The sequence below is a fragment of the Rhizobium sp. R634 genome (genome assembly GCF_002211305.1).
In the GTDB taxonomy this organism is placed as follows: domain Bacteria; phylum Pseudomonadota; class Alphaproteobacteria; order Rhizobiales; family Rhizobiaceae; genus Rhizobium.
Window position 1 is genome coordinate 1 of sequence record NZ_LOKW01000008.1, and the last position, 110896, is coordinate 110896.

The window sequence follows — 110896 nt, forward strand, 5'->3', positions numbered from 1 at the left end:
GCCCAAAATGGTCATCCGCATCGCACTCGCCCGAAAACTCCTGGTCATTCTCAATGCAAAAGCACGAGATGCGCGAAGAGAATTCGAATATGCAACTTGACAACCCAGATAGTCGCTCATTCCTGTGACGAGCACAGGAATGAGGGTGGAGAGATGAGCGGGTCAATCTTCCCGAGCAGTATAGGACACCTCCCTTTTCATCCGGCGATTTTGCTCTAAAAACAATGCAGATTTCTGGCCAGATTCTCTGGAGTGTTGTTCCATGTCCACCGAAGGCTCCGCCGTCGATATGTTGACGATCGAAGAGGCTGCCGCCGAGCTCGAGCGGCTGGCGAAGGAGATCGCGCATCATGATGCGCTCTATCACGGCAAGGATCGTCCGGAGATTTCGGATGCCGATTACGACGCGCTGAAGCGCCGCAACGATGCGCTGGAAGCGCGTTTCCCCGAGCTCATCCGGGCGGACAGCCCGTCGCGGCGTGTGGGCGCGGCACCCTCCGTCACCTTCTCGCCGGTCGTTCATGCGCGGCCGATGCTGTCGCTCGACAACACGTTTTCGCAGGAGGACGTGCAGGATTTCGTCGCCAGCGTCTATCGCTTCCTCGGCCGGCTGCCGGACCAGTCGATCGCCTTTACCGCCGAGCCGAAGATCGATGGGCTATCGATGTCGATCCGCTATGAGAACGGCAGGCTGACGACGGCAGCCACGCGTGGCGACGGCACGACCGGGGAGAACGTCACCGCCAATATCAGAACGATCGCCGAGATCCCGAACCAGTTGCCGAAGGGCGTTCCCGCGGTCGTCGAAGTCCGCGGCGAGGTCTATATGGCCAAGAGCGACTTCCTGACGCTGAACCGGCAGATGGAGGCGGAGGGCAAGCAGACCTATGTCAATCCGCGCAACACCGCCGCTGGGTCGCTGCGCCAGCTGGACGCCAAGGTGACGGCGAGCCGGAAGCTGAAATTCTTCGCCTATGCCTGGGGCGAGATGTCGGAGATGCCGGAAGATACGCAATTCGGCATGGTGCAGACCTTCAAGAAATGGGGCTTCCCCGTGAATCCGCTGATGAAGCGGCTGAATTCGGTGGCCGACATCCTGGCGCATTACGACGACATCGGTTTGAAGCGCCCGGATCTCAACTACGACATCGACGGCGTCGTCTACAAGGTCGACAGCCTCGAACTGCAGCAGCGGCTCGGCTTTCGCTCGCGCAGTCCGCGCTGGGCGACGGCGCATAAATTTCCGGCCGAGCAGGCCTTCACCGAGGTCGAGAAGATCGAAATCCAGGTCGGCCGCACGGGGGCGCTGACGCCGGTGGCGCGGCTGAAGCCGATCACGGTCGGCGGCGTCGTCGTCACCAATGCGACGCTGCACAACGAGGATTACATCAAGGGCATCGGCAATAGCGGCGAGCGTATCCGGCCCGAGGAGCACGATATCCGCGAGGGCGATACGGTCATCGTCCAGCGCGCCGGCGACGTCATTCCGCAGATCCTCGATGTGGTGATGGAAAAGCGTCTGGCGGAGGCAACGCCCTATGAATTCCCGAAGACCTGCCCGGTTTGCGGTTCGCATGCCGTACGCGAGGTCAACGAGAAGACGGGAAAGATGGATTCGGTGCGCCGCTGCACCGGCGGCTTCATCTGCCGGGCGCAGGCGACGGAGCATTTGAAGCATTTCGTCTCGCGCAATGCCTTCGATATCGAGGGGCTCGGCTCGAAGCAGATCGACTTCTTCTTCGAAAGCGAGGATCCGTCGCTGCAGATCCGAACGGCGCCGGAGATCTTCACGTTGGAGAAGCGCCAGCAGCAATCGATCACCAAGCTGGAGAATATCGACGGCTTCGGCAAGGTCAGCGTCGGCAAGCTCTATGCGGCCATCAACGAGCGGCGCAGCATCGCGCTTCACCGCTTCATTTATGCGCTCGGCATCCGCCATGTCGGTGAAACCACGGCGAAGCTGCTGGCGCGCTCCTACGGCACCTATGAGGCCTTTGCGACCGCGATGAAGGAGGCCGCGCCGCTTTCCGGCGAAGCCTGGACCGATTTGAACGCCATCGAAGGCATCGGCGAGGTCGTGGCGCGCGCCATGGTCGAATTCTACAAGGAACCGCGCAATATCGAGGTGATCAGTCACCTGCTCGAGGAGGTGACGCCCGCGGAGGCCGAACAGCCGGTCACATCCGGCAGCCCCGTCGCGGGCAAGACGGTGGTCTTCACCGGCTCGCTCGAAAAATTCACCCGCGACGAAGCCAAGGCGAGGGCAGAGAGCCTTGGCGCCAAGGTGGCGGGATCGGTCTCGAAAAAGACCGACATCGTCGTCGCCGGTCCGGGCGCCGGTTCCAAACTCGACAAGGCGCGCGAGCTCGGGGTCCAGACGATGGACGAGGACGAATGGCTGGCGCTGATCGGCGGGTGAACAATGCTTGATTTGTTCCCAAATTGGGAATATTCTCACCTATGCAAGTGATCGCCAAGTCGACATTACGCGCGTTCTGGGAATTGCACCCGCAGGCCAAGGTGCCCCTCAGCGTCTGGCATGCTCTTATCAGTAGGGCGGAATGGGCGGGACCGGCTGACATTAAGAGGATGTTCGGTGCCAATGTTGATTTCGTCGGCGATAACAGGGTGATTTTCGATATCGGTGGCAACAAGTATCGCCTTATCGTACACGTGGCCTATGCTTACCGACGCGTGCTGATCAAGTTCGTTGGCACGCATTCTGAGTACGACAGGATCGATCCGGAGACGGTGTAATGGACATAAGACCGATTAGGAGCGATGGCGATCTGCAATGGGCGCTTGGCGAAGTTGGGTCGTACTTCGACAATCCGCCGCCGCAAGGCTCGGCAGATGCGGACAGGTTCGATGTGCTTTCCGATCTCATAGAAGCCTATGAAAACCGCCACTTCCCAACTGTAACACTGGAACCTGTCGATTTCCTGCAGGCCTTCATGGAGATGACCGGCCGCGGCCAAACCGATCTTGGCGAGGTCCTGGGTTCGCGCTCCCGGGCCTCGGAAATCCTGCACCGCAAGCGCGCTCTCACGGTCGATATGATTTTCAAGCTTAACGAGGCATGGGGCGTTCCGGCCGAATGCCTCGTCAGGCCGTATAGTCTGGCCGTCGCTTAAAGCGTCGCGATCTTTCAGATTCGCTCGCCGTGCTTTAAGCCTTTGTTTTTACGCGTGTCGTTATCGCAAAACCGCGCACACTTTTGCGCGACACACTTAGGCCCTCAACCGCGCCATCGTATAGGCGTCGACATATTGGCCGGCGCTATATCCGAAAGCGCGCAGAAGCCCTTCCTTCTCGAAACCGAACTTTTCGTAAAGCCGGATGGCGGTGTCGTTGTCGGTGTAGACGGTCAGTTCCAGCCGCTTGATATCGAGCCAGTCGTCGGCGGCCTCGACCATGGCGCCGAGCAGGATGCGGCCGAAGCCGCGGCCGGTGAAATCGTCGTGCACGCCCATGCCGATGCTGGCGACGTGCTGACGGCGGCCGCCGAGGCGGTTGAGGCCGCAATTGCCGACGATCCTGCCGTCGAGCGTGACGACGAGGTTGAGCGCGCCGGGCGAGGGGTTTTCCATGTTCTTTCGAACCTCTTCGACGCGCTGGTACGGCGGCCGCAGGGTGCCGGCCCGATAGCCCGGCAAATTGATGAGATCGGTGATCTCCTCGGAATCGGAAAGGCGGACGGCACGCACGGCGACGCCGTCCGGCAGGCGTGCTCGGTCGCGGGGTTCATTCTCTTCGTTCTCAGACATTGGATGCTCTCCTTCAGTTTGAGGAGGAGAGCCGGCTCTTCGAAAACCCTGCTCGCCTCGGCAGGGTTTCGGGATGATCGGACGGCTAGTGACGCACCATCGCTCCCGCGCACCCTTCAAGGGTCGTGGCGATATGATGCATGGTTGATGTCACAGAGTTGATCATTTGCAAAAGTTTCCCCATTTGCATGCAGATGTCAACAGGCCGCAATTTGCCTTCGCACGCGGCTATGATTATTCCGGTAGGGGCAGACGATTCGGATATTGCCCTTGAAGACCATCGCCATCGATTTCGAGACAGCCAACGAGCAGCGCGGCAGCGCCTGCTCGGTCGGACTTGCCTGGATCGAGGAGGGCAGGGTGACGCGTGTCGAGGAGCGGCTCATTCGCCCCAGGGACATGCGCTTTTCCGGGATGAACATCGCGATCCACGGCATCCGGCCGGAGCATGTCGAGGATGCGCCGGAGTTTCCCGAGGTGATGGACGAGTTCTACGACGATATCAGGGGCGCGACGATGATCGCGCATAATGCCGCCTTCGATTTCAGCGTCTGGCGGGCAAGCCTCGATCTCTACCGGCAATCCTATCCTGAACTCACCTATCTCTGCAGCCTGAAGATGGCGCAGCGGATCTGGCCGCATTTCCTCTCGCACCGGCTGAACCTGATCGCCGAGCATCTCGGCCTGCGCTTCATGCATCACAACGCCGCCGAGGATGCGGCGGTCTGCGCCGCAGCGGCAATCGAGATGGCGAAGGCGGTCAAGGCGAAAGCCGTGGAAGCGATCCCGGCGCTTATCGGCATGACGCCAGGGCGGCTGACGGCGGGCGGCTATGCGCCCTGCACCTGCCGGAAGGCCTAAAGCGGTTTCTTGCAAAGCGGGGGCGCGTGCTTATCTAGAAAGCGCCGATCAAGCGATAGAGCGCCTTTGGCGCGTCCCGTCGGACGCGCGGCGCTCCAGGGAGCCGCCATGTCCAAGCCGCGTAATCTTTTCTTCGCTGCCCTCTCTCTTTTCGCGCTTTCAGCGGGCGCCGTCTCCGCCGAGGTCGTCGGCAAGGTCGGGGTCGACTGGATCGGCAACGACATCATCGTCGAGGCGGTCTCCGATCCCGAGGTCAAGGGCGTCACGTGCCATGTGACGTATTTCGACCGCAGCCTGATCGACCGGTTCAAGAACGGCAACTGGTTCGAGGATCCGTCCAACAATTCCATCGCCTGCCGGCAGACCGGCCCGATCGAGGTCGGCAATATCGACCTTTCCAAGGATGGCAGCGAGGTGTTCCGCCAGGGCATGTCGCTGATCTGGAAAACGCTGGTCGTCAACCGCATTTATGACAAGACGAACGATACGCTGATTTATCTCGCCCATTCCAGGGAACTGACGGATGGCTCGGCGAAGATGTCGATTTCGACGATACCCTTGTATGGGCAGAACGTGACCTGGAAGAATGGGAAGCCGTAGGGCTGAGGAACGCCAGCTACGCGGTTTTTCCTTGATGAAGACCTCGCCCCAAACCCCTCCCCACAAGGGGGAGAGGCTTAACGGGCCGCGCCGGATTTTCCAGATATTCGACGTTTCGGAAGGAGCGAGGTGGAGACCCAGGCTAGTCCCTCCCCCTTGTGGGGAGGGGTTGGGGAGGGTTTTTTCGTAGCCGGGCTACCGCTCCACATCAAACGAAAAAGGCCCGGACGAGCCGGGCCTTCGCATTCCGTTTGGCGATAAGGATCAAGCCGCCTGCGACAGCTCGTCGGCAATGACGGTGTCGAGGTTGAGGAAGCAGACCATGGTCTTTTCGAGCGCGACGATGCCGCGGCAGAAGGCGCGCTGGGCTTCCGGGATGATTTCCGGCGGCGGCTGGAGGTCTTCGCTCTTGATGGTCATCATGTCGGACACCTGCTCGACCAGCAGGCCGACCAGCTTGCCGGCGATGTCGGTGACGATGATCGCCGAGCGCTCGGAGGGCTCGGTCATCTTCATGCCGAGACGGCAGGCCATGTCGATGACCGGGATGACCGCGCCGCGCAGGTTGATGAGGCCCAGCACGTAAGGCGGCGTATGCGGCATCGGCGTCACAGGCGCCCAGCCGCGGATTTCGCGGATGGCCATGATGTCGATGCAGAATTCCTGGTCGCCCAGGTGGAACGAGACGATTTCGAGATAGGCGCCCGACTGCTTGATGGCACTGTTGTTCATGATCAGAATTCTTCCCAGTTGTCCCCGGCGGGAGAAGCGATGGCTTTGGCGGCGGCGCCGCCGTTGAATGCGCCCGCGACTTTGCCGATCAGGCTGCGTGCGGGAGAAGGTCTCGAATGCGAGGCGGCGGTTGCCTCTCGCGGCGTTTGCCGGGCGCTCATGCCCTCGCCGATCTTGAATTGCTTCACCAGCTGCGTCAGGTTCTCCGCGTCGACGGCGAGCGTATGGCTTGCGGCATTCGTCTCTTCCACCATGGCCGCGTTCTTCTGCGTGACCTGATCCATCTGGCTGATGGATGTATTGATTTCGTTCAATCCCACCGATTGTTCGCGCGCAGAGGTTACGATTGATTTAACGTGTTCGTCGATGCGCAGAACATCTTCGCCGATCTGGCGCAGCGCCTCGCCGGCGGCCGTCACCAATTCGCTGCCGATCTTTACCTCATCGCCGGATTTCCCGATCAAGGCCTTGATATCCTTGGCAGCACCTGCGGCGCGGCCGGCGAGTTCGCGCACTTCCTGGGCGACGACGGCAAAGCCCTTGCCGGCTTCGCCGGCGCGGGCGGCCTCGACGCCGGCATTGAGCGCCAGGAGGTTCGTCTGGAAGGCGATCTCGTCGATGACGTTGATGATCTTGCCGATCTCTCGGGAAGCGCCTTCGATTCGCTGCATGGCGGCCATTGCGTCGCCGACGACGACGTCGGACTTGGCGGTATTCTCGCGGGTGTGGCTAACCATATGGCCGACTTCTTCGGCCCGGCTGGTCGCGTTGCGGACGGTGGCGGTGATCTGGTCGAGGGCGGCGGAGGTTTCTTCGAGGGACGCGGCCTGCTGCTCAGTGCGCTTGGCGAGGTCGTCGGCGGCGGAGCGCATCTGGCGGCTGTTCGCCTCGATCGAGCTGCTGTTGACGGCGATGTCGCTCATTGCCTTGCGCAGCGTCGCGGTCGTCTGGTTGAAGTCGAGGCGCAGGCGTTCCAGTTCCTCGCGGAAAGGCTGGTCGATCGTCACGGTCACGTCGCCTGCCGACAGACGGGTGAGGCCGGCGCCGAGGGCGGTGACGGCGGCGTTGAGCGCTTCGGCATCGGCGAGCTTGGCGGCTTCACGCGCCCGGTTCTCGGCGTCGCTGCGCTGCCTGTCGTTCTGGCTCTGGACCTCGAGATCGCGCTTTTCGATCGCGGCGAGGCGGAAGGCGTCGGCGGCGCGGGCCATGTCGCCGATCTCGTCGCCGCGGGCCTTTTCCGCAACGTTGCTGGTGAGATCGCCGCTCATGATGCGCCGCATGCTTTCGCTCACGGCCGCGATGCCGCGGCGGATCGATCCGCCATGGATATATTGCAGGACACCCATGGTGAGGATGGCGAGGAGGCCGAGCCCAATCTGTAGGAAGAGGGCGCGTTGCGATATGGCATTGGCGGTCTGGACATGCTGGTGGGCGAAAGCGGCGCCATCGGTGGCGAGCTTGTCGAGCGTCTTCGTCAGCTCCTCGCCGGCGCCGTCGATCGTGTCGTCGATCTTGTCGAATTCCGCGTCGGGTGCACCTTGCTGGACCATGGCGACGAGATCGGTCTGGATCGCCTTGCCCATCTCGGCGACGTCGGCGTCGTAGCTCTTCAGCAGGGGGCCGGCATTTATCTCGTCGGCAAGCAGACGTATGTCTTTCGAGCCGTTGGAGAGTGCGGCCAGAGAATCAGCGATCAGCTTGATGCGCTCCGGCGCGACCGCCTTGTCATCCTTGTCGACGATGATGTCCATGGCGGCCAGCACCATCGTCAGGTTGGCAAGCCGCATGTCGTTGATATGGTCGACGCTCGCCTGGATCTCGCTGGCGCGGCGCAGGCCGGCGTCGATGCGCGTGTTTTCATACCAGCCGACGCCGAGCATCGTTCCGAAACCGATAAAGGCGGCGCCGCCGAGCGTCCAGAGCCGCTGGCTGACCGACAGGCTCTTGCGCACTGCTGAATTCGTCATGAAAAGAACCCCTCCACAAACCGCGCGGGTTTATGCTTCTTTACCCTCATGCGGATGTCCGGGGTTTTCGCCACTCGGCAGACTTCATGTCAGAACGGCACGGCGGCCGACGCACTGCTAAATATAGATATGGCGGCTTAAGTCTTTCCTAACGATATGCATCTTCGGCTTGCTCGTTCCGTCCTCGGACAAGCCATTAAAAACATGAGGCTTTTTGGCTTGGAGCAATTGCGGTGAGAAGCTTTTTCGGCAGGGAAGGTCTCACGCGCTGAGACAATTAATCACGGGTTAGAAAACGCATTCTTGAATTGCGTGCATTCGGTCGAGACTATAATCACGCAAAACGCGCAAGCGCGTCGCGATCTTTCAGATTCGCTCCTCGCGCTTTCGCTCTTTGTTTTACGCATGTCATGATCGCAAAACCGCTGCACATTTTTGCGCGACATGCTTGGGGGTGGGCGGCGCATATCCGCCCGGATCGAGGTTCATGCCAATGAAGACATTCCGTATCGTCATCTGGGTCGCCGTGCTGTTTCTCGCCGGGGCTCTCGGCGTGTTGACGCTCTATCCGATGAAATCGCGCGAGGTGGTGTCGGAGGCGCCCTTCGGCGTGCCCTTCACCTTGGTCTCGCAGAGCGGTCAGCCGATCACCGAGCAGGCGCTGCGCGGCAAGCCGACAGCGCTGTTCTTCGGCTTCACGCATTGCCCCGAGGTCTGCCCGACGACCCTCTTCGAGCTGGATGGCTGGATGCAGAAGGTCGATCCCGACGGCAATAAGCTGCAGGCCTATTTCGTTACCGTCGATCCAGAGCGCGACACGCCGGAGATCATGAACGAGTATGTTTCCAACGTGTCCAAGCGCATCACCGGCATTTCAGGCCCGCCGGACAAGATCGCCGAGGTCATCAAGGGTTATCGCGTCTACGCCAAGAAGGTGCCGGTCGACGAGAAGGATCCGAACGGCGATTATACGATGGACCACACCGCCTCGGTCTTCCTGCTCGATTCGGCCGGGCGTTTTTCCGGAACGATCGCCTATGGCGAAAATCCGGACACGGCGATAAAGAAGCTTGAGAATCTCGCCAGCAAGGGGTGAACGGGCGCTGGCCCGACCGGCGGCGGGCAAGAGAAACGGGAAAGACCGCCAATCGTGAGTGAAATCCGCCTTTACGTGTCCACGACCGAGAGCGAGGCCGAACGGATCCTCGACCTTTTGAGCGAAATCTTCGGCGAAGAAGACTTCGCCATCGGCACTACCGAGATCGACGAGAAGAAGAATATCTGGGAGGCTTCGGTCTATATGATGGCCGAGGACGAGGCGGATGTGCGCTCGCGTGTCGAGGCGGCGCTGAAGATCGCCTTTCCCGATGCCCGGCTGCAGCGCGAAGTCATCCCCGTTGTCGACTGGGTGGTGAAATCGCTGGAGGGTCTGAAGCCCGTCAGGGCAGGGCGCTTCCTCGTGCACGGATCGCACGACCGCGACAAGGTTCGCTCCGGCGATATCGCCATCGAAATCGATGCCGGCCAGGCCTTCGGCACCGGCCACCACGGCACGACGGCCGGCTGCCTCGAGGTCATCGACAGCGTGGTGCGCTCGCGCCGCGTCCGCAATGCGCTCGATCTCGGCACCGGCAGCGGCGTGCTGGCGATTGCGGTGCGCAAGCTGAAGAACATACCGGTGCTCGCGACCGACATCGATCCGGTTGCGACCCGCGTTGCCGCCGAAAACGTCCGCCGCAACGGCATCGCGTCCGGCATCGTCACCCGAACTGCGCCCGGCTTTCACTCGACCGCTTTTTCCGAGCATGGACCTTTCGATCTCATCATCGCCAACATCCTCGCCCGGCCGCTGATCCGCATGGCGCCGCAGCTCGCCGCGCACCTTGCGCCGGGTGGTTCGGTGGTCCTTTCGGGGATCCTGGCCGCGCAGCGATGGAAGGTGATTGCCGCCTATAGCGGCGCGAAGCTCCGGCATGTCAGGACGATCTGGCGGAACGGCTGGGTGACGATCCATTTGGATCGGCTTTGACGTTTTCTCTTCTCCCCAGCGGGGAGAAGGTGGCCCGAAGGGTCGGATGAGGGGGCCGCACGGCACGCCCTTGCTTGCCTTCGCTTACGCTCAGCGCACTCGCAGTTCCACTGCTCGCCCCCTCATCTGCCTGCCGGCATCTTCTCCCCGCTGGGGAGAAGCGGACTCGTGGCAGCGCCTTGCTTAAGCATCGTCCAGAAGCAACAAAAAAGGCGGCGCCAATGGCACCGCCTTGGACCGGTCCATCCGGTCAATGCCCGCGAGCTCGAAGGAGGAGGAGTGCTCAAGCGGGCGTCTACTGCATTCCAATAGGCCGGTCCGGGAGGGAGGAGACGGACGGGCTTTCAGGCTTAGAACGCGTAGCTGGGAGCGCCCTGGTGGCGGGTCACACGCTGGCCGGCGCCGAGCAGCTTGAGGCTGTCTTCGCTCTGCGGACGGCGGGCGCCGATGACGTGACGCACGGTCTGGCGTTCGCCAGCCTGTACCGGGCTGCTGTATGCGAAGCGCGAGAGAGAGGCGGTCATTTCAAAAAATCCTTTGTTTGCTGGTTCGTCCGAACCGTTCGATGCCGCCTATATAGCTATTCTGAAATGCGGAGGCAGAGGGTTTTGCTCATGGGAGCCATGCGGCCAATGCATAAAGCGTGCCAAATTAACTTTTGCCGTCACAGTTCTGTCAAAATGCTGAGCGGGTTCAACGGTTTCGACTCGTTTCGTCGCTTTTTCTCCCCATCGATTGAAATTTCGCTAACATGGCGGCCATCCCATTAACCGGATTCGTCTCAACCATTCGGGTTTTCAGTATGTTTCAGTCCTTCGACGTCACCTCCACGCCGCATTTCGGCAGGGATCGGGTATCGGCGCTGCGCGCGACTTTCGATTCGCTCGGCATCGACGCCTTCCTCGTGCCCCGCGCCGATGAATTCAACGGCGAATATGTTCCCGCTTGTTCGGAGCGGTTGGCATGGCTGACGGGCTTCACCGGTTCGGCGGGCGTCGCGCTCGTCTTGCGCGCGCAGGCGATCGTCTTCGTCGACGGACGCTATGTCACGCAGCTTGCCGAACAGGTCGATGGCTCGGTTTTTTCCGGCGGCGATCTCGTCAACGAGCCGCCGCATGTCTGGCTTGCCGCAAACGGCGCCAAGGGACTGAGACTCGGTATCGATCCCTGGCTGCATTCCGGCGCCGAGGTTCGCCGCCTGGAAAAGGCGCTTGCTGAGATCGGCGGAACGCTCATCTTCCTGCCGCACAACCCGCTCGACAGGCTCTGGAGCGACCGGCCGGCCGAGCCGCTCGGCGCAGTCACCATCCAGAATGTCGCCCAGGCCGGGGTGCTGGCCAGCGACAAGATCGCGACGATCGCCTCCGCCCTTGCCAAGAAGAACCTTGCGGCGGTGCTGATTGCCGATCCTTCCTCAGTCGCCTGGGCCTTCAACATCCGCGGCGCCGACGTGCCGCATACGCCGCATCCGCTGGCGCGCGCCATCATCCATGCCGACGGGCGAGCCGAACTCTTCCTCGACAAGCGCAAGACCGGCATCGAGCCGGAAGCCTATCTCGGGCAGATCGCGGCACAACTGCCTCCCTCGGCGCTGGAGGAGAGGCTGGCCGCCGTCTCCAAAGATGGCGGCCGCGTGCTGATCGATCCTGATATCGCTTCCTACGCGCTGGCCGAGATCATCCGCAAGGCGGGCGGCGAGGCGGTGGAGGGGTCCGATCCCGCCAAGCTGCCGCGCGCGGTGAAGAACGACGTCGAGATCAACGGCTCGGCCGCCGCGCATCTGCAGGACGGAGCGGCCATGGTGGAATTCCTCTACTGGCTGTCGCAGGAAAAGCCCGGCACGGTGAGCGAGATCGCCGCCGCCGAGCGGCTCGAAGCGGCGCGTGCCCGCGTCGGGCAAAGCATGCAGAACCCGCTGAAGGACATTTCCTTCGATACGATATCAGGTGCGGGCGAACATGCGGCGATCATGCATTATCGCGTGACGACCGAGACCAACCGGATGATTGAGGCCGGCGAACTCTTCCTGATCGATTCCGGCGCGCAATATATCAACGGCACGACCGACATAACCCGCACTGTCGGCATCGGCGCGGTTTCGGAGGAGCATCGCCGCTTCTTCACGCTGGTGCTGAAAGGCATGATCGAGATCAGCACGGCGCGTTTTCCGAAAGGGACGCGCGGCTGCGACCTCGATCCGCTGGCGCGCATCGCGCTGTGGCGGGCAGGGGCTGATTTTGCCCATGGCACGGGCCATGGCGTCGGTTCCTATCTCTCGGTGCATGAGGGGCCGCAGCGCATCTCCAGGCTTTCGACGCAGGAACTGCTGCCCGGCATGATCCTTTCGAACGAACCGGGCTATTACCGGCCCGGCAGCTTCGGCATCCGCATCGAAAACCTGATCTATGTGCGCGGCGCCGAGGAGATCGAGGGCGGCGACATGGCCATGCTCGGCTTCGAAACGCTGACCTTCTGCCCGATCGACCGCAGTCTCGTCATCCCCGAGCTTCTGACCCATGACCAGCTGCATTGGTTCAACGATTATCACCGCCGCACGCGCGAGGCGCTGATGCCGCTGATCCACGATCGCGACGTCAGGGCATGGCTCGAAAACGCGACGCTGCCGCTGGAATATTAGGATAATGGCGCCATGCCGCCGGCATCAGATGCCGGCGCTGTGGCGCCAGAGCATGACGACGATCCAGGCGGCGACCAGCATCCATGTGTGGGTGAAACGCAGGCCGACGAAGAGGGCGACGGCGAGCGCCAGCTTCGAATCCCAGCCGCCGATGAAGAAGGCAGGCGCGACCAGTGTCGTCAGAACGGCGGCCGGAACGGCGTTCAGCGCCGCCTCCATGCGCGGCGGGATGCTCTTCATCCGAGTAATGAGGATGTAGCCGCCGATGCGGGTGGCGAAGGTCGCGGCCGCGGCGGCGAGGATGACGAGCGCCATGTGAAGATCGAATTCCATGGCTCAGACCTCGTGCACTTCGGATTGCAGGGCGTCGGCCTCGAGATCGGGCTCCTCGGGTGGCAATGGCTGCAGGGCGGCGAGCACGATGCCGGCGGCAGCACCGAGGCTCACATGCCAGGGCGAGCCGACATAGCGATAGGCGAGCACGGATGCCACCGCGCTGACGAGCGCCACGGGCAGGAAATTGTCGCGCTTGCGGAAGCCGAGGACGATGCCGAGGAAATAGGCCGGCAGCAGGATATCAAGGCCGATCGCCTTGGGGTCGCCGATGAAGCCGCCGAGCATGCCGCCCGCGACGCTGATCAGCACCCAGGGAATGTAGATGATGATGCCGAAGCCGAAATACCAGGCGAAGGTCAGCGGTTTGCCGGCCTCGCTGCGCTTGACCGCTTCGGCAAATTGCGGATCGACGAGCAGGAAGAAGGTGAAGAATTTCTGGACCGGCGTGAAATGGCCGATATAGCGCGCCAAGGCCGCCGAATAGAGCACGTGGCGGAAATTGACGGCGAGGATCGACAGCACGATCAGCCAGGCATGGACGTTATGGCCGAAGAGCTCGATGCCGACCATCTGGCTGGCGCCCGCATAGACGGTGGCGCTCATGAAGGCGGCTTCGGAAAGCGACATGCCGTTTTCGACCGCGAGCGCCCCGAATAAAGCGCCAAAGGGCGCCGACGCCAGCGCAACGGCGGAGCCGCCCCGCAAACCTTCAACAAAGTCGGCGCGATTCATATGGGTAATCCAATTGGAATTTCAGGTTTCACTTATGGGCTAAGACCTGTCGCGGCAATTGAATTTCGTTGATTGACCAATCGATTTCGCTGAAGCATCAAAGCCTGATCGCATCCGGCGGAGAGACCCTCATGAAGAAGATCGAGTTTTCGAAAGAAGAAAAGGCCGAAATCGTTTCGCGCATCCGCGCCTATTTCGACCGGGAACTCGACCCCATCGGCGCCTTGCCGGCCGAATTCCTGCTCGATTTCTTCACCGAGGAGGTCGGGCCATACTTCTACAATCGCGGGCTAAGAGACGCCCATGCCGCTTTATTGAAGAGAATGGAAGACATGGCCGAGGATATCCATCTTCTCGAGCGCGAGGAGAAATCCTAGCGCCTGGAAATCAAATCAGAGCCTTCATTTAACGCCAAATTATGTCCAGGCCGATATGGTCATCGCGCTTTCTTTCACCGGGTTGCGTGTCAATTGGCCTCGATTGTCTCTGTTGTTGATGAATCCCGTTCGGCGAAGCTCGGCAAGACGGTGATCTTTTTGATCTGGCTTGTGCTGGCCTCTGCGCTTTGCTGGTCCGAAACCGTCTGGCGTGATGAAGTTCGCGCATTGTCGTTGGCCCTCCAGGGAGACAATTTCGCCGATATGCTTCGCCAGATGCATGGCGAGGGTCATCCTGCCATCTGGTATATCCTGCTGCGCGCCGCCCATGTCGTGGTCGGCTCGCCCGTCGTTTTGAAGGTCGTGGCGCTGACGATTGCGGCGGCTGCGGCCTATCTTCTCGTCTTCAGGCTGAAACTGCCTCTTTCCATCATGCTGCTGTCGCTGTTCGGCAGTTTTTCGGTTTTCGAATACGCCGCGATGTCGCGAAACTACGGCATCAGCATGCTGATAATCTTTGTGATCGTCCTGGCGTGGCAGAAGGGAGCGCGCAACGGCATATTGAGCGGCCTGCTGTTTGCCTTGCTGGCGAATACCAATGTGCATTCTGTCGTTCTTGTCGGCGGCTTCCTGGCTTATTGGTTTTTTGATTTGGTCCTGGCGCGGCCAAGACCTCCTTTGCGGGACTATCGAGGCTTTGCGACAGCCGCAGCCCTGGCCGCGGTTGGAGTTGTTCTGTGCTTCCTCACGGTCTATCCGACCTTCAACGATACCGGGCAGAACGATCTCAGCGGCGAGAATTTCGCTTTACTCGCCCTTCGTGCTCTTACGCTCGCCAGTTCGCATTTTCTGTCCTTCTATCCCGACAGCATCCCCGGACTGATGGTGGCCGATCCGTTGGCTTTCCGCGTCTTCGCAGCTTTGATGTCGGTGCTCATCTACGGCAGCCTGTTGGCGCTGGCGAACCGACGGCCGGCCATGATCGCCGCGGCGCTGGTGCTACTAGGGCTCTCGCTGCTGTTTACCCTGGTTTATCCCGGCGGATACAGACATCAGGCGCTCTGGCTGGTTTTCATGATCGCGATGACCGCCTTGACCACGGACATTCAGCGTGAAGGGACGGGCGTTACCGGCACCACGGCTGCCGGCCGCATCGTAAAGTTCGGCCGCCTGTGCTTCCTGATATTGCTGGCGCTGCAGGTTGTCTCCGCTGTCGAAAAGGTCAATCGGACCTTCGTGGCCGAAATACCTTTCAGCCGGAGCAAGGATTTCGGTGCGTTCATTCAATCGCGCCCCGATCTCAAGGACGCGATCGTCATGGCGGATCCCGATTATCTCGTCGAAGCGCTGCCTTACTATGTTTCCAATCGCACCTATCTTCTGCGGGAGGAGCGGTTCGGCGCCATCGTGCGATATACCCGCAACGCGCGGCTTTCGCTCAGCCTTGCCGACATCCTCCAATCGGCACGGCGATTGCAGCAGAGTGAGAAGGTGCCTGTCATCATTCTTCTTTCGCAGCGGCTCGATCAGATCACCGGGCCGGTCTCCTTGCGTGAAAGCTATGTCTGGCGGCTGTCTCTGACGCCTGAGGATATTTCGGCTTTCCAAAGCGCGACAGAGCTCGTCGAACGCTTCGGCCCGACCGCCGGAAGCGATGAAACCTACGACGCCTATGTGTTGAAATAAGAAGCCGCACAGCAGCTTGCCTGGCCTCTGCTCTTTCGCCTCAGCTTCTCAGCCCTCGCGCTTCATCCGCTCCCGGCGCTCGAGTTCGGCCGGGGAGGGCTCCGACATCGCGAAGCTGCCGGGTTTGACCTCGCCGGCACGTTCGTAGACGCTCATGATGACGCCTGTCGTCGAAACCGAGCTGGCGGTGAGCTTCAGCGCCTCCGGCTTGGCGCCATGGCCGAACAGGCGCTTGCCGGGGCCGAGGATCACGGGGAAGGTCAGGAGCCGGAGTTCGTCGATCAGGTCGTGCGCGAGCAGGGTTTGCAGGAGGCCGCTGCTGCCCTGCGTCAGGAGGTCGGGGCCGTCCTCCCGTTTCAACCGGGCGATTTCGGCGGCGACCTCGCCGTGCAGCGCAACGGAATTTTCCCAGGTGAGCGGTTCGTTTGAGGTGGTCGCGACATATTTGGTCGCGGCATTGAAGGCCTTGCCGATGGGGTCGTCTTTTCCGACATAGGGCCAATGGGCGGCGAAGATTTCGTATGTCTTGCGGCCGAGCAGCAGCGCGAAGGGATCGGTGAAGATCCCGTCCATGAACTCGCCCATCGCCTCGTCCCAGTAGTTGACGGTTCAGCCGCCGAGGGTGAAGCCGCCGGTCGGATCCTCCTCAGGCGCGCCGGGCGCCTGCATGACGCCATCCAGGCTCACAAAGGCTGCGGTCACAAGCTTTCTCATCTCTCGGCTCCCATGGTTGGTGTCTTCGGAGCCAAGGACGGATGGGCGTGCGCCGATCCGACATTCCCGCGTTATTTTCGCGCGAGTTAGCCGGCCAGAGCCTTGGCGCTGTCGATAATCGCGATGCCATGCGCCCGCATCTCGTCGATGGCGGCGGCGACGCCTTCGGGGGTGATGCCGCGGCTGGCATCCTCGATGAAGCGCACCCGTATGCCCGGCATCATTTCCAGCGCGTCGAGCGCGGAGAATTTGACGCAATAATCGGTGGCGAGGCCGCAGACATCGAGATCGGTGACGCCCTGGTCGTCGAGGAAATCGGAAAGGCCGGTCGAGGCATCCCGGTCATTATCGCGGAAGGCCGAATAGCTGTCGATCCTGGGATCCTCGCCCTTCTGCTGAATCAGGTCGATCTCTTCGGATTTGAGCGCGGGATGCAGTTCGGCGTCGAGCGTGCCCTGGATGCAGTGGTCCGGCCACATCATCTGCGGCTTGCCGGAGAGTTCGCCCATTTCGAAAGGGGCGGCGCCCGGATGGGCGGAAGCGAAACTGCCGTGGCCCGGCGGATGCCAGTCCTGCGAAGCGACGATGAGATCGTATCTACCGCTGTCGATCAGCCTGTTTGCGACGGGAACCACCTTGTCGCCCTCCGGCACCGGCAGGTTGCCGCCCGGACAGAAGCCGTTCTGGATATCGACAAGCAGCAGCGCTTTCATCAAGGCCAAGTCCTTCGCTTAATCGCAATGCAAGATGCCAAATGCACACTCGATGCATCAACTAGTGAATTCCCGAAGGCCCGCATGCAAGCGTTAATTCCGTCACCGGTGGTAGTAGCCGTCCGAAAAAGAATATGCTAATGCAACCAATGCGATAGGGTGCGGTTGTGTGAGAGCGACATGCAAAGAGGCCGATCTTGCCGGGCGCCCTGATTTCTGCCTTTCTTGCCTGAGACGCAAGCCGGAACCGAAGCCATGTCCGAGCCTCAACCCGATGAAAAGATCGATGCGACGTTCCGCAACGGCTCGCTGACGGCGACCGGGATCATCCTTGGTTTCTCGCTCAACTTCATCAGCCTGTGGGTGTCCAATCCAAATGACTGGAGCAGTGTCGATCTGTTGCCGATGTCGTTCCTGACCGTCGGTATCGCCATTCAGGTGAAGGTTTTCGCCGATCTCCTGGCGCGCGACTCGCTGCTCGCCGCCAAATATGACCGGTCTCGGCGGCTCTTCCTGATCGGGCTGTCGATCGTTGCCGTCGGAATGGGCATCGCCCTGCTGAACGACATTCTCGGGCTGAGCAGTATGCGGATGTTCGGGTGACGATTCACCCCGCGCGGCATCGCCGCGCGGTCAAACGCGCTCGACGAAGCCGTCCAAAACCCGCTTCTGGCCGGCGCGATCGAATTCGATCGTCAGCTTGTTGCCTTCGATGCCGGTGATGTTGCCGTTGCCGAATTTCAGGTGGAAGACGCGGTCGCCGAGGGTGAAGCGCGACGGTTCGGAGGAGGTGGATTTCGCCACCAGTTCGCCCTCGATCGTGCGCCCCTTCGGGCCGCTTTCGCCGTAGCCGATGCGCTCGACGGCGTGGCCGGAGCGGGTGCCCCAGTTGTCGCGGGTGGCGTCGGTCTTGTTGGCCTGGGCGCGTTTCCAGCCGGGCGTGGAATAGGAGTTGGAGAAGGGGTCGGCCTTGTCGAAGCGGGACTGGCCGTAGCCGCCGCGGCCGTAGCCGCCGTAGCTCTGTTCCATCTCGGCGACCTCGACATGGCTTTCCGGCAGCTCGTCGAGAAAGCGCGAGGGCAGGGTCGATTGCCAGAGGCCATGGATGCGGCGGTTGGAAACGAACCAGATATGGCAGCGGCGCTTGGCGCGCGTGATGCCGACATAGGCGAGCCGCCGTTCTTCTTCCAGGCCGGCGCGGCCGCTTTCATCCAGCGAGCGCTGATGAGGAAACAGGCCTTCCTCCCAGCCGGGCAGGAAGACAGTGTCGAATTCCAGGCCCTTGGCCGAGTGCAGCGTCATGATCGAGACGGCGTCGAGGTTCTCGTTGGTCTCCGCGTCCATGACGAGGGAGACGTGCTCGAGAAAGCCCCGCATCGACTCGAAGCTTTCCATCGAGCGGATGAGTTCCTTCAGGTTTTCCAGGCGGCCGGGCGCCTCGGCGCTCTTGTCGTTCTTCCACATGTCGGTATAGCCGGACTCTTCGAGGATCTGCTCGGCAAGTTCGGTATGCGGTGTGTTTTCAAGCAGTTCCTGCCATCGGCGGAAAGATTGAATCACGTCGAAGAGGGCTTTGCGCGCCTTCGGCTTCAGTTCGTCTGTCTCGATGATGTCGGCGGCGGCGGCTAGCATCGGTATGTCGCGGGCGCGGGCATAGTCATGCAGGGCGCGCACAGTCGTATCGCCGAGGCCGCGCTTTGGCGTGTTGATGATGCGCTCGAAGGCGAGGTCGTCGGCCGGCTGAGCGACCAAGCGGAAATAGGCCATGGCATCGCGGATTTCGAGGCGCTCGTAGAAACGCGGGCCGCCGATGACGCGGTAGTTGAGACCGAGGGTAACGAAGCGGTCTTCGAACTCGCGCATCTGGAAGGAGGCGCGCACCAGGATCGCCATGTCGTTCAGCAGGTGCTTGTCGCGCTGAACCTGCTCGATCTCCTCGCCGATGGCGCGGGCTTCCTCCTCCGAATCCCAGGAGGCGTGGACCTGCACCTTGACGTCCTCGGGATCGGCGCGGTCGGTGAACAGCGTCTTGCCCAGGCGGCCTTCATTATGGGCGATCAGATGGGCGGCGGCACCGAGAATATGTTCGGTCGAGCGGTAGTTGCGCTCCAGCTTGATCACCTTGGCGCCGGGGAAATCCTTCTCAAAACGCAGGATGTTGTCGACCTCCGCGCCGCGCCAACCGTAGATCGACTGGTCGTCGTCGCCGACGCAGCAGACATTCTGCGGCTCGCCCTTGGGGCGCTGGGCGAGAAGCCGCAGCCACATATATTGCGCGGTGTTGGTGTCCTGATACTCGTCGACGAGAATATAGCGGAAGCGGCCGTGATATTCCTTGAGCAGATCCGGGTTCTTGCGGAAGATCGCGATCGGGTGCATCAGCAAGTCGCCGAAATCGCAGGCGTTCAGCGTCGTCAGGCGCGCCTGATAGGCGAAATAGAGATCGCGGCCGCGGCCGTTGGCGAAGGCGCGGGCGTCGCCCTCGGGAATATCGGCCGGGCCGAGCCCCTTGTTCTTCCAGGTGTCGATCATGCCGGCGAACTGCTTGGCCGGCCAGCGCTTGTCGTCGAGCCCTTCGGCCTGGATCAGCTGCTTGATCAGGCGCACGACGTCGTCGGTGTCGAGAATGGTGAAATCGGAGCGCAGGCCGACGAGCTCGCCGTGGCGGCGCAGGAGCTTGACGCCGATCGAGTGGAAGGTGCCGAGCCAGGGCATGCCTTCGACGGCGCCGCCGACGAGGAGCGCGATGCGCTCCTTCATCTCGCGCGCGGCCTTGTTGGTGAAGGTGACGGCTAGGATCTGCGAGGGAAAGGCGCGGCCGCTCGACAGAATATGGGCGATACGCGTCGTCAGCACGCGCGTCTTGCCGGTACCGGCGCCGGCGAGCACGAGCACCGGGCCTTCCAGCGCTTCGACGGCTTCGGTCTGCTCGGGATTCAGGCCGGCCAGATAATCCGGCCGTTTGCCGCCGTCGCGGGCCGCCATGGCGCGGGCGGCGATGCCGCCGGATGCAATGCTTCCCGAGGCCGGCGCCTTTTCCGACGGCGCCTGCGGCTTGCGCGGCATCTCGCCCGGCTCTTCATCGAAGAAGGGAATATCGTCGAAACTGTTGCTCATGGCGCGTAATGTAGTGATTCGGGAGGGAAAGACCAGAAAAGATGTTCTGCTTTCATTCCCGAGCCGCCGGCTATCCCAAGGGGTTTGCCCAGGGCGGCAGGGCCACCGGGCGAGGCAGGGCGGAAAATTCCAGCCGCTGCCTGTCGGAATCCACGCCTTCGGCGCGTCCTTGGAGCATCGGGCCTAGTGTCCGGACCAAAGCTCGTCAACAAGGAGGCTGCCATGCCGAAGATCGTTTCAACTCTCTGGTTCGCCGAGGAAGCGCGCGAAGCCGTCGAATTCTACGTGTCGATTATTCCGGACTCCCGGATCGGACGCACCACCATATTGCCGGCCGAAACGCCGAGCGGGCCTCCCGGCAGCGTCGAGCTGATCGAATTCACGCTTGCCGGCCAAGCCTTTGTTGCGATGAAAGCCGGCCCGTTCGACAGCTTCAATCATTCCTTCTCGGTTGCCGTTCTGCTCGACAGCCAGGCCGAGATCGATCGGATCTGGGATGCGTTTCTCGCCAATGGCGGCACGCCGGAGGCCTGCGGCTGGCTCAAGGACCGCTGGGGCCTCTCCTGGCAGATCGTGCCGCGCGCGCTTTCCGAGATGGTCGCCGATAGCGACCGCGAGCGGGCCAAACGCGTCACCGAGGTGATGCTCGGCATGGTCAAGATCGATATGTCAGCGCTGGAGAAAGCGTTCGCCGGCTGAGGGGTGATTCCGCTCGTGGTATGGTGAGAAATCTCCTGAATTCCAGGGCGCGCGCTGGTCGTCAGAGCGACGCGCCCGCCGGCCGGTGCTGCCGGTCGGCGTTTTCGCCGGAACTCGAATCACGGGCGACATTGCACACCTTTTTGACATTCATGTCACGTCGCGAAATGTGCTGATACCGCAGTGCCCCCGTTCTCAACTACAATAATAAACAGTTTCGCAGAGTTCAAAAAAGATCCGGTGCATGCACATCTTTGTGCATTGCCAGAAACAGCCGGTGAGCGTGGAATATACCTACGAAACTATTGATTCTCAGGAACGCTGTAGCCATCTCGATGGTTATAGGGACACCTGGAGCCTGTGGCAGAACCTTATTGGAGGGCCCATGCTGAGTGAATCCGTATTCGATGCGTTCACCCGCAGTTACGAAGCGCGCCGCGAAACCGACATGTCGGTGGCGGAATATCTCGATCTCTGCAAAAAAGAACCGATCGCCTATGCCAATGCGACCGAGCGCTTGCTCGCCGCGATAGGCGAGCCGCAGATGGTCGATACCGCCAGGGACGCGCGCCTTGGCCGGATCTTCATGAACAGGACGATCCGGGTCTATCCGGCTTTCGCCGGCTTCCACGGCATGGAAGAGACGATCGAGCGTATCGTTTCCTTCTTCCGCCACGCCGCGCAGGGGCTCGAAGAACGCAAGCAGATCCTTTATCTCCTCGGTCCCGTCGGCGGCGGCAAATCGTCCCTGGCGGAACGGCTGAAGCAGCTGATGGAGGTTCATCCGATCTACGTCCTGAAGGCAGGCGATGAGATCAGCCCGGTTTTTGAGAGCCCGCTGAACCTCTTCGATCCCGAGACGATGGGATCTCTGCTACAGGAGCAATACGGCATTCCGCAGCGGCGCCTGAGCGGGCTGATGAGCCCGTGGTGCGTGAAGCGGCTCGATGATTTCGGCGGCGATATTTCCCGCTTCCGCGTCGTCAGGATCCAGCCGTCGCGGCTGCGCCAGATCGCCATCGCCAAGACCGAGCCCGGCGATGAGAACAACCAGGATATCTCCTCGCTGGTAGGCAAGGTCGATATCCGCAAGCTGGAGACCTATTCGCAGAACGACCCCGACGCCTACAGCTATTCGGGCGGTCTCAACCGCGCCAACCAGGGCATTCTCGAATTCGTCGAGATGTTCAAGGCGCCGATCAAGATGCTGCATCCGCTGCTGACCTCGACGCAGGAAGGCAATTACATCGGCACCGAGAATATCGGCGCCATACCCTTCTCGGGCATCGTGCTCGCGCATTCGAACGAAGCGGAATGGCAGACCTTCAAGGCCAACAAGAACAATGAGGCCTTCATCGACCGCATCTGCGTGATCAAGGTGCCTTACTGCCTGCGGGTGACGGAAGAGCAGAAGATCTATGAGAAGCTGATCGAGGGATCGGAACTTGCGGATGCACCATGCGCGCCCGCGACGCTCGAAATGCTCGCCCGCTTCTCCGTGCTTTCGCGCCTGCGCAAGCACGAGAACTCGACCTTCTTCTCGAAGATGCGCACCTATGACGGCGAAAGCCTGAAGGAAACCGATCCGCGCGCCCGCAGCGTGCAGGAATATCGGGATGCCGCCGGCATCGACGAGGGCATGGACGGGATCTCGACCCGCTTTGCCTTCAAGGTGCTGGCCTCGACCTTCAACCACGACACGACCGATATCGGCGCCGATCCTGTACATCTGATGTATGTGCTCGAGCAGGCGATCCGCCGGGAGCAGTTTTCCGACGATACCGAGAAGCGTTATCTGGAGTTCATCAAGGCCGATCTTGCGCCTCGTTACGCAGAGTTCATTGGAAATGAAATCCAGAAGGCTTATCTTGAGTCCTATGCGGACTACGGACAGAACCTGTTCGACCGCTATGTGGACTATGCCGATGCCTGGATCGAAGATGTGGACTTCAAGGATCCCGATACCGGCCAGCTTCTCGATCGCGAGCTCCTCAATCAGGAACTGACGAAAATCGAAAAGCCCGCCGGCATCGCCAATCCGAAGGATTTCCGCAACGAAATCGTCAAGTTCTGCTTGAGATCGCGGGCAGCCAACGGCGGAAAGAATCCGTCATGGACGAGCTACGAGAAAATCCGGGAGGTTATCGAAAAGCGAATGTTCTCGCAGGTCGAGGATCTTTTGCCGGTCATTTCCTTTGGATCGAAGAAGGATTCGGAAACCGAAAAGAAGCACAGCGAATTCGTCTCGCGCATGGCCGCGCGGGGATACACGGAACGGCAGGTTCGGCGCCTTGTCGAGTGGTACATGCGCGTCAAACAGGCAAGCTAATGCGGAGCCATTATGCACATTGTCGACCGGCGGCTAAATCCGCGCGGTAAAAGTCTGGAAAATCGGCAGCGGTTCCTTCGACGCATGAAGGGCGCCGTGCAGCAGGCGGTCAAACGTTCTCTGCAAAACCGAAACATTCGAGATGTGCTCGACGGCGGGGAAATCAGCCTGCCGATCGATGGAATGGCCGAACCGAGCTTGAGAAGGGGCGACGGCGGCATCAGCGACCATATCCTGCCCGGCAACAGGGCCTTCGTGGAAGGCGATATACTTCCACGCCCCCCGGGCGGCAAGGGCGGCAAGCCGAAGGATGCCGGCGAGGGCGACGGCGAGGACGGCTTCCGCTTCGTGCTGACGCGCGAGGAGTTCCTCGACGTTTTCCTCGACGATCTGGAACTGCCCGATCTCGCCAAGCGGCGGCTTGCCGAGACCGAGGAGGAAACGCCTTTCCGGGCCGGCTATTCCGTCTCGGGATCGCCGTCCAACATCGCCGTCGGCCGCACAACGCGGCTGGCGATGATGCGCCGCATCGCGCTTCGCCGCCCGCGTCCTCAGGAAATCGAAGACCTGCAGCGGCAGATCGAGGAATGCGAGGACGAGGAGATCCGCCTGGGGCTTGAGGCAAAGCTCAAGACCCTGGAGGAAAAAAGCCGGCGCATTCCCTACATCGACCCGCTTGACGTGAGGTATCGGCGCTTCGAAAGCGAGCCGAAGCCGGTGGCGAAGGCCGTGATGTTCTGCCTCATGGACGTCTCGGGTTCCATGTCGGAACACATGAAGGACCTGGCGAAGCGGTTCTACCTGCTGCTCTATCTCTTCCTGTCGAAGCGCTACAAGAAGGTGGAAATCGTCTTCATCCGCCACACCGACAGGGCCGAGGAGGTCGACGAGGAGATCTTCTTCTACGGCCCGGCGACGGGCGGCACGCTGGTCTCCAGCGCGCTGGCGGCGATGCGCGGGATCATCGCGGCGCGGTTCGACCCGACCGAGTGGAACATTTACGGCGCCCAGGCCTCGGACGGTGACAACGCCCATTCTGACGGCAGCTTGAGCGGCCAGCTGTTGCGGGAGATTTTGCCGCTCTGCCAGTATTTCGCCTATATCGAAGTCGGCGAAGAGGGCGGCGACTCTTCCATATCCCGTTCGCCGCTTTGGACGCTCTACGAGGGCATCCGCTCCGAACTCCTGCCGCTTTCGATGCGTAAGGTCTGCCGGCGAAGCGAGATCTTCCCGGTTTTCCACGATCTCTTCCAGAAACGCGAGGCACAATCGAAGGTGACGCCATGACCACGACGCTGAGGGCGAAAGAGCTGCTGCTGTTCGACGGCGCCGACTGGGACTTCACGACACTGCAGCGCATTCACGATGCCTGCGAGGACATTGCGATCGGCGAGCTCGGCCTCGACGTCTATCCGAACCAGATCGAGGTCATCACCTCCGAGCAGATGCTGGATGCCTATTCCTCGACCGGCATGCCGCTCTTTTACCGCCACTGGTCCTTCGGCAAGCATTTCGCCCATCACGAAGCCTTCTATCGCCGCGGCATGCGCGATCTTGCCTATGAGATCGTCATCAACAGCTCGCCCTGCATCTCCTACCTGATGGAGGAGAACACGGCGACGATGCAGACGCTCGTCATCGCGCATGCGGCTTTCGGCCATAATCACTTCTTCAAGAACAACTATCTCTTCAAGCTCTGGACCGATGCGGAAGGCATCCTCGACTATCTCGATTTCGCCAAGGGTTATATCGCCCGCTGCGAGGAACGTTACGGCGAAGTGGCCGTCGAGCGCACGCTGGATGCCGCCCATGCGCTGATGTCGCACGGTGTGCACCGCTATGCGGGCAAGAATACCGTCGATCTTCGCCAGGAGGAGAAGCGGCAGCAGGAGCGCCGCGCCCACGAAGAGAAGATGTACAATGATCTCTGGCGCACCGTGCCCGTCGGCAAGGCGAAGAAGGCGGGAGACATCGGGCTGGAAAAGCGGCGGGCGGCACTTGGCCTTCCACAGGACAATATCCTTTATTTCCTCGAGAAAACCGCGCCGCGGCTGCAGCCATGGCAGCGTGAGATCCTGCGCATCGTTCGCCATGTCGCGCAATATTTCCATCCGCAGCGGCAGACCAAGGTGATGAACGAGGGAACCGCCACCTATGTCCATTACCAGATCATGAACCGGCTGCACGATCGCGGGCAGATCAGCGACGGAAACTTCCTGGAATTCCTGAAATCGCACGCCAATGTCGTGTTCCAGCCGAATTACGACGACCGGCGGTTCTCGGGCTTCAATCCCTATGCGCTCGGTTTTGCGATGATGCAGGACATCGAGCGGATCGTGACGGCGCCGACGGAAGAGGACCGCGCATGGTTCCCCGATATCGCGGGGCGCGGCGATGCGATGGGCGTGCTGCGCGACATCTGGGCCAATTACCGGGACGAGAGCTTCATCAGCCAGTTTCTGAGCCCGAACCTGATGCGGCAGCTCAGGCTGTTCCATCTCTATGACGATCCGGAGCAGACCGAAGGCATACTGGTTTCGGCGATCCACAACGAGCGCGGTTATCTCCGCATCCGCCGCCAGCTCTCCCGCGAATACGATATCGGCTGGACCGATCCGGCTATCGACATCGTCGATGTCGACCTCGCCGGCGACCGCCGCCTGCTGTTGCAGCACATCGTCATGAACGGCTGCTATCTCCAGGAAACCGACATGAAGCAGGTGCTGCAGCATCTCGCCGATCTATGGGGCTACGACGTCCTGCTTCAGGAAATCGACGGCTCTAACGTCGTGGCGAGGGAGCATACGGCAAGCCCGCGCAAGATCGTTCAGTGATGACCTGTCGGTAAAAGTCTTGTTCGGTATTGGTCGGCGGTATATACCATGGTAGCTATCCTGATCCGGAGGCCATCATGGCAACAAGAACAGCCAAGATTTTTACAACTGGTCGCAGCCAGGCTGTCAGACTCCCCGCGGAGTTCCGCTTCGAGGGGAACGAAGTCTTCGTCCGTCGCGATCCAAAAACCGGCGACGTCATTCTGTCACGCAAGCCGGATTCGTGGGATGGTCTGTTCGAACTCTATGGCAAGGATCCGGTTCCGGACGATTTTCTAGGGGCAGACGACCGTTGGCAGCTACCGCATGATCGCGATCCGTTCGAGGGCTGGAAGGAATGACGGCCTGGATGCTCGATACCAATATCGTCAGCCATATCATCAAGGGCGATCGGCCGGAGATTATCGACCGATTGGCCGCGCTTCCGATGGAGGACATCGTCATCTCATCAGTCACGGAAGGGGAGCTGCTTTACGGTCTCGCTAAGCGTGGATACCCGAAGGCGCTGTCGGAGAGGATCAGACAATTCCTGCTCCGGGTCGACGTCCTCCCTTGGGATCACGATGTTCCGCGAACCTACGGCGACCTGCGCGCCACCTGCGAATCCAAGGGGGTAACCTTGGCACCGCTCGATATGATGATTGCCGCTCATGCCGTCGCAACCGACGCGACCCTGGTCACACGCGACAAAGCTTTTGCTCAAGTTTCGGACCCTTTGAAGACCGACAGCTGGGCAAGCGAACGAAGCTGACGTTTACGTTGCCTTTTGAAAGCTTGTACTCGTGGCTTCGAGCTTTCGAGATCGCGCCTGTTGATGACGATCTTCACGACTTCCGTGGGGAAGCGGCAGCGCCGCCCTCGCGTGAGCCGTCACGAGGCGTAGGCCGGCCGGGCCGCGCGCCAGACCAGGGGAACCAAAACCAGGGCCACAGCCGGAAGCACGATCCAGTTGATCGTTTCCCAGCCGGAGCTGTGCAGCAGCGATCCCGATGAGAAGGAGGCGCAGGCGACCGTTCCGAAGACGAGGAAGTCGTTCGCGCCCTGAACCTTGCTGCGTTCGGCCGGCGTGTGGCAGTCCGCCACCATGGCGGTGGCGCCGATGAAGCCGAAGTTCCAGCCGATCCCGAGCAGGACGAGCGAAATCCAGAAATGGGCGATGTCGAAGCCGGAAAGCGCAACCGCTGCCGAGCCGCCGATGAGCAGCAGGCCGACGGCCGCCACCCGCTCCTTGCCGAAGCGCACCATCAGCCGCCCGGTCACGAAGCTCGGTCCGTACATGGCCAGGATATGCCACTGGATGCCGAGCGCGGCCTGGTCGATCGAATGGCCGTGCCCCACCATAGCGATCGGGGAGGCGGTCATCACGAAGGTCATCAGCCCGTAGGAGACGACGCCCGTCGCGATCGCCAGGAGATAACGCGGCGATGAGAGGATCTGGAACAGCGGACGCTCCGCATGGCTCTCCCGGCCCACGGTTTTCTGCGGCGAGGATGCGCGCAGCAGAAAGAGGATCGGGAAGGCGAGTGCGGCGAGGGCGGCCTGGCTGACGAAGCTTCCGGCGAATGGCGTTCCCGGAACCGCATCACGCGTCCAGATGACGAGCTGCGGCCCGATGATCGCCGCCGCGAGGCCGCCGATCATCACACGGGCGATCGCCCTCTGGCTCTCGGCTCCGCTGGCATTGTCGGTCGCGGCGAAACGGTAGCTCTGCACATAGGACGAATAGAAGCCGGCAAGGCAGGTGCCGAGGCAGAAGATGATGAAACTGCCGAGCACGATGCCGGCCGCGGCGATCAGGCCGGAGACGGTGCCGATCATCGTGCCGAGCAGATAGCCCGCCCGCCGCCCGAAGCGGCGCATCACATAGGCCGCCGGCAGGGTTCCGAGCGCCAGCCCGAGATTGAGCAGGCTGACCGGCAGGGTGATGAGATCGGGATCGGGCGACAGCTGCTGCCCCACGAGCCCGCCGAGCGAAACGACCACGGGCGCGTTCGCGCCGCCGAAGGCCTGGGCGAGCGTCAGGATCCATGAGTTGCGCCTTGCGATCTCAGGGTCTGCCGAAACTTGCTGGATGACGTTCATTCTCTATCCATCTTGGACCGGATCTCGGCGACCGCCCGCTTGGCGGCGATGACGGCGCCGGCGAGATAGCCGGGTTCGGTTTCGCTGGTCTCGCTTCCGGCGAGCAGAAGGCGGGCTTCCCATGGGCCGGATACCCAGCGCGGGCTTCCTGGTATCGGATGTCCGCCGCCGGAACGGTCCGCTGCGATCGACGTCAGCGAATCGGCAGCCCAATCCTTCAGCAGGGTTGCGCCCGGGGCAAGCGCATCGGGGCCGAAAAGTCTCGCAAGCTGTGCGAGGCATGCCTGCTTCAAAACCTCCTCGCCAAGCGCGGCGCGCTGATCCGCCCCGACGCCAAGGAAGCCGAAGAGCGCGGCCTTGCCCGAGGCGGTTGTCGCATCGTGGATTTCGACCAGCGGCCCGACCATGCTCTGCGCCGTGCCGGAGAGGCCGTTTACGCGCCAGAAGGGCTTGTCGTAGATCGCGAAAAACTTTGCATGCGGCGCCATCCATGTCGGCGTGTCGCGCCAGCGGGCGGCGGTTGCCGGATCCTGCGGGGGCGTAAACGTGACCGCCGCCTCCAGGAGCCGCGGCGGCAGGGCGGCGACGACGAACTCCGCATGCAGGCTCTCCGCGCTGCCCTCGCGCGTCCGGACGGTGAGCCGGACGCCGTCTTCGGCGAGGTCCATCGCCGTCACCTTCGTGTCGAGAAGGATGCGCTCGGCGGGAAGCTCCCCCGCCAGCGCGCGGATCGCCGCCGCCGTTCCGCCTGCGAGCCGCATGGACTGCTGGTCCAGAGCCGCCGGCAGATAGCGCTGCGGCTTCTCGCGCGACATGCGTTCGAAGACGACAGCGCCCTCGCTGTTCTGGCCGAAGGAGCGAAGCCCGAGTTCCCCGACGAGCGTCGCCATCGCCGGCTGCATCTCGGGCCAGTACCAGGAAGGGCCGAGATCGAAGCCGTCTTCGGCCGGCATGCCGGATTGATCGGCCGTCAGGATGCGGCCGCCGAGCCGGCCACGCGCTTCCACCAGCAGGGTGTCGGTGCCGGACGCATGGAGTGCGCGCGCCGCATAAAGCCCGGCGAGACCGCCGCCGACGACGGCTGCTTTGCAAGCCTTCATGTCACTTGTCCTTGGGGAGTTCGGGATTGTCGAAGAGGCAGACGTCCTGATGCAGGAGCGGCGCGGATTTATACCAGACGCGGGCGCCTTGCCCTCCTGTCCTGGCGTGAAGCGGCTGCCCGGCCGGCAGGCGAAGCCAGCTCCAGCGGCCGAGAGCGTCGCCCGCCTCGGTAAAGCCGCCGTCGATCACCAGCAGTTCCAAGCCTCTAGGGTTGGCGACCTCGACATCGGCATCCGGGCGCCAATCCTCCAGCATCACGCACTCGTCCGACCCGTCGAAAAGTATCCTCGACGAGGCGACGCCGGCCCGCGACTCGGACGGCCGGCCTTCGCCGGGCAGGCGGACGATGCGTTCGCGATCGGTGGCCTTGAACTGCCAGAGCTTGACCAGGATCGTGCATCCGCGCTCGCTCCGCGGCGCATGGCCTGACCGGGGCGGGTTGCGGACATAGCTGCCGGCGGGGAAATCGCCGCTCTCGTCCTGAAAGACGCCGTCGAGGACGAAAAACTCCTCTCCGCCAGGATGGCGATGGTGCAAGAACCGGCTTTCGCTGATGTAGCGGACGATCGATGTCGCGCGGGCCTTCTCGCCGCCGATCCTGAAAAGCATGCGGCGGTCGACGCCCTTTATCGGGCTCGGCACCCAGTCGAGCGCTGCGGCATGGACGAGGATGCGCCTGGAGAGGTCTTCGTTCAAAAGCATGTCAAAGCTCCGATCTGCCGCCGTCGACGACGATCTCCGCTCCGAGCATATAGCTCGAAGCCTCGCTTGCCAGGAAGAGCACGGCGGCCGCGATCTCCTCCGGCCTGCCCATGCGCCCGAGCGGCACCTGCGCGCCGACACGGTCGGCATAGGCGCGGAACTCTTCCTCGCTCTGGTTCTTGCCGCGATGGATCGGTGTCTCGATCGAACCGGGGCTGACGGCATTGACCCTGATCTTCCTGTCGAGCAGTTCCGCCGACATCGTTCTGGCGAAGGAGCGGACCGCCGCCTTCGAGGCGGACAGGATTGCCCGGCCCGGCGTTCCGACCTGGTTGAGCCAGGAGGTGTTGAGCACGATCGAGCCGCCCTCGCGCATCAGCGGCAGCATTGCCTGCACGGTGAAAAAGACGCCCTTGACGTTCACATCCATTATCTTGTGATAGGTCGCCTCGTCGGTCGTCGCGAGCGGTGTGCCGAGGGCGGCGCCCGCATTCGCGAACAGGATGTCCAGCGATCCGAACACCTCCTTTATCCTGCCGCTTGCGAGGATCAGATCCTCGCGGGAGGAAACGTCCGCCTGGATCGGGAGGACATCGCCGCCGAGCTCGGCGGCCGCAAGGGCGAGTTTTTCCTGAGACCGTCCCGTGATCGCGATGCGGGCGCCGTTATCGCGCAGCATCCGCGCGGCGGCGAGGCCGATGCCGCTCGAACCGCCGGTCACCAATGCGGTCTTTCCTGTCAGAACCATGCGTCAATCCTCTCGTTTGCGGCGAGTCTATCGCGGGGATTTGCGTTCGCGAGGAAAAGACGCCATATCGGATAGAAAGAAAAACTTTGTCGTGAAGCCTATGAGAAACCTCACCAGACTACGCTCGCTGCAGGCACTGGAGGCTTCCGCCCGGCATGGCAGCTTCGTCGGGGCGGCCACCGAACTCGACGTCACGCCGCCGGCCGTCGGCCAGCTTGTCCGCTCTTTGGAGGACTGGGTCGGATATCCCCTGTTCCGGAGAAGCCGCTCCGGCGCGGAGCGCCTGACGCCGGTCGACGAGGCGCAGGACGCCCTCGAAGACATCGCCCAGGGGCTCGACCTTCTCGAATCCGGCCTTCGGAAGCTGCGCGGCCGCAAGGCCCGGTCGGTCGTGATGGTGACGGCCTCGCAGGCGCTGGTCGCGAACTGGCTTATATCAAGGCTCGAAGATTTTTCCTCGGCCTATCCCGGCATCGACGTCCGGCTCGACGTTTCGGACCGGGTCATCGATCTCGCCCAGGGCGAGGCGGATATCGGCATCAGATGCGGCCTGGGTTCCTGGAAGGGGGTGCGGTCCACCTTCCTGATGGGCGAAGAGATCATCGCCGTCTGCCATAACCGGCTCCTGCCTGCCGATCGCGATGTGACCGCAGGATGGATCGCCGAGCAGACGCTGATCCACGACGGAACGCCCCATCCCGGCGGCGACTTTCCGAGCTGGGGCGAGTGGCTCGCCCGAGCCGGCGCCAATCAGGCGCCCGCCGACGGCGGCCTGAAGATCAATTCGACCGCCGCCGTCATCCACGCGGCGGTCGCGGCAAGAGGGGTCGCCCTGGTGCGAAAGGCGCTCGTGGCGCAGGAACTGGACAGCGGCCGATTGGTGCATCTGCTGCCGGAGGTCCGCTGGCCCGTCAAATGGGCCTATTACATCGTCGCCGCGCCCAAGGCTCTGCGACGGCACGAGGTCGCCGCGTTTCACGACTGGCTGGCGGGGCGCTCCCTGCAGCGATGATCGCGGGCGGCCGTCGCCGCCGCTATTCGAGCATGACGACGGCTTCGACTTCGAACAGCATGGGGTCGATTGCAAGCTTGGGCACGGGGATCAGCGTCTGCGCTGGCAATGCGTCGCCGAACATCTCCTTGACGTTTCTGGTCAGCACCTCGAGCTTGGACATGTCGTGATCGACCACGAACACCGTGAGTTTGGCGACCTGATCCGGCCTTGCGCCGAGCGCATCGAGGGCGGCGCTGAGGTTTGCGTAGGCCTGCTTCACCTGGACGGCGAAGTCAGGCGACAAGGCTCCGGTGCCGTCCTGGCCGCCCTGTCCGGAGATGTAGGCGAGCCGCGCCTGGCGGGGCACGATGACGGCGGTGCTGTAGCCGTTCGGCGTCGGGTCGTAGAGCGTCTGCGGATTGACGATGGTCAGCTTGCGGTCATCCGCATTCGCCGTCGTCATGTTTTGAACTCCTGTCGTCATGATGATGATGCCTCCAATGAGCAGATGCTTGATTGCGCGTGACATGGTTTCCCCTGCAGGATCGAATTGACTCGTACAATGTACGATTGGATGGCATCGTACATCGTACGAGTCAACAGTCAGGATCGACATTCCCCAAGTCTCGGCTTAAATCGGCATAGTGATCGACAGGGAAGACGGATGGCAGGCAAACGCAGCGGCGCGCAGAGCAGACGGCCTCGAGGGAAAGCTGCGTCACCGCGCTCCGTGCGGGAGCCTGGCAATGAACCGGCTCTGTCTCTGGAACGGATCGTGGCGACCGCGGTCGAACTGCTGGATGCCGAGGGCATCGACGGATTGACGATGCGGCGGCTCGCCGATCGTCTGGGTTCAGGTGCGATGAGCCTTTATTGGCATGTCGAAAACAAAGAGAAAGTCTTCGATCTGGCGCTCGACTCGGTGCTCGAATATCGAGTGTCCGAGCCGGCCGGATCGCGGGACTGGCGCGGGGAAATCGTCCAAATGCTTGAGGACTGGCGCGCCAACATGCTGCGCCATCCCTGGTCGGCATCGCTGCTGCCGCGCCGGGCGCTCGGCCCGAACATCCTCGCTCGCCTGGAGCGGCTGAACAAGATCCTGTCCGGCGCCGGTGTCGCTGAGGCCGACTTGAACGTGGCGATATGGTCGCTCTGGAACTACGTGATCGGCGCTACCGTCACCCGGGCGAATTTCGATCTTTCGCAGGAGGACAGGGCGGCCGCGCAAGAGCGCCTTGCCGATCTCGGCGAACGCTACCCGGCACTCGCACGCTCCCGTCTGCTGCTCGACGACGATTGGGACGGCGCTTTCCGGAAAGGCCTCGACTTCCTGCTCGACGGCCTCGCTCCGAGATAACGAGTTGCACCACGCGCCGACCATCGGCAATTATCGGTGGCAAGAAACACAAAGGCTTAGTAACGTAGGCTCGCTGCAACCGCCCATATTGCCTGGGCCAGCTTCAGTCTATGCAGCGATCTTCGGACGGCGCGGAGACGAGGACCATGAGTGAAACGCGGCGCAAGCTGACGACGATCTTCTGTGCTGACGTGCAGGACTATACACGGCTGATGGGCGCCGACGAGGAGGGGACGCTGGCAACGCTGAAGCGTTGCCGGGAGGCGATGGGGCACCTGATCGAAAGCCATGGCGGCCGCGTCGTCAACACCTGGGGCGACGGACTGATCGCTGATTTTCCGAGCGTGGTCGAGGCGGTGCGTGCTGCCGTCGATACCCAGAACGAACTTGCCGGCTTCAATGCCGGCCGCCCGAGCGACGGGCGCATGCTCTTCCGCATCGGCATCAATCTCGGCGATGTGATCGTCGAAGGCGACGACATCTATGGCGACGGCGTCAACATCGCTGCGCGGCTGCAGACCTCGGCGGCGCCCGGAGGCATCGTGATTTCGAGCACCGTCTACGACCAGGTGCGAAACAAGGTGGCCGTCGGTTTCGAGTTTCTCGGGCCGCTGGTCGTCAAGAATGTCGAAGAGGGTGTGCCGAGCTATGCGGTCAGGATCGGCGGCGGGAGCGAGGAGGCGGCGCCTGCCGAAAGGCCGGCTGCCCGGCCGCTGCCCGTCGCCGCCGCCGCCGTGGATGCGGCAAGGCCGGTTCCCGGCAAACGCAGGCTGTTTGCCGTACTCGGCGTCATCGCCGCCGTGCTGATCGGCATCAATCTCCTGTCGTGGCAGGGCGTTTTCTGGGCGCGTTTCCCCGTGCTTGTGCTTGCGGTGGTCGCGGCGCTCATCTGGAATCGCGGGCAGACCTGGTTCGACCGCAAGTCCGCTGCCTTCGCGATCGTGGCGCTCGGCATTATCGGCATCAACCTGTTCACCTGGGAAGGCCGCTTCTGGGCGGTCTGGCCGATGCTGGGGCTGGCGGCGGCGGCCGGCCTGCGGTGGTCGTTGCGCCGCTAGAGCCGCCTCTGGTTTTGCCGCGCAATCTTGCCTCGAAATCGGTCGCGTCAAGACGTTTTCCAGCTTCGTTCAAGCAAAAGTGAGCGCCGGGGTTATTTCCATTCTTTGCTGATATTACAAATCGGTAATGCCGGGTGCTTATGCTTGCCGTTAAGCTGTAAACGCGCGATATTGTCGCATCAGCAGGGAATCTTGTTCCCTGGGGATCCGGACCCCTGGGGGATCTCGATCCCGCAGCGCCTCTTTCGACCGACCCTGGTCCAACCTCGAGTCCCTCCGGAGACGTGAATGGCCTTTTGGAAGCAGTTTATACTTTCGCTCATCGTCATCATTGCCGGCTTTGCCGCATGGGTTTTCTTTGTGCCGGGTGCCGGCGATACGATGCGCGCTGCAGGCATTCCGGAGAGCCTCGTTTCCAGGATCGCGCCCAAAACTGCTGAAACCGCCGATGCCGACGCTCCCGCCCGGGCGGAAGGACAGCAGCGCGGGCAGGGCCAAGGGCAGGGGCAGAACCGCCGCGGCGGCGGGCGCAACGGCGCCGTTCTCGTCGCCACCGAAGCCGTCGTCCAGGGCGTCGTCAACGACCGGCTGAACGCGATCGGCACCGGCGATGCGATCCGCTCGGTCGCGGTCACGCCGCAGGCAACGGGCACGATCCGCGAAATCCTCATCAAGTCGGGCGACAGGGTGAAAGCCGGCCAGGTGCTCGCCAAGCTCGACAGCGAGGAGCAGGTGATCGCTCGCGGCCAGGCGGATGTGGCGGTGAAAGCCGCCGTCGAGAAATCCAATCTCTATCACAACATCAAGTCCAGCGTGTCGCGCATGGACGTCTTCGATTCCGAGATCGCCGAGCAGGGCGCGCGGCTGCAGCTGCAGGCGGCCGAGCTCAATCTCGCCCGGCGCAACATCACCGCGCCGATCGACGGCATCGTCGGCATCGTGCCGGTCAATATCGGCGACAACGTTACGACCACCACGCCGATCGTTACTCTCGACGACCGTTCGGAAATTCTCGTCGATTTCTGGGTGCCGGAGCGCTTTTCCAATACGGTCGCGGTGGGGCAGCCGGTCGAGGCCATGTCGGTGGCAAAGCCGGGGCAGATGTTCTCGGGCGTGATCGAGGCCGTCGACAACCGCATCGACGCGGAGAGCCGCACGTTGCGCCTGCGCGCCCGGATCGACAACTCGTCGGACGAGCTGCGCGCCGGCATGTCCTTCAGCGTCAGCATGAAATTCCCCGGCGACAAATATCCGGCGGTCGATCCGCAGTCCGTGCAGTGGGATTCGCAGGGCTCCTTCGTCTGGCAGGTGACCGACGACAAGTCGCACAAAGTGCGGGTCAGCGTCGTGCAGCGCAATCCTGATTTCATTCTCGTCAAGGCCGACCTCAAGGATGGCGACAAGATCGTCACGCAGGGCCTGCAGCGCGTGCGTGAGGGCGGGGCGGTGCGCGTTTCCGCCGATGTCGCTGCGAATGCGGAGGTCGCGACCCAATGAGCGTGACCGAAATTCATCAGGGCGGATCGTCGGGCAAGCAGAGCTTCACCGCGCTTTTCGTTCGCCGGCCGATCCTGGCGCTGGTGTTCAACACGCTGATGGTCGTCGCTGGGCTTGCGGCCTATGTCGGCGTCGAGGTGCGCGAGCTGCCGGATGTCGACCGTCCCGTCGTCACCGTGCGCACCACCTTCGACGGCGCATCGCCGCAGACGATCGACCAGGAATTGACCAAAGTGATCGAGGGCGCGGTCGCCCGCGTCAGCGGCCTGAAATCGATCTCGTCCACCTCTTCCTTCGGCCAGAGCCGGGTGACGCTCGAATTTTCCGATGCGATCGATCTCGCGGTCGCCGCCAACGACGTGCGCGATGCGATCGGCCGCATCACCCAGAACCTGCCCGACGAGGCGGATGCGCCGCAGATCGTCAAGGCGGATTCGGATTCCTCGGCGATCATGCGCCTTGCCGTCACCTCCACCAACCTCAACATGGACGACCTGACGCAGCTCGTCGAGAACGAGGTGATCGACCGGCTGGCCTCCGTCGACGGCGTGGCCGACGTCGAGGAATATGGCGACCAGGAGAAGGTCTTCCGCGTCGATGTCGACCAGGGGGCGCTCGCGAGCCGCGGGCTCACCATCGGCGACCTGACGAAGGCGCTCGACAATGCCGCGCTCGACGTGCCGGCCGGCTCGCTGAAGAGCGCGACGCAGGATATCGTCGTGCGCGCCACCGCCAACCTACAGACGCCGGCCGATTTTTCCAACGTCATGCTGCAGGACCGGGTCCGCCTCGGCGACGTCGCGACGGTGACGCTTGGGCCGCGCGACGGCGACACGACGCTGCGCTCCAATGGCAAGCCCGGCATCGGCCTCGGCATCATCCGCCAGGCGCAGTCGAACACGCTGAATATCTCGACCGGCATCAAGGCCGCCGTCGAGCAGTTGTCGAAGACGCTGCCCGAGGGAACGACGATCGCCATCACCAGCGACGACGCCGTCTTCATCCAGGGCGCGATCCATGAGGTGGTGCTGGCGCTGGTGCTGGCTGCCGTCATCGTCACGGCCGTCATCTATCTCTTCCTGCGCGACTGGCGGGCGACGCTGATTCCGGCGGTCAGCATGCCGGTGGCGCTGATCGGCACGCTGGCGGCGATCTACATGGTCGGCTTCTCGATCAACATCCTGACGCTGCTCGCGATCGTGCTGGCGACCGGCCTCGTCGTCGACGATGCCATCGTGGTGCTCGAAAACATCGTGCGCCGCCGCGCCGAGGGCATGGGACCGCGGGCTGCCGCCGTGCTCGGCACGCGCGAGGTGTTCTTCGCGGTCGTTGCCACGACCGCGACGCTGGCGGCGGTGTTCATCCCGCTCTCCTTCCTTCCGGGGCAGGTCGGCGGTCTCTTCCGCGAATTCGGCTTCGTGCTCGCCTTCTCGGTCGGGCTATCCTCGATCGTGGCGCTGACGCTGTGCCCGATGCTGGCTTCGCGCATGCTGACGAAGCCGATGATCGAGGATCACGGTGCGCTCGGCCGCTTCGGCGGCGCGCTCGCCCGGCTCTACAAATGGGCGCTGCATGGCTGCCTGAATGCGCCGTTCGTCGTCATCCTCTTCTCGGTGATCTTCGCCGGCGCCGCCCTCATCGCCTTCTCGACAGTCAAGAGCGAGCTGACGCCTGAGGAAGACCGCTCGATGGTGATGATGCGGCTGACGACGCCGCAGGGATCGAGCCTCGAATATACGCGCGACAAGATGCAGCTCGTCGAGGAATATCTGCAGCCGCTGGTCGACAGCGGCGACATCCGCAACGTCTTCTCGATTTCCGGCCAGGGCGGTTCGCTGAACAGCGGCTTCATGGTGCTGACGCTCGCCCCCTGGGGCGAACGCCAGCGGACGCAGGCGGAGATCGTCGTCGACATCAACCAGGCGGCGGCGAGGGTGCCGGCGCTGCGCGGCAACGCCATCTCCTCCAACAGCCTGCGCATCCGCGGCGCCGGCAGCGGCGTGCAGATGGCGTTGGTCGGCAACGATCACGAGGCGCTGACGGCGGCTGCCGCCAAGCTGGTTCAGGCGCTCGAAGCCACCGGCCAATATGATACGCCGCGCCTGACCAACGAGCCGAGCCAGGCGCAGGTGTCGGTGGCGATCGACCGCGAGCGCGCCTCCGATCTCGGCATCGACATTACCGGGCTTTCGACGGCGATCCAGTCGCTGCTCGAAGGGCGCTCGGTGGTCGATGTCTTCGTCGACGGCGAATCCTATCCCGTGCTTCTGACCTCGACGACGCGGCCGATCGATGATCCCACAGACCTCGAAAACGTCTTCCTGAAGACCGGCGACGGCAAGATCGTGCCGATGTCCGTCATCGCCACGATGAAGGAGGGTTCGGTCGCGCCGCAGCTGAACCGCGAGCAGCAGCTCGCCTCGGTCGCGATCACCGCCGGGCTGAAGGACAACATGTCGCTCGGCGACGCGGTCAAGCAGGTGACCGAACTCGCCGAGCCGCTGCTGCCGCCGGGCGCGCGTCTGCTGCCGCTTGCCGAAGCCGCGACGCTGGAAGAGAATTCGAACGGCATGGCGCTGACCTTCGGCTTTGCCATCGTCATCATCTTCCTGGTGCTGGCGGCGCAGTTCGAAAGCGTGCTGTCCTCGCTGATCATCATGTCGACGGTGCCGCTCGGCCTTGCCTGCGCCGTCTTCGCGCTCATCATCACGGGCTCCAGCCTCAATATCTACAGCCAGATCGGCCTGGTGCTGCTTGTCGGCGTCATGGCGAAGAACGGCATTCTGATCGTCGAATTCGCCAATCAGCTGCGCGACAGGGGCGAGGATGTGCGCTCCTCGATCGAGAAGGCCTGCGCGCTGCGCCTGCGCCCCGTGATGATGACGATGATCGCCACCATTCTCGGCGGCGTGCCGCTGGTCTTTGCCCATGGCGCCGGAGCCGAAGCGCGCGTGGCGCTCGGCTGGGTGATCGTCGGCGGCCTCGGCTTCGCGACGCTGGTGACGCTGTTCATCACGCCGGTCGCCTATCTCCTGCTTGCCCGCTTCGCCAAGCCGCACGCCCATGAGGAAGCGCGTCTGCACGAGGAAATGTCGGTTGCCACGCGGCCGCGGCCGGCGCCCGACGAGGAGCAGCTGCAGGCCGCCGAATAGGCCTTCCATCCGCATCGAGCACGCCGCCGGATTCGCATCCGGCGGCGTTTCTTATGGTGTATGAAGTCTTGGGAAATAAGATAAATTTCGTCTGAAGATTAGCCGTTTGTTAAGTATAAGCGGCAATGATCGTGACCAGGAACCGACTGGTCTTCTTCGTTTTTTTGAAGACTGCATGCGCTGGAACACAGCGACCCCGGACATGAGTGTCTGCGCGGAAGGTTCATTCCTGTTCAGTTGCGTTCTGTTGTGTTTTTGGAGTTTAGTTCCCGTGAGTATTTATCAGCGCGTCTCCGTGGATGCGGCGCTCTATGTGCTGCGCGATATCAATCGCAATATGACGGTCACGCAGAATCACATCACGACGGGCATGCGTGTCGCCAAAGCGGCCGACAACGCCGTCTACTGGTCGATCGCCACCACCGCCCGCACCGACAACAAGGCCATTTCGGCCATTCAGGACGCGCTCGGCATGGCGGCTGCGACGATGGGCACGGCCTATACCGGCGTCCAGAACGTCATCGACGTCGTCTCCGAAATCAAGGCCAAGCTTGTCGCCGCCACCGAGGAGGGGGTCGACAAGACCAAGATCAACGAAGAGCTCAAGCAGTTGCAGGAGCAACTGCGCAGCGTGTCGGAATCGGCGACCTTCAACAGCGACAACTGGGTGATCCTCAACAATGACGCGACGCCGACGCAGCCGCGCCAGATTCCGGCTTCCTTCATCCGCAATGCCGACGGCACCGTCTCGATCGGCATGTTGAGCTACCATATCGACAATACGCCGGTCGGCGCCACCACGTCCAAGGATGCGCGCTACCTGATCGACGACCGGGCCACCGGCTCGGGCGAATACGGCGTGCTGACCTCGACCTATTTCGCCACCGAGCTCGGGGCCGCGCAGAACTACGTGCTGATGACCAGCAAGAACGGCACCACCGCCGGCCAGGTCGTCATTTCGTTGTCTTCGACCACCACGAAAGGGCAGATCGGCCAAATGATCAGCGTCGTCGACGCCGCGCTGACGCAGCTGACCACCGTCGGCTCGGCCTTCGGTGCGCTGGAAAAACGCATCGAGCTGCAGAACGATTTCGCCACCAAGCTGCACGACAACATCACCGCCGGCATCGGCCGGTTGGTCGATGCCGATATGGAGGAGGAGTCGAGCAGGCTGAGGGCGCTGCAGACGCAACAACAGCTCGGCCTGCAATCGCTGAACATCGCCAATGCGACTTATGACACGGTCAGGCAGCTGTTCCAGAATTTCTAAAGGTTTGATTGGAAGAGGGGAGCGGCGCAGCGCTTTCTATCCGACTATTGATCACCCAGGATGCCGGCGGTCGATTTGGAGGGCGCGCTAACCCACCCTCCTTCATTCCTGTGCTCGTCACAGGAATCCAGCACGCCCAAGTCCTTGGGCGCGAAAGACTTTTTCTATTGTCGTATTAAGTAATTCACCGCGCGGACGCGCGGTGGCTGGATTCCTGTGACGAGCACAGGAATGGGGTAGGCAGAGTGGGCGCGCCGCTAAAACTGGTGATATCAGCGCATTGCTGCAACATCGCCGTTGTTTCGGCGCCTGAAATTCCCCTATCAAGAGAATATTTTCATCTTCTTGCCGCAATCCTTGCCATTTGCTCGCAGCAGCTTCGAACGGAGACCGTCCTGTCCATGATCAAGAAATTCGTACTTCTGGCTGTCGCAGCAAGCTATCTCAGCGCCTGCACGACCACCGATCCCTATACTGGTGAGCAGAAGGTTTCCAATACGGCGGGCGGTGCGGCGCTCGGTGCGCTCGGCGGCGCTCTCGTCGGTGTGGCCGTCGGCGGCGGCGGGCACGGAAAGCGCAATGCGGCGCTGATCGGCGCCGGCATCGGCGCGCTCGCCGGCGGCGCGATCGGCAACTACATGGACCAGCAGGAAGCAGAGCTTCGCGCCCAGCTCGAAGGCACCGGCATTTCGGTGACCCGCAACGGCGACAACATCATTCTCAACATGCCCTCGAACATCACCTTCGACGTCGATCAGGATGCGGTGAAGCCGGGCTTCTACCCGACGCTGAATTCGGTGGCGATCGTGCTGCGCAAGTTCAACCGCACGCTGATCGACGTCAACGGCCATACGGATTCGACCGGCAGCCTGCAGCATAACCAGGATCTGTCGCAGCGCCGCGCGCTTTCGGTTGCCGATTATCTCGGCGGCCAGGGCATCGACCAGCGCCGCGTCTCCGCCGTCGGCTTCGGCCCGTCCCAGCCGGTCGCCTCCAATGCAAGCGAGGCCGGCCGCGCCCAGAACCGCCGCGTCGAAATCCAGATCGCACCGATCACGCAGGGCTGAGCCCCGTCTCGCAGCGTTTGCGGAAAGGCCGGGTCATGCCCGGCCTTTTTCGTCAGTGCTGCATCGTCGCACCCTTGGTGATCTTGTCGACGATCTTCTTTTCGGCGCGCAGCGCGATGCCCACCACCTTGGCATCGTTGGGCGCAAATTCGGCGAAGACGGCGCGGTTGGCCGCGTCGTGGCCGGTGGCAAACATTTCCTCGATGAAGAGCGAGGCGGTGACATCCCGCTCCAGCGCCCGGCGGTGAATGGTCGACATCACCGCCTCCTCGGCGGACAGCACGATGATCGGCTGGATCGACAGCGGATAGTAGATGTTGCCGGCACGGTCCTTGTAGGGTTCACCGAGGATCTCGGGATGCCCGCCGGCGATGCCGGTCATCAGGAAGGCGGTGACGTTCAGCTTCTGCCAGGCGGCAAGATTGTTTCGCAGGACGACGGCGATTTTGGTATCAAACATCGGACGGTCTTTCACCTATATCAGGGTTATGGAGTCTCGGGCGCCTTGAACCAGGATCTACATCCGCAGGTCTTCGAAGGTCTTGAACGTTTGTGCACGGGGCCGTCCGGCAACGGCATCCTGACGGCGCCGGCCTTTCCCGGCATCGAGCGCATCGGCGCGCAATTCTCCGGCAACGCCTTCGAGCCGCACCGGCACGACACCTACGCGCTCGGCGTCACGCTGAAGGGCGTGCAGACCTTTACCTATCGCGGCGAGCGGCGCTTCAGCCTGCCGGGACAGGTGATCGTGCTGCACCCTGACGAGGAACACGATGGCGGGGCGGGAACGGAGGACGGGCTGCAATACCGCATGCTTTATCTGGAGCCGGCGCTGCTGCTCGAATGCCTGGAGGCGGAAGGCCTTGGCCTGCCGTTCGTCGATGAGCCGGTCATCGGAGATCCGGCGCTGGCCGGCGTGCTGCTGGCCGCGCTCGGCGAACTCGACCGCGAACTGGACGAGCTCTTCGTCGACGATTTCGTGTCACGGGTGACGGGCGGCTTGTCACGGCACGCGCGGCTGCCGCGCCGGCCGCTCGGGGCGATCGCCTGGCGGCAGACACAGGCGGCGCGCGATTATCTTGAAGCGCATGCCACGCGGCCGGTTCATTCCGGCGAACTGGAAGCGGTCACCGGGCTTGATCGTTTCGCGCTGTCGCGGCATTTCCGGGCGGCCTTCGCCACGAGCCCGCATCGCTACCTCCTGATGCGGCGGCTGCAGCAGGCCCGCGCCATGATCGGCGCCGGTGAGGGCATTTCGGACACGGCGGCGGCGACGGGCTTTGCCGACCAGAGCCACCTCAACCGCCACTTCAAGAAGGCCTACGGCATGACGCCCGGGCAGTGGTCAGCACTCGTTCACGGCAACAGAACGTCGCAGGCCTTGAGAAAACAAGTGTCGCTTTAATCGGGATTTTTGCGGCAAGGCTTACAGGCTGCTCGTGTCTTCGCGAACCTTCAGGATACGGTCGATAAGACCCCATTCGAGTGCTTCCTCCGCCGTCATGAAGCGGTCGCGATCCATCCCGTGCTCGAAATCTTCGTAGGAACGTCCGCAATGCTCCGCGTAGAGCCGCGTCATGCGTTGCTTGGTCTTTAAAATTTCCTCGGCGTGAATCAGCATGTCGGAAGCCTGCCCTTGAAAGCCGCCGGAGGGCTGGTGAATGAGGATACTGGCATTGGGCAATGCGGCTCTTCCGCCGGGTTCGCCTGCCATCAGCAGGAACGATCCCATTGAACGGGCTGTGCCCATGCAAAGTGTATGAACCGGCGCACGGATGAAGCGCATGGTGTCGTACATGGCCAGGCCGCTGGTGACGACGCCGCCCGGCGAATTGATATAGAGATTGATGGGCTTGTTGGGGTTTTCCGCTTCCAGAAACAGCAGTTGCGCGCAGACGAGCGCCGAAACGGTATCGTTCACCTCGCCATTGAGGAAGATAATCCGCTCGCGCAGCAGCCGGGAATAAATATCAAAGGATCGCTCCCCGCGGCTGGACTGCTCTATGACCATAGGGACGAGTTGCATCGCTTCGCGCATCCGCGACCTCCAGACTTTCAGAATTTTAGGGGGAAGGCTCGCCGTATCAGGCGGCGAGCATGAGCGGCGGGCTGTTGCTGTTCGCCGGCGCTCTCGCCGTTCCATCGAACCTTGCGTCCGTCAGTTCGTGGACGATCCGAAGGCAGGTTCCGCCAGTGGCATTCGGGGTGATCGTGAACGTCACGGTGCTTTCGAGGAAAGGCGGGTTATCGTCACGCAGCTTGTAGCGAACTTCCTGGCCGGGGGTGACGGTGATCGCATCGGGATCAGCCAATGCCTCCTTCGGCAACCACCTTTCCCGAAGTTCGGGAATGGTGACGGCACGCCAGACCTTTTGCGGCGGATCGCCCAAGTCAAACTCCAACTCGACGCCGCTATCCCTCTCCTTGGTCTTCGCTTCGTTCATTGATCCATGTCCTTCAGCAAGACTTTGAGTGCTGCGATACGCTCTGGCCAATAGGCGCGGTATTTTGCAAGCCACTGGGCGATGAGAGCCAACCCATCGGGATCGACTTCGTAATTGACGAAACGCCCCTGTCGTTCTTCCCTCACCAGCTTTGCACTGCGCAGAACTGCGAGGTGTTGCGACATCGCCGGCTGGCTGATGTCCATGCCCTCGCGCAAGGCGCTAGCGTTCATGCTCCCTGCCGCCAGCTTCTCGAAGATCGCACGGCGGGTCGGGTCTGCCAAAGCTCGGAAAAAGTCATTCTCGATCATGTAAATACATAAGCACGGACTTATGCGATTCGCAAGCTATTTCGACGCGGCTTTCTGTTGCTGCGGAAATCCCAAGTTCAACGACGGACCTCTCGGCATCGAAAAATGAGAGGAATTCCTTGTCGCAAAACCGCTGTTCAAGCGACGGAGCGAAGGAAGACGGGACTTCGTCCGGATTCTTGGGCCGCCTGCATCAGGCGGGATTTTCCGCGAGGCCGGAACGGCGGGCGATGAAGCGGGCGAGTGCCGGGCCGATCAGCAGAATGACGAGGAAACGGCCGGTTTGCATCGCCATCACGAAGGGCACGTCGACATCGCTCGAGGCGGCGATGATGGCGACGGAATCGGCGCCGCCGGGGCTGGTGGCGAGATAGGCCGTCAGCGGATCGATGCCGGCGAAGACGTGAAGGGCGGCCGCCATACAGCCGCACAGCGCCATCAGCACGACGATGCAGGCAGACACGCGCGGCAGGGCGCGCGCCACGTGGCTGATGATCGAGCGGGTGAAACGCAGACCGATGCTCCAGCCGACGAGCGCATAGGCGATGGCAAGCAGCCACATCGGCAGCTCGATCTTGAGCAGGCCAATACCCTGCAGGAAGGCGCCGAGAAAGAGCGGCACGATGATCATGCCGCCCTGGATGCGCAGGCGGCGTACGCCATAGGCGCAGAAGCCGGCGAAGGCGAGGGTCGCCGCAAGGGCCGGCCAATCGACTGCGGGGAAGAGGACGAGCGGCGGCGGCTCGGCGCCGTCTGCCGCCACCCAGAGGCGCGAGATCACCGAAGCGCCGACAGCGACGAAGACGACGCGCAGATACTGCATGAAGGCGACGAGACGGGCGTCGGCGCCATAGGCTTCCGACATGATGACCATGGCCGACGCCCCGCCCGGCGAGGAGCCCCAGACGGCGGTCGTCCCGGGCAGCACCTGCCAGCGCGTCAGGAGCCAGCCGAGGCCGGTGGCGATGGCGATAACAGAGAAGATGAACAGCAGGAAGAGCGGCGCGTCCTTGGCCATGGTGCCGAGAATGTCAGGCGTGATGGTGCGCGCCATCATCAGCCCGACGAGAACCTGGGCGAGTTGCAGCGGCCAGAGCGGCACGCGGAGCTTTCCCTTGCCGACGGTCAGCGCCAGAACGATTGCCGCCACCATCGGCCCGATCAGCAGCGAGGCGGGCAGGGAGAAGAGTTCGAGGAAGACGGTGAAAGCGGTGGAAAGCGTGAGCAGCAGCGCCCATTTCGGCAGGCCGACATCCCGCAGCAGGCGGCGTGCGTGGCTGATTGGCATGATTCCCCATGTCTTTTCCGGCCGGTGCCAAGCCCTGAGGCTGAGGATGGGAGGAAGCTCCGGCATGACGAAGAGAGGCCGGCTCAAGGGCCGGTCGGCGCGGCTCCGGTATAGGCGGGCGCTGCAAGCGCGGTCAATTGCGAAATCTGGCTTCCCGGCCATCCCTCATGCGAATTCGATTCAAGCCGCTGCTTCAAGCCATTGATATCGATCAGAGATGCACATGGACGACGAGGAAATCGAGCAGGGCGCGCACGCGCGCCGGCAGCGGTCCGCCCTGGCCCATATAGAGGGCGTAGAATTCCTCGGTATCGCCGGGATTGGCCGTTTCCAGCACCGAGGCCAGCCGGCCGGCCTCGATATCGGCGCGCACGGTGAAGGCGGCCAGCCGCGCAAGGCCGGCGCCTGCGAGCGCGAGATGGCGCATGGCTTCACCATCCGCGACCTGCACGCCGGGCGTGATCGGGACCGTCACGGTCTCGCCGCCTTCCCGGACCGGCCAGCCCTCGACGGCGCGGGCGTAGGAAAAGCCGATGCGGCAATGGCGGCGGAGATCGGCGACGCTCAGCGGTTCGCCGTGACGCCTGAGGTAATCAGGCGAGGCGACGATGATCTTGCCGGTAGCGCCGAGCTTGCGGGCGATGAGGCTGGAATTCTTCAGCGGGCCGGTGCGGATGGCGACATCGGCGCGCTCCTCCATCAGGTCGATCACCTTGTCGGTGTGGGAAATATCCAGCGTCACGGCGGGATGAAGCGCCATGAAGGCCGGCAGGAGGGGAGCCAGCACATGGTTGCCGAAGGAGCCGCTTGTGTTGATGCGGATGCGGCCCGAGACCTCTTCGCCAGATGAGGCCTGGCGCTCGGCCTCGGCGATATCGGCGAGGATGGCGATACTGCGCTCGTAGAAGGCGCAACCCTCCGGCGTCAGCTGCAGCTTGCGGGTGGAGCGGTTCACGAGGCGGGCGCCGAGGCGCGCCTCCAGCCGGGCGACGAGTTTGCTGACGGCGGAAGGCGTCATCCGCCGGGCGCTGGCGGCGGCGGAAAAACCGCCGCGCTCGACAACGCTGACGAAGACTTCCATTTCGCCGGAGCGGTTGATGTCCTGACGGCTCATGATGAATTCAAGTCACAGATGATGTGCTGTGAGGCAATCTATATCAACGGAGCGGCCGGGTCTATCTCAGGAGAAGAAGGAGACAGATCCATGGAATACAGACATCTCGGTGCATCCGGCCTCAGAGTGCCGGTCTTGAGTTTCGGCGCGGGCACCTTCGGCGGCAGCGGCCCGCTGTTCGGCGCCTGGGGCAATACGGATGCCGGGGAGGCGCGGCGGCTCGTCGACATCTGCCTCGAAGCCGGCGTCAATCTCTTCGATACGGCCGACGTCTATTCGGCCGGCGCTTCGGAAGAGGTGCTCGGCCAGGCGATCCGCGGCCGGCGCGACGGCGTGCTGATTTCGACGAAAACAGCACTGCCGATGGGCGAGGGGCCGCAGGACTGGGGCACCTCGCCGGCGCGGCTGATCCGGGCGACGGAGGATGCGCTGCGCCGGCTCGGGACCGATTATATCGACCTGTTGCAACTGCACGCCTTCGATGCCTCGACGCCGGTGGAAGAGGTGCTGTCGACGCTCGATCTCCTCGTGGCATCGGGCAAGATCCGCTATACCGGCGTTTCGAACTTTTCCGGCTGGGAGCTGATGAAGTCGCTCGCGGCGGCCGAGCGCTTGGGCTATCCGCGCTACGTCGCCCATCAGGTCTATTATTCGCTGGCGGGGCGCGATTATGAATGGGAGCTGATGCCGCTCGGCGCCGACCAGGGCGTCGGCGCGCTCGTCTGGAGCCCGCTTGCCTGGGGACGGCTGACCGGCAAGATCCGCCGCGGCGAGCCGCTGCCCAAGGCAAGCCGGCTGCATGAGACGGCGCAATACGGGCCGCCCGTCAATGAGGAAAAGCTCTACGACATCATCGAGGTTCTCGATGCCATCGCAGACGAGACCGGCAGGACGGTGCCGCAGATCGCCATCAACTGGCTGCTCGGCCGCCCGACCGTGTCGAGCGTCATCATCGGCGCCCGCAATGAAGAGCAACTGCGGCAGAATCTCGGCGCGGTCGGCTGGAACCTGTCGAAGGAGCAGATCGAAAGGCTCGATGCGGTCAGTGCCGTCACGGCGCCTTACCCGTACTTCCCGTATCGGCGGCAGGAGGGCTTCGCGCGGCTCAATCCGCCGATCGTTTAAGGCTCAGCTCTTGTCGGCCCGGTAGGCGACGCAGTCGACCTCGACCTTGCAGTCCACCATCATCCGCGACTGGACGCAGGCGCGGGCCGGCGGGTGCTTGCCGAAATACTCGGCATAGACGCCGTTGAAGCTCCAGAAATCGCGCGGGTCGTCGAGCCAGACGCCGACGCGCACGACGTCCTCGATGCCGTAGCCCGCCTCATGCAGGATGGCGATCAGGTTTTCGATCGCCTTGCGGGTCTGGGGTACGATGCCGCCGTCGATGATCTCGCCCTTTTCCATCGGCACCTGGCCGGAGACATGAAGCCAGCCGCCGGCTTCGACGGCACGGGCAAAGGGCAGGGGCTGTCCGCCGGCGCCGGTTTCTCCGGCGCCGTAACGCTTGATCGTCATGGGATCTCTCTCTTCTTCAATTGAAACTGGATGTTTTCAGGAATTCCGCCAGACGCTGCGTCTTCGGCTGCACGAACATCTCCTTCGGATCGCCTTCCTCGCAGATCACGCCCTTGTTCATGAAGATGACGCGGGAGGAGACTTCATAGGCGAAGCGCATCTCGTGGGTGACGAGCAGCATGCTCATGCCATCGGCCGCCAGACCCTTGATGACCTGCAGGACTTCGCCGACGAGTTCCGGATCGAGCGCCGAGGTGACTTCGTCGAACAGCATCAGCCGCGGGTTCATGGCGATGGCGCGAGCGATCGCGACGCGCTGCTGCTGGCCGCCGGAGAGCTGGCCGGGATAGTGATCGGCGCGCGACGCCAGTCCCACCCGATCGAGCCATTTCTCGGCGACGGCGCGGGCCTCGTCGCGCGGCATCTTCTTCACCTTGACGAGGCCGAGCATGACGTTGCGGGCCGCCGTCATATGCGGAAACAGGTTGAACTGCTGGAAGGCCATGCCGGTCAGCGCCCGCTGGCGGGCGATTTCCCTTTCGCTCTTGCGCTTGCGCACGCCGCCGGACTGCTCATAGCCGATCTCTTCGCCGTCGAGCAGGATGTGCCCGCCCTGGAAGTCCTCCAGCATGTTGATACAGCGCAGCATCGTCGTCTTGCCCGAGCCGGAGGAGCCGATGATGGAGATCACCTCTCCCTGCTGCATGGTGCAATCGACGCCCTTCAGCACCTCGACCGTGCCGTACTGCTTGTGAAGCCCCTGAATTTCGAGAAGTACCTTGCTCATGATCGAGCCCTCACGATGGAACGACCGTCTTGCGCTCGACATATTTGCCGAGGCGCTCGATGCCGTAATTGATGACGAAGTAGAGAAGCCCCGCGAAGAAATAGAACTGGAGGCTCAGGAAATTGCGCGAGATGATCTCCTGCGTGCGCAGCAGCAGCTCGGCGACGCCGATGACCGAAAGAAGCGTCGAGGCCTTGACCATTTCGGCCGCCGTATTGACCCAGGCGGGCAGGAACTGGCGCAGCGCCTGCGGCCATAGAACGTAAGCGAAGGTCTGATTGAAGGTCAGCCCGATCGCCTTGGCCGCTTCGGTCTGACCCTTGGGGATCGCCTGCAGGCCGCCGCGCACGATCTCGCCGACATGCGAGGAGCAGAAGACCGCGAGCGCCAGCACGCCGGCCTGGAACGGGCCGAGCTCGATGCCGACAGTGGAAAGCACGTAATAGCTTGCCAGTACCAGCACCAGAACCGGCGTTCCCCTGATGAAATCGGTATAGGCGCGCACGATGAGCCGCAGCACGCGGTTGCCGTAGACGAGCGCCAGCCCGACGAGCACGCCGAGCAGCGACCCGATGACGATCGCCAGCAGCGAGATCGACACGGTGACGCCGAGCCCCTTGAGAATGACGAAGCGGGCGATCCAGAGCTGGTCGAGAAAAGCAGTAAAACCGGTCATGACATCACCTCGGAACGGCAAGCCGGCGCTCGACGACGCGCAACAGCGCGGCGAGCACGGAGCAGGTTGCAACATAAAGGCCGGAGGCGACGATCCAGGTTTCGATGACGCGGAAGGTTTCCACGTTGATCTTCCTCGCCTCGAAGGTGAGTTCGGGCACTGCGATCGCAGCGGCGAGCGAAGTGTCCTTGAACAGCGAGATGATCGTCGAAGACAGCGACGGCAGGACGTTGCGCAGCATCAGCGGCGTGATGATCGACACGCGGATCTGCATCGGCGTCAGGCCGATCGCGAGGCCCGCTTCCGTCAGCCCTTTCGGAATGGAGAGCAGGCCGGCCCGGAACACTTCGGCAAGATAGGCGCCGGAATAGATCGACAGCACGGCGATGAAGCTCTGGATCTTGCCGATCCTGATGCCGAGCTGCGGCAGCGCGAAGAAGGCGAAGAGGACGAGAACCAGGATCGGCAGGTTGCGGATGATGGTGACGTAGAGTGCTGCGGGGCGCTGCAGCCAGCCGCTTTTCGAGATCAGGGCAAAGGCAATGATGAGGCCGATCGCTGCGCCGATGAGAATGGAAATGAACGCGAGGCCGAGACTGAGCAGCAGACCTTCGAGCAACTGGTCGAAGCTGCGCCAGACGGCAGCGAAATTAAGCGTATAACCCATGGCGCAATCCTGCAATCAAGGGTGAAGAACGGACGGAAGGGCCTTCGTCCCGGGAGCGACAATTCGGGGAGAGCGAATTTCGTCCCTGGGAGGAAGGCCCGCCGTCCTCGGCGGCCTTACTTGTATTCGACCGGGAAGCCGATCTGCGGCGGCGTCAGGTCCTTGCCGAACCAGGTCTTGAACGACTTGGCGTAGAAGTCGAATTCGACACCGGTCATCGCCTCGTGCAGGGCCGTGTTGACGAAATTCAGCCAGTCCTGATCGCCGCGCTTGACGCCGCAGGCATAGGTCTGCGGGTTCCAGCCGTAGCCGGCATCCTTATAGCGGCCTGGGTTCTGCGTCATGTACCAGGCGAGCGACGACTGGTCGGTGGCGACGGCATCGGCGCGGCCGGATTCCAGCGCCTGATAGATGAGGTCGACGGATTCATACTGATCGACGGTCGCTTCCGGCAGGGCCGCATGCACCATGGCTTCGGCATAGACGTTCTGCAGCACCGACACCGTGACGGAGGAGCCGGCCGACTTCAGCGCGGCATAGTCGGCATACTTTCCGTCCGACTTCAGCATCAGGCCGACGCCCTCGCGATAGTAGGGAATGGTGAAGGCGATCTGCTGGGCGCGTTCGCCGGTGACCGTCATGAACTGGCAGGTGATATCGACCTTGTCGGTGGTGATGTTCGGAATGCGGGCATCGGACGACTGATTGACGAACTCGATCTTGTCGGGGTCGCCGAACAGCGCCTTGGCGACGATGCGGCCCATATCGACGTCGAAGCCCTGAAGCTTGTCGTCGGCGCTCTTGAAGTGCCACGGCGCGTTGGTGCTGCCGGTGCCCATGACGAGATGGCCGCGAGCCAGCACTTCATCGAGCTTGCTCTTCGCCTCCTGGGCGGCGGCAGGCATGGCAGAAAGAATGAGAGCGGTGGCCAGCGAAAGCGCGCTGGTGCGGAGCGAGACGGTCATGATGGTTCCCCTTGTTTGAATGCTCAATTTGAGAATCCAATATATTGGACATGTGTCTTGTTTATTGGATTGGCCTATCGAGCGGCATGACCGATGACTTGTCAATAGGCAGGTTCAAGAAAAAGGCATGACCGGTGCGCGGGCAGGGCGGAGCGGCCGGGGAGGCGGGCCGCTACAACAAAGGGGGAATGAAAACTTCTGCCAATCTTAACTGGACAGCCGCTTTGACTTGCCCCATACCCGGCCTATCTGCGAAAGAGGATAAGCATCCGCGGAATGGCAGGGAGATCAAAGGGATGGCGCTGAAGGACGCGAAGGCCGGCATACGCAACGAGGCGGGGATATCAGCCGTGCTCGGCATTCTCAAGCAAAGCTTCGGCGAGCGCTTCCAGACCGGCCAGTCCTTCCGGGCCCAGCATGCCCATACGACGACCTACATCCCCTCGCAGCTGCCGGACGGGGTGCTCTTTGCCGAAAGTGCGGAGGATGTGAAGGCGGCGGTCAAGGCCTGTGCCGCCCACAAGGTGCCGGTGATCGCCTTCGGCACCGGCTCCTCGCTGGAAGGGCAGATCAATGCCGCAAGCGGCGGCATTTCCATCGATTTCAGCCGGATGAACCGGGTGCTTGAGGTCAATCCCGAGGATCTCGACTGCACGGTCGAGCCGGGTGTGACGCGCGAGGAGCTGAACGTCTACCTGCGCGATACCGGCCTGTTTTTTCCGATCGATCCCGGCGCCAACGCCTCGATCGGCGGAATGACCTCGACGCGGGCCTCCGGCACCAATGCCGTGCGCTACGGCACGATGAAGGACAATGTGCTTGCCGTCACCGCCGTCACTGCCAATGGCGAGGAGATCCGCACGGCCCGTCGCGCCCGCAAATCGTCCGCCGGCTACGATCTGACGCGGCTCTTCGTCGGCGCCGAAGGCACGCTCGGCATCCTGACCTCGGTGACGCTGCGCCTGCAGGCGATCCCGCAGAAAATCGCCGGCGGGGCCTGCGCCTTTCCGAGCGTCAAGGCCGCCTGCGACGCGGTCATCATGACGATCCAGATGGGCATTCCGGTGGCGCGCATCGAGCTGCTCGATGCGGTGCAGATGCGGGCCTGCAATGCCTATTCGGGGCTTTCTTACACTGAGAGCCCGACGCTCTTCCTCGAATTCCACGGCACCGACGAAACCGTGCCGCTGCAATCGGCGGCTTTCGCCGAGATCGCGGCCGAATGCGGCGGCGGCGAATTCTTGTGGACCGCCAATCCCGAGGAGCGGACGAAGCTCTGGAAGGCGCGCCACGACGCCTATTGGGCCTCGAGGGCGCTGGCGCCCGGGCTTGCCGCACTTTCGACCGATGTCTGTGTTCCGATATCGAGGCTTGCCGATTGCGTTTCTGAAACGCAGGCGGACATCGAGGAACATGGGCTGCTCGGCCCGATCGTCGGCCATGCCGGCGATGGGAACTTCCATGTGCTGCTGCTGTTCGACGACAAAAGCGCCGAAGACATCGCCAGGGCCGAGCGCTTCGTGGAGCGGCTCAACAGCCGGGCGCTCGAAATGGACGGAACATGCACCGGCGAACACGGGATCGGGCAAGGCAAGATGGCATTTCTCGAGCAGGAGCTCGGAGGCGCCGTGGATCTGATGCGACAGGTGAAACGGGCGCTCGATCCGGACGATATCTTCAATCCCGGCAAGATCTTCCGCCATGGCTGAAAACGAACATCCTCATGAAGTTGGGCCTTGCCCCCGGCATGAATAGCGCTAGAACAGGATGATTTCAGGCTGCGGCGGCCTGATGTCTGAATCCTGTTCTTCATTAAAGGGTTAGAGAATGATGTCGCCCGAAAACCACGAACGCTTTTCGGCATCATGCTCTAGCGTCGGCAACACCATCCCGAACGGAGACTCCTTGCATTGGTAGGCCGGTTCCTCGTCTTTCTGGGGGGATTGATCGTCGTAGTGCTCTTCGTGGCGCTGCTTGCGCCGCTGTTCATCGACTGGACGGACTTCCGCAAGAATTTCGAGGATCAGGCAAGCCGCATCATCGGCAAGAAAGTCACCGTTTACGGCACGGTGGATGCACGGCTGCTGCCGTTCCCCTCGGTGACGCTGCATGACGTGCGCGTCGGCCAGGAAGCGGACGGCACGCCGATCGTCAAGGTTGAGCAGTTCTCCATGGATGCCGAACTCGCACCCTTCCTGTCGGGCGAGGCGCTGATCTTCGATATGCGCATCGTCAATCCGAAGGTGCGCTTGAGATTGCTGAAGGACGGCACGCTCGACTGGATGCGCGGCAGCCGACCGGAAATTCCGGCAAAGACCGTCGTTCTGGAAAACGTGCATGTCAACGGCGGCGAGATCGAGTTCATCGACGATCAGTCGGGCCGTTCGCGAGAGATCACCGGCCTCAATGCGGAAATGTCGGCGAAATCGCTCGCCGGTCCCTGGCGCATCGAAGGCGATGCGGCGCTCGACGGCGAGCACGGCAAGTTTTCGATTTCCAGCAGCCAGCCGGACGAGAAGGGCGTGCTGCGCATGCGCACGAAGCTTTCTCCGGACAAGCATCCCGTCAGCATCGATCTCGATGGCGAACTGAAGCTCGTCGACAGCAAGCCGAATTACCAGGGCCAGCTTTCGGCGGCGATCGAAAACCGCAACAGCGCCAAGTCGGCCAACAAGAACGAGCAGCCGCCGCGCGTCAAAGGCCGCTTCGAGCTGACCAACGAACGCATCCGCATTCCGGAATACCGCATGGAGATCGGCCCCACGGACGATCCCTACGTCATAACAGGCGAGGCGACGCTCGATACCGGCAACGCGCCGGAATTTCTGCTGACCGCCGACGGGCAGCAGATCGACGTCAACCGCATCGGCAATCAAGGCGCCTCCGGCAAGACGACACGCGATGCGGCGGTTTCGGCGCGCCAGCGGCTGAGCTCGCTGATCGATATCGTCGCCCAGGTGCCGATCCCGCAGGTGCCGGGAAAGGCCAGCGTCAAGCTGCCGGCGATCGTCGCCGGCGATACGACGCTACGCGACGTGCAGCTGGAGCTTGAACCGGCCGGCACCGGCTGGATGATCGACAGCGCCACCGGCACCCTGCCGGGGCGCACGCAGGTGGAAGGCAAGGGCAAGCTCCTGCTCAAGGGTGAGCCCTCGTTCAACGGACAGATCGTCGTGGCCTCCAGCCAGCCGACCGGGCTCGCCTCCTGGCTCGCCGGCTCGGTCGATCCGGCCATCCGTCAGCTGCGGCAGGCGGGCTTTTCCGCCAATGTCAGCCTGACGCATGAATTGCAGCGTTTCGAAAATCTCGAGGTCGCCATCGGAGCGGCAACGCTGAAGGGGCGGCTGGAGCGGCAGGCGGTCTCCGGCCAGACGCCGACCATGTCGGTAGCGCTGAATGGCGACAGCCTCGATCTCGACGCGCTACGGGCGCTGACGGGGCTGCTGACCGGCCAGGAGGCCGGCGACGACGTGCTCGACCACAGGATCGCCGCCCAGCTCAAGGCCGACAAGTTCACCGCTTTCGGCGTCGAGGCGGAAAATGTCGAGACCACCTTCACGATCGCCGACGGCGCGCTTGCCGTCGACCGGCTGGCGATCAAGAACATCGCGGGCGCCGAGCTGACGGCGACGGGCAGGGCGGAAGGCTCGCTGCTCGACTATAAGGGCGCCGGCGAAATCACCTTCAAGTCGGCCGATCCGGGCGGCTTCTTCACCATGCTGCGCGAGCATCTGCCGCATCATCCGGCGCTCGACCGGCTGGTGCGCAATGCCGGCTGGTACGGCAATACGGCGCTGCGCGGCGCGCTGACGCTCGGCGGCGACGAGGGTAATGCGCTGACGGTCACGCTTGCCGGCGTGGCGAACGGCAGCCGCGTCAATCTCGATTACCGCATGTCCGATCTGCTGGCGCTGACCGGCAGCGGCACGACGAGCCTTGAAGCGACGCTCGAAAACGCGGTGCCGTCGATCCTGTTCGGCCAGGCAGGGCTCGATCCGCTGCCGGTCGATGTCGGCGCCAATGGCCGCCTGACGCTCAAAGTCCAGGCTTCGGACAACGATCCCGCCGAAGCGGCGCTGACGTTTGCGACAGACCGGACCTCCTTTACCGCCAATGGCAAGGTCGACGTCCGGCCGGACAGTTTCATGAACGGGAAGATCGCGCTGTCGCTCGATAGCGCCGATCTCGACCCCTATCTCATCATGAACGGCATTGCCTTGCCGCAGACCGGGACGGGGCTGCCGTTCGGCCTGCAGGCCAAGGCCGCCGTCGACGGCGACAAGATCGTGCTCTCCGATCTCAAGGGTCATGCCGCCGACAATGAGTTTTCAGGGGCACTGACCTTCGATCGCAAGGCTGCGAAGACGACGGCGAGCGGTGAGCTGGCGCTCGCCAAGGCCGATGCCGGCTGGCTCGGCGAGGCGGTGTTCGGCCAGATCGTCGATCCCGCCAACGGCGCGCTGACGAAGGCGCCGCTCGGCATGCCCGTTTTCAAAGACCTCGACGTCAATGTGAAGCTTTCGACGAAGGAGTTTTGGCCGGGCCTGCCGGAAACGGCGGTCTCCGACTTCACCAGCAACGTCGTCTACAAGGGCGACGAGCTGCAGCTCAACGACATGACCGGCAACTGGGATGGCGGCAAGCTTTCCGGCAACCTGCTCTTCACCAATGCCGACGGCACCGGCTTCCTGCAGACGAAGCTTTCGCTTGCCGATTCCGATCTTGGCGGCGTCGTCTGGCTGCGCGACGGCGCGCCGATCGCCAACGGCAAGTTCGGCCTGTCGCTGTCGATGGAAGCCTCGGGCAAGACGATCGGCGAGATCGCAAGCTCGCTCAACGGCTCCGGAGAGCTGAGGCTTGGGGAGAGCAGCATACGCGGCCTGAACCTTGCCATCCTGCCGCCGCTGCTTGCCGCAACCGATCCGATGCAGGAGCAGATCAATGCCGGCAAGGTGCATCCGATCGTCGAGACGTTGCTCAGCAACGGCGAGGCGAAGCTGCCGCCGCTCGGCATCCCCTTCAACATCGCCGACGGGACGCTGAGGGTGCAGAATGTCAGCGTCGCCAACGATCTTGCCCGGATCACCGCCGATGCGCAGATCGCGCTGCCGGAAAAACGGATCAGCGCGACGCTCGCCGTCGGGTTCGATCCCGGCAAGGAGGCGCTTTCCGGCGCCGAACCCTCGCTCCGGCTGAATTTCTCCGGCATGCTCATGTCGCCGGGCAAGACGATGGATGTGACTGACATCACCAGCTATCTCTCGCTGCGCGCCTTCGAGCGCGAGCGCCGCCGTGTCGAGCGACTGCAGGCGATCGTGCTCGAAAAGCAGCGGCTGCGCCGCGAGGTGGCGCTCTACCGGTTCAACGACGCCGAGCGCGTCAAGGCGGCGGAGGTGGAGCGGCAGCGGCAGGCGGAAGAAGAGCGTTTGCGCACGCTGGCGCAAAAGGCGGCCGAAGAGAAGGCTGCTGCCGAGGCCGAAGCCGCCCGCGCGGCGGCGGAAGCCCAGACCAAGGCGGATGCCGAGGCGAGGGCGGCTGCCGAAGCGGAAGCGGCACGGCGCGCAACCCAGCTGCCGCCCGGTTCGCTCAATTTCGACCAGGTGCCGGGCGTTCAGGCACAGTAAGCGCTGTGAGATGAGAAACTGATTCAGGCGACTGGCTTCAAGCCCTTGTTTTCATGTGTTCCACCGCTTCAGAAGCGCCGCGCCTCACGGCTCGGTGCCGCCGCCCTTGAGCCAGGCGAGCACATGGAGCCGCAGCGCCGAGGATAGGTTGCTGTCGGCGGGACGGGTGTCGTCGATCTCGGAAATTAGGGCGGCAAGCGGCATCGCACGGCTTGCGGCAATCGTCTTCAGTTCGCTCCAGAACTCGTCTTCCAGGGAAAAACTGGTGCGGTGGCCGTGCAATGTCGCCGAATGCTTGCGGATCATGAAGCGGCTTCACATCCCGGTTGGATATTGGCAGATCGATTCAAGGAAGTCGCCTAAGTGGCTGATCGCAGACTCCATTCCGGCTGTTCAGGCTCTGCGTGAGGGTTTCAGGCGCCGTCGTCATCCGTTTCGATGCGGCCGGCGCGGTGCGCCTTGTCGGCCTTTTCGTTGAGGCTGCGGGTCAGCTGTTTTTCGGTCTTGGTGCGGCCGAAGGAGATGCGGTTCTGCTCGGCCTGCTTCTCCTTTTCGGAGCGGGCCTGCTTCTTGCGGAACTGGCGCAGATTGACGATTTCGGCGCTCATGCGATGCCTGGCTCCTTATGAAAAAGGGAGGCCGGAGCCTCCCTTGAGATCATTGCTTCTTGCGGAAGGAGTCGAGCGAGACGACGGAGCCCGGCTTCTTTTCCTCGCCGTCGGCGGGCTTTGCAGCCGCGTCATCGGACTTGCTTGCCGCATCGACCGGATAGGCGGTGATCTCACCGGAGGGCAGTTCCTCGCCATCGGCAAGCGGCACGTCGAATTCGAGCTCGAAATTGACGGAAGGATCGTAGAAGCCGCGGATGGCATTGAACGGGATAACCAGCTTCTCGGGCACGTCGGAGAAGGAAAGGCCGATCTCGAAATGCGTCTCGGTGATCTTCAGGTCCCAGAACTGGTGCTGGATGACGATGGTCATCTGCTCGGGATATTTCGACTTCAGGTGCTGGGAGATGCGCACGCCGGCCGCACCTGTGAGGAAAGTGATGAAGAAGTGATGGTCGCCGGGCAGACGGCCCGTCGTTGCTACCTCCGCCAAAACCTTGCGGATGACGCCGCGAAGTGCATCCTGCGCCAGAATGTCGTAGCGGATATGATCCTGCCCCATGCTTTTCCTGTCTTTCGTCGGTTCTGAAGTCTTTTCACAAGGTATATGCCACGTTCAGGCGCCTTGGGAAAGTCCGGAGCCGAGTCACGCTAAGATCAGCATACATGATTTCGTCAGGAGGGAGAAGGTGAAGGCTTCTGTTGCCAGGTGCCTTCGGACCCCGCCTAGAGGTGCGAACCACTAGGACTTTGATTGAAGTGTCACACCGCGATTAAGCAGCGAGACGAGCTTCCGCATAGTTGTCGTTTGCAACTACAATTTTAGCCCGATAACGGCGGTACAATGCCGAGCAAAAAGACGATCTTTACACCCTTGTCGATCCTGTTTCGCCCCCATCAAAAGCCGGCCTTCAAGCCCGCCGGTTTTTGGTGGAGGCGCCGGGTACCGCCCCCGGGTCCAATAGGTTTATTACACCGCTCATTTATCGCCATAGCCGGCCCGAAAGCCGGCAGGGTTGATATAGTGATTTCCTCTGCGCATGGAAAGGGCAATCGTCACAAAAGCTTTATCTCCCGCTGCAGAAATTGCGGGAAAACGCCTGCGGGCTGCTGACGTCCCGCCGCTGAAGACTTAAATTGAGGGAAACGGAATCAGCGCGACATGAAGCAATATCTCGATCTCCTCAGCCACGTGATTGAAAAAGGCTCCGACCGGGGCGACCGCACCGGTACCGGCACGCGCTCGGTCTTCGGCTATCAGATGCGCTTCGATCTCGAAGAGGGCTTTCCCGTTCTCACCACCAAGAAGCTGCATCTGCGCTCGATCATCCACGAGCTCCTGTGGTTCCTGAAGGGCGAGACGAACATCGGCTACCTTAAGGAGAACGGCGTCTCCATCTGGGACGAATGGGCCGACGAAAACGGCGATCTCGGCCCTGTCTACGGCGCCCAGTGGCGCTCCTGGCCGGCGCCGGACGGCGGCCATATCGACCAGATCGCCAATCTCGTCAAAGGCATCGTCAACAACCCGAATTCGCGCCGCCATATCGTCTCGGCCTGGAACCCGGCCGAAGTGGACCAGATGGCGCTGCCGCCCTGCCATTGCCTGTTCCAGTTCTACGTGGCCGACGGCAAGCTTTCCTGCCAGCTCTACCAGCGCTCCGCCGACATCTTCCTCGGCGTGCCCTTCAACATCGCTTCCTACGCGCTGTTGACGATGATGGTGGCTCAGGTGACGGGGCTCAAACCCGGCGATTTCGTCCACACGCTCGGCGACGCCCATCTCTATCACAACCATTTCGACCAGGCGAAGCTGCAGCTGACGCGCCAGCCGAAGCCGCTGCCTTTCATGCGCATCAATCCCGACGTGAAGGATATCTTCGGCTTCAAGTTCGAGGATTTCGAGCTGGTCGGCTATGAGGCCGACGCCAATATCAAGGCGCCGATTGCCGTTTGATCCGGGACATTCCATGGCCGACATCCTGAAGACCATCATCGTCGCCGTTTCCCGCAACGGCATCATCGGCCGCGACGGCGATATGCCCTGGCGGCTTTCGAATGATCTCAAGCGTTTCAAGGCGCTGACATCAGGCAAGCCCGTGGTAATGGGCCGCAAAACGTACGAATCGATCGGCAAGCCGCTGCCGGGGCGGCCGAACGTCGTCATCTCTCGGCAGGCGGTGATCGATCATCCCGATGTGAGCATGGCGCAGTCGCTGCCCGAGGCGCTCACGATCGCCGAGAAGATCGCGGTCGAGACCGGTGTCGACGAAATCTGCATTGCCGGCGGCGGGCAAGTCTATGCCCAGGCGATTGGCCTTGCCGACCGGATGTGCGTCACGCATGTCGAAGCCGACCTCGAAGGCGATGCGGCATTTCCTGACATCGATTCTGCCGTCTGGCAGGCGGGCGAGACGATCGAGGTGCCGGCCGGCGAAAAGGACAGCTATGCCACGCGCTACGTCGTCTACGATCGCCGGCGGACCTGAAAACGAACTATTTTCCAATTAAATTGACCAAGTTTCTCACGCTGCGTTGAAAGCCGGTGCGGCGATACCTATAACGGTCGCAACGCATCCGCCGGGTCGGCCCCCCACGGTCCCCGGATGCGGGGAAGACTTAACGAACAACGAGGTTTTGATGCCCTGGAGCAATCAGAATGGCGGCGGCGGCCCTTGGGGCGGCGGCGGCGGTAACAATCAGGGACCATGGGGCCAGGGGCCGAACCGCCCGCGCGGCGGTGGCGGCGGCAAGGGCGGACCGCCCGACCTGGAAGATATCATTCGGCGCGGCCAGGATCAGCTGCGCAGCATCGTTCCCGGCGGCTTCAACGGCGGCGTCGCCGTTATCGTTGTGGCGATCGTGGCCATTTTCTGGCTGATCCAGTGCGTCTACACCGTGCAGCCGGACGAGCGCGGCGTCGAACTGCGCTTCGGCAAGCCGCGGGAGGAAATCTCCATGCCAGGCCTGCATTTTCATGTCTGGCCGATCGACACGGTCGAGATCGTCAAGGTGACCGAGCAGCAGCAGAATATCGGCGGCCGCAACAACAGCAATTCGACGGTCGGGCTGATGCTTTCCGGCGACCAGAACATCGTCAACGTGCAGTTCTCGGTGCTCTATACGATCAACGATCCGAAATCCTATCTCTTCCGCCTCGAAAATCCGGCGGAGACGCTGCAGCAGGTTTCGGAAAGCGCGATGCGCGAGATCGTCGGCCGGCGCCCGGCGCAGGATGCCTTCCGCGACAATCGCGGACCGATCGAAACCGAAGTGCGCAACATCATCCAGGACACGATGGACCGCTACGGCGCCGGCATCGCGATCAACCGCGTGACGATCGAAGACGTCGCTCCGCCGCGTGACGTGGCCGACGCCTTCGAGGAAGTGCAGCGCGCCGACCAGGACAAGCAGCGCCTCGTCGAAGAGGCGAACCAGTACGCCAACCAGAAGCTCGGCCAGGCCCGCGGTGATGCAGCCCGCATCCGCGAAGCCGCGGCAGCCTACAAGGACCGGATCGTCAAGGAGGCGGAAGGTGAAGCCCAGCGCTTCGTTTCCATCTACGACGAATATTCCAAGGCTCCTGCCGTGACGCGGGAGAGACTGTTCCTGGAAACCATGGAGCAGGTTCTGAAGGGTTCGAAGAAAGTGATCATAGACCAGAAGGCGGGCGCAGTGCCCTATCTGCCTCTCAATGAGATCAGCAGGCCGACGCAGCAACAGCAGCAGGGAGGCTGAGACCCATGTCGAACAGGCTTCCCATTATCCTCATCCTCCTGGCGGTCGTGCTGGTGGCGGTTTATTCCTCGATCTTCGTGGTCAATGCCCGCGAGCAGGCGATCGTCGTTCGCTTCGGTGAAATCCAGTCGGTCAAGACCGAACCCGGCATCTACTTCAAGCTGCCGTTCTCCTTCGCCGATGCCGACCGGGTACAATATGTTCCGAAGCAGGAACTGCGCTTCAACCTCGACAATATCCGCGTTCAGGTTTCAGGCGGCGCATTCTACGAAGTGAATGCCTTCATCATCTACCGCATCAACGACGCGCGCCGCTTCCGCGAAACGGTCTCGGGCGACAGGGAGGCGGCGGAAGCGCGGCTTCGCACGCGTCTCGATTCCGCCTTGCGCCGGGTCTACGGCGTTCGCAGCATCGAAGCCGCGCTCTCCCGCGAGCGTGTGGCCATGATGCTCGAGGTTCGCAATGAGCTGCAGTCCGATGCGGAAACGCTTGGCATCACGCTCGACGACGTGCGCATCAGCCGCACGGACCTGACGCAGGACGTTTCCGAGCGCACCTTCAACCGCATGCGGGCCGAGCGCCTGGCGGAAGCCGAGCTTCTCAGGGCGCAGGGCACGGAAGAGGGCCAGCGCCGCCGCGCCATCGCCGACCGCCAGGTCGTCGAGTTCACAGCGGATGCGCAGCGCGATTCCGAAATCCTGCGTGGTCAGGGCGATGCCGAACGCAACCGCGTCTTCGCCGAGGCCTTCTCCAGAGACCCAGGCTTCTTCGAGTTCTATCGCTCGATGGCGGCCTATTCGGCAGCACTCGCGTCGCAGGACACGACGCTCGTCCTGTCGCCGGATTCGGAATTCTTCCGCTATTTCGACAACGCCGCCGGCGCCTCTCAGCAGGCGCCCGCCAACCCGGCCGCGCCGGCACCAGGAGCGACCGCTCCGGCAGCGCCAGCCCAACCGGCGAATTGAGAATAGGGAACCCGTTCCCCGCCAGAAATGACAAGGGGCCGGCCTCAGCGCCGGCCCTTTTCAGTTTCCACGAGCGATGGCTCAGGCATTCGTGACGATCCGTCGGATTGCACGGGGATTTCGCGAAAAGGTGATTTCGCCCTCCATCATTCCGCCTTATGCTGGTGCTCAATGTGCGCATTTACCCCCTTATGAGGAAGCTTATGGCCCCCACGACTCGCTCGCCCTTCAGACGAACGCTCGCGCTACTGGCCAGCGCCGCAATCCTGGCCCAGGCCGGCGTGAGTGGGGTTGCTTATGCGCAGACCGCGCCTGAAGCGGCCGCACCCGGGGTTGCCACGCCTGCGCCTCCCGCCGCTGCGCAGACCGCTCCGGCGCCTGCCGCGCCACAGCAGACCCCGGCGATCCAGTCCGCGGTGCCGGGCAATGGTCCGGCTTCGGTCGCCGATCTCGCCGAAGGCCTGCTCGATGCCGTGGTCAACATCTCGACATCGCAGAACGTGAAGGACGACGAGGGCGTCGGCCCGGCGCCGCGCGCCCCCGATGGATCGCCTTTCCAGGAGTTCTTCAACGATTTCTTCGACAAGAAGCAGGGCAACAAAGGCCCCAACCACAATGTCAGCTCGCTCGGCTCCGGCTTCGTCATCGATCCGGCCGGCTATATCGTCACCAACAATCACGTGATCGAGGGCGCCGACGATATCGAGGTCAATTTCGCTAATGGCTCGAAGCTCAAGGCGAAGCTGATCGGCACGGATACGAAGACCGATCTTTCGGTGCTGAAGGTCGAGCCGAAGGCGCCGCTGAAAGCGGTCAAATTCGGCGATTCCAGCGAGATGCGCATCGGCGATTGGGTGATGGCGATCGGCAATCCGTTCGGCTTCGGCGGTTCGGTGACGGTCGGCATCATTTCCGGGCGTGGTCGCAACATCAATGCCGGCCCCTACGACAACTTCATCCAGACGGATGCGGCGATCAACAAGGGCAATTCCGGCGGCCCGCTCTTCAACATGAAGGGTGAAGTCATCGGCATCAATACGGCGATCATCTCGCCGAGCGGCGGCTCGATCGGCATCGGCTTCTCGGTGCCGTCGGAACTCGCCTCCGGCGTCGTCGCGCAGCTGCGCGAATATGGCGAGACGCGGCGCGGCTGGCTCGGCGTGCGCATCCAGCCCGTGACCGACGATATCGCCGACAGCCTCGGGCTTGATACGGCCAAGGGCGCGCTGGTCGCCGGCGTCATCAAGGGCGGACCGGTCGACGACGGCTCGATCAAGGCGGGCGACGTCATCCTGAAATTCGACGGCAAGGCCGTCAACGAAATGCGCGATCTTCCGCGCGTGGTGGCGGAAAGTGCCGTCGGCAAGCAGGTCGACGTCGTCGTGCTGCGCGACGGCAAGGAGCAGACCGTCAAGGTGACGCTCGGCCGCCTCGAAGACAGCGACCAGGCGGCGGCGTCTGGCGGTTCGCAGGACGGCGTGATCACGCCGGATCCTGACGAGAACAACGATATGGACCAGCCGGATACGGGCGATCAGGTCCAGCCGGCGCCCGATGCGCCCGACCAGAATCAGGGCCAGGATCAGGCGACGCCGGATACAGGCACGCCGAAGAACGTGCTCGGCCTGTCGCTGTCGCTGCTCAGCCCCGAAACGCGCAAGGCCTTCGGCATCGCCGAAAGCGTCGACGGCGTCGTCGTGACCGAAGTGACGCCCGGCTCCGCCTCGGCCGAAAAGGGCCTGAAGCCCGGCGACGTGATCGTCGAGGTGGCCCAGGAGTTCATGAAGTCGCCGGACGCGGTCGCCTCCAAGGTGCAGGCGCTGAAACGCGAAGGCCGCCGCAACGCCCAGCTCATGATCGCATCCGCCAATGGCGATCTGCGTTTCGTGGCGGTCCCTATGGAATAGGGAGCGGCGGCGATGGCTTCGCCGCCACAGATTCTACTTCCCTCACCAAGGCAGTTTACGTAGAGACGGGCACCACCTTTCCTCCCTCATCCCTGTGACAAGCACAGGGATGAGGGAGGTCGGATTAAACGTCCGCGTCAAACTTCATGCCGACACATTCGATAGCGCCGGATGGTCCATGATCGACGAGGTGATTTAGTAATCGTCCGGAGACGATGAGCTTTTCGACAGGCCCGTGGAGAAATTGTCCTTTCGCGCGAACCGCCAGCGGTTATCCACTCTCTCCGGAATGTCGCTGGTGTCGATATCTTTGTCCTCAAGCGCTTCCAACGCGCGAAGTTCCGTCAGCTGTTCATCAGTCGAAGTGCTCTTGCTCATTCATTTTCTTAGCACGATTGAACATTCAGCCCGTCACAAAATCCGTCTTCCTGTACCCCTGGATATAGAGCAGCGCGGTCAGGTCGGCGTGGTTAATGCGCATTTTAGCCTGGGCGGCGACGGTGGGCTTGGCGTGGAGGGCGACGCCGGAGCCGGCGAGCTGCAGCATGCCGAGGTCGTTGGCGCCGTCGCCGACGGCCATCGCTTCCGCCGGCGAAATGCCGAGGCTGGCTGAGATTTCGTTCAGCGCATCGACCTTCGCCTGTTTGCCGAGAATCGGTTCGGCGACGAAACCTGAGAGGACGCCGCCCTCTTCGAGCAGCGTGTTCGCGCGGTTCTCGTCAAAGCCGAGGGTTGCGGCGATGCGGCTCGTAAAGACGGTGAAGCCGCCGGAGACGAGGGCGGTATAGTGGCCCTTCGATTTCATCGTGGCGATCAGCTCCGGGCCGCCCGGGGTCAGCGTGATGCGCTTGGCGATGACCTCGTCGACGACCGAGATCGGCAGGCCTTTCAAGAGTGCCACACGCTCACGCAGCGCCGGTTCGAAGGCGATCTCGCCGTTCATGGCGCGGGCGGTGATGTCGGCGACCTTTTCTTTCAGGCCGACTTCGGCGGCGAGCTCGTCGATGCATTCCTGGCCGATCATCGTCGAATCCATGTCGGCGATCAGCAGCTTCTTGCGGCGGCTGTCCTGCTCCTGGATGACGAGGTCGATCGGCGCGCTTGCGATGACGGCGAGAAGATTGGCCTCTGCCGCCTCAGCATCCGTGCCGTCGCGCAGCGCGATATCGCAGGCAATGCCGTCGGCCAGCCAGTAGAGACCGGATGCGTTCACGGCCCCGGCCGCCTGTTCGGCGATCTCCGGGATCAGGACAGGATTTGACGGATTGGCAACAAGCGTGGCAACGAGGGCCATGATGGAAAACCTTCTGAGCGTAGAGAACGCGATCCTGATAACCGGGCCGACCGCCAGCGGCAAGTCCGCGCTCGCCGTCGAATTGGCGAAGCGTCACGGCGGCGCGGTGATCAACGCCGACAGCATGCAGGTCTACGACACGCTGCGGGTGCTGACCGCGCGCCCGTCGGAGGAGGAGATGGGCGGCGTGCCGCATCATCTCTACGGCCATGTGCCGGCGGGTGCGGCTTATTCCACCGGGGCCTGGCTGCGGGATGTGACCGCGCTCCTGCCGGCGCTCAGGGCGGCGGGGCAACTGCCGGTCTTCGTCGGCGGCACCGGGCTTTACTTCAAGGCGCTGACCGGCGGCCTCTCCGACATGCCCGACATACCCGAAGCGCTGCGAGAGGAATTGCGGGCGCGACTGCTGGAGGAGGGGCCGGACGCGCTCTATGCGGAGCTTGCCGAGGCCGATCCCGCAATGGCCGCAAGCCTCAATCGCCAGGACGGGCAGCGGATCGTCCGGGCGCTGGAGGTGGTGAAGGCAACGGGGCGCTCGATCGCGGATTTCCAGGGCCGGGCCGGACCTCAGGTCATCGATGTCGAGGAGGCTCGCAAGATCGTCGTGCTGCCGGACCGCGCCGTGCTGCATGCGCGCATCAACGGCCGTTTCGAAAAGATGCTGCAGCAGGGCGCGGAAGATGAGGTGAGGGCGCTGCTTGCGCTCGGCCTGCCCACCGAGGCGCCGGTCATGAAGGCCATCGGCGTCTCGCAGATCGCCGCCATGCTGAAGGGCGAGATGACGCGCGCGGAGGTGCTGGAGAAGGGTGCGGCGGCAACGCGGCAATATGCCAAGCGGCAAATGACGTGGTTCCGCAACCAGATGGATGAGAGCTGGGTGCGGCTGACGGTTTAGCCGATCGTCATGCCTTCAGCCGCCGCATTTGTGCTGGGCGTCGGGCAGAATCCAGCTTTCCCGGGTGCGGTCGTTGGTCACCAGAAACAGTCTGCCGCTCTCGCCGGGGCTGCAATCGCGGTCGATTTGGACGAGGCACATGGTCACCTGATCACCGGGTTTCGATCCGATCAGCGCCTCCTCGCGACGATAGGAGACCTGATAGCCGTCATTGGCGTAATCGACGCCCGTGCCGCTGTCGAAGTCCGCATCGCCATCGAGACGGGGATGGACCTCGACGATTGAGGTGGCCGCGCATTGGCCGACTTTCGCGGGGATAGCCTTGGCTTCGGGCGACCGGTTGCCGGCCAGGGACTTGGCGGAAATCCCTCCCATGAAATCGCTCTTGTCGGCCGAGATCGTCCAGAGGACGGCGAGATAGGCGCTCAGTATGCACGATCTGTCGCTGCCGCAATCGCGTCGGTCCGCCAGGAAGTTGCGAGCGGTATGGACGAGATCGTCACCGGTCGATGTCCTTTTCTGCGCGGCGTAGCGCTCGTTGAAAAGTTCGTCCAGGCGGGAAAGCTCGCTGTCTTCGCAGACGATCTTTTCATCGGCGCGGCTGGCCTTGCTGCAGTCGAAGCCGGCGGCTTCGGCGGCCGTCGCCAAGAGAAGACCGGCGCCGGTGATGATGATCGAGTTCAAGGTGGATCTCATGATCGTCCTCTTTCGAAGCTGCCGCCGGCGGCGCAAGGCAAATGCCATTAGATCAGCTATAACAGGCGTGTTTGCAAGCGAGGTGGTTGCCATGCTGCTCAAGGGAGAACGCAGCTTCATCGTGCGTGACATGGGAGGCTTCGTCATTCGCATCAACATGCCCGGATGGCTGAAGCCGAGGCCGAGCGATCACGGTCACGGCGCCCTCGCGATGGTGGTCGAATCCTTCCTCGATCCCGGACGCCTCGTCGCGATGCACGAGCACAGGAACGATGAAATCATCTCCTGGGTGCCTGACGGCGTCATGCGCCACGACGACAAGATCACCGGCCGGTTGACGACGGACGCGGACCATCTCACGGTGATGAATGCCGGGCGCGGCTTCTGGCATTCGGAGCAGACGTTTACGTCGGATCCGCCTCTGCGCATGCTGCAGATCATGGTGCGGCCGAATGCGGTCGATCTTGAACCGAGGATTCAACACGGGCCGATTTTACCGGCGCCGCTGAACAGCTGGAGACATCTGGTCGGACCGGAAGGCGGGCCGGCGCCCTTCTTCGTGCGCAATGCCGTCGATTTCTTCGATATCCGGCTGGAGCCCGGCGTTCGCGTCGAACTTCCCAATAAGCCGGAGCGGGATCTCTATTTCTATGTCTTCAGCGGTTCCGTCGTTATCGATGGGCAGACCTTCTGCGAGGCCGAGCAGGGCCTGCTGCTTCAGGATCGGCGATTGACCGTCGAGGCGGCGTCTCCAAGCGTGATGGTCGCTTTTCTGGTCGATGTGAAGGCTCCGGTCACAAGGCAGGGCACGATCGGCGATCACAGGAAGATCCCACCGCCTTTGGTTTTCCGTCTCCTGAAACGCTGGAAGCAGTTGCAGCGCCTGTGGCGGAGATCGTGAAGTCTCCGCTCATACTGCGGTTTCAGATCACGCGCATCTCAAGGCGCAACAGTCTGACGAATTGATCGACCGCCGCCCGCAACTGGTCCGGCGGGAAGCCGCCGAAACCCAGCATCAGGCCGGGGCGGGCGGGCCGACCGGCATACATCGGTGAGATGGCGCGAATCGCGATCCCGGCCGACATGGCGCGGGCTGCGAGCCGCACATCGTCGATCCCTTCGGGGAGCCACAGGAGAATATGCATGCCCTGGTCGCTCGGCTGAATGCGGCAGGTCTCGGGCAGGGACTGCTCCAGGCAGGAGAGCAGGATGGCGCGGCGTTCGGCATAGAGGCCGCGGATGCGGCGGATATGGGCTTCGAAATAGCCCTCCTTCATATAGGCGGCGAGGACATGTTGCTCGGTGGTCGGCGAATGCCGGTCGAGAATGGCGCGCGCCCCGGCGAAGGCTTCCGCAAGCGCCGGAGGGGCGATGACATAACCGAGGCGCAGCGAGGGAAAGAGCACCTTGCTGAAGGTGCCGAGATAGACGACGCGTGAAGGGCGGAGGCCCTGCATCGACGGGAAGGGGTGCCCGGCGTAGCGCAGTTCGCTGTCGTAGTCGTCCTCGACGATCCAGGCGCGGTTCTGGACGGCCCAGCCGATCAGGGCGTTGCGCCGCGCCATGCTGAGCGGCATGCCGACCGGATATTGGTGCGATGGCGTCACGAAGGCGGCGCGCGCCTGCGGGCAGAGTTCCAGGCCGCGCTCAACGTTCATTCCCTGCGCATCGACGGGAATGCGGTGCGTGCGCAGGCCGAGATCGTCGAGCACGGCAGTGAGCCCGGGATAGGCCGGATCCTCGGCCCAGACGGGATCGTCGCGCGACAGCAGCACGCGACCGGCCATGTAGAGACCCTGCTGGGTGCCCGATGTGACGATCACCTGGCCCGGTTCGCAATGAACCGCCCGGGCGCGGCGGACATGGTCGGCTATGGCGATGCGCAGTTCGAGCAAGCCCATCGGATCGTGATAGCCCGCGGGAGCCGCCTCTTTCGAGGCGCGCACGCGATTGCTAAGACGGCGCCAGTTGTCGTCGGGCGCAATGCCGGCGGCCGGCACCGCGATGGCGAAGGGAACGGGCGGGTGCGGGGTGAGCGCGCGGGCGGCGGCGATCAGCCGCGCAGCCGGGGCGGGCAAGTCGATGGCCTCGGCAATTGGCGGCACGGGTGTGGGCGGCAGCGCCGGAGCAGCATCCATCAGGGCGGCGGCGACACGCGTTCCGGCGCCGATTCTTGCTTCGAGGTAGCCCTCGGCGGTCAGTTGATCGAAAACGTCGACGACGGTGCCGCGGGCGATCTTCAGGGAAGCCGCAAGGGTGCGCGTCGAGGGGAGGCGCTCGCCTGATCTCAGCTCGCCACGGGCAATGGCGCTTCTGAGGGCCTGCGCGAGTTGGCGGCTGATATTGGCGGTTCGACCGATCGCCTGGAGCGAGGGGATTTCGATGGTGCTGCGCCGCTTGGACATCGTGAAAATGGTCCATCTATATTCCTGAAAATGGAGCTTCATGATGAACCATTTTTCCAAGAGAAGGAAGCATATCGGCAGCTTCTGGAAAATGGTCATGCAGGATCTTCTCGTCGTCTATATCGCCTATATCATCGCGGCAGGCAGTCCGGGGCCAAGCAACATGGCCATCATGAACGTGGCGATGAGCCGGGGGCGCCGGCCGGCGCTCGCGCTTGCCGCAGGCGTCATCACCATGTCGACATGCTGGGGGCTGATCGCGGTCACCGGGATCTCGACGCTGCTTGTGAGCTATGTCCATGCGCTGCTCGTCGTCAAGCTCGCCGGCGGCGTCTACCTGCTCTGGCTCGCCTGGAAAGCGGCCCGCTCGGCCATCACTTCTGAGGTGACGGCGGGCGAGGTCGTGCGGCCCGCCGTCCCGCTCGTCGCGCTTTATCGGCGCGGGATCCTGATGCATCTCGGCAATCCGAAAGCGGTTCTCGGCTGGGTCGCGATCATGTCGCTCGGCCTCAAGCCCGGCGCTTCGCCTGAAATGGCCGTCACGGCCTTCGGCGGCTGCGTGCTTCTGGGGATCACGATATTCGCCGGCTATGCGCTGCTCTTTTCGACCGCGCCGATGGTGCGCGCCTATGCCCGGGCGTGGCGCTGGATCGAGGCCAGTCTCGCCGTCTTCTTCGCGGGCGCCGGATCGCGCCTGCTGTTCTCCCACTGATTGTTCAGGATCGCATCATGTCTTCCGCTTCTCCGTTTCATGGTCTTTCGGCCTTCCCGCCAACGCCCGCCGATAGAAATGGCTTCGTCGACACCGAGGCCCTCGGCCGCCTGCTGGAACCGCAGTGCGGGGCCGGCGTGGCTTCCATCGGTCTTCTCGGCAGCACGGGGATTTACGCCTATCTCAGCCGCGAGGAGCGGCTGCGGGCGGTCAAGGTGGCGGTTGAATGCGTGCGCGGCCGTGTTCCCCTTATCGTCGGCGCCGGCGCTTTGCGGACGGACCATGCCATGGATCTCGCCAGGGATGCCGAAGCTGCCGGCGCCGATGCGCTTCTCCTCGCACCCGTTTCCTACACGCCGCTGACCCAGGATGAGGCCTGCGAACATTTCCTGGCGGTGGCGAAGGCAACCGGGCTTCCGCTCTGCATCTACAACAATCCCGGTACCACGCACTTCACCTTCAGCCGCGATCTGCTGCAACGCCTCTCCGATATCGAGACGATCAGGGCGGTGAAGATGCCGCTGCCGGCCGATGGCGATCTGAACGGGGAGATCGCGGCATTGCGAGAAAAGACCAGTCTCGCGATCGGCTATAGCGGCGACTGGGGTGCGGCCGAAGCGCTCTCATCGGGCGCCGACGCCTGGTACAGCGTCGTCGCCGGCCTGCTTCCGCGCACGGCGCTCGCTCTGGCGAAAGCCGCCATGGCCGGCGATGAGGGCGAGGCGCGCCGGCTCGATGGCCTGCTGCAGCCGCTCTGGGGCGTGTTCAAGGCCTATGGAAGCATTCGCGTGGTCTATATGCTCGCCGGACACCTGTTCGGCGTGCCGATGGAGCTACCGCGGCCGCTCTTGCCGCTTGGGCCGGCGGACCGGGAACGTGCGCTCGATGCGGCTCGGCCGCTAATCGCGCTGGAACGTCAATCCTTGTTGTAAAGGCTGCTCAGCGGCTTTTTCAGAATGCTCTCGCGCAGCGAGGTGCCGGGTTCCCGGCGGGTGATCGGCGGCTGGTCGCCCGGCGGCGTGGGCCGGGGAAAGACCGGCTCCTCGCGACGCAGCTCGCGGCGCAGTGCGTCAAGCCGCGGGTCGGTCGGGATCGGCTCGGCCGGATCCAGGCGCGGGGTCTGCGGCAGCAGTTCGCGGCGGTAGGATTCGAGCGGCGCTGCATCTGGCTGGGACGACGTCGCCGAGGGCGGCGTGTAGGGCTTGGGAGCGAAATCCTCCTCCGCCGCATCGGCCTCGTCGGCGCTTGCGATCGACGCGGCAACGCTCTGCTGGAAATTCGAAATGTCAGGCCCGACAGTCACAGCCCGCATGCGGGTGACGATCTTGCGCAGGTCGACCGTATCGGGATCTTCCTCGCTTTGCTTGCTGTTGGCGCTGGCGGCCTTCGGCAGCAGGTTTTCCTCGACCCGGGAGAAACGCATGCGCATCGGCACGCTGATCGCCTCGCCGAAGGCGATGGCCTCGCCATTGCCGATCGAAGAGATGAAGCTGGTGGTCGAGATCGATGAATTCGGGATGGCCGAACGGATGATTTCCTGGTCGCGGTCATTGGCAAGACGCATGGCAAACAGCGTCGAGCACTGCGACAGGATCGTCTGGTCGAGCTCGCCCGGCCGCTGGGTGATGATGCCGAGCGAGACGCCGTATTTGCGGCCTTCCTTGGCGATGCGGGCGATTGCCTGACGCGTCGGGATGAAGCCAAGGTTCGGATCGGACGGGATATAGCGGTGCGCTTCCTCGCAGACGACGAGCATGTGGATGGCGCCGTCGCTCCAGAGCGCCACCTCGAAAGCCATGCGGCAAAGCACCGAGGCGACCGAATTGACGACTTCGGAGGGGATGCCGGCGAGCTGGAAGGTGCAGATCGGTCGGTTGTCGCCCGGAATGCGGAAGATCTGTGCGATGGTCTCGGTGATCGTGTCGCTGATCGTATTGTTGGAGAACATGAAGTGATAGCGCGGATCGTTGATCGCGGCGATCAGGCGCATCTTCAAGGAACGCAGGAAAGGTTTTTCCGCACGTCCCTCCAGGCGGCCGATGCGCTCGTCGATCAGCGCCAGAAGATCGGCCATGCGGTAGGGAACCGGCGTATCTGCGGTGATCGAGCTTTTTTCCGTCGTGCGCCGCACCAGCGAGTTGTCACTGCCGCGGAAGGCGCGCTTGGCCTCCGGCATGATGTCGCGCAGCATGTCGAGCTCTTCCGGCACCGGCGGGCGGCCGCGGAAGACGACTTCGGCGAATTCCTCGAGGCGCATCAGCCAGAAGGGCAGGTCGAGCGTATCGGTATCGATGGTGACGGCGTGTTTGGGAAAGGCGGCGGCAAATTCGTTGTGCGGGTCGAGGATCAGCACGCGCAGCTTCGGGTCGGCCGCAATCGCCTTGTGCAGCAGCAGAGAGACGGCCGTCGATTTGCCGACGCCGGTCGAGCCGACGACGGCGAAATGCTTGGAAAGCATCGAGGGGATGTGGATCGCCGCATCGATGCTTTCGTCCTGCGTCAGCTTGCCAATGACGGCGGTCGTGCCCGTTCCGGCATCATAGATGCGCATCAGGTCGGCAGAACGGATGCGGTGGGCGATGGCGCCGAGATAGGGATAACGCGAGATGCCGGTCGAGAATTCCTCGCGCCCGTCCTCGTCGACGCGGACTTCGCCGAGAAGCTCGGTCTCGATCTTGAAGGTATTGTCCTCGCCTTCGCCCCAGGCATGGCTGCCGGTGTTCATCTGATAGACGAGGGCAACGACGCGGTTGCGGCCGACGCTGATGGAGATCAGCCGGCCGACGGACCAGAGTTCGGTGAGATCGGTGTTGCCCTCGACGGCGACAGCGGCAATCGTGGCCCTCGATCCGCTGCATGCAACGACGCGGCCGAGAAAGCGATTTCCCGGCGCATGGCCGTCGCGTCTATCGTGCTCGCCTGCCTTGCCAGACATGCGCAAGTCGTTGTTGAGCAAAGGCTACTCCCTGCGGTAGCGTTAAAGGATAAAGTTGATCCTTTAACAAATCCTTCATCCTATCGATTTTCAGGGCCGAAGGCGCGGGGGTAGTTTTTTATTGCGGCATGCGTTGACGCTGCGAAATTTTCTGTCTATCACTTCCCGCCATGAAAATGGCAACGGCTCTTATCGTGGTGGGAAGGCGCATGGGCAGGATGGTGTAACCATCCGGCGACAGCCACCCATGCGCTAGATGACAGGCTCCTCCGGGGCCTTTTTTTGTGCCCGAATTTCGGGCTTCCGGCCACAAACGCAAATCCCAGCATCAAACGGAACAGACAGATGAGCACGGACAATCAGGCGGCAGGCAATCGGATGACGGGAGCGGAGATCGTTCTCAAGGCGCTGAAGGACAACGGCGTCGAACATATCTTCGGCTATCCCGGCGGCGCGGTTCTGCCGATCTATGACGAGATCTTCCAGCAAGACGAGGTCAAGCACATCCTCGTGCGCCACGAGCAGGGCGCTGGCCATGCGGCCGAAGGTTATGCCCGCTCCACCGGCAAGGTCGGCGTCATGCTGGTTACCTCGGGTCCCGGCGCCACCAATGCGGTCACGCCGCTGCAGGACGCGCTGATGGATTCGATCCCGCTCGTCTGCCTGACCGGCCAGGTTCCGACCTCGCTGATCGGCTCCGACGCCTTCCAGGAATGCGACACGGTCGGCATCACCCGGCCCTGCACCAAGCACAACTGGCTGGTCAAGGACGTCAACGAGCTCGCCGCCATCATTCATGAAGCCTTCCGCATCGCCCAGTCCGGCCGTCCGGGTCCCGTCGTCGTCGATATTCCGAAGGACGTGCAGTTTGCGACCGGCACCTATACGCCGCCGGCTGACTACCCGATCCAGAAGAGCTACCAGCCGAAGATCCAGGGCGATCTCAACCAGATCCATGCGGCGATCGAGCTGATGGCCAATGCGCGCCGGCCGATCATCTATTCCGGCGGCGGCGTCGTCAATTCCGGCCCGGAAGCTTCCAAGCTGCTGCGCGAGCTGGTCGAGCTCACCGATTTCCCGATCACCTCGACGCTGATGGGCCTCGGCGCCTATCCGGCTTCGGGCAAGAACTGGCTGAAGATGCTCGGCATGCACGGCTCCTACGAGGCCAACATGGCGATGCATGACTGCGACGTCATGGTCTGCATCGGCGCCCGCTTCGACGACCGCATCACCGGCCGTCTCAATGCCTTCTCGCCGAATTCGAAGAAGATCCATATCGATATCGATCCGTCCTCGATCAACAAGAACGTCCGCGTCGATATCGGCATCCGTGGCGATGTCGGCCATGTGCTGGAAGACATGGTCCGCCTGTGGCGGGCGCTGCCGAAGAAGCCGGAGAAGAACCGTCTCGAGGATTGGTGGAGCGATATCGCCCGCTGGCGGGCGCGCAACTCCTTCGCTTACACCAAGAGCAATGACGTGATCATGCCGCAATATGCGCTGGAGCGCCTCTATGCGCATACCAAGGATCGCGACACCTACATCACGACCGAGGTCGGCCAGCATCAGATGTGGGCGGCGCAGTTCTTCGGCTTCGAACAGCCGAACCGCTGGATGACCTCGGGCGGTCTCGGCACGATGGGCTACGGCCTGCCGGCGGCCCTCGGCGTCCAGATCGCTCATCCGGAAAGCCTCGTCATCGACATTGCCGGCGACGCCTCGATCCAGATGTGCATCCAGGAAATGTCGACGGCGATCCAGTATGACGCGCCGATCAAGATCTTCATCATGAACAACCAGTACATGGGCATGGTGCGCCAGTGGCAGCAGCTGCTGCACGGCAACCGCCTGTCGCACTCCTATACCGAGGCGATGCCTGATTTCGTCAAACTGGCGGAAGCCTATGGCGGGGTTGGCCTGCGCTGCGACAAGCCGGGTGAGCTCGACGACGCCATCGTCGAGATGATCGAGGTCAAGAAGCCTGTCATCTTCGATTGCCGGGTCGCCAATCTCGCCAACTGCTTCCCGATGATCCCCTCGGGCAAGGCCCATAACGAAATGCTGCTGCCCGACGAAGCCACGGACGAAGCGGTCGCCAACGCGATCGACGCCAAGGGCCGTCAGCTCGTATAACGATAAGGTAGGAACCCAGGACCATGAACGCACATCTTCAGCCCACCGGCTCTGCCTACTTCATCTCGCCGGAAACGACAGCAGTCGAGAGCCACACCCTTTCGGTTCTTGTCGATAACGAACCGGGCGTCCTTGCCCGCGTCATCGGCCTGTTCTCCGGCCGCGGCTACAATATCGAAAGTCTTACGGTTTCCGAGACCGAGCACCAGGCGCATCTTTCCCGCATCACCATCGTCACGCGCGGCACGCCGCATGTGCTCGAGCAGATCAAGGCGCAGCTCGATCGCATCGTGCCGGTCCATCGCGTCGTCGATCTGACGGTGCGCGCCCGCGAACTCGGCCAGGAACGGCCGATCGAGCGTGAAGTGGCGCTGGTCAAGGTGATCGGCGAGGGCGACACCCGCGCCGAGACGCTGCGCCTTGCCGATGCCTTCCATGCCAAGGTGGTGGATGCGACTGTCGGTCACTTCATTCTGGAGATCACCGGCAAGTCGTCGAAGATCGATCAGTTCGTCGCAATCATGAAGCCGCTCGGCCTCATCGAAGTCTGCCGCACCGGCATCGCCGCGATGAACCGCGGCGCGCAGGGGATGTGAGGCACAAGCTTCATCTCTTCCTCGGCGTCATCCTCGGCTGTGCGTGCTAGGCAAGAGCTGTCAAGGGACGGAGACGGCGCGGCAAGTCTCTTCTCCCCTCGGGGAGAAGGTCCCGGCAGGCGGATGAGGGGGCCACACGGCGCACCCTTTCCGTGATAGTCCGTTCCCCCGCCCGCGCAATGTTGTGCCCCAATCTGGTCTATGCGCGCACTATTGGAAAGACCGGCGTCTCCGGCCCCCTCATCCGCCCTCCGGGCACCTTCGCCCCGCTGGGGAGAAGGGGAGACGAGACGTCGCGGCTTGTCCCCTTCGCCCCGCAAGCGGGGAGAGGGTGGCGGCAGCCGGATGAGGGGCAGGTTCGGCAGTCACAGCATCTCCAGCGGCCTTTTCTTTGCCGGGGGCGGGAAGGCGGCGTCGAGCGCCTGCCAGTCCTCGTCGGTGATCTCAAGCGCGACGCAGTCGCGGTTCTCCGCCACGCGTTCGGCATTCGACGTTTTCGGAATGACGATGACGCCGTCGCGTTCGAGCAGGAAGGCGAGCGCCAGCTGGGCGGGCGTCGCCTGATAGGCCTTGGCGATGCGGATCAGTTCGGGATGGTGGAGGATGTGTCCCTGCTCGATCGGCGAATAGGCCATGACGGGAATGCCGCGGCTTTGGCACCAGGGCAGGAGATCGTATTCGATGCCGCGGCGGGAGAGATTGTAGAGCACCTGGTTGGCGGCGACATTTCCACCGTCGGGAACCCTGAGCAGCTCCTCCATGTCGTCGGTGTCGAAGTTGGAGACGCCCCAGGCGCCGATCTTGCCCGACGCTTTCAGCATTTCGAAGGCGGCAACGGTCTCGGCCAGCGGATAGTTGCCGCGCCAATGCAGGAGATAGAGATCGATCCGGTCGGTGCCGAGCCGTTCCAGGCTGCGCTCGCAGGCTTCGACCGTGCCTTTCAGGCTGGCATTCCAGGGGTAGACCTTGGTGACGAGAAAGACTTCGTCGCGCCGTCCCCTGATCGCCTGGCCGACGATCTCCTCGGCGCCGCCGTCGCCATACATTTCGGCGGTGTCGATCAGCGTCATGCCGAGATCGATGCCCGCCTTGAGGCTTTCGATTTCCATCCTGGCATGGCCGGCATCCTCGCCCATGGCCCAGGTTCCCTGGCCGAGTGCCGGCACTTCCGTGCCATTCGGGAATTTGACAGAGGGGATGGGGTCGTCCTGCATGATTTTTTCCATTTTCAGGAGATTGCGCGGCGTTCTTATCTTTCAACCAATCCTGTCACCATGACAATGATGTAATGGCGTCAAGAGTTTAGGGCAGTTATGCTGACCTAAATAAAGCAGGCCGCGGAAAAGAGCCGGCTTTGGGAGGTCGCATGCCGCTGGATACGTTTTTCGCCCTTGTTCTTTTTGCGTTCACGACGTCGATCACGCCGGGGCCGAACAATATGATGCTCTTTGCCTCTGGCGTGAATTTCGGCTTCCGCAGGACGATCCCGCATATGTTCGGCATCGGCGCCGGTTTCTTCTCGCTGCTGATCGGCGTCGGTCTCGGGCTCGGGGCGCTGCTGCACACGCTGCCCCTGGTCTATACGGTGCTCAAGTTCGCCGGCGGCGCCTATCTCGTCTGGATCGCCTGGAAGATCGCCTCCTCGCGTTCGCTGAGCGAGGGCAGCAACAGTGCTGCGCCAATGTCCTTCGTCTCGGCGGCGGCCTTCCAGTGGGTCAACCCGAAAGCCTGGGTGATGGCGGTCACGGCGATGGCGACCTACACCAATCCCGAACTCTATCTTGCCAGCGTGCTGCTCGTCGGCCTGGCTTTCGCGGTGGTCAACGTGCCGAGCGTCTCGACCTGGGCGGGCTTCGGCTCGGCGCTGAGAGACTGGCTTTCCGATCCGGTGCGGCTGAAGTGGTTCAATATCACCATGGCGGTGCTTCTCGTGGCGAGCCTCTGGCCGATGCTAAAATAGAGCGATCGACGGTTTCGTCAGCATCAGCCAGAAAATGCCGATGACGGCTGAGAAGGCCGGAAAGCCGAAAGCGAACCAGACGCGGTAGAGCCTGAAATAGGCCGGAGGCAGGGCGCTCGCCGATGCTGCGGCAGCGCGGGCGAGATCGCGCAGGCGGATCTGGATCCAGACGACCGGCAGCCAGAACAGGCCGATGACGATGTAAAGCAGCAGCGACAGCGCAATCCAGCTCTCCGACAGGTCCCAGCCGATCGAGCGGGCGAGGAGATAGCCGGTCACGGGCTGGAGAATGGCTGCCGTCGCGGTGAAGATCGTATCGGCGATGACGACTGTTCCGGAGACATGGGCGATCAGGGCGGGATCACGCGTGCGATGCGCCATCACCATGAAGAAGGCGATGCCGGCGCCGGTGCCGAAGAGCACGGTCGCGCCGATGACATGGGCAAGCAGCAGCCATTCTTCGAGCATCAGCGTTCATCCAGTGTGGCAAGCGCCGTCAGCGTCAGCAGGAGCGACGGCAGCACCTTGACGAGGGGACCAAGCGGGTCGAGCCAGAGTGCCGGTTCGAGAAGCGTGCCGCCGGCAAGGTAAGCCGATGAAACGGCGAGCATGCCGAGAAGGGCGCGTCTGGCGAGCGGGCGAACAAGCACGGCGGCGCCGAGCGCCATATCGATCAGGCAGGTCGCAAGCGCCAGCGCCGTTGCCGCCGCTTCCGGCATGAAGGGCAGGAAATGCGCGGAGGCCGCTTCCAGCGAGAACAGCGGGATCAGGCCGGAGAGCAGCCAGAAGGCCGACAGGCCCGATATGACGAGCGGCTTCAGGAGATAGAGCCGGGCAAACCAGAGATCCTGCACGCCGGAGGGGTTGGCGCCGAGCGTGGCCGCCGCCGATGTCGCGGCGAGGCTGCTTTCCCCTTTGGCGCTTCGGATGCCCTCCGACATGACGGTCATTGCCGTCGAACGCAGCGGCGAACGCCAGCCGAGCAGGCCCGCCATATCGGCAAGCCAGGTCACCGGTCTTGCAAGCCAGGGAGTAAGCGAAAAGACGCGGGCCGGCGGCAGGCCCAGCCATTGCCGGTGAAGGCTGACGAGTTCGGCGAGTGTCAGCACCTCGCCGGCGGCGAGATCGATATCGCCGCTTAGACCGCCTGCGACCGCCCGCGACACGGCCTCCGCCACATCATCCACCGAAAGCGTTTCGACCGGGCTCTCGGCATGGACGAGCGGCAGCACCAGCGGAAAGGCGGCGAGCGCCCGGACGAGCGACGAGCCGCCATGGGCGTTGCGGCCGAGAACCAGGGCAGGGCGCAGGATGAGATGAGGCAGGCCGCTTGCCGCCAGCGCCTCGTCAGCCCGCCGCTTGGTGGCGAGGAAGAGCAGTTCGCCTGCCGCGCCGGCGGTCCTTGCTGATACCTGCACGATCAGCGGACGGGAGCGTGTCGCCGCGGCATAAAGCGCCAGCATCGCATCCGCCTGGGTCGCAGCGAGATCGTCCGAGAGCCCGTCCTGGAGGGCACCGGCGCAATTGACGACGGCGTGCCGGTCTTGGAGGAGGCCTTCCCAATCCTCGGGTTTTGTCATCCGCGAAAGATCGGCCTGCCGCCAGTCGATCGCCGGCTGTTTCAGACGAGCGCGCGCAGGATTGCGGCCGAGCCCGGTCACGGCATGGCCGTCCGCAACGAGCCGGGCCGCGACGACGGAGCCTATGAAGCCGGTTGCGCCGAGAATCAGGATGTTCATGGCGGGAGATTAGCGGAAAAGTTTGAGTGGGATAGGAGGGCTTGGCGGGGTTGTGGTGTATGGTAGAAGGAAGGTGACGGTTTGATGTTTTGGATTGGGCGAGACGTCGCTGCGATTCCCCTTCTCCCCAGCGGGGAGAAGATGCCGGCAGGCAGATGAGGGGTGAGCGACAAGGTCGCGAATGCACGGAGCGTAAGCGAAGGGCAACATGACGAGTGTGCCGTGTGGCCCCCTCATCCGACCCTTCGGGCCACCGACCGGGGTCGAGCCACAGGTCTCGACCCGTCCTTCGGACCCCCGCTGGGGAGGAGAGGGAGCAAGCCGCCGACCTTGCGATCCTTAGACCGCCGTTTTGGAGGATATTATCTTGCACGACGATCACGACGATCACGATCACGACTACGACCACCACCATCACCACGACAACCACTATTCCGACATGCAGGCGCGCGTGAAGGCGCTGGAAACGCTGTTGACGGAGAAGGGGCTGATCGACCCTGCAGCCATCGATGCGATCGTCGAGACTTATGAGACCAAGGTCGGGCCGCGGAATGGCGCGCATGTCGTTGCGAAAGCCTGGAGCGATCCTGATTTCGCCGACTGGCTGAGGCGTGATGCGACGGCGGCGATTGCGAGTCTCGGTTATACCGGCCGGCAGGGCGAGCATATGCGCGCCGTCTTCAATACTGCTGACACCCATAACCTCGTCGTCTGCACGCTCTGCTCCTGTTATCCCTGGTCTGTGCTCGGGCTGCCGCCGGTCTGGTACAAGGCGCCGGCCTATCGTTCGCGGGCGGTGATCGATCCGCGCGGCGTGCTTGCCGAATTCGGGCTGAGCCTGCCGGAGGACAAGAAGATCCGCGTCTGGGATTCGACGGCGGAGCTGCGTTATCTCGTGATCCCCGAACGGCCGGAGGGCACGGAGGGCATGGATGAGGCTGCACTTGCAGGTCTCGTCAGCCGCGACGCGATGATCGGCACGGCGGTCGCCGGCAGCCCGGAGGCTCGGTTATGAACGGACCGCACGATCTCGGCGGGCAGATGGGTTTCGGGCCCGTCGCGCCTGAGAAGGACGAGCCCTATTTCCATGCGGAATGGGAAAAGCGGGCGCTCGGCATCACGCTTTCCTGCGGCGCTTTCGGCGCATGGACGATCGATGAAAGCCGGCATGCGCGCGAGAATATCCCGCCGGCCGATTACCTCTCGGCGAGCTATTACGAGATCTGGATCCGCGGCGTCGAGACGCTGCTTGCGCGCCACGGCTTTGCGACGCGCGAGGAGCTCTTGTCCGGCCACAAGCTGCAGGAGGGTGCTGCGCCGAAACGGGTGCTGAAGGCGGAGATGGTGCCCGCCGTGCTTGCCAAGGGCGGGCCTTGCGACCGGCCCGTCGAAGCCGCCCCGCGCTTTGCGGCCGGCGAGCGGGTGAAGACGAAGAATTTCAATCCGGCGACCCACACGCGGCTGCCGCGTTATGCCCGCGCCAAGACCGGCGTCGTCGAAGCGGTGCAGGGCTCCTTCGTCTTTCCCGATGACAATGCCCATGGAAAGGGCGAGAACCCGCAATGGCTCTATACCGTCGTTTTCGACGGCGGCGAGATCTGGGGCGAGGGCGCCGACCCGTCGCTGACGGTCTCGATCGACGCATGGGAGAGTTATCTTGAGCGAGCATGAAACGCCGCCGTTGACGCAATCACCCGGCTTGCCGAAGTCGCCGGAGGGCGAGCCAGTCTTTGCCGCGCCATGGATGGCCGATGCCTTCGCCATGGTGGTGGGCCTATACGAAAAAGGCATCTTCGACTGGGACGAATGGACCCATGCGCTTTCGATGCAGTTGAACAGGCGCGGTCGGGCCGAAGACGGCAGCGACTATTTCGACTGTTGGGTGGCGGCGCTCTCCAACATCATCGTCGACCACGGCATCGTCGACGTGGACGAGATTCTCGACCTGCAGCAGAGCTGGCAGCGGGCCGCCGAAGCGACGCCGCATGGCCACCCGATCGAACTCGCCAACGATCCGCTGCGCTGATCCTCACGACGGGAACTGCCGGTAGCATTCCTCGGCCACCGTGCGCAGCGTCTCACGCGAGATTTCGCCGGTGACGGCGTAGCCGATTTCGCCATCGATCCAGTAGAAGGTTTCGAGATTGCCCGACGAGGCGAAGCGGAAGCTCGTCGTGCGGTTTTCCTTGTTGCGGCCGACAACGACGGTCAGGCGCTCGCCGGCCTGGTTCTCGTACATGAACATCGCGCCCGGCCTGCCATCGACCGGCAGCAGGCGGCCGCCGACGAGCTTGAAGCCGAGCGGCTGCAGGTTGGGGATCTTGAGGTTCTGGATCGCCAGACGCTTGCCGAGCCACGTGGCGAGATGGGCTTCCTCATCGGCGAAGACTTCGACGGGATGGCGGACTTCGGCGGCATAGACGGTGAAGGCGGTCTCGGCCTGTTTCGGCAGCGTCTCGGAACCGGCAAGCTGCAGGTCCGGCTTTTGAACAAGGGCCGGGCCATAATGGCCGGTGACGGCACCGAGCGCGAAGACGAGAAGGGCGGCCGCGGCGATGGCGAAGCGCTTTACCGCCGGCGAGGCGGTGTGCGCCGGGGAGACGAGCATGGGATCGCTATCCCTGGCTTTCTCGTAGCCCGCAAAGAGAGCGTGGATGCCTGCGTTCTGCGCCTGCCATTCGGCGACCATCGCCGCCTCGTTGGGATTGTCGGCGAGGTAAGTCGCGATGCGGGCGCGCGCCGTTTCGGGCAGCTGGCCGTCGGCATAGGCGTGGAGATCGGCTTCGGTGACGATCGGGTTGGCGTCGTTCATTTCGGTCTCCGAAGCGTAATGATGTTATCGGCCTTCAGGTGTTCGGCGACGCGTTGGCGGGCGCGCGACAGGCGGGACATGACCGTACCGATGGGGATGTCGAGTGCGGCGGCGACCTCGCTATAGCTATATCCCTCGATGACGATCAGCATCAGCACGGCGCGGTGTTCCTCCGAAAGGCTGTTCAGCGCATCGTTGAGCCGGGCGCACTCCAGCGGATCGGCGACCGGTTCGGGGGCGGCCATATCCTCGGCGGCATCGAGTTCGACCAGGCCGCCGCGCGCCTTGCCGCGCCGGCCGTTGCGGTAGAGATTGGTCATGATCGTCAGGACCCAGCCGCGCAGATTGAGGCCGCGCCATTGGCCGCGGCGCGTCAATATCTTCTCGACACAGTCCTGCAGCAGATCCTCGCCGTCGGCATCCGAGCGCGTCAGGCTGCGCGAATAGCGCCTGAGCGAGGGCAGGAGGGCCAGGATCTGGCCCTCGAAACTTTCGGGTGCGGGTGTCTTCACGCCGGCTCTCTTGATGTCAGGGCCGCTAAGATCAAGGCTTGGCGAGATCCCAGTTGCCGCCGACGCCGTCGCCGGTGATGTCGCCGGCTTTCTTGTCCTTGACCCAGTAATAGAGCGGCATGCCGTCCTTGGCCCATTGCTTCGTGCCATCCTTGCGATCGATGATCGAATATGCACCATCGGCCTTGGCATCGGAAGCGGCCATCAGCGGCGGCCAGTTCTTGGCGCAATCGTCGTAGCAGTTGGAAACGCCTTTGGCGTCCTTCTTGAAGGTGTAGAGGGTCATGCCGTTTTCGCCGGCCAGAACCTTGCCCTTGGCGGAATCGACTTCCGTGACAGGGGCGGCGGCGAAGGCAGCGGTCGCGGCAAGGGCGCCGGCCGCTACGGCGGACAGGAATTTCACGGACTTCATGATGTTTCTCCTCGGGTTGGGCACGCGATTTCGCGCTACCTGAGATGAGACACCAGGCGAGGCGGTTTTATTCCCGAGGCGGGAAAGTCTATGCCGGGCGGACGATCATTCGCCGCAAGACCCTGCTTTACCGGTCATTTACATCATGCCGGTTTGCGGATATTATATATCCTTAATTCCGTTCGCAGAACCAGCCATCACGCGAGTTGCTGAATGATCCTGAAAAGCCAGGTCGAGTGGGCGCTCCATTGCTGCGCCATTCTCGCGGGCCTGCCCGAAGGCAGGTATCTCTCCACCAAGGCGCTCGCCGAGCTTCATGGTCTGCCAAAGGAATATCTGTCCAAGGCGCTGCAGAGCCTTTCGCAGGCTTCCCTCGTCGATACCACGCTCGGCCCGAGCGGCGGCTACAGGCTTGCCAGGCCGTCGTCCGAGATCAGTTTCCTCGAAATCGTCGAGGCGGTCGAAGGCAAGGCGCGCAGCTTCACCTGCACGAATATTCGCGAGAACAATCCCTGCCGGCCGGCCGGCTATTGCGACAGCAAGCCCTGCGCGGTCGCCCGCGTCATGTGGGAAGCCGACGAAGCCTGGCGCAATACGCTGCGGCGTGTCCGCCTCTCCGATCTCGTCGGCACCTTGTCCGAAGACGTTCCGCCGGATATCTGGCGGGACACGTTCGAGTGGGTGCTGAAGCGCGCCGGCTGACTATGCTCTGAAAATCGTCCTGATGGTCTTCAGGATGGCATGGGCGCTGCGGATCTGTTCCGGGGGCAGGGCGGCGCCGTCGCGGAAGCGCTCGGCGCGGCCGGCGAGTTGTTCGGCGATTTCCTCGGCTAGGCCTGAGCGTTCGGCAAGCAGCGGCGCGAAGGCCTCCTGGTCGATTTCATACGCCGTCACCGGCGTCAGCGCCTCCAGCGTGCAGACTTCCTGCATGCCGGCGAGCAGGCCGGTCTCGCCGAAGAAATCGCCGGGCGCCAGCCGTCCGCGCTCCTCGCCCGCATGCCGGGCGGCGATGATGCCGGCGCGCACCATCATCAGCGAGGGCAGCATTTCGCCCTCGCGCACGATGATATCGCCCTTGCGGAACTGCCGGGCAGCGGTGGTTTCGGCGAGCTTTGCCTTTTCCTCCGCCGTCAGCGTCGCAAAGACCGGAATGGCGTCGATCAGCGCAAGCGGCGTCACGCTCGGCGGCTGGGCGTTCTCCTCGGTCGGCAGATCGGCGGCAAGGATGCTGGCCGAGGGCGGGACGGCGAGCAGCAGGCCCGCGGATTTGCAGTGGCGGTAGACGAGATCGAGCACCTCGTTTCGCGCCGGCACGCGCTGGCTCGGGCTTGTCACCCGAAACTGCAGCTCGACTTCGAGCGCGGTGGCGTCCAGCGCCTTCAGGGCGACCGCCGGCGGCGGGTCGCGCACGATCGAATTGCAGCTCGTCAGCGCCGTCAGCATGACCTGGCGGATCGATGCCGGCATGCGCGTCGGCGCAATGCGGATGGTGAGGATCAGCAGATGGGTCTCATCCGGCCTGCTGACATTGGTCAGGCCGAGCTTGGCGAGAAAGCTGTTCGGCAGCACGACGATATTGTTGCCGGGGGTCAGGATGTGCGTCGCGCGCCAGTTGCTCTCGACGACGCGCCCTTCCGTGCCGTCGCTCAAAAGGATCCAGTCGCCGATGACATAGGGCCGGCCGAGCGTCAGCGCGATGCCCGAGAAGACGTCGGCGAGCGTGTTCTGCAGCGCGAGACCGAGAATGATGGCGACGACGCCCGATGTGGCGACGAGGGTTCCGATCGGCACGCCGAAGACGAAGGCGAGGATCGAGAGCATCATGCCGATATAGACGATGCCGATGACGAGATCCTGAAGCAGGCGGGCCTCGCGCGGGCTGCCCTCCAGCACCAGATAGAGCCTGATGAAGCCGATGACGGCCCATGCCAGGTGAACCCACCAGAGCGATTTGGCGAGGATGACGAGCAGGGCCTGCGGGTCCTGCGTCTCATATCCCTGGAAGCGATGGGGTTCGATGCCGCTGCCGACGAGGATCAGCGTCATCACGGCAAAGAAGAGGATCTGCACCACCAGCCGCGTCGTCGGCCGCTGGCTGGAGAGGAAGTACCAGACGACGATGCCGGCGAAGCCGACCGTTATGAGAGATATCAGCGGCTTGCCGAAGAGCGCGTCGTAGATCATCTCACTCTTTCTCCGGGAGGGGCGGGCGGTACATGATTGAACATGTCGGCCAACCGCGCAAGCTGGGGCCTCGCGCGGATGGCCTTCGGCGGATCGTCAGTTCTGCAGCGGGAACGTCAGCTCTTTCTGGTCGGTGTCGACGACGAAGACGGCGAGCAGGCGGGCGGGCTCAGTTTCGCTGCCATTGGCGCTGACGCCGTGGCGGTCGCCCGGCATTTCCGAGAAGCTCTCGCCGGCCTGATAGGTCTTGACCGGGCCGTCATTGACCTGGCTGCGGATCGATCCTTCCAGCACGGTCGCGTAGATGAAGGCCGAGTCCGGATGGGTGTGACCTTCCGAAAAGCCGCCGGGGCCGTATTCGACCAGCACGCCCTTGATGCTCTTGCCGGGCACGTTCGGCAGTTCGTGCTCATAGACGAGCGTCACCTTGGCGGACTTGCTGCTGTCATGGGCAGAAGCGCCGGTGGCCGCCAGAAAGGCGAGGGCGGCGGCGAGGAATGAGGACTTGATCATGGGAATCTCCTTGTTGGCAGGGGAGGAGGCCGGTCACTTCGGCCGGGCGGATGTGGCGAACCACTGTTCGAAGGTGATCGAGCCGAGGCGCGGATCGTCGTCGGACACGAGCGATTGGTCGTTCAGCCTGGCGCCGAAATATTTCGCCTCGGCGTCGGCCTCGACGGTCCTCGGATCCTTCATCGCCTTGAGATAGCGGGCGACGAGCTCGCTGAGACGGACGCGTTCCGGGCCGGATATTTCGATCGTCTTGTTGGCCGGGGCGGAGAGCGCCACGTCGGCCATGGCGTCGGCGACATCGTCGGAAGCGATCGGCTGCACATAGGCGGGCGACAGGCGAACCGTCTGGCCGACCGTGCCGGACTGGGCGATGCCGCTCAGGAATTCCAGGAACTGCGTCGAATGCACGATCGTATAGGGAATGCTCGATGCCCTGATCAGCTGTTCCTGCGCGAGCTTGCCGCGGAAATAGCCGCTTTCCTGCAGCCGTTCGGTGCCGACGACGGAAAGCGCGATATGGTGCTTCACGCCGGCGGCCTTTTCGGCGGCGAGAAGATTGCGTCCCGACGTCTCGAAGAATTCGAGCACGGCCTTGTCCTCGAAGGACGGCGAATTGGCGAGGTCGAGCACGACGTCGGCGCCTGTCAGCGCTTCTGCCAGACCTTCCCCGGTGAGCGTGTTGACGCCTGAGTTCGGTGAGGCGGCGATCACCTCATGCCCGCGCTTGCGCAGGCGTTCGACAGTCTTGGAACCGATGAGGCCGGTTCCGCCGATGACGACGATTTTCATAACGGATCTCCTTTCGTCGCCGGGATGCCGACGGCGTCAAAGTTGAATCTTTTCAATGAATTTCGGAGTTTAGTTCAGGCCAGCCTTATCGAGGCCATAGGCCTTATCGGCCGTGCCGGGCACCGTCTTGAAGCCGACATTGACGCGGTTCCAGGCATTGATCGCCATGACGACGAAGGTCAGGTCGGAGATTTCCTTTTCGGAAAGCTGGCCGCGCACGCGCTCATAGATTTCGTCGGGGATGCCGCCTTCGGGAAGCTTGGTTAGCGCTTCGGTCCAGGCAAGCGCTGCACGCTCGCGGGGGATGAACAGGTTCGATTCCCGCCAGATGGCCACGTGGTAGAGCCTGAGTTCGCTCTCGCCGTGGATCTTTGCCTGCTTCACATGCATGTCGAGGCAAAAGCCGCATCCGTTGATCTGCGAGGCGCGGATCTCGACGAGTGCCTGCAGCTTCTCGTCGATGACGCTGCTCTTCAGCGCCATGCTGAATTCCATGAATTTCTTGAAAAGCTCGGGGGACTGCTGGGCGTAGTTCAATCGCTGAGTCATGTGTTTCTCCTTCAATTAAGGATATCATGTATCCTTATGGATAAAAGATATCCGTAATTGCTGGACTGTAAAGCCATTCTCGCTTAGTCTGCCCGCATAAGGCCTATGCGCAAAAGTATGAGGGGGCGGGGATGGATATCGTTTCGGCATTGCGGACCTTCCAGCGCGTCGTGGAGACGGGGTCCTTCTCGGCGGCGGCGCACGATCTCGACGTGACGCAGCCGGCGGTCTCGCGACAGGTCGCAGCACTTGAAGGCCATTTCAACACGCGCCTTCTGCACCGCACGACGAGCGGCCTGTCGCTGACGGCGGAGGGGGAGCGGATGCTGCCGATGGCGCTCCGGATTCTCGAGGCGGTGGAGGAGCTTGGCGATGCGGCCGGTTCTGAGGGCGCGATGGCTTCAGGGAAGGTCAGGCTCAGCGTTCCAGCGCCGCTCGGCCTCTATCTCAGCGAGCGGCTCGGCGATTTTCTCGCCGCCCATCCGAAACTCTCGGTCGAGCTGCTCTTCAGGGAGCAAAGCTCTGACATGATCGAGGAGCGGCTGGATCTCGAAGTGCGCCTCGGCCCGGTCGCCGACAGCAGCCTCGTCTGCCGGCGGATCGGCTGGACGACCGCCTTCCTCGTCGCGTCTCCCGCCTATCTCGCGCGGAAATCCGCTCCGCGCGCACCTCGGGATATCAAGGACCATGAATGCCTGTGCTACAACAGGGCGGGCGAGGCCAATAGCTGGTCCTTCTCGAATGGCTCGGAAGACATATCGGTCCGGATTTCGCCGCGGCTGACGGCCTGCAATGCGGTGGCCATTCACCGGGCGGCCCTTGCCGGAGCGGGTCTCGCGGTGCTCTCGCACATCATTGCCAGGCCTGATATCGCCGCCGGCAGGCTGATCCCCGTGATGGAGAACTACCAGCCAAGCCGGCTGCCGGTCACCGTCGTCTATCCCTCGCGGCGCAACATGCCGCTGCGCGTCAAGACGGTTCTGGATTTTCTCATCGGCGCCATGGCGCAGGACCCGTCCATGTGCGCGAGCGGCGCGGACCGGCCGTGGGAGGGATGATCGCCCGGCCCAAGCGATTTGCCGTTTTCCGCCTTGCCTAAATCAGGCGAATCCTGCCAAGTCGCCGATCATGCAATTTGCGCCGCAACAAGACGAAGCCCTGAAGGCTGTTTCGAAATGGCTGAACGAAGGGCGCTCGCCGCTCTTTCGCCTGTTCGGCTATGCCGGAACGGGCAAGACGACGCTTGCCCGGCATTTCGCCGAGAATGTCGATGGCGACGTGCTGTTTGCCGCCTTCACCGGCAAGGCCGCGCAGGTGCTGCGCTCGCGCGGCGCTTCCAATGCCAAGACCATCCACTCGCTGATCTACCGCCCGCGCGGCGAAGAAGCGGTGGAGGACGAGGAGACCGGCAAGACCTCGATCGCGCCGATGTTTTCGATCAACCGACAAAGCCCGGTCGCGAAAGCGGCGCTGATCATCGTCGACGAATGCTCGATGGTGGACGAGGCGCTCGGCAAGGACCTGATGAGCTTCGGCACGCCGATCCTGGTGCTCGGCGATCCCGGCCAGCTGCCGCCGGTTTCGGGCGGCGGCTATTTCACCAATCAGGAGCCGGATTACCTGCTGACCGATATCCACCGGCAGGCGCGCGACAACCCGATCATCAAGCTCGCCATGCAGGTGCGCGAAGGCAATGAGATCATGTATGGCGACTACGGCACTGCCAAGGTGATCTCGAAGAACGAGGTGACGCAGCAGCTGGTGCTCGATGCCGACCAGGTGCTCGTCGGCACCAACCGGACGCGGCGGCGCTATAATCAGCGCCTGCGCGAATTGAAGGGTTTCAGCGCCGATTATCCCCAGACCGGCGACAAGCTCGTCTGCCTCCGGAACGATCCGGCCAAGGGTTTGCTCAACGGCTCGCTCTGGCAGGTGATGACTTCGTCGAAGGAAACGACGAAACCCGGCATCAATCTGCTCGTCCGTCCCGAGGACGACGACATGGATCGAGGTGCGGCCAAGATCAAGCTGCTCAAACAGGCCTTCGAGGATGTCGAGGGCGAGATCCCGTGGAACACCCGCAAGCGCTACGACGAGTTCGACTACGGTTATGCCCTGACCGTCCACAAGGCGCAGGGCTCGCAATGGAACGACGTCGTGCTCTTCGACGAGAGCTGGGCCTTTCGCGACACGCGGGAGCGCTGGCTCTATACGGCGATCACGCGCGCGGCGGAGACCCTGACGATCGTGCGCTGATGGTGATCGTGCCGCGATCCCGGTCGAACGGCTCGGTTGTCCGCCTAGGAAAGGCCCGCCTTTATCCGGCTGCCACTAGCTAACCCCTCCCCAACCCCTCCCCACAAGGGGGAGGGACTAACGCGGTGCGCCGGCTGCGCCAAGCATCAAGCCTTCTGCGGATGAAACCGTGAATGGAAGGCAACGGGCGTGGCAGGTTAGCCCCTCCCCCTTGTGGGGAGGGGTTGGGGACGGGGCTTGTCATGCTCAGACGGGGAAGGGGACGGTGGCGGCCGTCGGGGCGTGTCGGATTACGCCTGGACGATGCCGAGCAGGACTGCCTTGGCGATCGCCTGGAAGCGGTTGTTGGCGCGAAATTTCAGGATGATTCCGGCTTCGAGATCCCTGGTCTCGTCATGCTTCAGGTCGAGCGCCCGGGCGATGCGCTGGGTGGAGTAGCCTTCGGCCATCAGTTCCAGGCAGCGCTTTTCCTGCGGGGTCAGGCTGGAATTGTCCTGGTTGTCGTTGAGCGGCTGCGTCCCGATGCCCTCGTCGAAATCCAGGAGGTCGCCGACCTGCTGGAGCTGGCGGTGGAGCGTCGACATTTCGGCCGTCAGCTCGCGTTTGCGCACCTGCAGGGCCTCGCGGAACATCGCTTCGGCCGATTCCTGCGAATCGGCGGCGCGAAGCTCGTGCATCAATTCCTGGATGACGGCGATCGGCATGCCCGTCTCGCGGCAGACGGTGATGACGGCCATGCGCATCACGTCGTCTTCGCCATAGACCCGCATCAGGCCGATGCGATTTGCCGAAATCAATCCCTTTTCTTCGTAGAAATGCAGTGTCCTGTGCGTGACCCCGAATGCGTTTGCCATATCGGCAATCGGCACGGGGCCATCAGGCAAATCCGGCGGCAGCGCGGCCGAAGGCAGAAACCGGTATTTGGACCGGGCCTCCGAAGCGATACCGGCGGTAGCAAACAGGCGTTTGGAACCGTCTGGCATGAACCCTCCTAGGGCATCGTGTTGCACCTCATGCGGTCTTGCCAGTTGCTTCCCGGTCGCGGCGAGTGGGGTTTCCTCTAGGCGTTCTTCTATGGGAAAAGAAGCAGTACGCGGCCTACGTTTACGCGATACAATGTCCACGTTATGCGTGAACGATCTTTTTTATAAGTGCTAAAAATAATCTCTTTTAAATGGGATAGCAACGTGACGGCGTGTTCTGCGCGATCCGCGCAGCATGCTGGGGAAAAACACGGGTTTTGCCGCCGCAGCGGCCGACCTTCTTGGAAGGCGACGGAAACTACTATTTACGGTACGCACTCGGTACTGCAAATGCGGATCCATCAGCGATCGGCATTGCATTCATCTGCGATTCTCGTTGGCCATTGCGAGACACTTGGCTTAAAAGCGGGGCCTCCCGTTTCCGAGACCGATGGATAATCCGCCATGCCAGCCAAGCTCTCCGTCAACCTCAATGCCATCGCCATGCTGCGCAACCGGCGCGATCTGCCCTGGCCGAGCGTCGAAGCGCTCGGGCGCATCGCGCTTGCCGCTGGCGCCAGCGGCCTGACGGTGCATCCGCGTCCCGACCAGCGCCATATAAGGTTTTCCGACCTGCCCGTCATCCGCAACCTGATCGACGACGAATTTCCGCAGGCGGAGTTCAACATCGAGGGCTATCCCACCGAGGAATTCCTCGAACTCTGCGCCGGCGCCGCACCCGAGCAGGTGACGCTGGTGCCCGACGATCCCGCGCAGGCAACCTCCGATCACGGCTGGGATTTCCGCAAGCATCAGGCATTCCTGACCGATGTCGTGGCGCGGCTGAAGAAGATGGGATGCCGGGTCTCGCTGTTTGCCGATGGCGACGGCGATGCCGAAGCGGTGAAGCTGGCGAAGGCGACCGGCGCCGACCGGATCGAGCTCTATACCGGCCCTTATGGCGGCTGCTATGACGCGCCGGAGCGGGCAGCGCCGATCCTCGAAGCGCTCGGGCAGACGGCGGATGCGGCGCTCGCCATCGGCCTTGCCGTCAATGCCGGGCATGATCTGACGGTGGCCAACCTGCCGGATCTGGTGAAGCGGATTCCGGCGCTGGCCGAAGTCTCGATCGGCCATGGGCTGACGGCCGATGCGCTGGAGTACGGGATGGCCGAGACGGTGCGGCGGTTCTGCCGGGCTTGCGGGCAGGTGGTTTGATAGGACGCTGTTTCCCTCTACACTTTGGTGGGGGAAGAGGCCCGGCATTTCTGGCCGTGAGGGATATAACGCGTTTTGAGTCTCCTGCGCCCAAGGACTTGGGCGCGCTGGATTCCTGTGACGAGCACAGGAATGAGGGTGGAGAAGTCGTGCTTCCCATCAACCGCTGCCTCAATGGACACGGCAAATTCGGGCAAGGCGCTCAATTTACCCTCCTCATTCCTGTGCTTGTCACAGGAATCCAGCCACGGCGCGTCTGCGCCGTGAGTGACTCACCGCACGTGATGAGATTTTCAGCGTCCAAATCAGAGCGCGCTCATCCCGGCGGCAACGCAGGGATGAGCGGAAAGCTCAATGGCCTCCGGCGTTGCCAGCCGTCGTCAGCGCCGCCTTGTGCGCCACGAAGAAATCCTTCAGCGGCTGCGGCTGTCTGCCGGTCAGCTTGGTGAAATCGCCGGTGACGATGTCGAAGTTGCCGGCGCGGATGTTGGCGTCGGCGGAGACCAGCATGTCGGCGACGAAGCCGGGGAGGCCGGCGCCGCGCATGCCCTGGCCGAGCTGTTCGTCATTGACGTCGATCACTTCGAGCGGCTTGCCTGATGCTTCGGCGACGATGGCGGCGATCTCGCGGTTGTTGAGCGACACTGCGCCGGTCAGCGTGTAGGTGGCGCTTTCGGAGGTGCCGGAGGCAAGGGCTGCGGCAATCGCCAGCGCGCAGTCGTCACGCGAAATGGTTGCGACCTTGCCGTTGCCGGTGGCGCTGTACCATTTGCCGCCCTGCAGGTTATGCGGCATGCTGTGCAGGTAATTGTCGTGATACCAGGCGTCGCGGATGATCGTGTAGGCAATGCCGCTTGCCTTGATGGCGTTTTCGGTGCCGAGATGGTCGGGCGCGAAGGTGACGAGCGAGTTGTCCGGCGCCGGCATCGAGGTATAGGCGATGTGCTTGACGCCTGCCTTGGCGGCAGCGGCGACGGCGGCCTTGTGCTGGGCGAGGCGCTTGCCGGGGGTGTCGAGCGCATCGGTGCTGATGATCAGCAGCCGGTCGATGCCGGCGAAGGCCTGTTCCAGGCCGGCGGCATCATCGAAATCGGCCTTGCGGGTGACGACACCCTTGCTGGCGAGCCCGGCGAGCTTCTCCGGGCTGCGAGTCGCCGCGACGATCTTGCCGGGGGCGACATGATAGGTCTCGATGAGGTGATGGATGACGCGCTGGCCGAGCTGCCCGGCGGCGCCGGTGACCAGGATGGTTTCGCTCATAGGTCGTTTCCTTTTGCGTTTAGCTGGTCTCGAAAAGAGACTAACGCTAGATTGGGAATTGACCTCGCGGTGTAAAGAAGGCAGTTTTTCGGCTGTAAGTTACCAGAAGGGAACCAGCAGATGAGCGGCGCAGTCCTCAGTCTGAAGAACAGGATGCCGGGCGCGCGGCGCGAGATCGATCTTGCCGGCCTCGATTTTTCCAATTGCCCGGTCCGGGACATGATGCAGCAGATCGGCGGAAAATGGTCGACGCTGCTGCTGGAAGTGCTGGCCGCCGAGCCCCGCCGCTTCGGCGAACTCAGGCGGATGCTTCCCGATATTTCGCAGCGCATGCTGACGCAGACGCTGCGCGACCTGCAGCGGGACGGCTATATCGGCCGCGAGGTCTTCCCGACGAAGCCGCCGAGCGTCGAATATTCGATGACCGATTTGGGCCACTCGCTCTACCAGCCGCTGTCGCAGCTGTTGAATTGGGCGGAAGCGAACCACGATGCCGTGCGCGCTGCCCGCTCGCGTTTCGATTCAGCCGAAGGCTAGAGCGTGATGCCGAAAAGTGTGAGCGGTTTTCGGACGACATCATGCTCTAACTCTTTAATTTAGAACAGGATTCAGATTTTAGGCCAACCGGGCCTAAAATCATCCTGTTCTAGAGCCTCTGTCACTTCGCGCGCGTAAACAGCGCGCGAAACAGTTCCTCCGACCGCTGCAATCCTTCGTCGCTCAGAACGACCGACTTGGCCTTGCCTGCGGGATTGGCGATTAGACCCTTCTTGTACAGACGATCCATGACGTCCCAGTCGAAGCCTTTCCAGGCGCGATCGCCGTCATGCAGTGTCAGCCAGAGCAAAGCGAGAACGGCATCGTCGATCTTTTCTTCATCCATTTCCATGCCGGAAGCATCCCTCCAAGAACGAGAAAACCCTGTCGTGTTCTCACTTTAGCTCACGAATGATCGTGAGATCGACTCCGATTTCCGGGATTATGCGTCGGGTCGGCTCACCTGCCGCGCCCTTCCGTCAAAAATAGCAGGAAGGCGAGCGCCGGAAAGGCGAAGCCGATCCAGGCGGTCATCGTCCAGCCGCCCGTCGCATAGGCCCAGCCGCCGAGCGCCGAACCGAGCGCGCCGCCGGCAAAGAAGGTCGCCATGAAGAGGCCGTTCAGCCGGCTGCGATGTTCCGGGTTCAGGCCATAGATGGCGCGCTGGCCGCAGACGAGATTGGTCGTCACGCCGAAATCGAGCGCGATCGCCGCCACTGTCAGCAGGACCAGGGCGGTAAGCGAGCCATCGCTCGCGAAATGGCTGATCAGGAAGGAGGCCATGCCGAGCAGCATGGCGATCGTCGAGGCGATCTTCGTCATGCCGCGATCGGCAAGCCGGCCGGCGATCGGCGAGGCGATAGCGCCGGCCGCACCCGCAAGCGCGAAGAGGGCGATGCCGTTTTGCGTCAGGCCGAAGGCCGGGCTGGCAAGCAGCAGCGGCGTCGTCGTCCAGAACAGGCTGAAGGCGCCGAACATGCCGGCCTGATAGAGGGCGCGGCGCTGCAGCACGCGCGAGGTCAGCGCCAGATGCGCCATCGAGGCAAGCAGTTCGCCGTAGCCGAGCTTGGTCTTCGGCACGCGGACCGGCAGGTTGGCGCGCAGGACGATGGCGAGCACGAGCATCAGTGCGGCGGTGACGTAATAGACCATGTGCCAGGAAGAGGCCTCGGCGACGAAGCTCGCGAAGGGGCGGGCGAGCATGATGCCGCAGAGCAGGCCGCTCATGACGTTGCCGACGACCTGGCCGCGTGTGGCATCCGGCGCCATGTTGGCGGCGAAGGGCACGAGCACCTGGACGGCGACCGAGGCAAGGCCGATCGACAGCGAGGCGGTGAGGAACATGGCGGGCGTCGAAGAGAGCGCGGCGCCGATCAGGGCGAGAGCCGAGACGGCAATCAGCAGCAGCACCAGGCGGCGGTTTTCGGTGAGGTCGCCGAGCGGCACGATCAGCAGCAGGCCGAGGCCGTAGCCGATCTGCGTCAGCGTGACGATCAGGCCGGTGGCGGCCGGCGTGAAGCCGAGATCGGCGCTGATCGGGCCGGCGAGCGGCTGGCCGTAATAAAGATTGGCGGCCACCAGCCCGCAGGCGGCGGCGAAAAGGAAGGTGAGCCAGGGGGATAGCGCTCGTGGAATGGTATTATCCGGGGTGGTGGCTGAAATGCTCATCAGAAACTCCGGTATGATTGAAAGGATTAGTCGCAAATCGTCTTACCGCCGCCACCCGTTTCCTGCCGCGGCGCTGGGGGCTAACTCCCGGGAGCGCCGGTCATCACCGGGGGAGTGTCATGTCACCAGTTTCATCGCGGCTTCGGCGGCGGCCGCCATTTCTTCGCCGCTGCGGCCCGTCTTGCCGATGACGCGCATGCCCTTGGTGAGGCAGAGAAGCGCCAAAGAGGTTGCGGAGACATCGACATCCGAAGAAATCGAGCCGTCGGCTTGGCCAAGGCGGATCAGGGCGGCCAAAAGCGTCTCGTCGGTCATGAAGGCGGTGGCGACGCGTTCGGCCGCCTCTTCGTCGAAGAGAGCGAGGTCGCCGGCGCTGCCGACGACGAGGCAGCCCTGCCTGCCGATTTCGCCATGGGACGAGCCGGCAAAGAAGGTGATCAGCGCATGGAGCTTGTCGCGGCCGGTCTCGACGCTTGCGAGTTCGGCGTCGAGCAGGCCGCGGCGCACGGCACGGTAACGATCGAAGGCGGCAAGGAAGACGCCGCGCTTGTCCTTGAACGCCTTGTAGATGCTCCCGGAGGCAAGGCCCATCGCCTCGGTCAGATCGCTGATCGAGGCGGCGTGGTAGCCGCGCTCGGAAAAGACCTGCAGGGCCGCATCCAATGCGGCGTCCATATCGAACGCGCGCGGGCGGCCGCGGCTGCGGGTTGTTTCATCCAATTTGAGGCTGGCGTCGGTCATGACGCCTAATTAGGAAATGATCGTTTCCAAATCAAGCGAAACTTTTGAGACGCAGCAAATTCAGAGGTTGAGCACCCAGGTCTGGCCGTTCGCCTCGGGGCCGAACATCCTATGTCTCTCCTCGGAGACAAGGCGGAATCCGGATTTGATGTAGATGGCGCGGGCGGTCTCCAGCATGTCGTTGGTCCAGAGCGAAAGCTCGCGATAACCCTTCTGCCGGCAAAAGCGGATGCATTCGTCGACCAGCAGCTTGCCGAGCCCGAGGCCGCGGGCCGCCTTGTCGACATAGAGCAGCCGCAGCTTGGCGATGCCGTCGCCGCCATTGGCGACGAGTACCGAGCCGACATTGACGCCGCCGCGCTCGGCGATCCAGCAATATTCCATGGCGGGATCGAAATTGGCGAGGAATTTGCCGGCGACCTCGGCGACTAGCGCCTCGAAGCGCAGGTCCCAGCCATACTCCTCGGCATAGAAGCGCCCCTGGCTCTGGACGATCCAGCCGATATCGCCGGCGCGGTGAGGGCGGATGATGGCGGGGGCGGGCTTGGCGGCCGGGTCGAGCAGGGCGCGGATCGTGTCCATGGCCGAGACGACGGCCTGCGGCTCGCCGGTGGCGAGAGTGTCGAAACGGGCGGCGATCTGGGCATTGGCGCGCCGGCCGAGTTCCTCGAATTCTCCACGTCCCCGCTCGGTGACAGCGATAATCTGGCTGCGCAGATCGGCCGGATCGGGGTTCGTTTCGATCAGTCCTTCGGCGCGGAAACGCTTGAGGATGCGGCTGAGATAGGCCGGGTCGAGATGCAGGTCGCGGACAAGCGCTGCGGCGCTGATGCCCTCATGCGAGCCGATCTCGAAAAGGATGCGGGCATCCGTCAGCGTATAGGGCGAGTCGAGATAGGCCTTGTTCAGCAGGCCGAGGAAATTCGTGTAGAAGCGGTTGAAATCGCGGGCGGTTTCGATGAGGGCGGTGTCGGACATGGTGATCTCCGGATGGAGATTTCACCAGCTGCTGACAAGGCTCGCCCCTCGCTCGGCGTCATCCTCGGCCTTGTGCCGAGGATCTGCTGCCCTATCGAACGGAGGCAGATGCTCGGGACAAGCCCGAGCATGACGGAAGAGAGGTTGGCGAGTGTCCGAACAAGCTGACGAAAATCTCCTGACGGAAATGTTTGTCATGCATTTACTTGACTGAGTCAATTAAATTGTGGCTGCCGTTACGCCGCCTCTTCTGCGTCTTCTTCCTCCGCGCCAAGCGCGAAATCGACGGCCGCCCGGGCATGGATCGTCGTGGTGTCGAAGCCCGGCAGCGGCAGGCGGTCGGGGTCGAGGATCAGGCAGATCTCGGTGCAGCCGAGGATGATGCTGTCGGCGCCGCTTGCCGCGGCGCGATCGATGATATCGATCAGCTTTTCGCGCGAGCTGTCGTGCACCCTGCCGGCGCAGAGTTCGTTGAAGATGATGTCGTGCACGCTGGTGCGATCGGCGGCTTCGGGCACCATGACGTCGAGGCCGAGGCTCTTCATGCGGTCGGTATAGAAACCGTGCTCCATGGTGTAGCGCGTGGCGAGCAGCAGCGGCCGCTTGCGGCCGGCCGCATGCAGCGATTTCGCCGTTTCGTCGATGATGTGGATCAGCGGCACGGACACCCTGGCGGCGACCTCGTCGGCGATCAGATGCATGGTGTTGGTGCAGATCAGGACGCAGCCGGCACCGCCAGCCTGCAGGCGCTCCGCCACATCGCCGAGGCGGCGGGCGGCTCCGGCCCAGTCTCCGGCCTTCTGCAGCGCGACGATCTCCTCGAAATTGACCGAGTGCAGGATGAGCTCGGCCGAAGCGAGGCCGCCTCGGCGGGCGCGCACCATCTCGTTGGCCAGGCGGTAATAGACCGCAGAACTTTCGAAACTCATGCCGCCGATCAGGCCGATCGTTTCCATCTCTTCATGCTCCCATGCTGCGAGTTTCGAAAATGATGCCGCAAGGGTCGCGCGGCGTGTTTGCGTTGTTTGTCCTTTGTGAGGTAAGCGTGCTATTATTTTGCATGTTTTGGCTAAACAGTGCAAATTTAGGGCGCAAGGTTCATTTCGCACAATGCTTGACGATCGCGACAGACGCATTCTCGACATGCTGCAAAGAGATGCCGGCATATCCGTAACGGACCTTGCCGAACGAGTGGCGCTTTCGGTCTCGGCCTGTTCCCGGCGCATCCAGCGGCTGGAGGAGAGCGGGCATATCCTGCGGCGCATCATCGTGCTCGACCGCGAAAAGATGGGCGTGCCGACGACGGTCTTCGCGCTTGTCAAGACGGCGCACCATTCCGACGAGTGGACGGAAACCTTCCGCCGGATCATCAGCGACATCCCTGAAATTGTCGAGGCGCACCGGCTGACCGGCAATCACGATTACATCCTGAAGATCGTGCTGCCGCGCGTCGAGCATTACGATGTCATCTATAAGCAGATCGTGCGCAAGCTGGAACTCTTCGACGTCTCCGCGTCGATCTCGATGGAAGAATTGAAACACGGATTGGGCATACCCGTGGGCTATGTGCGCTGAGCCATCGCCTGGGGAAGAGCCGTCAATCTTCCGCGCCATCGACAGCAAATAATTTGTCCGGATACGGAACAATTTTCGACAAATTGCGTTCCCCTATGGTTCAAGAGGGGGAAGATGTGTCCTCCTCCTGAGGAGTAGAGGAGGACAGTCATGAGAAAGCTAACCGTTGCCGCGTTATGCTTGATCATGGGGATTCCCGGCGTCACCCCGGCCCAGGCGTTTCCGGCTATCAATCCACCCAGGATCGAAGCTCAGCAGCAGATAGAGCATGTGCAATGGCGTGGCCGAGGCGGCTACTACCGCGGCGGATATCACGGGGGGCATCACCATAATGGATCGGGCTGGGGCTGGGCCTTGGGTGGTCTGGCCGTCGGCACGATCATCGGCGGCGCATTGGCGCAGCCCTATTACGGCTCGTATTACGGTTCGCCCTACGGCTATTATGGCTCGCCTTACCGCTATTACGGCTCGCCCTACCGCTATGGTCCGCCATACCGGTATTACGGCCGCTATTATGGCCGGCCCTACCGCACCTATGCGGCGCCTGCCTATTATGGAAGGGGAGGCCATGAGGCCTGGTGCTACTCGCGCTATCGTTCGTACAGGGCTTATGACAATACCTTCCAGCCCTATAACGGACCGCGCCGCCAGTGCATCGGTCCCTATTGATCGGCAGTTCCGCATCCGCGCTGTGAACTGGTTCCAGGCTGACTGAAGCGCGCCGCATCATGCGACGCGCTCTAAGCTATTTGTTTTGACGCCTGGCGGTATCCCGTAACTGCGGCACGCTTCCCGATGATATGCATGAACGTCTTGCGACCGCCGAAGCTCGGCCCGGACGGGCGAAACTGTGCCTGATGTCCGCCCCGCAGACTTCGCTTGACTGCCGGAGGCGCAGGGCAGACATGCCGAAACGGTGCTTGCAACCTTCTCCGCGAAGGCCAAATTGACGTTCAGCAAAATGGCGCAAAAGGGTAGGTCATGAGCGATCATCATGTCGTCGTTGTCGGCGGCGGTTTCGGCGGGCTGCAGCTCGTCAACGGGTTGAAGGGCGCGGGCGTGAGGATCACGCTCGTCGACCGGCGCAACCATCATCTTTTCCAGCCGCTGCTCTATCAGGTGGCGACGACCATTCTCTCCACCTCGGAGATCGCCTGGCCGATCCGCCGCCTCTATGCCGACCGCCACGACGTGACGGTGCTGCTTGGCGAGGTCACCGATGTCGACAGCGGCGTAAAGACCGTGTCGCTGCGTAACGGCTTGACTCTGCGTTACGATACGCTGGTGCTGGCGACTGGGGCGACGCATGCCTATTTCGGCCATGACGAATGGGAGCCGGTGGCGCCCGGCCTGAAGACGCTGGAGGATGCGACGACCATCCGCCGGCGCGTGCTGCTCGCCTTCGAAAAGGCCGAGATGGAAGCCGATCCCGCCGTGCGGGATGCGCTTTTGACCTTCACCATCGTCGGCGCCGGCCCGACCGGCGTCGAGCTCGCCGGCATCATCGCCGAGCTTGCGCATTTCACCCTGCCGAAGGAATTCCGTAACATCGATACGCGCAAGACCCGCGTCGTGCTGGTTGAGGCCGGCCCGCGGGTGCTGCCGGCCTTCGCCGAGGAGCTTTCGGCATATGCTCAAAAGGCGCTGGAGAAGCTTGGGGTGGAGGTTCATCTCGGCAAGCCGGTGACCGAGTGCAGCGCCGACGGTGTGCGGATCGGCGAGACATTTATCGCCAGCCGGACGATCGTCTGGGCGGCCGGTGTCACCGCCTCGCCGGCAGCCCGCTGGCTTGACGTGCCGGCCGACCGGGCAGGGCGCGTTATCGTCGAAAAGGACCTGAGCGCACCCGGCCTGCCCGATGTCTTCGTCGTCGGCGACACGGCCTCGGTTATGCGCGATGACGGCAAGCCGGTGCCGGGCATCGCGCCGGCGGCCAAGCAGCAGGGCGGCTACGTCGCCAAGGTCATCCGCGCCCGCCTGTCCGGCAAACCGCCGCCTGCACCTTTCAAATATTGGCACCAAGGCAGCCTGGCCACGATCGGCAAAAGCGCGGCGATCATCGATTTCGGCCGGGTCAAGCTGAAAGGCTGGATCGCCTGGTGGATCTGGGGCATCGCCCACATCTACTTCCTGATCGGCACCCGCTCCCGCTTCTCCGTCGCCTGGAGCTGGCTCTGGATCTATCTGAGCGGCCAGCACAGCGCACGGCTGATCACGCAGCGGGAGACGATGCGGGAGGAGGGGTAGGCTCAAGTTGGAGAACGGCGGGAGAGGGTACGCCATGTGGCACCCCCCTCTGTCCTGCCGGACATCTCCCCCACAAGGGGGGAGATTGGCTGGGCGCGACGTCTTCCCCCACCAACGAGAGTCACAGCCGGACGAAACGGTAGATAGGCGCAGAGTTAGGCCACTTGCCGATCTCCCCCCTTGTGGGGGAGATGTCCGGCAGGACAGCGGGGGTGCAACACGGCGCACCCTCTCCTCCGTCGTTCCTGTGCTTGTCACAGGAATCCAGCCCCGGCGCGTCCGCGCCGTGAATGACTTTCATGAACGAAGGATCTTTCGCGCCCAAGGCCTTGGGCTTGCTGGATCCCTGTGACAAGCACAGGGATGAGGGCGGGTGGGGTGGACGTCCGCGCGCTAGGTTTACCGCCGAAATGAGACTTGGTTTTTGCGATACGCGGGTAAGCCAAGGCCCAACCTTGACACATCTCCCCACCCGCCCTTAGCATTCCGCCGCGTCTCCCCATCACCGGGATGCCGCATCCAGCCGTAACAACGGACAGAGGTTCCAATGCGCCGAGTCACTTCTCACGAAAATCACATCCGAATTTCTGAGAAGTTGGTGGTTCATGCGCACTATGAATCTGGGCATCCTCGCCCATGTGGATGCAGGCAAGACTAGCCTTACCGAAAGACTGCTTTTTAACGCCGGCGTCATCGACAAGCCCGGCAGCGTCGACAGCGGCGATACGCAAACGGATACGCTCGAACTCGAACGGCAGCGCGGCATCACGATCCGGGCCGCGGTGGTGTCGTTTGCGATCGGCGGCAGGATCGTCAATCTGATCGATACGCCCGGCCATCCGGATTTCATCGCCGAGGTGGAGCGGGTGCTCGGGTTGCTGGATGCGGCGGTCGTCGTGGTTTCGGCGGTCGAGGGCGTGCAGGCGCAGACGCGCGTGCTGGTGCGGGCGCTGCGGCGGCTCGGCGTTCCCTTCGTCTTCTTCGTCAACAAGGTCGATCGCCTCGGCGCCCGCTACGGGGAGGTGATGCAGGCGCTGACCGCGCAGCTGGCGGTGCGCCCCATCGCCATGTCTTCGGTCATCGATGCCGGCGGCAAGCTTGCACGGGTGGAAGCGCTGGACCCGAGAAGCGAGCCGCTTTTTTCGGCGCTCTGCGAGGCGCTCGGGGAAAACGACGAGGCGCTGCTCGACGACTACGTGCTCGCCCCCGAGCGCCTGACGCGGGAAAGGCTTGGCAGCGCCCTGGCCGATCAGATGGCGCGCGGTCTGGTGCATCCGGTCTTCGCCGGCGCGGCGATGACCGGCGCCGGCGTGCCGGCGCTCGCCTCGGCCATCGCGGCGATCCTGCCCGAGCAGCACCCGAACCCGGATGGGCCGGTCGCGGGCAAGATCTTCAAGATCGAGCGCGGCTGGGGCGGCGAGAAGCTGTGTTATGTGTCTCTGACGGCGGGCACGGTGCGGCTGCGGCAATATCTCGATCTGCCGAATGGCCCGGAGAGAGTAACCGCTATCCAGCTCTTCGAGGCTGGGCGCAGTCATGGCGCCGAGAGCTTTGGCGCCGGGCAGATCGCGCGCGTCAGCGGGCTTGCCGGCGCCCGGATCGGCGATGCGGTCGGCGGCGATCCGGGTACGGCCGGAAGGGCTCATTTCGCGCCGCCGACGCTCGAGACCCGCGTCCTTGCCCGGCGGCCTTCGGAGAGGGCGGCGCTGTGGCTGGCGCTGAGCCAGATGGCCGAACAGGATCCGCTGATCAACCTGCACCGGAACGAAGAGGCCGACGAGGTTTTCGTTTCGCTCTATGGCGAGGTGCAGAAGGAGGTGATCCAGGCGACCCTGCTGGCCGATTTCGGCCTCGAGGCGAGCTTCGAGGAAAGCACGGTCATCCTGGCCGAGAGGCCGGCGGCAACAGGAAGCGGCCTGCAGATCCTCTTCAAGGAGCCCAATCCATTTCTCGCCACCATCGGCCTGCGGGTGGAGCCGCGTCCTGCCGGGGCGGGCAACAGCTTTGCGCTCGAAGTGGATGTCGGCCAGATGCCGGTCGCCTTCTACCGGGCGGTCGAGGAAACCGTGTTCGAAACGCTGAAGCAGGGCATTTTCGGTTGGCAGGTCATCGATTGCCATGTGGCGATGACGGCGGCGCGCCACAGCTCGCCCGCCAGCACCGCTGCCGATTTCCGCCAGCTGACGCCCTGGGTGCTGGCATCGGCGCTCTCGGCCGCGCAAACCGTCCTCTGCGAGCCGGTCGACCGCTTTCATATCGAAACGCCGGCCGAAAGCCTGAGCGGCGTGCTGACCCTGCTGGCGAAATCCGCCGCGACGATGACGGATTCGGAAATTACCGATGGCATCGCCCGGCTCGAAGGCACGCTGGCGTCGCAGATGGTCCAGAGCGTCCAGCAGCAATTGCCGGGGCTGACGAGCGGGGCAGGGACGATGGAGACGGCTTTCGATCACTATGCCCCGATATCAGGACCGCCGCGCCTGCGTCCGCGTTCGGGGCCTGATCCGTTCAATCCGGCGGAGTATTTGTTGCGGTTGCAGACCAAGAGAGCCTCATGCTGAGGTGCGCAGGCCGAAGGCCGGAGCCTCGAAGCATGGGGCGGGCGCTCCGGTGGCGGCGGATTGGAGCGGCGTCGGCGGGCGATGCTTCGAGGCGATCCTGCGGATCGCACCTCAGCATGAGGGCGGTGGAGTGTGCCGTCACAAAAAAAGCGGCTCCCGAAGGAGCCGCCTTGTATTCCTCAAGCCGCCAGCGAGGCGATGTCGATGACGAAGCGGTAGCGGACGTCGCTCTTGACCACCCGCTCGTAGGCTTCGTTGATATTCTGGATATCGATCTTCTCGATCTCCGAGACGATGTTGTGCTTGCCGCAGAAGTCGAGCATCTCCTGGGTTTCCTTGATCGAGCCGATCATCGACCCCGCCAGGCTCTTGCGCCCGCCGATGACCGAGAAGGCGTGGACCGGAACCGGGTGCTCGGGAACGCCGACCAGAACCATTGTGCCGTCAGACTTCAACAGGTTGAGATAGGCATTCCAATCGATTGCCGTGCCAACCGTGTTGATGATCAGGTCGAAGGTGCCGGCGAGCTTGGTGAAGGTCTCGGCGTCGCTCGTTGCATAATAGTCCTTGGCGCCGAGCTTGAGACCGTCTTCCTTCTTCGACAGCGACTGGGAAAGGACGGTGATGTCGGCACCCATGGCAGCACCGATCTTCACGCCCATATGGCCGAGACCGCCCATGCCGACGATCGCAATTTTCTTGCCGGGGCCGGCTTTCCAATGCGCGAGCGGCGAGTAGAGCGTGATACCAGCACAAAGCAGCGGGGCGCCGGAATCGAGCGGAATATTGTCGGGGAAGCGCAGCACATAACCTTCCTTGACGACGATCGAGTCGGAGTAGCCGCCGAAGGTCGGGGTCGTGCCATCGGCTTCATAGCCGTTATAGGTCGGGACGAGGCCCGGCAGGTAGTGTTCGTAATCCAGATCACGCGTGGCGCAGCCGACGCAGGAATCGACGAAGCAGCCGACGCCGACGCGGTCGCCGACCTTGAATTTCGTGACCTTGGAGCCGACGGCGGAAACGACGCCGGCAACCTCGTGGCCCGGTACCATCGGGAATATCGAGTTGCCCCACTCGTTGCGGGCCTGATGAATGTCGGAGTGGCAGACGCCGCAATATTGAACCGCGATGACGACGTCGTCATCATTGGGTTCGCGGCGCTCGAAGGTGAAGGGGGTCAGCGGTTGCGACGCGTCGGTTGCGGCATAGCCTTTTGCGATAGCCATTTGAAGCTTCCTGTGGGTTGGGAGGGGTTGAACGGGATGGCGCACTATTGCCCGCAACATGGCGAGGGCGTTAGAGCGATCCTCTCGGCTTCTTGCACGATCCTGCAAAAGTGAGGCGTCCGGCTGTTTGCGAAATGGCAAAGACACTCTAGATAAGGGCGGTATCGCCCGCGTCAGACAGCTGACAGAGAGAGTTGCCATATGACTTTGCCCTTCAACCCCTATCAGGAAATCGTCGATATCGCGATGCGCTTTGCGCCAGATGACGGCGAGTTCTCGACTAATATCGGCAATCTCCACATCAGCCGCCGGTCCAGGCCCAGCGATCCCTTGCACAGCAGCTACCGGCCCTGCTTCGCCTTCGTGCTGCAGGGGGCCAAGAGCCTCCAGCTCGGCACGGAACTCATCAGCTATGGGACGGGCGACTATCTGCTGACCTCGCTCGACCTGCCGGTCGCCTGGCGGGTCACTGAGGCCAGTCCCGAGGTTCCGCATCTCTGCCTGGGGCTGGCGATCGATTCGGAGAAGCTCCTGGAGCTGCTCAGCCGCATCGATATTCCGCGTCCGGCCGCCGATACCGACGGGCAACGCGGCATGGTGGTGAACGTCGCGCCGCCGGAGCTGATGGATGCCGCCGTTCGCCTGCTGCGCTTGCTCGATCGTCCAGGCGACATTCCCGCCATGGCGCCGCTGATCGAGCAGGAGATCCTCTACCGCGTGCTGACTGGGCCGCACGGCGCGCGCCTGATCAACATCGCCACGGCGGACAGCCACAGCAACAGGATCGCGCGCGCCGTCGCCTGGCTGAAGGAGAATTTCGCCCGGCCGCTGCGCATCGAAGATCTTGCCGAGCGCGTCAATATGAGCGTCTCGTCCTTCCATCATCATTTCAAGTCGGTGACGGCGATGACGCCGGTGCAGTATCAGAAGCAGCTTCGCCTGCACGAGGCGCGCCGGCTGATGCTGGTCGAGCGGCTCGATGCGGGCACCGCCGGCCACCGCGTCGGCTATCAGAGCCCGTCGCAGTTCAGCCGCGAATACAGCCGCCTCTACGGCGCATCGCCGGCCCGCGACATCGATGGCGTGCGCGAGATGATGGCGGCGGAATAGGCGCCGGCGGCTCCGCCATCCTGTATTAAAGGATGCTTGACCTTTCCCGGCTAGGCTGGCGCCATCCATCAAGCAGGCACCGCCGTCCGCATGACGCAAGCACCGTTTCTTTCCATCGTCGCGCCTTGTCACAACGAGGAAGAGGGCTTGCGCGAATTCTGCCGCCGCGCCTCTGCCGCCGCGCAGAGTGTTGCCGGCGAGGCGTTCGAGCTTATCCTCGTCGATGACGGTTCGTCCGACGGCACCTGGGAGATCATTTCGGAGCTGGCGGCAAAAGTGCCGCAGGTGCTCGGCGTGCGTCTTTTGCGCAATCACGGCCACCAGCTGGCGTCGACGGCGGGTCTTTCCGCCTCGCGCGGCGAGCGCGTTCTCCTGATCGACGCCGATCTTCAGGACCCGCCCGAACTGCTTTTGATGATGATGCCGATCATGGAGCGCGGCGCCGACGTCGTCTACGGCCAGCGCACCCGCCGCGAAGGCGAAACCTGGTTCAAGCTCGCCACCGCTTCGCTCTTCTACCGCACGCTTTCCAGGCTCGCTTCCGTGACCATCCCGCGCGATACCGGCGATTTCCGTCTGATGCGCCGGCGCGTCGTCGATATTCTGCTGGCGATGCCGGAGCGCGACCGCTTCATCCGCGGCATGGTCAGCTGGATCGGCGGCCGGCAGGTGGCGCTGCCCTATGAGCGGGACGCCCGCTTTGCCGGGACGACGAAATATCCACTGCGCAAGATGATCAATTTCGCGCTCGACGCGATCACCAGCTTTTCGACGACGCCGCTGCGCATCGCCACATGGCTCGGCATGATCAGCGCCGGTGTGGCGATGGCGCTGCTCGTCTATACCTTCGTGCGCTGGCTGCAGGGCGAGACGGTCACCGGCTGGTCGTCGATCATGGCCGCCGTCAGCGCCTTCAGCGCCATCCAGCTGATCTGCATCGGCATCATCGGCGAATATCTCGGCCGTCTCGTGCAGGAGAGCAAGAAGCGGCCGATGTTCATGATCGAGACGATCCTGCGCGGCGGCGAACAGGCGGAGCTGCCGACCGCTTTTTCGGAGATGGGCGCCGGTGACAAGCGCGCCGCGCCGGATGCGGCTTTTGCCTCAGGCGAACCACGCCCGAGGAACAACAGCCGGGCCGGATGATGGACCGGATCGCTGCGCCTGTTCATGCGGCAGCCGGGCGTGAGGATCTGACCGCCCGGCAAGATTCCACGGTTGCGATCATAGCTTTCGTGGCGCTTGCCGCGGCCCTGGTGGTGCTGTTCCATTTTCCGCCCATTCTCGATTACGCCAACCACTACGCCCGTATCTGGCTTCTATCCGGCGGCATCGGCGAGCAGCCGTTTCCCGAGATCTATGCGATCGATTGGAACCGCACCTTCACCAATGTCGGGATCGATCTTCTGGCGGCCTGGATAGGGCCGCTCGTCGGCGCCGACCGGCTGGCGCGGGCCTTGCTTTTCCTGGCGATCGTGCTGCCGCCGCTCGGCGCGATTGCGCTGCACCGGACGCTCTTCGGCGGCCGGCACTATTGGCAGATCGCCATGCTGTCGCTCGGCTGGTGCGCGACAATGGTCGGCGGCTTCATCAATTTCCAGATCGGCCTCGGCATGGCCTTGTTCTTCGCCTGCGCCGACCTGCGGCTGCAGCGTGGAAATCCGGCATTGCTATTTGCCTGGCGGCTTGCCGCCGCGCTGATGCTGACGGTGATGCACATCTTCTCGCTCGGCTTCTATATGGCTGTTGTCTGCGGCCTCGAATTTTCCTGGCGTTTCGACATCTTGCGGTCGAAGGCGGGGCTGATGCGGCTCGCCGGCCGTTTGGCGCTGGCGATCGGCGCCTGCGCCCTGCCACCGCTCGCGCTCTATCTGCGCACCACCGCCTTGCCGAATGCCGGCGGCGATGGCCTTGGGCTGGTCTGGAACGATGGCATCGTTCTGATCGTCATGAACCTGCTTTCCGCCATCACCACCTATGTCCCGGCCGTCGATGTCCTGCTGGTTTTGCCGCTGATCCTCATCTGCACGCGCGCCGTTCGGGCAGAGGACATCCGTATTCATGCGGGCCTTGCCGTCACCGCCTGCGGGTTGCTGCTTTTCTCCTGCGTCGCCCCGCTCCACATGCTCGGCACCGGATGGATCAGCTGGCGCTTTCCGATCATGGCGACGCTCGTCGCCATGGCGATGGTGTGCCCTTTTGCCAATCTGACGCGCCGGCAGGCGTTGTCGCTGGCGCTGATGATCAATCTCGCGGTCTTCGGCCGGACCGGCTGGATCGGTTGGAACTGGTGGCTGGCGCAGAAGGACGTCGCTGCCGTCGAGATCGTGCTCAAAAAGGTGCCGGCCGGTGCGGCCATTCTGCCCCAGGGGCACGAAGCCGAGATCGTCGGCGGCTTTGCCCATTCCAACCGGCATTTCGCCTGGGGACTGGACACTTTCCGGCATCTGCCGACGCTCGCCGTGCCCTTTTCGCATGCTTTCGTGCCGACGCTCTTTACCGCTGGAGGCAAGCAGCCGCTCACCGTTCTGCCGCCCTGGTCGGAGATCGCGGTTCCCGAGGGCAATCTCGTGTCGATCGGCGTGCTTTCCTGCCCTGAGATGATGCAGGTATACAAAGCCTACGCGCCTTATCTTTCCGACTGGCGCGAACGTTTCGATTTCATCCTTGTCGCCAATGCCGATATTCCCGACCGTTATGTCGGCACCGCGATGCCGGGCGGACTGACTCTGGTCGAGGATGCCGGTTTCGCCAAGCTCTACGCGATCGACAAGGCGGCGCCGGCGGAACCTCTTTCGGCTCCCGCCGGTTGCGCGGCCGTTCTATGAACCGCTGCCTGCCCTGAGATCGAGTGCCAGCTGTCGCGCCTGGCGAGCCGTGTCTTCGTCGCAGATCAGCACGTTGCCCAGACCGGACAGCAGCACGGCGGCGATGGCCTGCGCCTTGTTCAGCCCGCCAGAGGCGAAGATGACGTTCGGAATGGCGCGCAGGGCTTCGAGCTCGGGCGCGATCGCGCATCTGTTGATCGCATGTTCGATCGGCCGCCCTGTCTTGTCGACGAACTGGCCGAGAACATCGCCGCAGGCGCCGGCTGCGACCAGTTCCTCGATATTGACGTTGCTCGGCAGGCCGTAGCGCATCAGCAGCGAGCGTTCGGTCATATCGCCGATGCTGAGCACGATGACGTCATTGGCCTCGATCTGGCGAAAGGCCGTTTCAAAAACGTCCTGCTTGATGATCGCGGTGCGCGACTCCGGGCTGCCGGCATAGATCGGCGCTGCCAGATAGGCGCATTCGGCATTGAGCTGGCGGGCGAGATCGCTCGCAATGTCGAACGTATTGATCTCGATGCCGTGCGTCAGCCCGCCCATGACCGAATTGACGCAGAGATCGGGCCGTCTCAGCGACGGCATGTGGCGCACCATTTCGCGCAGCGTCGCCCCCCAGCCGACGCCGACGCCGCGGATGTTGCCGCCGTTCAGCAATTGCACGAGATAATCGGCGGCCGCCTGGCCGAGCAGGACGGGGATCAGTTCCGCATCCTCCGGCGTCGGAACGATGATTGCCCGATTGAGGTTGAATTCCGCGGCCAGCTGCTGCTCCAGGGCGACGCAGGAGGTTAGCCGGGAATTGAGGGTGATCGTCACGAGGCCGGAGCGGCGCGCCTCGGCGATGATCTTGTTGACGCGAAGCCGGTTGGTCGACAGCGCTTCGGCGATCTCGCCCTGCGTGCGTCCCTCCATGTAATAGAGCCAGACCACGCGCACCTGCATCTGCTCGTCGGGCAGCGCTACGGGCGCGATAGAAGCACTTCTGTTCTGTGACATGCGATAAACTGCGCCTCCGCTTCGACGCCATGGATCTCAAATCCCCGGCGCTTGTCAATCGCAGGGGCCTGCCGTCAGCCGGTCAATCGGTTCGCCGCCCCGTCGCCCTGTTGAAGGGATGCAGATCATCCTTTCGCACATGACAGGACATGCGCTCGCCTTCCTGCAGGTGCCGATCGGTGGGGACGCTCGCCACGATGCGCCTATCGCTGCCGTCGATGCGCAGATGCACGTTGTTCTCGTCGCCGACGGTCTCGATCAATTCGACATAAGCGTCGAACTGGAGATCGTGCGCCGATCCGGCGCCGAGATCGACCGCGCCCGGCCTGATGCCGATGAGATCCGTATCTCTCGGCAGCGGGAGGTCGCAGGGGCCTAGCTCATCGAGATCGATCAGGTTCATCGGCGGAGAACCGATGAAGCCGGCGACGAAGACGGTTTCGGGACGACGATAGACCTCGATCGGCGTGCCGATCTGCTCGATCCTGCCGCCGTTCATGACGACCAGCCGGTCGGCCAGCGTCATGGCCTCAAGCTGGTCGTGCGTCACATAGAGGCTCGTCGTCTTCAGCTGCCGTTGCAGCCTGCGAATTTCGACGCGCATCTGCACGCGAAGCTTGGCATCGAGATTGGACAGAGGCTCGTCGAACAGGAAGGCGGCGGGATCGCGGACGATGGCGCGGCCCATGGCGACGCGCTGGCGCTGGCCGCCGGAAAGCTGGCGAGGGCGCCGCTCCAGGAACTCGCCGATCTCCAGAATGCCGGCGGCATTGGCGATCCGCCGGTCTATCTCGCCGCGCGGCACGCGGCGGTTCTTGAGCCCGTATTCGAGGTTTTGCCGGACGGTCATGTGGGGATAGAGCGCGTAGTTCTGGAAGACCATGGCGATGTTGCGATCGGCCGGATCGACATGGCCGACGTCGTTTCCAGCGATTCTCAAGTGCCCGGAGCTTATGGCTTCGAGGCCGGCAATCATCCGCAGCAGGGTCGACTTCCCGCATCCCGAAGGCCCGACCAGCACGATCATTTCGCCGTCGGCGACACTGAGATTTATCCCTTTCACTGCGGGAACCGCGCCGTAATTCTTCTTCAAGTCGATCAGTTCGATCGCTGCCATGGCATCCTCCTTCGCCGTCGTCATACATTTGTAACACGCTATTGACATTTGTAACAAGTAACCCCAACCTTGTTTTATCGCCACTCTGGGAGGGGTTGATCGGCGCTAAGCGCGCCGGTCGGCGAACAACGGCTATGGAGAGGAAAACGAAATGACGGCAAAGTCTTCGATGGGTGCCCGTTTGCGGCGGACGATCCGCTCGTTCGCGGCGGGTGCAGCACTGGTGACGCTCGGATTGGCAGCTGCGGGTGACGCCGGCGCAGCCGATCGCGTCAAGGTCGAATGGTGGAACGCGGCAGGCGGGCGCCTCGCCGAGATCACCGACAAGCTGATTGCCGACTTCAACGCTTCGCAGGACAAATACGAGGTGGTCGGCATCGGCAAAGGCAATTACGAGGAGACCATGGCGGCGATGGTGGCAGCCTACCGCGTTCACCAGCAGCCGGTGCTGATCCAGGCCGCCGAGCGGGGATTCCTCACCATGTACAATTCCGGCGCCATCATTCCGGTGCCGCAGCTGATGGAAAAGGAAGGCTACAAGATCGACTGGAACGATTTCGTCGCGCCGGTCGCCGGCTTCTATCTGGTCGACGGCAAGCCGGCGGCGATGCCCTTCAACAGCTCGACGCCGATCTTCTGGTACAATGCCGATCACTTCAAGGCAGCCGGCTTCGACAAGCCGGGCGAGACCTGGCAGGAGCTC

109 protein-coding genes, 1 other RNA gene and 2 pseudogenes (1 of these 112 cut by a window edge) are annotated in these 110896 nt (G+C 63.0%); 57 read left to right on the forward strand and 55 right to left on the reverse strand.

What is annotated here, in order from left to right:
• The 4 genes and pseudogenes from ATY77_RS33435 to ATY77_RS11650 form a co-directional block, all read left to right on the forward strand.
• A pseudogene (locus ATY77_RS33435) lies at nt 1-100 on the forward strand (IS110 family transposase); the annotation flags it as partial.
• A gap of 162 nt (nt 101-262) precedes the next feature.
• Nucleotides 263-2419 carry an NAD-dependent DNA ligase LigA gene (gene ligA / locus ATY77_RS11640; RefSeq protein WP_088687436.1) on the forward strand — a complete coding sequence of 719 codons (2157 nt, stop codon included), beginning with the start codon at nt 263-265 and terminating at the stop codon, nt 2417-2419.
• A gap of 41 nt (nt 2420-2460) precedes the next feature.
• Nucleotides 2461-2757 (forward strand): type II toxin-antitoxin system HigB family toxin, encoded by a 297-nt coding sequence (locus ATY77_RS11645; RefSeq protein ID WP_088687437.1) that lies wholly within the window; start codon nt 2461-2463, stop codon nt 2755-2757.
• The gene (locus ATY77_RS11650; protein WP_088687438.1) at nt 2757-3134 is read left to right on the forward strand and encodes an XRE family transcriptional regulator; all 378 of its coding nucleotides are present in this window, start codon (nt 2757-2759) and stop codon (nt 3132-3134) included. Before ATY77_RS11645 ends, ATY77_RS11650 begins: the two co-directional genes overlap by 1 nt.
• Before the next feature lie 96 nt (nt 3135-3230).
• Here the strand turns inward: ATY77_RS11650 and ATY77_RS11655 are convergent, their stop codons facing one another.
• Entirely contained in the window at nt 3231-3767 is a 537-nt protein-coding gene (locus ATY77_RS11655) for a GNAT family N-acetyltransferase (RefSeq protein ID WP_088687439.1), read from the reverse strand.
• A 270-nt stretch (nt 3768-4037) separates the two neighbouring features.
• Here ATY77_RS11655 and ATY77_RS11660 point away from each other — a divergent pair, with 270 nt between their 5' ends.
• Nucleotides 4038-4628 (forward strand): 3'-5' exonuclease, encoded by a 591-nt coding sequence (locus tag ATY77_RS11660; protein ID WP_088687440.1) that lies wholly within the window; start codon nt 4038-4040, stop codon nt 4626-4628.
• Nucleotides 4629-4736: 108 nt separating this feature from the next.
• Nucleotides 4737-5228, forward strand: coding sequence for a CreA family protein (locus ATY77_RS11665; RefSeq protein WP_088673252.1), 492 nt, complete (start codon nt 4737-4739; stop codon nt 5226-5228).
• Between the two features lie 264 nt (nt 5229-5492).
• Here ATY77_RS11665 and ATY77_RS11670 read toward each other — a convergent pair whose 3' ends face one another.
• Complete coding sequence (locus ATY77_RS11670; RefSeq protein ID WP_088673253.1) at nt 5493-5960, reverse strand: chemotaxis protein CheW; 468 nt, start codon at nt 5958-5960, stop codon at nt 5493-5495.
• Nucleotides 5961-5962: 2 nt separating this feature from the next.
• The gene (locus ATY77_RS11675; protein ID WP_088687441.1) at nt 5963-7927 is read right to left on the reverse strand and encodes a HAMP domain-containing methyl-accepting chemotaxis protein; all 1965 of its coding nucleotides are present in this window, start codon (nt 7925-7927) and stop codon (nt 5963-5965) included.
• Between the two features lie 493 nt (nt 7928-8420).
• On the opposite strand from ATY77_RS11675, the gene ATY77_RS11680 reads away from it, so the two are divergent.
• Nucleotides 8421-9023, forward strand: coding sequence for an SCO family protein (locus ATY77_RS11680; protein WP_088687442.1), 603 nt, complete (start codon nt 8421-8423; stop codon nt 9021-9023).
• Nucleotides 9024-9077: 54 nt separating this feature from the next.
• Nucleotides 9078-9956: a 50S ribosomal protein L11 methyltransferase gene (locus ATY77_RS11685; protein ID WP_088687443.1), complete on the forward strand. Its 879-nt coding sequence runs from the start codon at nt 9078-9080 to the stop codon at nt 9954-9956.
• A gap of 350 nt (nt 9957-10306) precedes the next feature.
• Here the strand turns inward: ATY77_RS11685 and ATY77_RS32835 are convergent, their stop codons facing one another.
• A complete protein-coding gene (locus tag ATY77_RS32835; RefSeq protein WP_010031974.1) occupies nt 10307-10480 on the reverse strand; it encodes a hypothetical protein in 174 nt (57 codons plus the stop codon).
• A gap of 278 nt (nt 10481-10758) precedes the next feature.
• On the opposite strand from ATY77_RS32835, the gene ATY77_RS11690 reads away from it, so the two are divergent.
• A complete protein-coding gene (locus ATY77_RS11690; RefSeq protein ID WP_088687444.1) occupies nt 10759-12594 on the forward strand; it encodes an aminopeptidase P family protein in 1836 nt (611 codons plus the stop codon).
• Between the two features lie 24 nt (nt 12595-12618).
• Here ATY77_RS11690 and ATY77_RS11695 read toward each other — a convergent pair whose 3' ends face one another.
• Entirely contained in the window at nt 12619-12927 is a 309-nt protein-coding gene (locus ATY77_RS11695; RefSeq protein ID WP_088687445.1) for an AzlD family protein, read from the reverse strand.
• Nucleotides 12928-12930: 3 nt separating this feature from the next.
• Nucleotides 12931-13662 (reverse strand): AzlC family ABC transporter permease, encoded by a 732-nt coding sequence (locus tag ATY77_RS11700; protein WP_088687446.1) that lies wholly within the window; start codon nt 13660-13662, stop codon nt 12931-12933.
• 131 nt (nt 13663-13793) lie between these two features.
• On the opposite strand from ATY77_RS11700, the gene ATY77_RS11705 reads away from it, so the two are divergent.
• Nucleotides 13794-14039: a DUF2164 domain-containing protein gene (locus ATY77_RS11705; protein WP_088673739.1), complete on the forward strand. Its 246-nt coding sequence runs from the start codon at nt 13794-13796 to the stop codon at nt 14037-14039.
• Between the two features lie 39 nt (nt 14040-14078).
• On the opposite strand, the gene ATY77_RS33150 is transcribed toward ATY77_RS11705, so the two are convergent.
• Nucleotides 14079-14321 (reverse strand): hypothetical protein, encoded by a 243-nt coding sequence (locus tag ATY77_RS33150; RefSeq protein ID WP_245309652.1) that lies wholly within the window; start codon nt 14319-14321, stop codon nt 14079-14081.
• On the opposite strand from ATY77_RS33150, the gene ATY77_RS11710 reads away from it, so the two are divergent.
• Nucleotides 14211-15725, forward strand: a complete 1515-nt coding sequence (locus tag ATY77_RS11710) for a hypothetical protein (protein WP_348627669.1) — start codon at nt 14211-14213, stop codon at nt 15723-15725. The two genes, ATY77_RS33150 and ATY77_RS11710, sit on opposite strands and share 111 nt — an antisense overlap.
• 48 nt (nt 15726-15773) lie before the next feature.
• Here the strand turns inward: ATY77_RS11710 and ATY77_RS11715 are convergent.
• Nucleotides 15774-16439: pseudogene (locus ATY77_RS11715) on the reverse strand (dihydrofolate reductase family protein).
• Nucleotides 16440-16525: 86 nt separating this feature from the next.
• The gene (pncA, locus tag ATY77_RS11720; protein WP_088687448.1) at nt 16526-17152 is read right to left on the reverse strand and encodes a bifunctional nicotinamidase/pyrazinamidase; all 627 of its coding nucleotides are present in this window, start codon (nt 17150-17152) and stop codon (nt 16526-16528) included.
• 255 nt (nt 17153-17407) lie between these two features.
• On the opposite strand from pncA, the gene ATY77_RS11725 reads away from it, so the two are divergent.
• Entirely contained in the window at nt 17408-17755 is a 348-nt protein-coding gene (locus tag ATY77_RS11725) for a hypothetical protein (protein WP_088673262.1), read from the forward strand.
• 30 nt (nt 17756-17785) lie between these two features.
• Here ATY77_RS11725 and ATY77_RS11730 read toward each other — a convergent pair whose 3' ends face one another.
• The gene (locus ATY77_RS11730; RefSeq protein WP_088687449.1) at nt 17786-20269 is read right to left on the reverse strand and encodes a UvrD-helicase domain-containing protein; all 2484 of its coding nucleotides are present in this window, start codon (nt 20267-20269) and stop codon (nt 17786-17788) included.
• A 222-nt stretch (nt 20270-20491) separates the two neighbouring features.
• Here ATY77_RS11730 and ATY77_RS11735 point away from each other — a divergent pair, with 222 nt between their 5' ends.
• From ATY77_RS11735 to ATY77_RS11760, 6 genes are all read left to right on the forward strand, one after another.
• A complete protein-coding gene (locus tag ATY77_RS11735; RefSeq protein ID WP_088687561.1) occupies nt 20492-20968 on the forward strand; it encodes a VOC family protein in 477 nt (158 codons plus the stop codon).
• 385 nt (nt 20969-21353) lie between these two features.
• Nucleotides 21354-23297 carry a PrkA family serine protein kinase gene (locus tag ATY77_RS11740; RefSeq protein WP_088687450.1) on the forward strand — a complete coding sequence of 648 codons (1944 nt, stop codon included), beginning with the start codon at nt 21354-21356 and terminating at the stop codon, nt 23295-23297.
• A 12-nt stretch (nt 23298-23309) separates the two neighbouring features.
• Nucleotides 23310-24584 carry a YeaH/YhbH family protein gene (locus ATY77_RS11745; RefSeq protein ID WP_088687451.1) on the forward strand — a complete coding sequence of 425 codons (1275 nt, stop codon included), beginning with the start codon at nt 23310-23312 and terminating at the stop codon, nt 24582-24584.
• Nucleotides 24581-26131, forward strand: coding sequence for a SpoVR family protein (locus ATY77_RS11750; RefSeq protein ID WP_088687452.1), 1551 nt, complete (start codon nt 24581-24583; stop codon nt 26129-26131). Before ATY77_RS11745 ends, ATY77_RS11750 begins: the two co-directional genes overlap by 4 nt.
• A gap of 77 nt (nt 26132-26208) precedes the next feature.
• A complete protein-coding gene (locus tag ATY77_RS11755) occupies nt 26209-26472 on the forward strand; it encodes an AbrB/MazE/SpoVT family DNA-binding domain-containing protein (protein ID WP_088687453.1) in 264 nt (87 codons plus the stop codon).
• The gene (locus tag ATY77_RS11760; protein WP_088687454.1) at nt 26469-26882 is read left to right on the forward strand and encodes a type II toxin-antitoxin system VapC family toxin; all 414 of its coding nucleotides are present in this window, start codon (nt 26469-26471) and stop codon (nt 26880-26882) included. The genes ATY77_RS11755 and ATY77_RS11760 overlap by 4 nt, the downstream gene beginning before the upstream one ends.
• Nucleotides 26883-27001: 119 nt before the next feature.
• Here the strand turns inward: ATY77_RS11760 and ATY77_RS11765 are convergent, their stop codons facing one another.
• The 4 genes from ATY77_RS11765 to ATY77_RS11780 are packed head-to-tail and all read right to left on the reverse strand — an operon-like array spanning nt 27002 to nt 30764.
• A complete protein-coding gene (locus ATY77_RS11765) occupies nt 27002-28213 on the reverse strand; it encodes an MFS transporter (protein ID WP_088687455.1) in 1212 nt (403 codons plus the stop codon).
• Nucleotides 28210-29313 carry an NAD(P)/FAD-dependent oxidoreductase gene (locus ATY77_RS11770; RefSeq protein WP_088687456.1) on the reverse strand — a complete coding sequence of 368 codons (1104 nt, stop codon included), beginning with the start codon at nt 29311-29313 and terminating at the stop codon, nt 28210-28212. Before ATY77_RS11770 ends, ATY77_RS11765 begins: the two co-directional genes overlap by 4 nt.
• Before the next feature lies 1 nt (nt 29314).
• Entirely contained in the window at nt 29315-30016 is a 702-nt protein-coding gene (locus tag ATY77_RS11775) for a cupin domain-containing protein (RefSeq protein ID WP_088687457.1), read from the reverse strand.
• 1 nt (nt 30017) lies between these two features.
• Nucleotides 30018-30764: an SDR family oxidoreductase gene (locus ATY77_RS11780; protein ID WP_088687458.1), complete on the reverse strand. Its 747-nt coding sequence runs from the start codon at nt 30762-30764 to the stop codon at nt 30018-30020.
• 100 nt (nt 30765-30864) lie between these two features.
• Between ATY77_RS11780 and ATY77_RS11785 the strand changes: the two genes are divergently transcribed.
• Nucleotides 30865-31776, forward strand: a complete 912-nt coding sequence (locus tag ATY77_RS11785; RefSeq protein WP_088687459.1) for a LysR substrate-binding domain-containing protein — start codon at nt 30865-30867, stop codon at nt 31774-31776.
• A 22-nt stretch (nt 31777-31798) separates the two neighbouring features.
• Here ATY77_RS11785 and ATY77_RS11790 read toward each other — a convergent pair whose 3' ends face one another.
• Nucleotides 31799-32287 carry a RidA family protein gene (locus ATY77_RS11790; protein WP_088687460.1) on the reverse strand — a complete coding sequence of 163 codons (489 nt, stop codon included), beginning with the start codon at nt 32285-32287 and terminating at the stop codon, nt 31799-31801.
• A gap of 135 nt (nt 32288-32422) precedes the next feature.
• On the opposite strand from ATY77_RS11790, the gene ATY77_RS11795 reads away from it, so the two are divergent.
• The 6 genes from ATY77_RS11795 to ATY77_RS11825 all read left to right on the forward strand — a co-directional run bounded on the left by ATY77_RS11795 (nt 32423) and on the right by ATY77_RS11825 (nt 41159).
• A complete protein-coding gene (locus ATY77_RS11795; RefSeq protein WP_088687461.1) occupies nt 32423-33115 on the forward strand; it encodes a TetR/AcrR family transcriptional regulator C-terminal domain-containing protein in 693 nt (230 codons plus the stop codon).
• A gap of 146 nt (nt 33116-33261) precedes the next feature.
• Nucleotides 33262-34173 (forward strand): adenylate/guanylate cyclase domain-containing protein, encoded by a 912-nt coding sequence (locus ATY77_RS11800; protein WP_088687462.1) that lies wholly within the window; start codon nt 33262-33264, stop codon nt 34171-34173.
• Nucleotides 34174-34461: 288 nt separating this feature from the next.
• Complete coding sequence (locus ATY77_RS11805) at nt 34462-35670, forward strand: efflux RND transporter periplasmic adaptor subunit (protein ID WP_088673278.1); 1209 nt, start codon at nt 34462-34464, stop codon at nt 35668-35670.
• On the forward strand, nt 35667-38822 hold the full coding sequence (locus tag ATY77_RS11810) for an efflux RND transporter permease subunit (RefSeq protein ID WP_088687463.1): 3156 nt from the start codon (nt 35667-35669) through the stop codon (nt 38820-38822). Before ATY77_RS11805 ends, ATY77_RS11810 begins: the two co-directional genes overlap by 4 nt.
• 271 nt (nt 38823-39093) lie before the next feature.
• Nucleotides 39094-40092 carry a flagellin gene (locus ATY77_RS11815; RefSeq protein WP_088687464.1) on the forward strand — a complete coding sequence of 333 codons (999 nt, stop codon included), beginning with the start codon at nt 39094-39096 and terminating at the stop codon, nt 40090-40092.
• Nucleotides 40093-40493: 401 nt separating this feature from the next.
• Nucleotides 40494-41159 (forward strand): OmpA family protein, encoded by a 666-nt coding sequence (locus ATY77_RS11825; protein WP_011426055.1) that lies wholly within the window; start codon nt 40494-40496, stop codon nt 41157-41159.
• A gap of 52 nt (nt 41160-41211) precedes the next feature.
• Here ATY77_RS11825 and ATY77_RS11830 read toward each other — a convergent pair whose 3' ends face one another.
• Entirely contained in the window at nt 41212-41619 is a 408-nt protein-coding gene (locus ATY77_RS11830) for a DUF2000 family protein (RefSeq protein ID WP_088687465.1), read from the reverse strand.
• A 45-nt stretch (nt 41620-41664) separates the two neighbouring features.
• On the opposite strand from ATY77_RS11830, the gene ATY77_RS11835 reads away from it, so the two are divergent.
• A complete protein-coding gene (locus ATY77_RS11835; RefSeq protein ID WP_088687466.1) occupies nt 41665-42564 on the forward strand; it encodes an AraC family transcriptional regulator in 900 nt (299 codons plus the stop codon).
• Between the two features lie 21 nt (nt 42565-42585).
• Here the strand turns inward: ATY77_RS11835 and ATY77_RS11840 are convergent, their stop codons facing one another.
• The 5 genes from ATY77_RS11840 to ATY77_RS11860 form a co-directional block, all read right to left on the reverse strand.
• Nucleotides 42586-43197: an ATP-dependent Clp protease proteolytic subunit gene (locus ATY77_RS11840; RefSeq protein WP_088687467.1), complete on the reverse strand. Its 612-nt coding sequence runs from the start codon at nt 43195-43197 to the stop codon at nt 42586-42588.
• A 46-nt stretch (nt 43198-43243) separates the two neighbouring features.
• Nucleotides 43244-43603: an SRPBCC domain-containing protein gene (locus tag ATY77_RS11845; RefSeq protein WP_088687468.1), complete on the reverse strand. Its 360-nt coding sequence runs from the start codon at nt 43601-43603 to the stop codon at nt 43244-43246.
• Nucleotides 43600-43914: a metalloregulator ArsR/SmtB family transcription factor gene (locus tag ATY77_RS11850; protein WP_064822371.1), complete on the reverse strand. Its 315-nt coding sequence runs from the start codon at nt 43912-43914 to the stop codon at nt 43600-43602. The genes ATY77_RS11845 and ATY77_RS11850 overlap by 4 nt, the downstream gene beginning before the upstream one ends.
• Before the next feature lie 193 nt (nt 43915-44107).
• A complete protein-coding gene (locus ATY77_RS11855) occupies nt 44108-45202 on the reverse strand; it encodes an AbrB family transcriptional regulator (protein ID WP_088687469.1) in 1095 nt (364 codons plus the stop codon).
• Between the two features lie 211 nt (nt 45203-45413).
• On the reverse strand, nt 45414-46316 hold the full coding sequence (locus ATY77_RS11860) for a LysR family transcriptional regulator (RefSeq protein ID WP_088687470.1): 903 nt from the start codon (nt 46314-46316) through the stop codon (nt 45414-45416).
• Between the two features lie 90 nt (nt 46317-46406).
• Here ATY77_RS11860 and ATY77_RS11865 point away from each other — a divergent pair, with 90 nt between their 5' ends.
• Nucleotides 46407-47441, forward strand: coding sequence for an aldo/keto reductase (locus ATY77_RS11865; RefSeq protein WP_088687471.1), 1035 nt, complete (start codon nt 46407-46409; stop codon nt 47439-47441).
• A gap of 3 nt (nt 47442-47444) precedes the next feature.
• Here the strand turns inward: ATY77_RS11865 and ATY77_RS11870 are convergent, their stop codons facing one another.
• From ATY77_RS11870 to ATY77_RS11890, 5 genes are all read right to left on the reverse strand, one after another.
• On the reverse strand, nt 47445-47834 hold the full coding sequence (locus ATY77_RS11870) for a RidA family protein (protein WP_088687472.1): 390 nt from the start codon (nt 47832-47834) through the stop codon (nt 47445-47447).
• A gap of 16 nt (nt 47835-47850) precedes the next feature.
• Nucleotides 47851-48621, reverse strand: coding sequence for an amino acid ABC transporter ATP-binding protein (locus ATY77_RS11875; protein WP_088687473.1), 771 nt, complete (start codon nt 48619-48621; stop codon nt 47851-47853).
• A 10-nt stretch (nt 48622-48631) separates the two neighbouring features.
• Complete coding sequence (locus ATY77_RS11880) at nt 48632-49297, reverse strand: amino acid ABC transporter permease (protein WP_088687474.1); 666 nt, start codon at nt 49295-49297, stop codon at nt 48632-48634.
• A gap of 4 nt (nt 49298-49301) precedes the next feature.
• Complete coding sequence (locus ATY77_RS11885; RefSeq protein ID WP_088687475.1) at nt 49302-49964, reverse strand: amino acid ABC transporter permease; 663 nt, start codon at nt 49962-49964, stop codon at nt 49302-49304.
• 116 nt (nt 49965-50080) lie between these two features.
• Complete coding sequence (locus tag ATY77_RS11890; RefSeq protein ID WP_088687476.1) at nt 50081-50929, reverse strand: transporter substrate-binding domain-containing protein; 849 nt, start codon at nt 50927-50929, stop codon at nt 50081-50083.
• 296 nt (nt 50930-51225) lie between these two features.
• Between ATY77_RS11890 and ATY77_RS11895 the strand changes: the two genes are divergently transcribed.
• Together ATY77_RS11895 and ATY77_RS11900 are read left to right on the forward strand one after the other, a co-directional pair.
• On the forward strand, nt 51226-52638 hold the full coding sequence (locus ATY77_RS11895) for an FAD-linked oxidase C-terminal domain-containing protein (protein ID WP_088687477.1): 1413 nt from the start codon (nt 51226-51228) through the stop codon (nt 52636-52638).
• 201 nt (nt 52639-52839) lie between these two features.
• The gene (locus ATY77_RS11900; RefSeq protein WP_088687478.1) at nt 52840-56553 is read left to right on the forward strand and encodes an AsmA family protein; all 3714 of its coding nucleotides are present in this window, start codon (nt 52840-52842) and stop codon (nt 56551-56553) included.
• Nucleotides 56554-56637: 84 nt separating this feature from the next.
• Here ATY77_RS11900 and ATY77_RS11905 read toward each other — a convergent pair whose 3' ends face one another.
• From ATY77_RS11905 to ssrA, 4 genes are all read right to left on the reverse strand, one after another.
• On the reverse strand, nt 56638-56859 hold the full coding sequence (locus ATY77_RS11905; RefSeq protein WP_088687479.1) for a ribbon-helix-helix domain-containing protein: 222 nt from the start codon (nt 56857-56859) through the stop codon (nt 56638-56640).
• 107 nt (nt 56860-56966) lie between these two features.
• Complete coding sequence (locus ATY77_RS11910) at nt 56967-57161, reverse strand: DUF4169 family protein (RefSeq protein ID WP_088687480.1); 195 nt, start codon at nt 57159-57161, stop codon at nt 56967-56969.
• 49 nt (nt 57162-57210) lie between these two features.
• On the reverse strand, nt 57211-57723 hold the full coding sequence (locus ATY77_RS11915) for an SspB family protein (RefSeq protein WP_088687481.1): 513 nt from the start codon (nt 57721-57723) through the stop codon (nt 57211-57213).
• Nucleotides 57724-57849: 126 nt separating this feature from the next.
• Nucleotides 57850-58212, reverse strand: a transfer-messenger RNA (tmRNA) gene (ssrA, locus tag ATY77_RS11920).
• Between the two features lie 111 nt (nt 58213-58323).
• Between ssrA and ATY77_RS11925 the strand changes: the two genes are divergently transcribed.
• From ATY77_RS11925 to ATY77_RS11945, 5 genes are all read left to right on the forward strand, one after another.
• The gene (locus ATY77_RS11925) at nt 58324-59118 is read left to right on the forward strand and encodes a thymidylate synthase (protein ID WP_088687482.1); all 795 of its coding nucleotides are present in this window, start codon (nt 58324-58326) and stop codon (nt 59116-59118) included.
• Nucleotides 59119-59131: 13 nt separating this feature from the next.
• Entirely contained in the window at nt 59132-59650 is a 519-nt protein-coding gene (locus tag ATY77_RS11930; RefSeq protein ID WP_088687483.1) for a dihydrofolate reductase, read from the forward strand.
• Between the two features lie 151 nt (nt 59651-59801).
• Nucleotides 59802-60899, forward strand: a complete 1098-nt coding sequence (gene hflK / locus ATY77_RS11935) for an FtsH protease activity modulator HflK (RefSeq protein WP_088687484.1) — start codon at nt 59802-59804, stop codon at nt 60897-60899.
• Between the two features lie 5 nt (nt 60900-60904).
• Nucleotides 60905-61864 carry a protease modulator HflC gene (locus tag ATY77_RS11940; RefSeq protein WP_088687485.1) on the forward strand — a complete coding sequence of 320 codons (960 nt, stop codon included), beginning with the start codon at nt 60905-60907 and terminating at the stop codon, nt 61862-61864.
• A gap of 203 nt (nt 61865-62067) precedes the next feature.
• Nucleotides 62068-63771 (forward strand): Do family serine endopeptidase, encoded by a 1704-nt coding sequence (locus ATY77_RS11945; RefSeq protein ID WP_088687486.1) that lies wholly within the window; start codon nt 62068-62070, stop codon nt 63769-63771.
• Between the two features lie 195 nt (nt 63772-63966).
• On the opposite strand, the gene ATY77_RS11950 is transcribed toward ATY77_RS11945, so the two are convergent.
• Together ATY77_RS11950 and serB are read right to left on the reverse strand one after the other, a co-directional pair.
• Nucleotides 63967-64149: a hypothetical protein gene (locus ATY77_RS11950; RefSeq protein WP_088687487.1), complete on the reverse strand. Its 183-nt coding sequence runs from the start codon at nt 64147-64149 to the stop codon at nt 63967-63969.
• A gap of 25 nt (nt 64150-64174) precedes the next feature.
• Nucleotides 64175-65065, reverse strand: coding sequence for a phosphoserine phosphatase SerB (serB, locus tag ATY77_RS11955; RefSeq protein WP_088687488.1), 891 nt, complete (start codon nt 65063-65065; stop codon nt 64175-64177).
• Between serB and miaA the strand changes: the two genes are divergently transcribed.
• The gene (gene miaA / locus ATY77_RS11960) at nt 65064-65960 is read left to right on the forward strand and encodes a tRNA (adenosine(37)-N6)-dimethylallyltransferase MiaA (RefSeq protein WP_190237622.1); all 897 of its coding nucleotides are present in this window, start codon (nt 65064-65066) and stop codon (nt 65958-65960) included. The two genes, serB and miaA, sit on opposite strands and share 2 nt — an antisense overlap.
• A gap of 15 nt (nt 65961-65975) precedes the next feature.
• On the opposite strand, the gene ATY77_RS11965 is transcribed toward miaA, so the two are convergent.
• Nucleotides 65976-66656 (reverse strand): hypothetical protein, encoded by a 681-nt coding sequence (locus ATY77_RS11965; protein WP_088687562.1) that lies wholly within the window; start codon nt 66654-66656, stop codon nt 65976-65978.
• 91 nt (nt 66657-66747) lie between these two features.
• Here ATY77_RS11965 and ATY77_RS11970 point away from each other — a divergent pair, with 91 nt between their 5' ends.
• Entirely contained in the window at nt 66748-67557 is an 810-nt protein-coding gene (locus ATY77_RS11970; protein WP_088673308.1) for a pirin family protein, read from the forward strand.
• Between the two features lie 22 nt (nt 67558-67579).
• Here ATY77_RS11970 and ATY77_RS11975 read toward each other — a convergent pair whose 3' ends face one another.
• On the reverse strand, nt 67580-69061 hold the full coding sequence (locus tag ATY77_RS11975) for a PLP-dependent aminotransferase family protein (RefSeq protein WP_088687563.1): 1482 nt from the start codon (nt 69059-69061) through the stop codon (nt 67580-67582).
• Between the two features lie 97 nt (nt 69062-69158).
• On the opposite strand from ATY77_RS11975, the gene ATY77_RS11980 reads away from it, so the two are divergent.
• Nucleotides 69159-69773 (forward strand): LysE family translocator, encoded by a 615-nt coding sequence (locus ATY77_RS11980; protein WP_088687490.1) that lies wholly within the window; start codon nt 69159-69161, stop codon nt 69771-69773.
• 17 nt (nt 69774-69790) lie between these two features.
• Nucleotides 69791-70705 (forward strand): dihydrodipicolinate synthase family protein, encoded by a 915-nt coding sequence (locus ATY77_RS11985; RefSeq protein WP_088687491.1) that lies wholly within the window; start codon nt 69791-69793, stop codon nt 70703-70705.
• Here the strand turns inward: ATY77_RS11985 and ATY77_RS11990 are convergent.
• A complete protein-coding gene (locus ATY77_RS11990) occupies nt 70690-72729 on the reverse strand; it encodes a DUF87 domain-containing protein (RefSeq protein WP_088687492.1) in 2040 nt (679 codons plus the stop codon). The two genes, ATY77_RS11985 and ATY77_RS11990, sit on opposite strands and share 16 nt — an antisense overlap.
• A gap of 324 nt (nt 72730-73053) precedes the next feature.
• Between ATY77_RS11990 and ATY77_RS11995 the strand changes: the two genes are divergently transcribed.
• On the forward strand, nt 73054-74844 hold the full coding sequence (locus ATY77_RS11995; protein ID WP_088687493.1) for an acetolactate synthase 3 large subunit: 1791 nt from the start codon (nt 73054-73056) through the stop codon (nt 74842-74844).
• Nucleotides 74845-74867: 23 nt separating this feature from the next.
• A complete protein-coding gene (gene ilvN / locus ATY77_RS12000) occupies nt 74868-75440 on the forward strand; it encodes an acetolactate synthase small subunit (RefSeq protein ID WP_088673313.1) in 573 nt (190 codons plus the stop codon).
• A 365-nt stretch (nt 75441-75805) separates the two neighbouring features.
• Here ilvN and ATY77_RS12005 read toward each other — a convergent pair whose 3' ends face one another.
• Nucleotides 75806-76654, reverse strand: coding sequence for an aldo/keto reductase (locus tag ATY77_RS12005; RefSeq protein WP_088687494.1), 849 nt, complete (start codon nt 76652-76654; stop codon nt 75806-75808).
• Nucleotides 76655-76806: 152 nt separating this feature from the next.
• On the opposite strand from ATY77_RS12005, the gene ATY77_RS12010 reads away from it, so the two are divergent.
• On the forward strand, nt 76807-77400 hold the full coding sequence (locus ATY77_RS12010) for a LysE family translocator (protein WP_088687495.1): 594 nt from the start codon (nt 76807-76809) through the stop codon (nt 77398-77400).
• On the opposite strand, the gene ATY77_RS12015 is transcribed toward ATY77_RS12010, so the two are convergent.
• Together ATY77_RS12015 and ATY77_RS12020 are read right to left on the reverse strand one after the other, a co-directional pair.
• Entirely contained in the window at nt 77392-77868 is a 477-nt protein-coding gene (locus tag ATY77_RS12015) for a DUF2269 domain-containing protein (RefSeq protein ID WP_088687496.1), read from the reverse strand. The genes ATY77_RS12010 and ATY77_RS12015 overlap by 9 nt on opposite strands.
• Complete coding sequence (locus ATY77_RS12020; RefSeq protein ID WP_088687497.1) at nt 77868-79139, reverse strand: SDR family oxidoreductase; 1272 nt, start codon at nt 79137-79139, stop codon at nt 77868-77870. Before ATY77_RS12020 ends, ATY77_RS12015 begins: the two co-directional genes overlap by 1 nt.
• Before the next feature lie 367 nt (nt 79140-79506).
• Between ATY77_RS12020 and nthA the strand changes: the two genes are divergently transcribed.
• The 3 genes from nthA to ATY77_RS12035 are packed head-to-tail and all read left to right on the forward strand — an operon-like array spanning nt 79507 to nt 81165.
• A complete protein-coding gene (gene nthA, locus ATY77_RS12025) occupies nt 79507-80154 on the forward strand; it encodes a nitrile hydratase subunit alpha (RefSeq protein ID WP_088687498.1) in 648 nt (215 codons plus the stop codon).
• Entirely contained in the window at nt 80151-80810 is a 660-nt protein-coding gene (gene nthB, locus ATY77_RS12030) for a nitrile hydratase subunit beta (RefSeq protein WP_088687499.1), read from the forward strand. Before nthA ends, nthB begins: the two co-directional genes overlap by 4 nt.
• On the forward strand, nt 80797-81165 hold the full coding sequence (locus tag ATY77_RS12035; RefSeq protein WP_088673318.1) for a nitrile hydratase accessory protein: 369 nt from the start codon (nt 80797-80799) through the stop codon (nt 81163-81165). Before nthB ends, ATY77_RS12035 begins: the two co-directional genes overlap by 14 nt.
• 3 nt (nt 81166-81168) lie before the next feature.
• Here ATY77_RS12035 and ATY77_RS12040 read toward each other — a convergent pair whose 3' ends face one another.
• The 3 genes from ATY77_RS12040 to ATY77_RS12050 are packed head-to-tail and all read right to left on the reverse strand — an operon-like array spanning nt 81169 to nt 82875.
• Nucleotides 81169-81951 carry an anti-sigma factor gene (locus ATY77_RS12040; protein ID WP_088687500.1) on the reverse strand — a complete coding sequence of 261 codons (783 nt, stop codon included), beginning with the start codon at nt 81949-81951 and terminating at the stop codon, nt 81169-81171.
• On the reverse strand, nt 81948-82463 hold the full coding sequence (locus tag ATY77_RS12045; RefSeq protein WP_088687501.1) for an RNA polymerase sigma factor: 516 nt from the start codon (nt 82461-82463) through the stop codon (nt 81948-81950). The genes ATY77_RS12040 and ATY77_RS12045 overlap by 4 nt, the downstream gene beginning before the upstream one ends.
• 31 nt (nt 82464-82494) lie before the next feature.
• The gene (locus ATY77_RS12050; RefSeq protein ID WP_088687502.1) at nt 82495-82875 is read right to left on the reverse strand and encodes a hypothetical protein; all 381 of its coding nucleotides are present in this window, start codon (nt 82873-82875) and stop codon (nt 82495-82497) included.
• Between the two features lie 213 nt (nt 82876-83088).
• On the opposite strand from ATY77_RS12050, the gene ATY77_RS12055 reads away from it, so the two are divergent.
• Entirely contained in the window at nt 83089-83577 is a 489-nt protein-coding gene (locus tag ATY77_RS12055; RefSeq protein WP_088687503.1) for an Rrf2 family transcriptional regulator, read from the forward strand.
• On the opposite strand, the gene ATY77_RS12060 is transcribed toward ATY77_RS12055, so the two are convergent.
• From ATY77_RS12060 to ATY77_RS12075, 4 genes are all read right to left on the reverse strand, one after another.
• Entirely contained in the window at nt 83578-85059 is a 1482-nt protein-coding gene (locus ATY77_RS12060; protein WP_088687504.1) for a mechanosensitive ion channel family protein, read from the reverse strand.
• A gap of 96 nt (nt 85060-85155) precedes the next feature.
• On the reverse strand, nt 85156-85572 hold the full coding sequence (locus ATY77_RS12065) for a cupin domain-containing protein (RefSeq protein ID WP_088687505.1): 417 nt from the start codon (nt 85570-85572) through the stop codon (nt 85156-85158).
• Between the two features lie 33 nt (nt 85573-85605).
• Complete coding sequence (locus ATY77_RS12070) at nt 85606-86361, reverse strand: SDR family oxidoreductase (RefSeq protein ID WP_088687506.1); 756 nt, start codon at nt 86359-86361, stop codon at nt 85606-85608.
• Between the two features lie 69 nt (nt 86362-86430).
• Nucleotides 86431-86910, reverse strand: a complete 480-nt coding sequence (locus ATY77_RS12075; protein WP_088687507.1) for a carboxymuconolactone decarboxylase family protein — start codon at nt 86908-86910, stop codon at nt 86431-86433.
• A gap of 131 nt (nt 86911-87041) precedes the next feature.
• Between ATY77_RS12075 and ATY77_RS12080 the strand changes: the two genes are divergently transcribed.
• Together ATY77_RS12080 and ATY77_RS12085 are read left to right on the forward strand one after the other, a co-directional pair.
• Complete coding sequence (locus ATY77_RS12080) at nt 87042-87968, forward strand: LysR family transcriptional regulator (RefSeq protein WP_088687508.1); 927 nt, start codon at nt 87042-87044, stop codon at nt 87966-87968.
• Between the two features lie 70 nt (nt 87969-88038).
• The gene (locus ATY77_RS12085) at nt 88039-89166 is read left to right on the forward strand and encodes an ATP-dependent RecD-like DNA helicase (RefSeq protein WP_088391568.1); all 1128 of its coding nucleotides are present in this window, start codon (nt 88039-88041) and stop codon (nt 89164-89166) included.
• 290 nt (nt 89167-89456) lie between these two features.
• Here the strand turns inward: ATY77_RS12085 and ATY77_RS12090 are convergent, their stop codons facing one another.
• Nucleotides 89457-90149: a MerR family transcriptional regulator gene (locus ATY77_RS12090; protein WP_088687509.1), complete on the reverse strand. Its 693-nt coding sequence runs from the start codon at nt 90147-90149 to the stop codon at nt 89457-89459.
• 444 nt (nt 90150-90593) lie between these two features.
• Between ATY77_RS12090 and ATY77_RS12095 the strand changes: the two genes are divergently transcribed.
• A complete protein-coding gene (locus ATY77_RS12095; protein ID WP_088687510.1) occupies nt 90594-91346 on the forward strand; it encodes a pyridoxine 5'-phosphate synthase in 753 nt (250 codons plus the stop codon).
• 351 nt (nt 91347-91697) lie between these two features.
• Here the strand turns inward: ATY77_RS12095 and ATY77_RS12105 are convergent, their stop codons facing one another.
• Entirely contained in the window at nt 91698-92606 is a 909-nt protein-coding gene (locus ATY77_RS12105; protein WP_088687512.1) for an SDR family oxidoreductase, read from the reverse strand.
• Between the two features lie 120 nt (nt 92607-92726).
• Here ATY77_RS12105 and ATY77_RS12110 point away from each other — a divergent pair, with 120 nt between their 5' ends.
• Entirely contained in the window at nt 92727-93143 is a 417-nt protein-coding gene (locus ATY77_RS12110) for a helix-turn-helix domain-containing protein (RefSeq protein ID WP_088687513.1), read from the forward strand.
• A gap of 121 nt (nt 93144-93264) precedes the next feature.
• Here ATY77_RS12110 and ATY77_RS12120 read toward each other — a convergent pair whose 3' ends face one another.
• From ATY77_RS12120 to ATY77_RS12145, 5 genes are all read right to left on the reverse strand, one after another.
• Nucleotides 93265-93495 (reverse strand): DUF6429 family protein, encoded by a 231-nt coding sequence (locus tag ATY77_RS12120; protein WP_088673336.1) that lies wholly within the window; start codon nt 93493-93495, stop codon nt 93265-93267.
• Between the two features lie 107 nt (nt 93496-93602).
• Nucleotides 93603-94811 (reverse strand): MFS transporter, encoded by a 1209-nt coding sequence (locus ATY77_RS12125; protein ID WP_088687514.1) that lies wholly within the window; start codon nt 94809-94811, stop codon nt 93603-93605.
• Between the two features lie 117 nt (nt 94812-94928).
• Nucleotides 94929-95552 (reverse strand): TetR/AcrR family transcriptional regulator, encoded by a 624-nt coding sequence (locus tag ATY77_RS12130; protein ID WP_088687515.1) that lies wholly within the window; start codon nt 95550-95552, stop codon nt 94929-94931.
• Nucleotides 95553-95612: 60 nt separating this feature from the next.
• Entirely contained in the window at nt 95613-96530 is a 918-nt protein-coding gene (locus tag ATY77_RS12135; RefSeq protein WP_088687516.1) for a bifunctional helix-turn-helix transcriptional regulator/GNAT family N-acetyltransferase, read from the reverse strand.
• Nucleotides 96531-96766: 236 nt separating this feature from the next.
• Nucleotides 96767-97486 carry an aspartate/glutamate racemase family protein gene (locus ATY77_RS12145; protein WP_088687518.1) on the reverse strand — a complete coding sequence of 240 codons (720 nt, stop codon included), beginning with the start codon at nt 97484-97486 and terminating at the stop codon, nt 96767-96769.
• Nucleotides 97487-97640: 154 nt separating this feature from the next.
• Here ATY77_RS12145 and ATY77_RS12150 point away from each other — a divergent pair, with 154 nt between their 5' ends.
• From ATY77_RS12150 to ATY77_RS12165, 4 genes are all read left to right on the forward strand, one after another.
• Nucleotides 97641-98105: an Lrp/AsnC family transcriptional regulator gene (locus ATY77_RS12150; protein WP_088673341.1), complete on the forward strand. Its 465-nt coding sequence runs from the start codon at nt 97641-97643 to the stop codon at nt 98103-98105.
• 150 nt (nt 98106-98255) lie between these two features.
• On the forward strand, nt 98256-98774 hold the full coding sequence (locus ATY77_RS12155) for a BA14K family protein (protein ID WP_088687519.1): 519 nt from the start codon (nt 98256-98258) through the stop codon (nt 98772-98774).
• 312 nt (nt 98775-99086) lie between these two features.
• Nucleotides 99087-100352 carry an NAD(P)/FAD-dependent oxidoreductase gene (locus ATY77_RS12160; RefSeq protein ID WP_088687520.1) on the forward strand — a complete coding sequence of 422 codons (1266 nt, stop codon included), beginning with the start codon at nt 99087-99089 and terminating at the stop codon, nt 100350-100352.
• Nucleotides 100353-100957: 605 nt separating this feature from the next.
• Complete coding sequence (locus ATY77_RS12165) at nt 100958-102913, forward strand: TetM/TetW/TetO/TetS family tetracycline resistance ribosomal protection protein (RefSeq protein ID WP_088687521.1); 1956 nt, start codon at nt 100958-100960, stop codon at nt 102911-102913.
• Between the two features lie 179 nt (nt 102914-103092).
• On the opposite strand, the gene ATY77_RS12170 is transcribed toward ATY77_RS12165, so the two are convergent.
• Complete coding sequence (locus tag ATY77_RS12170; RefSeq protein WP_004674733.1) at nt 103093-104139, reverse strand: NAD(P)-dependent alcohol dehydrogenase; 1047 nt, start codon at nt 104137-104139, stop codon at nt 103093-103095.
• 201 nt (nt 104140-104340) lie between these two features.
• On the opposite strand from ATY77_RS12170, the gene ATY77_RS12175 reads away from it, so the two are divergent.
• From ATY77_RS12175 to ATY77_RS12185, 3 genes are all read left to right on the forward strand, one after another.
• Nucleotides 104341-105249 carry an AraC family transcriptional regulator gene (locus ATY77_RS12175; protein WP_088687522.1) on the forward strand — a complete coding sequence of 303 codons (909 nt, stop codon included), beginning with the start codon at nt 104341-104343 and terminating at the stop codon, nt 105247-105249.
• Nucleotides 105250-105339: 90 nt separating this feature from the next.
• Complete coding sequence (locus ATY77_RS12180) at nt 105340-106395, forward strand: glycosyltransferase family 2 protein (RefSeq protein WP_088687523.1); 1056 nt, start codon at nt 105340-105342, stop codon at nt 106393-106395.
• Nucleotides 106395-108077 carry a hypothetical protein gene (locus ATY77_RS12185; protein WP_088687524.1) on the forward strand — a complete coding sequence of 561 codons (1683 nt, stop codon included), beginning with the start codon at nt 106395-106397 and terminating at the stop codon, nt 108075-108077. The genes ATY77_RS12180 and ATY77_RS12185 overlap by 1 nt, the downstream gene beginning before the upstream one ends.
• Here ATY77_RS12185 and ATY77_RS12190 read toward each other — a convergent pair.
• Together ATY77_RS12190 and ATY77_RS12195 are read right to left on the reverse strand one after the other, a co-directional pair.
• A complete protein-coding gene (locus tag ATY77_RS12190) occupies nt 108072-109076 on the reverse strand; it encodes a sugar-binding transcriptional regulator (protein WP_088673349.1) in 1005 nt (334 codons plus the stop codon). The two genes, ATY77_RS12185 and ATY77_RS12190, sit on opposite strands and share 6 nt — an antisense overlap.
• An 82-nt stretch (nt 109077-109158) precedes the next feature.
• Nucleotides 109159-110193: a sn-glycerol-3-phosphate import ATP-binding protein UgpC gene (locus ATY77_RS12195; protein WP_088687525.1), complete on the reverse strand. Its 1035-nt coding sequence runs from the start codon at nt 110191-110193 to the stop codon at nt 109159-109161.
• Between the two features lie 151 nt (nt 110194-110344).
• Between ATY77_RS12195 and ATY77_RS12200 the strand changes: the two genes are divergently transcribed.
• A protein-coding gene (locus ATY77_RS12200) for an extracellular solute-binding protein (protein ID WP_088687526.1) crosses the window boundary here: on the forward strand, nt 110345-110896 show its start. It continues 807 nt past the right edge of the window; 552 of the gene's 1359 nt are visible here — the first part of the coding sequence; it begins with the start codon at nt 110345-110347; its stop codon lies off the right edge, out of view.

Coding starts and splice junctions, on each gene's coding strand:
- ligA (WP_088687436.1), top strand. CDS start 263: ATGTCCACCGAAGGCTCCGCCGTCGATATGTTGACGATCGAAGAGGCT.
- ATY77_RS11645 (WP_088687437.1), top strand. CDS start 2,461: ATGCAAGTGATCGCCAAGTCGACATTACGCGCGTTCTGGGAATTGCAC.
- ATY77_RS11650 (WP_088687438.1), top strand. CDS start 2,757: ATGGACATAAGACCGATTAGGAGCGATGGCGATCTGCAATGGGCGCTT.
- ATY77_RS11655 (WP_088687439.1), bottom strand. CDS start 3,767: ATGTCTGAGAACGAAGAGAATGAACCCCGCGACCGAGCACGCCTGCCG.
- ATY77_RS11665 (WP_088673252.1), top strand. CDS start 4,737: ATGTCCAAGCCGCGTAATCTTTTCTTCGCTGCCCTCTCTCTTTTCGCG.
- ATY77_RS11670 (WP_088673253.1), bottom strand. CDS start 5,960: ATGAACAACAGTGCCATCAAGCAGTCGGGCGCCTATCTCGAAATCGTC.
- ATY77_RS11675 (WP_088687441.1), bottom strand. CDS start 7,927: ATGACGAATTCAGCAGTGCGCAAGAGCCTGTCGGTCAGCCAGCGGCTC.
- ATY77_RS11680 (WP_088687442.1), top strand. CDS start 8,421: ATGAAGACATTCCGTATCGTCATCTGGGTCGCCGTGCTGTTTCTCGCC.
- ATY77_RS32835 (WP_010031974.1), bottom strand. CDS start 10,480: ATGACCGCCTCTCTCTCGCGCTTCGCATACAGCAGCCCGGTACAGGCT.
- ATY77_RS11690 (WP_088687444.1), top strand. CDS start 10,759: ATGTTTCAGTCCTTCGACGTCACCTCCACGCCGCATTTCGGCAGGGAT.
- ATY77_RS11695 (WP_088687445.1), bottom strand. CDS start 12,927: ATGGAATTCGATCTTCACATGGCGCTCGTCATCCTCGCCGCCGCGGCC.
- ATY77_RS11700 (WP_088687446.1), bottom strand. CDS start 13,662: ATGAATCGCGCCGACTTTGTTGAAGGTTTGCGGGGCGGCTCCGCCGTT.
- ATY77_RS11705 (WP_088673739.1), top strand. CDS start 13,794: ATGAAGAAGATCGAGTTTTCGAAAGAAGAAAAGGCCGAAATCGTTTCG.
- ATY77_RS33150 (WP_245309652.1), bottom strand. CDS start 14,321: ATGCATCTGGCGAAGCATATCGGCGAAATTGTCTCCCTGGAGGGCCAA.
- pncA (WP_088687448.1), bottom strand. CDS start 17,152: ATGAAAGCGCTGCTGCTTGTCGATATCCAGAACGGCTTCTGTCCGGGC.
- ATY77_RS11725 (WP_088673262.1), top strand. CDS start 17,408: ATGTCCGAGCCTCAACCCGATGAAAAGATCGATGCGACGTTCCGCAAC.
- ATY77_RS11730 (WP_088687449.1), bottom strand. CDS start 20,269: ATGAGCAACAGTTTCGACGATATTCCCTTCTTCGATGAAGAGCCGGGC.
- ATY77_RS11735 (WP_088687561.1), top strand. CDS start 20,492: ATGCCGAAGATCGTTTCAACTCTCTGGTTCGCCGAGGAAGCGCGCGAA.
- ATY77_RS11740 (WP_088687450.1), top strand. CDS start 21,354: ATGCTGAGTGAATCCGTATTCGATGCGTTCACCCGCAGTTACGAAGCG.
- ATY77_RS11745 (WP_088687451.1), top strand. CDS start 23,310: ATGCACATTGTCGACCGGCGGCTAAATCCGCGCGGTAAAAGTCTGGAA.
- ATY77_RS11750 (WP_088687452.1), top strand. CDS start 24,581: ATGACCACGACGCTGAGGGCGAAAGAGCTGCTGCTGTTCGACGGCGCC.
- ATY77_RS11755 (WP_088687453.1), top strand. CDS start 26,209: ATGGCAACAAGAACAGCCAAGATTTTTACAACTGGTCGCAGCCAGGCT.
- ATY77_RS11760 (WP_088687454.1), top strand. CDS start 26,469: ATGACGGCCTGGATGCTCGATACCAATATCGTCAGCCATATCATCAAG.
- ATY77_RS11765 (WP_088687455.1), bottom strand. CDS start 28,213: ATGAACGTCATCCAGCAAGTTTCGGCAGACCCTGAGATCGCAAGGCGC.
- ATY77_RS11770 (WP_088687456.1), bottom strand. CDS start 29,313: ATGAAGGCTTGCAAAGCAGCCGTCGTCGGCGGCGGTCTCGCCGGGCTT.
- ATY77_RS11775 (WP_088687457.1), bottom strand. CDS start 30,016: ATGCTTTTGAACGAAGACCTCTCCAGGCGCATCCTCGTCCATGCCGCA.
- ATY77_RS11780 (WP_088687458.1), bottom strand. CDS start 30,764: ATGGTTCTGACAGGAAAGACCGCATTGGTGACCGGCGGTTCGAGCGGC.
- ATY77_RS11785 (WP_088687459.1), top strand. CDS start 30,865: ATGAGAAACCTCACCAGACTACGCTCGCTGCAGGCACTGGAGGCTTCC.
- ATY77_RS11790 (WP_088687460.1), bottom strand. CDS start 32,287: ATGTCACGCGCAATCAAGCATCTGCTCATTGGAGGCATCATCATCATG.
- ATY77_RS11795 (WP_088687461.1), top strand. CDS start 32,423: ATGGCAGGCAAACGCAGCGGCGCGCAGAGCAGACGGCCTCGAGGGAAA.
- ATY77_RS11800 (WP_088687462.1), top strand. CDS start 33,262: ATGAGTGAAACGCGGCGCAAGCTGACGACGATCTTCTGTGCTGACGTG.
- ATY77_RS11805 (WP_088673278.1), top strand. CDS start 34,462: ATGGCCTTTTGGAAGCAGTTTATACTTTCGCTCATCGTCATCATTGCC.
- ATY77_RS11810 (WP_088687463.1), top strand. CDS start 35,667: ATGAGCGTGACCGAAATTCATCAGGGCGGATCGTCGGGCAAGCAGAGC.
- ATY77_RS11825 (WP_011426055.1), top strand. CDS start 40,494: ATGATCAAGAAATTCGTACTTCTGGCTGTCGCAGCAAGCTATCTCAGC.
- ATY77_RS11830 (WP_088687465.1), bottom strand. CDS start 41,619: ATGTTTGATACCAAAATCGCCGTCGTCCTGCGAAACAATCTTGCCGCC.
- ATY77_RS11840 (WP_088687467.1), bottom strand. CDS start 43,197: ATGCGCGAAGCGATGCAACTCGTCCCTATGGTCATAGAGCAGTCCAGC.
- ATY77_RS11845 (WP_088687468.1), bottom strand. CDS start 43,603: ATGAACGAAGCGAAGACCAAGGAGAGGGATAGCGGCGTCGAGTTGGAG.
- ATY77_RS11850 (WP_064822371.1), bottom strand. CDS start 43,914: ATGATCGAGAATGACTTTTTCCGAGCTTTGGCAGACCCGACCCGCCGT.
- ATY77_RS11855 (WP_088687469.1), bottom strand. CDS start 45,202: ATGCCAATCAGCCACGCACGCCGCCTGCTGCGGGATGTCGGCCTGCCG.
- ATY77_RS11860 (WP_088687470.1), bottom strand. CDS start 46,316: ATGAGCCGTCAGGACATCAACCGCTCCGGCGAAATGGAAGTCTTCGTC.
- ATY77_RS11865 (WP_088687471.1), top strand. CDS start 46,407: ATGGAATACAGACATCTCGGTGCATCCGGCCTCAGAGTGCCGGTCTTG.
- ATY77_RS11870 (WP_088687472.1), bottom strand. CDS start 47,834: ATGACGATCAAGCGTTACGGCGCCGGAGAAACCGGCGCCGGCGGACAG.
- ATY77_RS11875 (WP_088687473.1), bottom strand. CDS start 48,621: ATGAGCAAGGTACTTCTCGAAATTCAGGGGCTTCACAAGCAGTACGGC.
- ATY77_RS11880 (WP_088687474.1), bottom strand. CDS start 49,297: ATGACCGGTTTTACTGCTTTTCTCGACCAGCTCTGGATCGCCCGCTTC.
- ATY77_RS11885 (WP_088687475.1), bottom strand. CDS start 49,964: ATGGGTTATACGCTTAATTTCGCTGCCGTCTGGCGCAGCTTCGACCAG.
- ATY77_RS11890 (WP_088687476.1), bottom strand. CDS start 50,929: ATGACCGTCTCGCTCCGCACCAGCGCGCTTTCGCTGGCCACCGCTCTC.
- ATY77_RS11895 (WP_088687477.1), top strand. CDS start 51,226: ATGGCGCTGAAGGACGCGAAGGCCGGCATACGCAACGAGGCGGGGATA.
- ATY77_RS11905 (WP_088687479.1), bottom strand. CDS start 56,859: ATGATCCGCAAGCATTCGGCGACATTGCACGGCCACCGCACCAGTTTT.
- ATY77_RS11910 (WP_088687480.1), bottom strand. CDS start 57,161: ATGAGCGCCGAAATCGTCAATCTGCGCCAGTTCCGCAAGAAGCAGGCC.
- ATY77_RS11915 (WP_088687481.1), bottom strand. CDS start 57,723: ATGGGGCAGGATCATATCCGCTACGACATTCTGGCGCAGGATGCACTT.
- ATY77_RS11925 (WP_088687482.1), top strand. CDS start 58,324: ATGAAGCAATATCTCGATCTCCTCAGCCACGTGATTGAAAAAGGCTCC.
- ATY77_RS11930 (WP_088687483.1), top strand. CDS start 59,132: ATGGCCGACATCCTGAAGACCATCATCGTCGCCGTTTCCCGCAACGGC.
- hflK (WP_088687484.1), top strand. CDS start 59,802: ATGCCCTGGAGCAATCAGAATGGCGGCGGCGGCCCTTGGGGCGGCGGC.
- ATY77_RS11940 (WP_088687485.1), top strand. CDS start 60,905: ATGTCGAACAGGCTTCCCATTATCCTCATCCTCCTGGCGGTCGTGCTG.
- ATY77_RS11945 (WP_088687486.1), top strand. CDS start 62,068: ATGGCCCCCACGACTCGCTCGCCCTTCAGACGAACGCTCGCGCTACTG.
- ATY77_RS11950 (WP_088687487.1), bottom strand. CDS start 64,149: ATGAGCAAGAGCACTTCGACTGATGAACAGCTGACGGAACTTCGCGCG.
- miaA (WP_190237622.1), top strand. CDS start 65,064: ATGATGGAAAACCTTCTGAGCGTAGAGAACGCGATCCTGATAACCGGG.
- serB (WP_088687488.1), bottom strand. CDS start 65,065: ATGGCCCTCGTTGCCACGCTTGTTGCCAATCCGTCAAATCCTGTCCTG.
- ATY77_RS11965 (WP_088687562.1), bottom strand. CDS start 66,656: ATGAGATCCACCTTGAACTCGATCATCATCACCGGCGCCGGTCTTCTC.
- ATY77_RS11970 (WP_088673308.1), top strand. CDS start 66,748: ATGCTGCTCAAGGGAGAACGCAGCTTCATCGTGCGTGACATGGGAGGC.
- ATY77_RS11975 (WP_088687563.1), bottom strand. CDS start 69,061: ATGTCCAAGCGGCGCAGCACCATCGAAATCCCCTCGCTCCAGGCGATC.
- ATY77_RS11980 (WP_088687490.1), top strand. CDS start 69,159: ATGCAGGATCTTCTCGTCGTCTATATCGCCTATATCATCGCGGCAGGC.
- ATY77_RS11985 (WP_088687491.1), top strand. CDS start 69,791: ATGTCTTCCGCTTCTCCGTTTCATGGTCTTTCGGCCTTCCCGCCAACG.
- ATY77_RS11995 (WP_088687493.1), top strand. CDS start 73,054: ATGAGCACGGACAATCAGGCGGCAGGCAATCGGATGACGGGAGCGGAG.
- ilvN (WP_088673313.1), top strand. CDS start 74,868: ATGAACGCACATCTTCAGCCCACCGGCTCTGCCTACTTCATCTCGCCG.
- ATY77_RS12005 (WP_088687494.1), bottom strand. CDS start 76,654: ATGCAGGACGACCCCATCCCCTCTGTCAAATTCCCGAATGGCACGGAA.
- ATY77_RS12010 (WP_088687495.1), top strand. CDS start 76,807: ATGCCGCTGGATACGTTTTTCGCCCTTGTTCTTTTTGCGTTCACGACG.
- ATY77_RS12015 (WP_088687496.1), bottom strand. CDS start 77,868: ATGCTCGAAGAATGGCTGCTGCTTGCCCATGTCATCGGCGCGACCGTG.
- ATY77_RS12020 (WP_088687497.1), bottom strand. CDS start 79,139: ATGAACATCCTGATTCTCGGCGCAACCGGCTTCATAGGCTCCGTCGTC.
- nthB (WP_088687499.1), top strand. CDS start 80,151: ATGAACGGACCGCACGATCTCGGCGGGCAGATGGGTTTCGGGCCCGTC.
- ATY77_RS12040 (WP_088687500.1), bottom strand. CDS start 81,951: ATGAACGACGCCAACCCGATCGTCACCGAAGCCGATCTCCACGCCTAT.
- ATY77_RS12050 (WP_088687502.1), bottom strand. CDS start 82,875: ATGAAGTCCGTGAAATTCCTGTCCGCCGTAGCGGCCGGCGCCCTTGCC.
- ATY77_RS12055 (WP_088687503.1), top strand. CDS start 83,089: ATGATCCTGAAAAGCCAGGTCGAGTGGGCGCTCCATTGCTGCGCCATT.
- ATY77_RS12060 (WP_088687504.1), bottom strand. CDS start 85,059: ATGATCTACGACGCGCTCTTCGGCAAGCCGCTGATATCTCTCATAACG.
- ATY77_RS12065 (WP_088687505.1), bottom strand. CDS start 85,572: ATGATCAAGTCCTCATTCCTCGCCGCCGCCCTCGCCTTTCTGGCGGCC.
- ATY77_RS12070 (WP_088687506.1), bottom strand. CDS start 86,361: ATGAAAATCGTCGTCATCGGCGGAACCGGCCTCATCGGTTCCAAGACT.
- ATY77_RS12075 (WP_088687507.1), bottom strand. CDS start 86,910: ATGACTCAGCGATTGAACTACGCCCAGCAGTCCCCCGAGCTTTTCAAG.
- ATY77_RS12080 (WP_088687508.1), top strand. CDS start 87,042: ATGGATATCGTTTCGGCATTGCGGACCTTCCAGCGCGTCGTGGAGACG.
- ATY77_RS12085 (WP_088391568.1), top strand. CDS start 88,039: ATGCAATTTGCGCCGCAACAAGACGAAGCCCTGAAGGCTGTTTCGAAA.
- ATY77_RS12090 (WP_088687509.1), bottom strand. CDS start 90,149: ATGCCAGACGGTTCCAAACGCCTGTTTGCTACCGCCGGTATCGCTTCG.
- ATY77_RS12095 (WP_088687510.1), top strand. CDS start 90,594: ATGCCAGCCAAGCTCTCCGTCAACCTCAATGCCATCGCCATGCTGCGC.
- ATY77_RS12105 (WP_088687512.1), bottom strand. CDS start 92,606: ATGAGCGAAACCATCCTGGTCACCGGCGCCGCCGGGCAGCTCGGCCAG.
- ATY77_RS12110 (WP_088687513.1), top strand. CDS start 92,727: ATGAGCGGCGCAGTCCTCAGTCTGAAGAACAGGATGCCGGGCGCGCGG.
- ATY77_RS12120 (WP_088673336.1), bottom strand. CDS start 93,495: ATGGAAATGGATGAAGAAAAGATCGACGATGCCGTTCTCGCTTTGCTC.
- ATY77_RS12125 (WP_088687514.1), bottom strand. CDS start 94,811: ATGAGCATTTCAGCCACCACCCCGGATAATACCATTCCACGAGCGCTA.
- ATY77_RS12130 (WP_088687515.1), bottom strand. CDS start 95,552: ATGACCGACGCCAGCCTCAAATTGGATGAAACAACCCGCAGCCGCGGC.
- ATY77_RS12135 (WP_088687516.1), bottom strand. CDS start 96,530: ATGTCCGACACCGCCCTCATCGAAACCGCCCGCGATTTCAACCGCTTC.
- ATY77_RS12145 (WP_088687518.1), bottom strand. CDS start 97,486: ATGGAAACGATCGGCCTGATCGGCGGCATGAGTTTCGAAAGTTCTGCG.
- ATY77_RS12150 (WP_088673341.1), top strand. CDS start 97,641: ATGCTTGACGATCGCGACAGACGCATTCTCGACATGCTGCAAAGAGAT.
- ATY77_RS12155 (WP_088687519.1), top strand. CDS start 98,256: ATGAGAAAGCTAACCGTTGCCGCGTTATGCTTGATCATGGGGATTCCC.
- ATY77_RS12160 (WP_088687520.1), top strand. CDS start 99,087: ATGAGCGATCATCATGTCGTCGTTGTCGGCGGCGGTTTCGGCGGGCTG.
- ATY77_RS12165 (WP_088687521.1), top strand. CDS start 100,958: ATGCGCACTATGAATCTGGGCATCCTCGCCCATGTGGATGCAGGCAAG.
- ATY77_RS12170 (WP_004674733.1), bottom strand. CDS start 104,139: ATGGCTATCGCAAAAGGCTATGCCGCAACCGACGCGTCGCAACCGCTG.
- ATY77_RS12175 (WP_088687522.1), top strand. CDS start 104,341: ATGACTTTGCCCTTCAACCCCTATCAGGAAATCGTCGATATCGCGATG.
- ATY77_RS12180 (WP_088687523.1), top strand. CDS start 105,340: ATGACGCAAGCACCGTTTCTTTCCATCGTCGCGCCTTGTCACAACGAG.
- ATY77_RS12185 (WP_088687524.1), top strand. CDS start 106,395: ATGGACCGGATCGCTGCGCCTGTTCATGCGGCAGCCGGGCGTGAGGAT.
- ATY77_RS12190 (WP_088673349.1), bottom strand. CDS start 109,076: ATGTCACAGAACAGAAGTGCTTCTATCGCGCCCGTAGCGCTGCCCGAC.
- ATY77_RS12195 (WP_088687525.1), bottom strand. CDS start 110,193: ATGGCAGCGATCGAACTGATCGACTTGAAGAAGAATTACGGCGCGGTT.